Consider the following 115343-nt stretch of genomic DNA (forward strand, 5'->3'; position numbering starts at 1 on the left):
TGTTTGGCTTTGCTTCGGTCCCGCATACTTAGCTTTAGCGCAAAACCGTGCGTATCCAGCGGTTGACCCACTGCTGCTGTTTGCGGGTGATGGTGCTGTAACCGGGTGTACTGTGCTCCGGCGGCGGCTCTGCAAAGCCAAAGGCGGGAGGAAGGCGGGTGTCTTTGATGGCCGGGTAGACCCACATTTCGGCGGGTAGCGCCTGTTGCGCCTCGGGGGTCTGTAGAAAGGCCACCAGCTTGCCGGCCAGTGCCGGTTGGGCTGCTCCTCTTAATACCGCCGCGCCTTCTACCTGACGGTAAACGCCTCCTTTGAGTAGCAGGTTCCCTGTCGGCGGAACCTTGTATCGGCCCTTGCTGAAGAAAACCTCCGCCGCAGGGCTGGTGGTGTAGCTGACTATCAATGGACGACTACCACCGTTTTGGGTAAATTCAGTGTAGTAGGCATCGCTCCAGCTTTTGGTTATTTTTACGCCATTTTTACGCATATTTCCCCACCAAGAAAATGCCTTTTGTTCTCCCATATACCCGATATTAGCCATTTGACGGTAAACGCATTTACATATTGTATTTATAATACTATTTACTGATAGCCTATATCAAATTAATAAATAACAATAGCATTGAGTATAAATTGACCTTTAAATATAAAAAATTATATAAATAATTGTATTTGTTTAGATATAGCTTTGCTTATATAAATAAAATGTTTTTATTAGAAAAAGCCATTTTATGTCAGATTAAATATGTATTTAAAATAATAATTTAGGATATTTGCATAAAAAAGTAATTGAAGTTATTGTTCTTATTTGTTATTATTAGCTTGCTACTTATGAGTAGTAAGCTAAACATCATTACGGAGAATATAATATGAAAAAAATCATTTTTGTGGTATTGTCATTTTTTAATATAGGATGGGCAATGGCCGCGGTAAATATTAATAGTGCGACAGCAGAAGAATTAAAGGCCCTACCAGGTATAGGTGCGGCAAAAGCAGCAGCGATTGTTGAATATCGTCAACAAAATGGAAACTTCAAAACAGTAGATGACTTGAAGAATGTGAAGGGGATCGGCGATAGTATCGTAAATCGCTTGCGGGATGAGGCAACAGTTGGGGCTGCTACTTCTGCAGGGAAAAAGGCTGTACCTGCTATTAAAAATAAATAGGTTGGTTAAAATTTTGCTGTCAAATATACTTTTATGCCATATGATTTATCATATGGCATTTCTTTAATCGTAGTAATGAAATATATTAAGCTTTTAATACATCTCTATTTTTTTAGAATAGTTAGAAAATTTTATAAAAACTATATATTTTTCAAAGTAAAATAGATTAGTCTAAAATTTCGAATAAAAAAATTTCATACTGTAAATAATTTTTAAAAATTGATAGAATATTACTATTGAAAGATGCAAATTTTTTAAGTAAATTTAGTTTACTTGATTTGTATATAAATAGATTTAAAGATATTATTATTTTATTCTTCTACTTGAGTTATATTGAAATTTTTTAAAGAATAGATAGTAAAATATTGAGAGTTGCTATTAATTTTTATATGAATTTTAATAATTTTTTAGATATTTAATTTTTTATAGAAATAAGGCTATTAAACAAAATTTAATGCAACAGGTAGGCTGATTTTTATCTAAGACTATTAAAAATAATAGATATATTTATTAGTATATAAATTTTTTAGACAAATTAATAAAGATTTTATAAGATATTAAATTAAGGGGCATCCTAGATAACTAAGATAAACAATCTATTGCTCATTTTTCTAGAATGGATAATTGAGATTTTATTTCACTGTAAGCTTCATTCTTACTCCTTTAAATATAGCTCGAAATGACTCTTCGGCATACTGTTAAACTTCCGAAAATAGTACTTTGCTTGATTCCAAAGGCTCTCAATTCTGTTGATGTGGCTTTGCTTTCGGAATAATGTGTATGGTGGTTGATACGGTAGTGACTAAACTCACTGACATCTAAAACATCATAACTTTTGTAGTAGTCAGTATGGATAATGCTGTCAGACCTAGACGGTATAAATTTACTATTACTTTTCAACAGTCCGAATACTGGGATTTTCCCTGCTGTAGCGCGTCCGTGTTTTCTTTTACGTCGGCTGCCGAAATAGCTTTGATTTCTTTGTTAAGTATTTCCAAATGCAGGCTGTTTTGACAAAATAGTAGTCTTAGATGGAGAAAGTAATAAGTAGCAGTATTGTGGTTTACACCTACTAATTCTGCGAAGATTTGGGCTGTTGTTCTTGCAACGAACAGTTCAATCAATTTGGTTTGCTTGTATCGGCTTAATTGGCTTTTTATCAGGATTATTTTAAATTTTTTAAATAACTTTAGTTATCTAGGATAGTTACTAAATTAAAAATATGGTTAATTTATTAAAGAGAAAATTAACTTTTATTTTAAGGAGCATTAATCATATTGATGGAAAGAAGACCTAATTTAGGCAAAATCCTATGTTATGATAAGCCCGCTAAATAGTAACTTAATGAGGTAAGTGAAATGACTTGGACAGCAGCAGACAGTGCAGGTTTGTATGGAATCCGTCACTGGGGGGATCGTTATTTTTCTGTAAGTGAAGACGGAAAAGTAATGGTTCGGCCAAATGACAATAGTGAGGTAGAAGTAAGCTTGTATGATTTGGTAGGTAGTCTGAGCGTCCGTGGGCAGGACTTACCAATGTTGTTTCGCTTTCCTGATATTTTACAAGATCGTGTAGCACGTTTGTGTGCAGCTTTTAATCGTTCTATCCGTAAAAATGAATATACAGGTACTTATACTGCTATTTATCCAATTAAGGTAAATCAACAAGAATCGGTAGTTAAGAACATTATCGTTCCAAAGGATGATCAAGTTTCGATAGGTTTAGAGGCGGGTTCGAAGCCTGAATTGATGATTGTGCTGGCTTTCGCACCTAAAGGCGGAGTGGTTGTTTGTAACGGCTACAAAGATCGTGATTTTATTCGATTGGCATTAATGGGGCAGCGCTTGGGCCACCAAGTGTTTATTGTTATTGAAAAAGAGTCTGAAGTAGATTTGGTCATCGAAGAGTCTAAGAACTTGGGTATCAAAGCAAATTTAGGTCTAAGAGTACGGTTGTCATCATTAGCATCCAGTAAATGGGCCGATACTGGTGGTGATAAGGGGAAATTCGGACTTTCTGCAGCTCAATTGATTTCCGCAGTTGAGAAATTAAATCAAGCAGGTTTAGCGGATACGGTTAAATTAATGCATTTCCATATGGGATCGCAAATTTCCAATATTGCTGATTATCGGATGGGATTTAAGGAGGCTGTACGTTATTTTGCTGAACTGCGTGCTTTGGGTTTGTCTATCGAATATGTTGATGTTGGTGGGGGGCTAGGTGTTGATTACGATGGTACGCATTCACGTAATGCCAGCTCGATCAATTATGATATGGGCGAATATTCTCATGTAATTGTTTCTATGTTGGCCGAATATTGTAATGAGGCAGGGATTCCTCATCCACATATTTTTTCAGAATCTGGACGTGCAATGACAGCTCATCACGCTGTTTTAGTGATGAATGTAACGGATGTTGAAAGCTTGCCTGATCAAATTCCGGTAATCGATGATGAAGAGAATTTGTCTTTTGCTACTAAAAAATTGATTGGCTATTTGGATATCACTGACAGTGAAATGGTAACTGAAACCTATTATCGTATTAGCCATTATCTGACTGAGGTAACAGAGCAATATCTTGAAGGTAAAGTTTCACTGAAAGAGAAAGCTTTAGCCGAGCAGCTACATTCTGTGTTATGCCGCCGTCTGAAGAGTCAGCTCCAAGCTAGCCAACGTTCTCAGAGGCAAGTATATGATGATTTAACTGATAAGTTAGCAGATAAATATTTCTGTAATTTCTCAGTATTTCAAAGCTTACCTGATACCTGGGCCATTGGCCAAGTTTTACCAATTATGCCTATCCACAGATTGGACGAAAAACCATTAAGAAGAGCTGTTCTCCAAGATTTGACTTGTGATTCAGATGGCAAAGTTAGCCAGTATGTTGATCAGCAGAGTATTGAGTCCAGTATGCCTGTTCACAAACTTAAAGATGGTGAGCCTTACCTTTTAGGGGTGTTCATGGTAGGAGCATATCAGGAAATTTTAGGAGATATGCATAATCTGTTTGGCGATACTGATTCGGTAAATGTGTATGTACGCGATAATGGGCAAGTTGAATTTGGCGGTATGGAGGAGCATGATACTATTGAAGATATGTTGCGTTATGTACATTTGTCGCCGGAGGAAGTGTTGAACCGGATTGAGGAAAAGTCACGCTTGGCGGGTTTGAATAAAGTGGAGCATAACCGTTATTTTGCAGAGTTTTGCCGTGGTTTGAAACAAAGTTCGTATTTAAGTTTGGAAGAATCTTTGTAGTTAACTCTTTTTGCCAAAATATAAAATATGCCGTCTGAATTTTTCAGACGGCATATTTATGTAGGTTTATCGTTAAAAGATTTCTCTCCAGCTTAAGCGTTTAATTTTTGCACTGCAAAGGGGACCGCTGACACCGAGAGTAGATGTTTCCGGAGCATCAGAAGAGTTCGCTTGTTTACTTGTTAGGCCACTAATGAAACGGGTGGCATTACCGGTAAAGCAGGAGTTTTTAGGTATTTTTGAACGCTCGCCCAGTTCCAAATCAGTGCCACTACCGCCGCTATCTCCATCATCGGTTACAGCTAATCCTTTTTGTGCTTTAGCCATATCAATATAGCTGAAGCTCAGAATACCATTTTGACGAAGACCGTTGGCATAATATTCGATACCGCTTTTAGCATCTTTTTGGATGAAGCGGAAATCCAAGCGGGCATCTTTAGAAGTAAGTGCACCACCAGTAGCAGCATTGATACCCATAATCCAGCTTGCACTTTGTGTAGAAACCGACGTGGTTGTAGGTTGGCAAACATCCATCGAGCCGCTATTCGAAGAAATAGATGGTCCAGTTTTATAGATACGCGTGCTGATCATGGCAGTCCGCAAAATCATAGTTGGTTTTATTACTACTCGTTCCCCAGTTTCAGGCAACGCTATTTTCCAACCTTTATGGGTATCATTAACCGGATTATTGCTCAGGAAGCGGTAGTCTGCATTATTTTGTTGTGCAGTTGTAATGGTTTGAACTTGGATTTTTGAAGTGTCATCTGAATATTTAGCCACTTCTGTGATGTCAGTAGCGGGGTAAGTACTGACATCATCAAAAATACCATATACCGCTTGCTGTGCCGTATTGCTTAAGTCACTACTGTATATATCGCTACCAGTTCCGAAAATAACGACATAGTTGCCTTGTGAGCGGCGTGATACGGCTGGTGCAGCAACAATCGGTTGAGTGGGGGACCCCTCATAAATACGGGTGACATTCCATTCGCTAGGTGTAGCATTGCGTAGGTCAAACCGATACATATTGCCACCGTAGTCACCTGCATAGGCAATATCAATAATACCGTCGAAATCAATGTCTACCAGAGTTGGAGAAGATAAACCACCTTTGCCATTTGGCACATTGATTTTCGCTAACAACTTACCGGGTACACTATCATTGGCTTTTGTACCGCTTGATGCCTCTTGTCCTAAGGTGTCGTATACGTATAGTGCGGTTTCATTATTATCAGTTGCAGCATTCCTACTTCGGTAGCCGCTGGCTAAGAAGGTTGCATAACGTATATTTTTTTCAAAGTCTACGGTATTGTTTGTACGTGAAATTGATACGCGACCAATTTGTGGTGTACCAATGGTATAACCCAAGGTATTATTTGTACCTTTAGGGGTTTCAAATAAGGGTACATCGTTTAGCCATGTACTTTGATTTGTATCTAATGCAAGAGGTTGGCCATTGGTTCGGTTTATACCACCTATATTTAAGGCATATGCACCGCGACCGCCTTGTCCCAAAGCACCAGCCATAAAGATTTGTTGCCCCTTGGATTTGTTGCCTTCGGGAGTTTGGCGTAATACAAAACCGCCGTTAACCATATAACGGTGTGGGTGCTGGTCATTTTTACCATATTCTTCATGTGCCAGCTCTTTTAATGTTTTGCCTAAGGTACTACCTCCATTGTTGCTATCGCGCTCCATTGCTGCGGGGATATAACTGAGTTTTAAGTCGTACGGATTAGTGGCGGCTGTATTATTATCACTTTTAAACAGGTGTACCATACCATCATTGGCAGAGGTAACTAAAAATTTCTGCCGTCCGCCTGTTTGAGGGCCGATGGTTAATACGGGGCTATCAAGAATATCCCCTAAATTACGACGGGTAGTTTCCCGTAAGCGGTAAGGAACAGTATATTTTTTTGATGCAGCATTGGATTTAATAAGGTTGTCATCGCTACTGCGAACTGTCCAAGGGAGTAGGGTTGATTTCCATTCATCTTGATCTACGGGCGTGCCACCGGAGAGATCGAAAAAGCGGTTATCTAGGCCAGATATGTTATTGGGTTGGTCCGCCCAAACATTAGCTGAACCCGTGTTCATGATGACACGGCGGTTGGTGTAAGACGGTTGTTTAGGTGCTGTACTCGTATTGACGTTTCCGGATGTATCAGTATCATAAAAGAACAGTTGGCTACTCCAAGAACCAGTATCAAGTTGCACTAAAGCTGCCATATCAGGTACGGCATTACCAATAACCGCCGGTGCCACTGTGCCATAAGCGGATACAGGATTGGTAGCTGCACTATCTTTTTTAATATCTTCGATCATGCTTTTAAAGGTTGCTTCAAGTTCGGCTCCATTTTTCGGGGTTGCAAAGAACCCTTTGCCAGCACTTGCTGCATTGCGTAGATAAGTTTCACCTGCTCCACTTAGGCTACCACCAAAGCCGATAGTGTAAGTGTTGATCGTTTGTTTTTCAAATAAAGGATCATTCCAGCTTTTTTGTGCCGTATCGTTGCCATTAGTCTTTATATCTTTGGTTGCTAACTGTTCCGCAAAAAAAGCCAAACCGTTATTCATATCCCAAAAAGTATGTAAACCTCCATAGCATTTACGTTGTCCCAAGTTATATGTGCTGGGAGTGCCGAAAAAAGCGTCTGGATTGTTCATGTAATAACGATCGAAGTCTGGATAGTTATTGTGATTTAAGCCGCAGCTACTATTGGCATCACCATCCGACATTAAAATAATATAGCTTTTTTGACATCGATATTGAACTGCCGAGATGGCATCGTTAGCTACTTCATAATATCGCCTGGTAGTGGGTGTGCCTCCATCTGGAAATATATTATTAATATATTTTTTGACTTCTAAGTGATTAGTTGTATAGAAGTTCATGTGAGGCCGCGGATAATTATTATAAAAATTACTTTTGCCCCATAATGTTTGTAAAGACCAATTAAAGTCTCCCTGATATGTATCTAAAACTGAATAGAGCGCTTGTTTGGTTGCGTAGAGACGAGAAGTATTGGTGCCAGGGATGGCATCATTCATACTGCTTGAATCATCAATTAGCAGCATCACATTTGGCTTCGGAAAGCTACTGTAAATAGTCGTACTTTGATTTTGTAGATGTAACGGAGTTTCTGCAAACGAATCTGCGGCTTTGCTATATTGGTGGAATGAACAGAAAGCTAAGCAGCAGAAAAGAACTTGCGGCTTGAGTGCAAGAGGGGGAGGTAGGATTTTCATACGTAATGTTTCCTGGCTGCGGGTTGAGTGAGGCAGCCAATTGTTAATATTATTAATTTTTTTTGTCTCTATTATGTAACGATACAATAAGTATACGTATAGTTTCATTTTGTGCTAGATAGACGGTATTAATTTTAGATGAAAGGTTGTTGTAATTGATGCTTTTTTTTAACAAAAATAGTCAAATTGAATAATATTTAGATTATATGTTGTTGTAATTTATATTGGTTTTTATCATTTGGGGCTGATTGGAATGTTTATGGATGCGGTATAATCCGAAAGCTAATCATAATGCTTAAAATGATGTGATGCCGGAGAAGACTTTGATAGTGATACAGGGTATAAATATTTTGAATAACGGCATTACACATTACCAGGGAAGAAGCTTGAGATGAACCGTCAATCTATGGATTTAAAGCCAGCACTACCGTTGAAAAAATTATATTGGTTGGTGTTGGGGATAGGGGCTGCTTTGCCTACTTGGGCGGCCGCGCCAGTATCACCTTTTGCCGAACGGCCGTTTAGTGTAGATGGTAGTGTTGCGCGGTTCGTTAATGAAAATCCGCCAAAACCAAATTTCCTCTTTATTTTCGATACCTCTAATACGATGGGGCAGGCCATGCCTACCGGAGAGACTCGGTTGGCAGCGGCAAAATCCTCTTTACAGTCTATTATTTCTCGTTATAACAATGATTTTAACTGGTCGATGGTGACGGTGCCCGGAGTCAGTAGTATAGACAGTGCGATTAATGGCGGTTATACAACCGGAGCGCGTATCAGCAGTTTGTTGGGTAGTATCAATACGACTAACTATGGTACTCCCATGACGAGCCGTTATTTAGATGCGGCAAAAATAGCGATTGATGGTATTGAATACAGCTGCCAGCGGAGCTATATCGTTTTGATGTCTGATGGTGAAACCGGTCAGAACACTTGGCAAGCTATTCGCAACAAGCTGAATGATTATCGTTTGAGGGATGGGCGTACTTTAAGTACTTATTTTGGAGGCTTGCCAAGTAATTATTGTGCGAGTTGGGAGAATGGTTATCCGTGGCGGGCACGTCACTTTTGTGGTGATCAGACGGCTATTCAAAGATCTAATTATTCTTTTGGTGCTGCGAATGCTGCCAGCATCATACAAAATTCCTTGAGGCCATGGCCTACGCCAGTGTTAACGCAAACTTGGTCGGCTTCTACTTATGATAATGTAGGAACGGCCAGTAATGGCTATGATATTACAAGCCCTTTGAATACAAATGATAGTTTGCGAATCAATAAGGATGGGCGCTTCTTTACCAAAAATACTGGTTATTCTGTAACTGATAATAACACCTATGCGTTGAACTATAAGGATGGAGTTTCTTATTTCAGTCATATCTTGGCAGTTAAGGATGCGAAAACTCAAGGCGTGGATAGAGAGGGGCGCTCTTGGAACAATACTCTTTTTCCCAAGCAGGTTATTCAAACTTATTCGATTTCATTTGCTGACCCGTCCACATTGAGCGGTAATGCCCATTATTTCTTGGCAACTTCTTCGGCATTGTCTCCAGCGGGCTATGAGCGAGATATAAACACTACTCCATTGTCTACGCAAGTGACCGCATCTGAAAAAATGGGCGTGCCGGGTTATTACAATGCTTCTTCGCAGGCTGCACTGACACAGGCATTTGATAATATTATGGCGGAGATTAAGAAGCAGGAACCAAGGGTCAATGCCAGCGGCCAAAGCATATCTACTTCTTCACCGACCGCCTCAATGTCAATGCAGGATAGCCCTTTGAGCAATTATGCTGCTTATCTCACGCTCGATAGCGGGTTATGGAGCAGCAGGTTGCTTTTCCGTAGTTTGCAGACGGGCTCCGATGAAGAAAAAGTGCCGGATTATTCAGCACGAACTATTTTGGTCAATGACGGTAACAATGTAGTTAATATTGACCAAACCAACCGGCAGCTTTATGGGCTGAAAACCGATATAGAGACTACAGTGGGATTGATTCCTTGGTTGAAGAGACCGGTTAATCAATCTGATACGGCGATTGAGAGTGCGGTAACGGCTCGTTTGCCTGATCCGGCACAGCGAACGGTTGCCTCTTACCGTGTGCGTACTGATTTGCCGGGGGATAATGCCCGCATGATGGCTGACGTGATCGGTGCGCCGATATTGAATATGCTTGATAATGGCCAGGGTCAAAAGCGTTATATGGTAACCGCTGCTAACGATGGTATGCTCTATGCATTTAAATATACCGGTAATACGGATTACCCTTATCAATTAGCCTTAAACTATATGCCTGCAGCTATGCAGCGGGAAAGTACCGACGGCAGTGATACTATTGCCAAAGCCTTGCCGGAAATTGCAACTACAGGCTACGGAAGCTCAACCGCACAACCGCATTTGTACCTGCATAACGGAGGTATGGAATACCGTACTACTTCGGCTACAGCAGGAGCTGCACAGCAAACTTTCTTAGCCGCGGCATTGGGGCAGGGAGCGCGTGGGGCATATGTGGTTAATATCGCGGGGAAAGACCGTAGAAATAGCTTGGTAAATGTCGGATTAGATGCTGATAATGCTGCTTGGCAGACTTCTGTGCCGGTTTTTGAAACGAATAAGAGTGCGTCGAATAAACTGGGTTATACCATCAGTACGCCTCGTATTGGCTTAGTAGCTACCGAATGGTTGGATGTGGTCAATAATAAACCTGATATTACAAAAGGCGTACGCAATTATTTATTTTTAGCCAATGGTTATGAGGCAAAAAATACGGCTGTTCCGCATGATGGAACGCCAACTTTATATATTTATGACATCTTAGCTCAAGAATTCGGTAGCAGTGGTTTCTCGACAGTAAGTGACAGCAGTAGCGGCAAGTTGATTAAAACCATTCCGGTTAGCGGTGCTTATACGATTGCCAATGGTTTTGATCGGAATTATACGGCACTGTCTACACCGACTTTGGTCGATACCAATGCCGATAATATTTTTGATACGGCATATGCAGGCGATAGCGGCGGCAATATTTACCGTTTTACGCTCAAAGGAAATACAAAAGATTGGAAAGCGGTCAAAATTTACAGTGGTGAAACAACCATAGGTGTAGGCGGTAAGCAAGTTGCCACTCAACCGATTACTACCGCACCGGCAGTTTTCCGCAAGGCAGATGGCACTTATGTCGTGATGGTGGGTAGTGGTTCGGATATTTTCCCATCGGATTTGACCAATACCTACCAGCAGGTTATGTTGGGAATATTTGATGACCCGGCAGCATCTGAAGTACCGGCCGTGCGGCAGTCCCAGCTGGTGAAGCAAATCTTTACGACGGCTACTACCGGAGCCAACCAGTATGATTATGTCAGCAACAATGCCGTGCCGGATAAAGCTAAAGGATGGGTGTTGATGCTGGATGAAACGAGTGCGGAGCGGATCGTTACCTCGCCGAGCGTACATACTCACACGGTTTTCGTTACTACTCGAAGCTACCGGCCGCGGGTAATTAAAAGCAATACACCAACGGTTTCTGCTCCTTATACGTGTGGTTATGTAGAAACTACCGAAACCAGCGGTGCGGCTAGAGCGTTACAGCTCAATGTGCTGACGGGATCGGCGCCTACGGGTGAGTCATCACGGATCCAGTTGTTGGATACAGGTTTGTTGAATGGTTACTACCCCGCTTCTTTAAGGCTAGACGGAGCGGCCTCTGATATCAATTTGTTGTCGCCTTCTAGTACCAAGCAGCCGTCAATTAATGTAAACGGACAGGGTCAGTCAGGCGAAGACGGCCTTATTGCAGAAGCACCGGCCATTAGAAACAGTTGTGTGGCTACTAATGATTATAAAGCCGTGATGGTAGACCAAAGTGGCGTGCGGACCTTTAATATCGAGGCCCCGTTGTGTAATACCAGTGTGCGGCGTATTTCTTGGCGTGAGATTTTCTAAATAATCATGCCGTCTGAAAATATTTTCAGACGGCATTTTTTAGAAATTTGCATGCAGTATCGGGCTGGGTGCTTGAGGAAAACATCATTTTCGCTTAAAATACATTGCTTCTGCGGCATGTATCGCATGTCTCGAAAAGCACGTAACACAGTTTTTGCAAGCTGTGCGGCGTGTTTTTTTTTAGCCGGTATTTTGAGGCCGTCTGAAAAATGGTCGACAATTATTGTCGCTGAATAAAATTAAGAATAATACCGGGCAGGCCGATATGGCAGATTTTTATTTCAAAAGCCCGGACTTTCAGACGACTACGATAAAGCATACAATCCATTTATCAATCAGGTAACAGGAATTATCATGACAACGCCCGCAATTCTCGTTTTGGCAGACGGCAGCGTGTTTCACGGCACCTCTGTCGGCTATCACGGCACCACTTCAGGCGAGGTGGTTTTCAATACATCCATGACCGGCTATCAGGAAATTCTGACCGATCCTTCTTACTGCAAACAAATCGTTACTCTGACTTATCCGCACATCGGCAATACCGGCACCAACGGAGAAGACGTAGAAAGCCGCGCTGTTTATGCCGCCGGTTTGATTATCCGCGATCTTCCGCTGCTGCATAGTAACTTCCGTGCCGAGGAAAGTCTGCAAGACTACTTGGTGCGTAACCAAACCGTTGCGATTGCCGATATTGATACCCGCCGTCTTACCCGTATCTTGCGCGACAAGGGCGCACAAGCGGGTGCTATTCTAACGGGAGCGGATGCTACTGAAGAAAAGGCGAGCGAATTGATCACTGCATTTGGTAGTATGGTCGGCAAAGATTTGGCTAAAGAAGTAACCTGCCAAAGTCAATACGAATGGACGGAGGGCGAATGGAAATTGGGCGAAGGTTTCAAACAGCCCGCCAATCAACCTTACCATGTTGTTGCTTACGACTTCGGTGTTAAAACCAATATCTTGCGTATGCTGGCTGATCGAGGTTGTCGTTTGACGGTTGTGCCTGCGCAAACGCCTGCGCAAACTGTATTGGATATGAACCCCGATGGCGTGTTTTTATCCAACGGCCCAGGTGATCCCGAACCGTGTGATTACGCCATTGCCGCCATCCAAAGTATTTTGCAGGCGAAAAAGCCCGTATTCGGCATTTGCTTAGGGCATCAGCTTTTAGGCTTGGCTTGCGGAGCCAAAACCAGCAAGATGCCTTTCGGTCATCATGGTGCTAACCATCCCGTACAGGATTTGGACAGCGGTCGCGTGATGATTACAAGCCAAAACCACGGCTTCCAAGTAGATGAAACCAGCCTGCCTGCCAATGTGCGCGTGACCCACCGCTCATTGTTTGATGGCACTGTGCAGGGTATCGAGTTGACCAACCAAGCGGCATTCAGCTTTCAAGGCCACCCCGAAGCCAGTCCCGGCCCGCACGATGTAGCCTACCTGTTTGATAAATTTATCGACAGTATGCAAGCAGCGCGCGGATGATATTTTCAGACGGCATGGCATTTAAGCTATGCCGTCTGAAAACCGTTTAACGCCTGACTTTTGTAGTGCAAATCGATCGAGTATAAAAAAGCGGCTTTAAGGCCGTCTGAAAACAAGTGAAGCGAAAATGTACGGTATTACCGACGTGGGCACTTATCTGATCGGCACCATAGCCATTATCACTTTGCCCGGCCCCAATTCCATGTATTGCCTTGCTATCTCTGCACAGCAAGGTATCAAGGCCGCGTACCGTGCTGTTGCCGCCATTTTGCTGGGCGATATCATTTTGATGCTTGCCACCATATTAGGGGCAGGCACGGTACTGAAGTTGTATCCTGCCCTGTTTCACGGAATTAAATTGTTGGGCGGTATCTATTTGGCCTACATAGGGTGGAATTTATTGCGTGCGGCAGCGAAGAAATGGTGTTTCAGACCGTCTGAAAACATTTCGGCTGCCGTGCCGAATACCGTTGCCGTGCAAAGTGTTTTCCGCCGTGCTTTGCTGCTGAGCCTGACCAACCCGAAAGCAATACTGTTTTTCTTATCGTTTTTCGTACAATTTGTCGATCCGGCCTATCCGTATCCGGCTCTCAGTTTCTTACTGCTGGCTCTGATGTTGCAGGCTATCAGCTTCGCTTACCTCAGCCTGTTGGTGCTTAGCGGCCACCGCCTTACCACCGTTTTCAGACGGCGGCATAAAACATCTGCATTGGCCATGGCAGCGGTAGGGATGCTGTTTATCGGGTTTGCTTGTAATTTGTGGCTGGCGCAGATTTAGAGGGCAAGTAACGATTCCTGTTGACAGGAAGCACTGTAAATAGGTTGTCTGAAGCAGTATTATTGTAAATGACCCATTAGTCTAGGAAATGTATATGTAATGCATCCTACATACAGCTTATGTTGGCTATGGCTTGTTTTTATATTTCTTAATAATTTAGGATGATTTATGATTGTTAAAACTAAGCAAGATCTTGAAAATGCTTTAAAAAATAAAGTTGAGTATTTTGAAGTTGAAGGTGAGTTAGCAGAGCAATTAAAAAAGGGACAAAAAATCACAACTCTTAGTAAAGTTACGTTGGGTGTATTAACTGCATCTATTGCAGGAATTGCATTGGCTCCTGCAACGGGTGGCATTTCAGGTGTGATGGGTTTAACAACTGCAACAACAATCGCAACATTAACAGGATTAGAAATTGCAGTAATTATGGCTGTTGCATTTGTAGGTGTGGGAATGTTGATGGCACTTTATAAAGATTATGATGTTGTTGAAGGTAAAATAGATCCTAAAGGCGGCAAATCTAAACTAAAATGTAAAAGAAAGAAATGTAAAAGAAAGAAATGTAAAAATGCCTAAACGTACTGACCTTAAATCCATCCTAATTATTGGCGCAGGTCCGATTGTTATCGGACAAGCCTGTGAATTCGACTATTCCGGCGCGCAAGCGTGCAAGGCTTTGCGCGAGGAGGGCTACAAAGTCATTCTCGTCAACTCCAACCCCGCCACGATTATGACCGATCCCGATATGGCCGATGTTACTTACATCGAGCCGATTATGTGGCAAACCGTTGAAAAAATCATTGCTAAAGAACGCCCTGATGCGGTACTGCCGACGATGGGCGGCCAGACTGCGCTCAATTGTGCGTTGGATTTGGCGAGAAATGGTGTATTAGCCAAGTACAACGTTGAGCTGATCGGTGCAACGGAAGACGCGATTGATAAAGCGGAGGACCGTGGCCGTTTTAAAGAGGCAATGGAAAAAATCGGCCTGTCTTGCCCGAAATCTTTTGTCTGCCACACCATGAATGAAGCGTTGGCGGCGCAAGAGCAGGTGGGTTTTCCTACGCTGATCCGTCCGTCTTTCACCATGGGTGGTTCAGGTGGTGGTATTGCCTATAACCGCGATGAGTTTTTGGCAATTTGCGAACGCGGTTTTGATGCGTCGCCTACCCATGAATTGCTGATTGAGCAATCGGTTTTGGGTTGGAAAGAATATGAAATGGAGGTGGTGCGCGACAAAAACGACAACTGCATCATCATCTGTTCGATTGAAAACTTTGACCCGATGGGCGTACATACCGGCGACAGCATCACCGTTGCGCCTGCACAAACGCTGACCGACAAAGAATACCAAATCATGCGTAATGCATCTTTGGCAGTATTGCGTGAAATCGGTGTGGATACCGGCGGTTCGAACGTACAGTTTGCGGTGAATCCGGCTAATGGTGAAATGATTGTGATTGAGATGAATCCGCGCGTAAGCCGTTCTTCCGCGTTGGCTTCCAAAGCTACGGGCTTCCCGATCGCGAAAGTGGCTGCCAAGCTGGCGGTAGGTTTTACGTTGGATGAGTTGCGCAACGATATTACCGGCGGACGCACACCGGCGTCATTTGAGCCGAGTATTGATTATGTGGTAACCAAAATCCCGCGCTTTGCCTTTGAAAAATTCCCTGCTGCTGATGATCGCCTGACTACGCAAATGAAATCGGTGGGCGAGGTGATGGCAATGGGACGCACCTTGCAGGAGTCTATGCAGAAAGCCTTGCGTGGTTTGGAAACCGGCTTGTGCGGCTTTAACCCGAAAACCGAAGACAAAGCTGAAATCCGCCGCGAGCTGGCTAACCCCGGCCCCGAGCGTATCTTGTATGTGGCCGATGCGTTCCGCGTTGGCTTCGGCAAAGAAGAAATCCATGAAATTTGTGCCATTGATCCTTGGTTTTTGGCGCAAATCGAAGATATTGTGGCCGAAGAGCAAAAAGTGGCTTCGGGTAGCCTGCAAGATTTGGATTATGCCGTTTTACGCCGTCTGAAACGCAAAGGCTTTGCTGACAAGCGTTTGGCACAATTGTTGGGCGTGAGCGAGAAAGAAGTACGCGAGCACCGCTATGGTTTGAACCTGCATCCGGTATATAAGCGCGTGGATACCTGCGCGGCAGAATTCCAATCGGATACGGCATATCTGTATTCTACCTATGAGGAAGAATGCGAAGCGAGGCCGTCTGAAAAACGGAAGGTGATGATTCTTGGCGGCGGTCCCAACCGTATCGGCCAGGGTATCGAGTTCGACTATTGCTGCGTGCATGCGGCACTGGCTTTGCGCGAGTCGGGTTTTGAAACCATTATGGTGAACTGTAACCCCGAAACCGTATCCACCGATTTCGATACTTCAGACCGTCTTTATTTCGAACCGTTGACCTTGGAAGACGTGTTGGAAATCGTTAAAAAAGAAAACCCGTGGGGCGTAATCGTGCATTACGGCGGCCAAACCCCGCTGAAACTGGCCAATGCTTTGGTGGAAAACGGTGTGAATATTATCGGTACGTCGGCCGACAGTATTGATGCCGCCGAAGACCGCGAGCGCTTCCAAAAAGTATTGAACGATTTGGGTTTGCGCCAACCGCCTAACCGTATTGCCCATAATGAAGAAGAAGCATTGGTGTTGGCCGAGGAAATCGGCTATCCGCTGGTGGTACGCCCGTCTTACGTATTGGGCGGTCGCGCTATGCAAGTAGTGCATTCGCAAGAGCAGCTGAAAACCTATATGCGTGAGGCTGTGCAGGTGTCGGAGGATAGTCCGGTATTGTTAGACTTTTTCTTGAATAATGCGATTGAAGTGGATGTAGACTGTGTTTCAGACGGCCAAGAAGTCGTAATCGGCGGCATAATGCAGCACGTTGAGCAGGCGGGTATCCATTCGGGCGATTCGGGCTGTTCGCTGCCGCCGTATTCGCTGTCCCAAGAAATTCAAAATGAAATCCGCCGCCAAACCAAAGCTATGGCCGAGGCTCTCAATGTGGTCGGGTTGATGAATGTGCAGTTTGCGGTGCAAGACGGTGTGGTATTTGTATTAGAAGTGAATCCGCGTGCTTCGCGTACCGTACCATTCGTATCGAAAGCCACTTCAGTACCCTTGGCTAAAGTTGGGGCGCGTGCTATGGCCGGTATCAGCTTGAAAGAACAAGGCGTGGAAAAAGAAGTCATTCCTGATTTTTATGCCGTTAAAGAAGCCGTATTCCCATTTATCAAATTCCCCGGTGTCGATACCATTTTAGGGCCGGAAATGCGCTCTACCGGTGAGGTAATGGGTGTGGGTGCGACCTTTGGCGAAGCCTATTTGAAATCCCAATTGGGGGCGGGCGAGCGTATGCCCGCCACTGGTAAGGTATTTTTGGCCGTGCGCGACGAAGACAAACCGTATATCGTCAAAACAGCGAAAAACTTCCAAGCTTTGGGTTACGGCGTATGTGCCACCCGCGGTACTGCTGCTTATCTGGCCGAGCACGGTATCACTGTGCAGGTGGTGAACAAAGTATTGGAAGGCCGTCCACACATTGTCGATGCGATTAAAAACGGTGAAATCGCTTTGGTAGTGAATACCGTAGGCAGTGATGCACAATCGGTAGCTGACAGCCATAGTATCCGTCGCACTGCGCTGACAGCGCGTGTTCCCCAATATACTACCGTGGCGGGCGGTGAGGCGATGAGCGAAGGGGTGAAAAGCCTGAATACACTGGGTGTATATAGTGTGCAGGAATTACATGGCCGTCTGAAGAAATAATTTATATTTAAGCATATTTAAGGATATAAACGCCCCTTTATTTCGGGGCGTTTTCTTTATAGTTGTATTGCTTCCGTTTAAAAAGTGATTACGAAGGTAATTAGCCCCAACGGTTTGTTTTTATGGAAGGGGAAAGATTCTAGCTTTGAACCTGAGAAAAATTGGGTTCCAGGTTATGTAGTTGTTATTGCTGATTTTGGGGCTGATTGGGATATCAAACGAAGCCTGCAAAAATAAAAAACCGCTTGGGTTTAACCAAGCGGTTTGATTATAGTCGCTGAAAAGAATTATTTTTTCAGAGAGTCGCGGATTTCGCGCAACAGAACGATATCTTCGCTTGGTTCAGCCGGAGCTTCCTCCACAACAGCAGGTTTTTTCATTTTGTTGATGGCTTTAATAACCATGAAGATGGCTGCGGCAACAATCAGGAAGCTGATGATGGTATTGATGAACAAGCCGATATTCATAGTTACCGCGCCGGCGGCTTTGGCGGCTTCTAGAGTTGCATAGCCGGCTTCAGGTGCATTGGCACCGTCTTTCAGCGTAACAAACAGGTTGGAAAAGTCTACGCCGCCCAAAAGTAAGCCGATCGGGGGCATAATAACATCGTCTACTAATGATTTTACGATGCCGCTGAAAGCGGTACCGATAACCATACCGACTGCCAAGTCGATAACGTTACCGCGCATAATGAATTCTTTAAATTCTTGTTTTAAAGACATGGTATTTCCTCACATTGAATAAAATAATCTTGGATTTTAATTAGGTAAAAGCTTTTCAGTGCGGCGTGTAGATGCCGACTGTAACTATCTTTCAGTTCTCATCTTAACGGTTTTACTGTAAACAGTGGGTTAAAATTTGTATGTTTGATGCATAAAACATTATTTTGTTCCGCTCGGGCATAAAAATCAGCCGTCTGAAAATACTATGATGCAAAAAAGTTGCACTTTGCAAAATATTGTTCAGACGGCCTTTATGGTATTGCGAAGATTTTCCGTTGATAGAAAGGATTATTCGGTATCGTCGTCGTTCAGCGCATTGATGCTGTAGCCGCCGTCTACATAGGTGATTTCGCCGGTAATGCCGGAAGAAAGATCCGATAACAGGAAGGCAGCCGTATTGCCGACCTCTTCGATGGTAACATTTCGGCCGAGCGGATTATGAGAGGCAACATGAGCCAGCAGTTTGCTAAAGTCGGCAATGCCGGATGCTGCCAGTGTTTTGATCGGGCCGGCAGAAATACCGTTGCAGCGGATGCCTTCTTTACCCAAACAGGCAGCGGTAAAGCGGATGCCTGCTTCTAGGCTGGCTTTTGCCATGCCCATAACGTTGTAGTTCGGAATAGCACGAACGGCGCCCAAATAGGAGAGGGCCACAATCGAACCTTTTCGGCCTTGCATCATCGGGCGTGCGGCTTTAGCTAAAGCGGGCAGACTGTAGGCGGATACTTCGTGGGCGATATTGAATGCTTCACGGCTGATGCTGTCGAGAAAATCGCCGTTGAGTGCCTCGCGCGGAGCAAAGCCGATAGAGTGTACCAAGCCGTCAAGGCCGTCCCATACTTTGGCTAAATCGGTGAAGGTTTGGGCGATTTCTTCATCACTTTGTACGTCGCAACGGAATACCAGCTCGGAACCCAGCTCTGCCGCCATTTTGCGCACGCGCTCTTCGAGTTTGTCTACAACGTAAGTAAAGGCAAGCTCTGCGCCTTGGTCGTAGCATGCTTTGGCAATGCCGTAGGCGATGGAACGTTCAGAGATCATGCCGGTAATCAGGATTTTTTTACCTTGCAAAAAGCCCATGTTTTTGTCCTTAGATAGTGGTTTTGCTATTACGTTAAACGCGGCATTATAGCAAAAGCCGCGGTTTCAGTATAGAAAACAAAAGTTTTTCACCGATGCGGGGCCTTCTTGTCACAGCAGTACTATTTGTTTTGTACATTTCGAACGTAAGGTTGGCGAAGGCAGGTTGAAAGCGAAAGGTATAGGAAGTGTGCGCATATCAAAGGTATTGTGGTTACAATAAGGCCGTCTGAAGACGGTGGTGTGAGTATGAAAAAATTTTGCGCTTTATTGTTGCTTTGGCCTGTTGTCGCCCATGCCTTACACGGTGTAGGTTTGGGAGAGCCTGCGGCGTATCCGGAAGGTTTCCGCCATTTTGCATATGTTAACCCTGCGGCACCTAAGGGAGGTACGCTGACCTTGCCGATGCCTGGTGGGTTCGATACCTTGAATCCTTTTACTTTAAAAGGAGATAGGGAAGCCGGGGTGGCTATGCTGACGTTGGATCAGCTGATGGTAAAAAGTTATGACGAGCCGTTTGCAATGTATGGTTTGTTGGCAGAGGATATCCGTCTGGCTTCAGACGGCCTTTCGGTTACTTTCAAAATCAATCCTAAAGCCCGTTTTCATAACGGCGACCCCGTATTAGCTAAAGATGTAGCATTTTCTTTTAATACACTTACCCGTGACAAGGCTGCCGTGCCGATATATAAATTTTATTGGGCGGATGTGGCTTCTGTTGAAACGCCTGCACTGCGCACGGTAGTTTTCCGTTTTAAGCGGCGCAATGCCGAGCTGCATATGATATTGGGCGAATTGCCGGTATTTTCTCATAAAAGCTATCCGAAAGGATTGGCCGCAGCACCGAATACTGTGCCGATCGGTTCGGGGCCTTACCGCCTGGCCCGTACGGATGCCGGTCGTATGAGTGAGTTCAGGCGTGATGCCGATTATTGGGCCAAAGATTTGCCAACACGCAAAGGTATGTTTAATTTTGATACTGTGCGTTTGCGTTATTACCGTGATGACAGTGTGCGTATTGAAGGCATCAAAGGCGGACGTTATGACTTTGTGCAGGAAACTGTGGCTAGGAATTGGGCTCGTACCTATCCTGAAAATCTGTTGGCCAAACGTCATCTTCAGAAATATGAGTGGATACATAATAATACTGCCGGAATTCAGGGTTTTGTCATGAATCAACGCCGAAAGCCGTTTGATAATCTTTTGGTAAGGCAGGCATTGGTAGAGAGTTTTGATTTTGAAAGTATCAATACACGTCTTTTTTACGGTCTCTACCAGCGAAGCAACAGTTTGTTTACCAATAGCTTAATGGCGGCGGACGGTAGGCCGCAGGGTAGGGAGCTTGCTTTGCTTGACGAAATACGCGGCAAACTACCCGCAACCGTATTTGAGGAAGATGTACCGCAGCCGCCTGTAGCCGACCCTGTATTGGGTGTTCGTCCTAACTTACTAAAGGCCCGTGCCTTATTGAATAAGGCGGGTTACCGTTACCTCAATGGTGCGTTGGTGGATGATGCGGGCAAACCCTTGGTTATCGAGTTTCTGACGCCCAGTAAAACATATGAGCGTATCACTGCTAAGTGGCAGCGGGACTTGGCAAAAATTGGTATACGTTTGAATGTGCGTGTAGTTGATTCGGCTGTCTATCAAAAAAGATTGGATGATTTTGATTACGATATGACGATTGTGGTCTATTCTAATAGTGAGAGTCCGGGCAATGAACAATTTAATTACTTTAGTTGTGAGGCAGCCAAAACACCGGGCAGCCGCAATTGGGCAGGTGTGTGTGATCCGGCTATTGAGGCTTTGCTGCCGAAGTTTACCGGCTTTACTAGCCGGGAAGAGTTAACGGTGGCCGCAAAGGCTCTTGATAGGATTATTCGTCATCAATATATTTTGGTACCCAATTGGTACAGTAGACAACATAGGGTTATTTACCGTAATAATTTGCATATACCGGAAAATTTACCTAAATATTACAGTGCAATGAGCTTGATGTTAGAAACAGGATGGGTTCGTTAGGTTATAAATTAAATACGGCAAATACAGCTTTTCTTGATTGGTCGAAGAACAAACAATGCCGTCTGAATATTTCAGACGGCATTGTTTAGGTTTGGATGGAATAATGGCGGAAAGGATCTCGGATTGTTGGCAAATGCATGAAATGGTTGATTATTTGCAGCCATTAATGATTAATTTTTCAGATACGGTTTTATTGTATAAATTTTTTGATAAGGATTTTTTTAGGGATTATGAATTAAAGAATATGGCTGTGGTGTTTTTCTTTATTTGGATGAATCTAAAAACTCCATGAAATAAAAAAATCCGACTTTAAAATAGTCGGATTTTTTTATTTCATGGTGGAGGTAAGCGGGATCGAACCGCTGACCTCTTGCATGCCATGCAAGCGCTCTACCAACTGAGCTATACCCCCGAAATTTTGGTGGCGAATCAGGGATTCGAACCCCGGACACAAGGATTATGATTCCTCTGCTCTAACCGACTGAGCTAATTCGCCAACTGATGAAGCGCATAATATACTGTTGCACGGTTTTTTTGTCAAAATATTTTTTTAAGGTAAATCTTTTGTATTTGATTTTTATCGGAATAAATTCATTTTAATGTTGTGGCTTGCAATATTGCTGAATAGTGGGGCTTATGAGGAGCTAAAGCTTGTGGCAGATATCTCCGTGGGAAAATCCTTGCCAGTCAGGATCAATATCACGCCCGAAAGCGATAACTTTAAATAATTCTCCCATTTCATGTTGGCCTATTAGCTTATGGAGGGTTGCCGCATGGCGGATATAGTCGGCGGAGGAAGGATCGGTATTTTCTAGTAAGCTGGTGATGTTGAGGTTGAGTAGAAAGCTTGCTTGGGTGGTGTAGCCGATTAAGTCCATACCTGCGTCGGTTCCTGCTTGGGCGATATCGGTAAAGTTGACATGGGCGGTCAGGTCGGTCAGGCCTATGTGAAAGAAAGGGTCATGTATGGTGTGATGTCGGTAGTGACCGATCAAGGTGCCTTGTTGTCTTTGAGGGTGGTAATACTGGGCGGCATCGAAGCCATAGTCGATAAAAATCACCGCTCCCCGCTTGAGCTTTTGACCAATAGTGTGGGTGAATGCGTATTGGGCTGGATGCAATTCGCTGGTGTACGGATATATTTGTTCGGGAAAATAATTGGCGGCCGCTGCGCGCAAGAATTCGGGTAGCGGGCGGGGTTGCCATTCGAAATGATCGTTTTCGCAAGAAACCCCCATTTGTTTGAAGCCATCCGGGTCATGTCGTACGACTTCGCACGGTATGGCATCCAGTACTTCGTTTCCGATAATGATACCGTTGAATTGTTCGGGTAAGGTGCTTAGATGGTAGACTTTGGCCGCAGCTTCGGGAGGAACGGTTTCAGTGATGTATTGGCGCTGACGATCGGCCAGCTCAGGTGAGACTTCAATAATGTAATAATTTTTCAGGCCGTCTGAAAGGTTTTGCAGCAATGTAGCGGCTAAAGCACCTGTCCCCGCGCCGAATTCATAAATGTTACCGTCGGTTTGAGGCAATAAAGCCTGCAACTGTTTTGCTATGGCTTGCCCGAAGAGCGGGGAGAGTGTGGGCGCGGTAATGAAGTCGCCGGCCGGGCCGATTTTATGGGCACCGCCTGTGTAATAGCCATATAGAGGCGTGTAGAGTGCCATTTCCATAAAGCGGGAAAATGGAATCCAACCTTGATTGCGGCAGATGTCTTCACGGATATGGGTAGTGAGGGCTTGGCTAGCGGCAAGGGCTGTTGCAGATGCGGGAGGAAGTGTATTTGACATTTGTTAGAATATGTAAAATTTTAAAAGTGGCGGATATATTATATCTTGCTTGATATGGTGTGGTGTAGCAGTAGGGATAAAGCTTATGTAGTGCTAAATATAAGTTTGCAATACTAAATATTGTATTTATTTATTATAGGGCAAGCTCTTTGAGTAGGAGCGGCCCTTTTTTTATCGGGGTAAGTGCTTGTCTGGCCGTTTGTTTTTTGTAAATTGGTAATTTGACCGTATTGTGGAAATTTCATATAGTGTCGCTATGTGGGGTATTGTGTGTCAAAGTGCATCTTCTTCCCAAATTAAACGGAGAGATTTATTAAAGTGTTTGGCGGCGTTCATGAGTTGAGCATAGATAGCAAAGGGCGGTTGGCGATTCCTGCCAAATTCCGCGAGCTGCTGCTGCGCCGCTACACTCCGGCTATAGTGGCCACTTTAGATTCGCGACACCGCTTGTTGATGTATCCCGAGCAGGAGTGGGAAAGCGTTGCCCGCCAGCTGCTAAATATGAAAGTGGCCGGAAAACCGACATTGCAGCTGTATCAGAATTTATTGTTGCATAATGCCGATACGCTGGAGTTGGACGGTGCGGGTCGTGTGCTGCTGCCGGCTAATCTGCGCCGTCGTGTGGATTTTGATAAAGAGGTAACTTTGGTCGGCCGTGCCAACCGTATGGAGTTGTGGGGGCGTGCACATTGGGAAGCTGAGATGAATCAGGCTTTGGATATTGATCCCGACGAGCTGGCTTTTGAATTGAGTACAACGGATTTACAGCTATGAGCAAAACAGAGCCGTATTGCCATATCACCGTATTGTTGCACGAAGCGGTTGATGCGCTGGCGATCCGTGAAAATGGTGTATATGTCGACGGAACATTCGGCAGGGGAGGACACTCCAAGTTGATTTTGTCGAAGCTTGGTGAAGGCGGGCGCTTGGTGGTGTTTGATAAAGATCCCCAGGCGATTGCGGTAGCCCATGCACTGGCGGCCGAAGATAAACGCGTTAGTGTGGTGCACGACGGTTTTGCAACGTTTCAGACGGCCTTGGATGCTTTAGGTATAGAGAAAATCGACGGGGCTTTGTTTGATCTGGGTATATCGTCTCCACAGATTGATGATGGTGGGCGCGGTTTTAGCTTCCGTTTTGATGCGCCTTTGGATATGCGTATGGATCCCACGCGGGGTATGTCGGCTGCCCAATGGTTGGCAGTTGCGACTGAGCAGGAAATACACGAGGTAATTAAAAATTATGGTGAAGAGCGGTTTAGTCGTCAGATCGCGCGTGCCATTGTGTCGCAGCGCGAAGAAGAGCCTATCGATACAACCCGTAAGTTGGCGCAGCTCGTGGCGCAAAACGTCCGTACTCGTGAGCGTGGACAAGACCCGGCGACGCGGACATTTCAAGCCGTTCGGATTTTCATCAACCGTGAGCTTGAAGAAGTAAAAGAAGTTTTACCACAAGTCGTATCCAGGTTGAACGAAGGAGGGCGGTTGGCAGTAATTGCCTTCCATTCCTTGGAAGACCGTATCGTCAAACAATTTATGAAGCAGCATGCCCAGCATGCTCCTCTGCCTAAATGGGCGGCTGTTAGGGAGGCGGATCTTCCCGTTCCGCCGCTAGCTTTAGTTGGTAAAGCGATCAAACCGGGTAATGAGGAGATTACGGTTAATCCACGTTCGCGTTCGGCGGTTTTGCGTGTAGCAGAAAGAACGGGCGGTATCTTCGGGAATGCTTTTGAAAGATAGCTGAACAATACAGATTACGAAACAGACATGGATGAAGATGTATCTTAGTAGGCCGTCTGAAAATAAATATATGAATAAATTGAATGTTGTGTTGCTGGTAATAACTTTATTGTCCGGGATTGGTGCGGTGACGGTACAGGATTATTCACGCCGGCATTTTATTGCTTTGGATAAGGCTCAAAAACAGGAAATTCAGTTGGAGCAGGAATTTGCACGGCTGAAGTTGAAACAGGCCAAGCTGTCCAACCATCAGCTGATCAAGGAGGCTGCCGAGCGGCAGAATTTACATCCGCCCGGTGTAACAGATACTAAGATCATTGAAATAAAACCATAAGATTCAAAAACGAGAAGTTGTTATGTTGATTAAAAACGAATACAAGCCGAAAATGCTGCCCAAACAGCAGAAAGGTAATAAGCCTGTTACGACCAACGGGCGGATTGCCATTGTACTGCTTGGCTTGGGTTTAGCTTTTACGGCCTTGATCGGACGGGGGGTTTATCTGCAAACCAGCCAGCATGATTTCCTAAAAAATCAGGGAGATCAGCGGTTTGTGCGTACTTTGTCATTGCCTGCTTCTCGCGGGACGATTAGTGACCGTAATGGCGCCACTTTAGCATTAAGTGCTCCGACCGAATCACTTTACGCAGTGCCTTCCGGTATGGATGCTATGCCGGAGCACGATAAATTAGAAGCGTTGGCGGCATTAATTGATATGCCTGTTGCAACTATTGAAGAGCGCCTTTCACGTAAAGACAAAGATTTTATCTATTTGAAACGCCAGCTCAGCAAGGAAACTGCGGATAAAGTTGCCGCTTTGGGTATCAAAGGCTTAGCTTTCCAAAAAGAATCAAAACGCCATTATCCGATGGGTAACTTGTTCGCCCATGTGATCGGTTTTACCAATATCGACGGCAAGGGCCAAGAGGGTTTGGAATTGGCGCGTGAAGACGACTTGCGCGGTGAGGATGGCGCAAAGGTGGTTTTGCGTGACAATAAAGGCAATATTGTCGATAGCCTTGATTCCCCCCGTAACCGTGAGCCGAAAAATGGCCATGATATGGTTATGTCGCTGGACCAACGTATTCAAACTTTAGCTTATGACGAATTAAATAAAGCTATTGCCTACCATCGTGCCAAAGCCGGCAGTGTTGTGGTTTTGGATGCTCAAACAGGCGAAATTCTCGCTTTGGTTAACAGCCCTGCTTACGACCCCAACCAGCCCGGTCAGGCAGATAGCGAGCAACGCCGCAACCGCGCTGTTACAGATATGATTGAGCCGGGTTCGGCTATGAAACCTTTCCCAATAGCTAAAGCGTTGGACTCGGGCAAGGTAAGTGTCAATACTTGGTTTAATACCAGTCCGTATAAGATTGGCCCGGCCACTGTACGCGATACCCATGTTTATCCGTCGCTTGATGTGCGCGGAATCATGCAGAAATCTTCAAATGTGGGTACCAGCAAATTGTCGGCCATGTTCAAACCTGAGGAAATGCATGCGTTTTACAGTAGTCTGGGCATTGGTCAGCGTATGCACTCGGGTTTCCCGGGAGAAACTGCGGGTTTGCTGAGGAAATGGCAAAACTGGCGTCCTATCGAACAGGCGACGATGTCGTTCGGTTACGGTTTGCAATTAAGTTTGTTGCAGCTGGCTCGTGCGTATACCGTATTGACCAGTGACGGAAAATTATTACCCGTAAGCTTTGAAAAACAGGTCGCGCCTCCGAAAGGCGAGCAAATTATCAAACCGGAAACCGCCGCTGCTGTTCGTAAAATTATGGTATCGGTCACTGAAAAAGGTGGCACGGGTACTGCCGGTGCGGTTGACGGCTTTGATGTTGCGGCTAAAACCGGTACGGCACGTAAACTGGTAAATGGCCGTTATGTCGACAACAAGCATATGGGTACGTTTATTGGTTTTGCTCCGGCTGCGAATCCACGTGTCATTGTCGCCGTCAATATTGACGAACCGAGCGTAAACGGTTACTACGGCGGCGTGGTTGCCGGCCCCGTGTTTAAAAACATAATGGCAGGCAGCTTGAATATTCTCGGCGTACCGCCCACCAAACCCTTAAAAGAAATACCGGTGGTGCAGGCTTCCGTAAAACCCTAGTGTAGGAAATTTCATGTTTAGTCGACTTACTCCTCTTGCTGAAGCCGACTTGCCGTCCTTGCTGTGTCAAAACGCAGCAGGGCGTTTGTTGCATTCAGACAGCCGTAAAATCAAGCCGGGTGATATCTTTGTTGCCTGCCAAGGTGAATATACCGACGGACGCCAATTTATTCCGGCAGCTATTGCCAACGGAGCAGCTTTTGTTTTTTGGGATGATGACGGTACGTTTACATGGCCGTCTGAATATGCCGTTCCCAACCAAGGGATTAAAGATTTAAAAAATCGGGCAGGTATATTGGCTGCTACAGTGTATGGTAATTTTTCAACCGGCCTTTGCGTATGGGGCGTTACCGGTACTAACGGCAAAACCTCTATCAGCCAGTGGTTGGCACAAGCGGGCAGTTTGCTGGGCGAACCGACAGCCGTTATCGGTACGGTCGGTAACGGTTTTTGGGGCGAGCTTGAAGAGACCACCCATACCACACCCGATCCCGTATCCGTGCAAACCCTATTGCATCGTTTTATTGGCCAAGGGGCTAAAAACGTGGCTATGGAAGTGTCCAGCCATGGCTTAGACCAATTCCGTGTTAATGGCGTACCGTTTAAAACCGCCATCTTTACCAATCTTACGCGTGACCATTTGGATTATCACGGCTCAATGGCCGAATACGGAGAAACCAAAGTTCGCTTGTTTTATTGGCAGGGCTTGCAGCATGCCGTTATCAATATTGACGATGAATACGGCGCGCAATTAGTAGGCCGTCTGAAAAAAGACTGCCCTGATTTGGCTGTTTACAGTTACGGTTTTAGTTCTCAAGCCGATATCCGTATCAGCAGCTTTACCGCTTCTTCAGACGGCATGTCGGTTGGTTTGGAAACACCGTGGGGTAGCGGAGCGATTAGCACCCGGCTTTTAGGGCGTTTTAATGCGCAGAATCTGGCAGCTTGTGTCGGCCTGTTGTGTGTCAACGGTTACCCGCTTGAAAAAGTATTGCAGGTATTGGCACAAATCCGACCCGCAACCGGCCGTATGGACTGCATCATGCAGCCGGGCAAGCCTTTGGTAGTAGTGGATTATGCCCATACACCTGATGCACTCGAAAAAGCATTGGCTACGTTGAATGAAATCAAAACGCAAGATGCCAAACTTTGGTGCGTGTTCGGCTGCGGAGGCAATCGAGACCGCGGCAAACGCCCGTTGATGGGCGCTGCCGCTGCGGCAGGAAGCGATTGTGTGGTGGTAACCAGCGACAATCCGAGAATGGAAGAGCCGCAAGATATTATCAACGATATTTTACCGGCCGTAGCAGCCCCCGTTTTGATAGAGCCAGACCGTCGCCGCGCCATTGAATATGCGGTATCAAATGCCGCACCGCAAGACATTATTCTGATTGCCGGTAAAGGGCATGAAACTTATCAGGATATTCAGGGCCAAAAGCATCATTTTTCAGATTTTGAAGTGGCGGGTGAAGCATTAGTTGAAGCTGAGTCATCAGTGGATTAAGGCATGCACAATTATCGGTTATGCCGGCTATAGTGGAAATGCAAAAGGAACACCTCCGCATTTGCATTATGGTATTTATACTGCTTCAGGTGCAGCGAATCCTTATCCGTTTATCCGCCAGTAGGGCGGTATTCTAGATATTGCACATAATGTTTTTTGTTAGATGGGTGATATAAAAAAGATTATTTCGGATAATTTTGAGGCGGAAAATTGGACACAATGAATGGAACTAAAATTAACCTGTATGGGAAAATTGCTTTAGAAGCAGTTGAGTTGATTATTTCTGATGGGAAGTCTTGTGAAGAAGCATGGGCGAATGCAGCTAAATATTTTAGCGACAAAGGTACTATGCAAAAGAAAAGCTGCCCGAAGCATGCATTTTTCGGTTTATGTAAAACAGGGCTAATTAAAGGTATTAAAGGAGAACCGGAGGCTCAGCTGGAGTCTATAAATAGCTCATATGCTATTAAGGCAGTCAAATTATTAAAGCAAAATCCGAATTTGGTAGGTAACAAGAAAGCCTTATGGGATCAGTCGGTAGGTGAAGCGAAAGAGGAAAACGAGCAAATGGATGTTGTGCTGGCGTTATGGGTGAATGATCTTATTGAGAAATAAATACTGTGAAGTTGGAATGATATCTTCAAGACGGCCTTCCTTTATTTTCAAAGGCCGTCTGAAAAATTATAAAAGTTAGAAGAATATGAAATCTTTAGATTTACACTTTATTTGTAAGGCGTTGGATTTGCCGCTTACCGTTGAAAACAAGCAGGTAAAACGTATCGTTACCGACAGCCGCGATATCCAAAGCGGCGATGTGTTTTTTGCCTTGGCGGGCGAGCGTTTTGATGCGCATGATTTTGTAGCCGACGTATTGGCCAAAGGTGCGCTGGCGGCAGTGGTGTCACGTGAAGATTGTGCCGCATTACCTCAAACGCTGAAAGTTACCGACACTTTGCAGGCACTGCAAACGTTGGCGCATGCTTGGCGCGTGTATGTTGATCCGTTTGTATTCGGTATTACGGGATCAAGCGGTAAAACCACGGTCAAAGAGATGCTGGCTTCGGTGTTGCGACACGCGTTCGGCGAGGATGCAGTATTGGCGACCGCCGGTAATTTCAACAACCATATCGGCTTGCCGCTAACGCTGCTAAAGCTAAATGAACAGCACCGCTACGCCGTTATTGAAATGGGAATGAACCATTTCGGAGAACTGGCTCTGCTCACGCGTATTGCCGAACCGGATACCGCATTGGTAAATAACGCCCTGCGTGCGCATGTTGGTTGCGGTTTTAACGGTGTGGGGGATATTGCCAAGGCTAAAAGCGAGATTTACCAAGGCGTGGCGGCTGATGGGCTGGCACTGATTCCTTGTGAAGACGCTAATGCGGAAGTATTTGCAGAGGCTGCCGCCTGTTTGAGAAAACAAACTTTCGGTGTGCAAAAAGGTGAAATACATGCCGAAAATATTAAAATCATGCCTTTGTCGTGCGAGTTCGACTTGGTGCGCGATGAGCAGCGGGCAGCGGTAAAATTGCCGGTACCGGGTCTTCATAATGTACATAATGCCGTGGCCGCTGCTGCGTTGGCGGCCTCCGCCGGCTTGGAGCTGGCTCAGATTGCCGAAGGTTTGGCAGGTTTTGCCAATATCAAAGGGCGCTTACAAATCAAAGCCGGTATCCGGCAGGCTACGGTTTTAGACGATACCTATAATGCTAATCCCGATAGTATGAAAGCTGCGCTGGATGTGTTGGCGGGCTTGCCGGCTCCGCGTATTTTCGTAATGGGCGATATGGGCGAACTGGGGGAAAACGAAGCCGCCCGTATGCATCGCGAAGTAGGAGAGTACGCATCAGCCAAAGGTATTGAGACCGCTTATTTCTTAGGTAATGAGAGTGCGCATGCTGCGGAGGCATTCGGAGCCAACGGTTTGTGGTTTGCCGCAAAAGATCCTTTGATTCAAGTTTTGGTGCATGACTTGCCTCAAGAAGCGAATGTATTGGTAAAAGGCTCGCGCTTTATGAAAATGGAAGAAGTGGTATCGGCATTGTTGGCCGATATTTAATAGTTTTCAGAAAGCCTCTTTGGTTGGAAAGCTGTGGTCAAAGAGGTATTTTTAGCCGCTGGGTTTGCGCAGCGATAGCAAACCGAAAAAGTGCGGCGGCCGGCAAACTGCTGTCGGCAATCATTACGAAAACAGGTTCGTAGGAACCGTAAGTTTCATGAAAAGGAAGTCCTGATGTTTTTATGGTTAGCGCATTTCAGCGATTGGTTTTCAGCGCTGAATGTATTCCAATACACCACATTCCGTGCGGTGATGGCAGCATTAACCTCTTTGGTTTTTTCTTTGCTGCTGGGGCCGTGGACAATCCGTAAGCTAACGGCGTTGAAAGTGGGCCAAGCTGTGCGAACCGACGGGCCGCAAACCCATTTGGTTAAAAACGGTACGCCTACTATGGGCGGTTCTTTGATATTAACCGCCATCACCGTATCAACTCTGTTGTGGGGCAATTGGGCAAATCCTTATATTTGGATTTTGCTGGTGGTGTTGCTTTCCACAGGCGCATTGGGTTTTTATGACGACTGGCGCAAAGTCGTTTATAAAGATCCCAACGGCGTATCGGGCAGATTCAAAATGGTATGGCAGTCTGTTGTTGCGTTGGCGGCGGGTATTTTTCTGTTTTATTTCGCCGAGTTAAGTGCCAGCAGTGCGTTTATTGTGCCTTTTTTCAAACAAATTGCTTATCCGTTAGGCGGTATCGGTTTTGTGGTGCTGACTTATTTTGTGATTGTTGGCACTTCTAATGCGGTTAATCTAACCGATGGCTTGGACGGTTTGGCCGCCTTCCCCGTAGTGTTAGTGGCTGCCGGGCTGGCCATTTTTGCTTATGCTTCCGGCCATGCTCAATTTGCCCAATACCTGCAATTGCCGCATGTGGTTGGTGCCAATGAAGTAGTGATATTCTGTGCGGCGATGTGCGGTGCATGTTTGGGTTTCTTGTGGTTCAACGCTTATCCTGCGCAAGTATTTATGGGTGATGTCGGTGCTTTGGCATTAGGTGCGGCACTCGGTACGGTGGCCGTGATTGTGCGGCAGGAAATCGTATTGTTTATCATGGGCGGTTTGTTTGTGGTAGAAGCGTTGTCGGTCATGCTGCAGGTGGGGTCGTATAAAACCCGTAAAAAACGTATTTTCCTGATGGCGCCGATCCATCACCACTATGAGCAAAAGGGTTGGAAAGAAACCCAAGTAGTGGTGCGTTTTTGGATTATTACTATGATTTTGGTGTTGGTAGGTTTGAGTACGCTTAAAATCCGCTAAAGGAAATACAGATGGCAGAGGGCGGTATGTATGAAGCATTGGGCGGTGAAGCCTGTGTGGGGGCTATTGTCGAACGCTTCTACGACTTGATGGATTTGGAACCCCAATATCGGGATTTACGCGATATTCATGCTGAAACACTGGATTATGCACGTGATCGTTTGTTCAAGTTTTTAAGCGGTTGGTTGGGCGGTCCCGATCTGTATCAGCAGCAGTATGGCCATCCGCGTTTGCGGCAGCGGCACTTTCCTTTTGCCGTTACCCTTCGATTGCGTAACGAATGGATAGCTTGTTTCGCACAGGCTTTGGAGGAGCTGGCCGTTGCCGAAAAGCTGGCCGAGCCGTTGTTGTTGAATTTGTTTGTGCTGGGCGATTGGATGCGCAATCAAAACGAACCTCAATATGCACCGCCGCAGTCCCCTATGGCAGCCGATGTCCGTGCAAGATTGCCGGAGTTGGTTGGGGTTTTGCATGCATACGGTGTCCGTAACTATTTTCAGACGGCCCGCTGATAAAGGCCGTGACTATTGGCAAGAAATGATGAATTGGCAAGATAAAAAAGTATTGGTCGCCGGTATGGGCGGCTCAGGTGTTTCCATGTTGGCATTTCTGCAAGCGGCAGGCGCCCGGGTGGCTGCTTATGATGCGGATTTGAGTGCCGAGCGTGAGGCGCAACTCAAAGCGCGTTTTCCCAACTTAGTGTGTTATAGCGGCAGCTTGAAAGATGCCTTGGCGTATGGTTTCGATGTGTTGGCGCTTAGCCCGGGCATTAGTGAGCGGCGCCCTGAAATAGATGCTTTCAAACAAGCGGGCGGGCGTGTATTGGGTGATGTGGAAATTTTATCCGGCCTGTTGCAAGGGCGTAGCGACAAAGTAATCGCTATTACAGGTAGTAATGGTAAAACAACCGTTACCAGCTTGGTGGGGTATCTTTGCAGTAAATGCGGCTTGGATACGGTAGTGGCGGGAAATATCGGTACTCCTGTGCTGGAAGCGTATGTGGAGCGCGAAGGCCGCCCCGCTGATGTATGGGTGTTGGAGCTTTCGAGTTTCCAACTGGAAAACACCGATCATCTGGATGCGGATGCCGCTGTGGTTTTGAATATTTCTGAAGACCATCTCGACCGTTACGATGATTTGCTTGACTATGCCCATGCCAAAGACAAAATTTTCCGTGGCAGCGGCGTACAGGTATTGAACGCAGATGATGCGATGTGCCGGGCTATGCGCCGGCAAGGGCGCGATGTACGTTGGTTTTCATTGTCATGCCGTACGGATTATTGGGTAGATGCAGGCCGTCTGAAAGCAGGAGATGAGGATCTGCTACCGTCTGCCGAGATTCCATTACAGGGCTTGCATAATGCCGCCAACGTACTTGCGGCTCTGGCCTTGTGCGAGGCTATCGGCTTACCGCGCGAACAATTGTTACAACATGTCCGAACCTTTCAAGGACTACCCCATCGTGTTGAAAAAGTTGGTGAAAAAAACGGTATTATGTTTATAGACGATAGTAAAGGTACGAATGTCGGCGCTACTTGTGCGGCGATTGAAGGCTTGCAGAGTCCTATCGTATTAATTGCCGGCGGACAGGGGAAAGGGCAGGATTTCACTCCCTTGCGCGATGCTTTGAAAAATAAGGCGCGTGCGGTTTTGTTGATTGGTGAGGATGCTCCGCGTATCGAAGCCGATTTACAAGGTTGCGGAATGCCTTTATTGCATTGCCAAACATTGGAAGAAGCTACTTCCCGTGCTTACGGGTTGGCTGAGCAAGGCGATATCGTTTTACTCAGCCCGGCCTGTGCGAGCTTTGATATGTTTAAAGGCTACGCACACCGTGCCCAAGTATTCATTGAAGCGTTCAAATCGCTGGCCTAAGCTTTTTTCAGACGGCCTTTTGACCAAATGCAAGGCCGTCTGAATAGAAACACGATACTATAAAACATGATTACCGAATCCAAATTACTCGACCGGAAATTACTGAAAAACGGTCATAAAATCGATCAGTCCCTACTTTGGATGCTGGTGTTGATGCTGTCTTTCAGCTTGCTGATGATTTATTCCGCATCTGTTGCCTATGCGGAGCATGACGGCGGCAGCCAATGGTTTTATCTCTCGCGCCAAGCCATCTTTTTGGGTTTTGGTACGCTGTGCAGCTTAATGGCGGCTAAGGTTTCCATGGCAAGGTGGAAAAAATGGACACCGTGGATTTTGGTATTTAGTTTGTTTTTGCTGTTGCTGGTGCTATTTTTAGGACGGGAAATCAACGGTGCCAAACGGTGGATACATTTAGGCCCCATTAATTTACAACCTACCGAAATTTTTAAGCTGGCAATTATTCTTTATTTGGCGAGCTTTTTTACCCGTAAGGCGGAAATACTCAAGCAATTCCGTAAAGTAATTTTTGCGGGTGTGCCGGTAGGTTTGGGTTTGGGCTTAATTTTGTTGGAACCGGACTTCGGTTCGGTTGTGGTGGTTACCGTAGTATCTTTGGGACTGTTGTTCTTGGCCGGTTTGCCGTGGAAATGGTTTTCGATGATGGTTGGAACCGGTTTGGTGAGTATGGCCGGTTTGATTATGGTGGCTCCTTATCGTGTGGCGAGGGTGACGGCTTTTTTGAATCCATGGGAAGACCCGTTGGGCAAAGGTTATCAGCTGACTCATTCGCTGATGGCAATTGCACGGGGCGAGTGGTTCGGTGTCGGACTTGGTTCGAGCTTGGAAAAGCGCTTTTATTTGCCGGAGGCGCATACTGATTTTATTTTGGCCGTTATCGGCGAAGAATTCGGTATGGTCGGTATTTGTGTGCTGATTTTCTGTTACGCTTGGTTGGTATGGCGCGCATTTTCGATAGGAAAGCAGGCGCGTGATTTGGATTTGTATTTCGGTGCATTTGTGGCAAAAGGTGTCGGTATCTGGTTAGGGATACAAAGTTTTTTTAATATAGGTGTGAATATCGGATTACTACCGACCAAAGGTTTGACATTGCCGTTGATGTCATACGGCGGTTCGGCGGTGATTGTGATGCTTGTCAGCATGACTTTGGTTTTGCGGGTAGATTATGAAAACCGCTTGAAAATGCGCGGCTATAAAGTACAAGGGTAAAAAACATGGTCGGAAAAACTTTTCTGTTGATGGCCGGCGGCACGGGCGGGCATATTTTCCCGGCATTGGCCGTAGCCGAGGCTTTACGCGAACGCGGGCATCATGTGGTTTGGCTAGGTAGCGAAGGTGCAATGGAAACACATATCGTACCCAAGCACGATATTCTGTTGGAGACATTGGCGATTAAAGGCGTGCGCGGTAATGGTTGGAAACGTAAGCTGATGTTGCCGTTTACCTTGTTGAAAACTGTTCAAGCAGCTACCAAAATTTTAAAAAAACACCGTGTAGATGCAGTGATCGGTTTTGGTGGTTTTGTTACCTTTCCCGGTGGAGTAGCCGCCAAGCTGGCCGGGATTCCGATTGTGATTCACGAGCAAAACGCTATAGCAGGCATGGCCAATAAGCAGCTTTCACGTTGGGCGCGGCGTGTATTGTATGCTTTTCCTAAAGCTTTTGATAATGCCGACGGCCTGGTTGGTAACCCGGTGCGTGCCGATATTGCTAACCTTCCCGCACCTGCCGAACGCTTCGCAGGCCGACAAGGCCGTCTGAAAATATTGGTGATGGGCGGTAGCTTGGGTGCCGATATCCTCAATCAAATGCTGCCCCAAGCCTTGGCATTACTGCCGGAGGAACGCCGCCCGCAAATGTATCATCAGTCGGGACGAAACAAGCTTGGAAACTTACAAGCCGAGTATGATAAATTAGGTGTGGATGCCGAATGTGTCGAATTCATCGATGATATGGTAGCTGTCTATCGTGATGCCGATTTGGTGATCTGCCGTTCGGGGGCACTAACGATTGCCGAGCTTACTGCTGCCGGAGTCGGCGCTTTATTGGTACCGTATCCGCACGCGGTAGATGATCACCAAACCGCAAATGCGCGGTTTATGGTGCAGGCTGAAGCCGGATTACTTTTGCCCCAATCGCAGCTGACTGCAGCGGGTTTGGCTGAAGTAATCGATAGTTTGAGCCGTGAGAAATGCTTGGTATGGGCAGAAAATGCCCGCACACTGGCTTTGCCGAATAGTGCGGACGATGTGGCTGATATTGCCATTTCAACTACATTATAAGACTTCGGAAACAGAAAAGAATTTACATATACGGGCATGGCGCATCTTACCGGTCGCCTTTACAATAAACGGTTTGATTATATGTACCTGAAGGCCGTCTGAACACAACAAAAAGCGGCTGTTGTTTAGTAAGAAAGAAAACGCAGCGGTTTGCTGCACAGAAGATAGAGTATGATGAAAAACAGAGTAAAAAATATCCATTTTGTCGGCATCGGCGGATCAGGTATGAGCGGTATTGCCGAAGTACTGCATAATCTCGGATTTAACGTTTCAGGTTCAGACCAAGCTCAAAGTGCAGTAACCCGTCATTTGAGCAGCCTCGGTATCCAAGTATACCCCGGTCATACTGCAGAGCATGTTGCCAATGCCGATGTAGTCGTCACTTCTACTGCGGTAAAAAACGATAATCCTGAAGTGGTATCGGCTCACGAACGCAAAATTCCTGTCATTCCACGTGCATTGATGTTGGCAGAGCTCATGCGTTTTCGTGATGGTATCGCTATTGCCGGTACACACGGTAAAACCACAACCACCAGTTTGACTGCTTCGATTTTGGCTGCTGCAGGATTAGACCCTACATTCGTTATCGGCGGCAAACTGACCGCCGCAGGCAGTAATGCCCGTTTGGGAAAGGGTGAGTACATTGTTGCAGAAGCGGATGAATCCGATGCTTCATTCCTACACCTGACCCCCGTGATGTCGGTAGTGACCAATATCGATACCGACCATATGGATACTTACGACCATAGTGTCGATAAGTTGCATCAGGCATTCATCACTTTTATCCATCGTATGCCTTTTTACGGTAAGGCATTTTTATGTATAGACAGTGAACATGTACGCGCTATTTTGCCTCATGTCAGCAAACCTTTCGCTACTTACGGTTTGGATAGCAGTGCTGATATTTATGCAACCGATGTCTGCACCGACGGTGCGCAAATGCGGTTTACCGTGCATGTGAACAGTGAAGGCATCGAGCCGTTTGAAGTGGTGTTGAATATGCCCGGCCGCCATAATGTATTAAATGCCTTGGCGGCCATCGGTGTGGCTTTGGAAGTTGGTGCGCCGGTCGAGGCTATTCAGCAGGGTTTGCTCGGTTTTGCCGGTGTAGGCCGCCGCTTCCAAAGTTACGGTAACATTAATTTACCCAAAGGCGGGCAGGCGTTGATTATTGATGACTACGGTCATCATCCCGTTGAAATGGCTGCTACTTTAGCTGCTGCCAGAGGGGCTTATCCTGACAAAAGGTTGGTGCTGGTATTCCAACCGCACCGCTATACCCGTACCCGTGATTTGTTTGAAGACTTCGTAAACGTATTGAGCACGGTTGATAGTTTGGTATTGACCGAAGTCTATTCGGCGGGCGAAGAGCCGATTGTCGCTGCCGACAGCCGTGCCTTGGCGCGGGCCATACGGGTTTTGGGGAAATTGGAACCGATTTACTGTGAAGACCTCAACATGTTGCCGCAAACATTGCTGAATGTTCTACAAGACGGCGATGTCGTACTGACCATGGGCGCTGGCAGTATCAATAAAACCGCACAGGCTTTGGTAGATCAAACCAAATAACGTCGTGGTAGTTATAAAATTGAGAAGGCGGTTGTCCAACAGTGAGGCCGTCTGCAAAACAGCAGGAAAGAAACATAGATGCAAAATTTCGGTAAAGTAGCCGTATTGATGGGCGGATTTTCGGCTGAGCGCGAAGTGTCGCTGAACAGTGGTGCGGCAATTGTCAAAGCCTTGCAAAGCAAAGGAATAGACGCCCATCCGTTTGATCCCAAACATGAAGATATTATGCAGTTGAAAGCCTTGGGTTTTCAGACGGCCTTTAATACGCTGCACGGTACCTACGGTGAGGATGGTACGGTACAAGGCGTTTTGGAGGCGCTAGGGGTGCCTTATACCGGTTGCGGCGTTGCCGCTTCATCTATCGGGATGGACAAATACCGTACCAAACTGATTTGGAAGGCATTAGGATTGCCTGTACCTGAGTTCGCTGTTTTGCATGATGACAGTGATTTCGAAGCCATAGAGAGCGAGCTGGGTTTGCCTTTGTTTGTCAAACCCGCCGTAGAAGGTAGTAGCATCGGAGTTGTCAAAGTTAAGGAAGCCGGTGCTCTCAAAAGTGCATATGAATCAGTAAAACACTTACATGGCGAAATTTTGGCCGAGCGTTTTATCGGCGGCGGGGAATACACTTGCGGTGTATTGGGTCGTACCGCATTACCGAGTATCCGTATTATTCCGGCTACCGAATTTTACGATTATGAAGCCAAATACAATCGTGACGATACCGTTTACCAATGCCCTTCTGATTTAAGCGAAAAAGACGAAACCCTGATGAGAAATTTGGCCGTGCGTGCCTTCGATGCGATAGGCGGCCAAGGATGGGGGCGCGTGGATTTTCTAAGAGATACCGATGGAAAGTTATATCTTTTAGAAATCAATACTTTGCCGGGAATGACCAGCCATAGTTTAGTGCCGAAAGCAGCGGCTCAAAGCGGCTTGAGCTTTGCCGATTTATGTGTTGAAATTTTAAAGACTGCTCATGTGGGATAATGCAAGCGCCATGCGGCGTATTACCCGCTGGCTACTCACACTTGTCGTACTGATGTTGTTGGGTGCCGGCGGCGTGTGGCTTTACAACTCGCCCTATCTGCCGATTAAGCAAGTAAAGATAGAGGGGGAGCTCAAGTATACCGGCGGTAAAGAATTGCAGACTATTGCCCAACAATATATCCGCGGCAATATTTTGAAAGCCGATTTAAACGGAGCGCGTGAGGCTTTTGAAAAATTACCATGGATAGCATCGGCACAGGTTCGCCGGAAAATACCCGATACGGTGGAAATATCCTTAGTAGAACGTGTGCCCGTAGCACGCTGGAAAGATTCGGCTTTGGTAGATTCCGAAGGTAATATTTTTAAAGCACCCAGTGATGAAGTATTTCCCGAGTTTGACGGGCAGCCCGGTCATGCTAAAGATATGGTTACCCATTATCAACACTTCAAATCATTGCTGGCTCCCTTAAATCTTAAGATTACCAAGCTCGAATATACGGCGCGCTCGGCGTGGTCGTTGGTGTTGGATAATGGTATCAGCATACGTCTGGGACGTGAAAATGAAAACGAGAGATTGCAGCGTTTTGCCCGGTTGTGGCCGGATTTGCTGAAAAGCCAGCAAAACAGATTGGATTATGTAGACATGCGTTACAAAGACGGCTTTGCCGTACGCATGCGTGAAGCAGAAGAAGATATGCCGTCTGAAACTGCTGCCGAAGATCAACAGTAAACAAATAATGAATGGAATATCATGGTAAAAGGCAAATATATCAGCGCACTTGATATCGGTACATCAAAAGTTATCGCACTTATCGGTGAAGTTCAAGATGACAACGAAATCCATATTGTTGGCTTGGGACAGGCGCCTTCACGCGGTCTGAAAGCCGGTATGGTGACCAATATCGATGCTACCGCCCAAGCCATTAAGCAAGCCATGAATGAGGCCGAATTGATGGCAGACTGTAAGGTTGACAGCGTTACTACGGGTATTGCAGGAAACCATATTCGCAGTTTGAACTCCCAAGGCGTAGTGAAAATTAAAGACGGCGAAGTAACCCAAGCCGATATCGACCGTGCTATCGAAACCGCTAAGGCTGTTAATATTCCGCCGGACCATAATATTCTTCATACTGTTGTACAAGAGTATATTATTGATAACCAACCCGGTGTCAAAGAACCCATCGGTATGAGCGGCGTACGCTTGGATACCAGAGTACACATCATTACGGGTGCGATTACCGCATTGCAAAACATTCAAAAGTGCGTTAACCGTTGCGGCCTGCACATGGATCAGATTATGTTGCAACCGCTGGCTAGCGGCCAGGCGGTTTTGACGGAAGACGAAAAAGATTTGGGTGTCTGCGTGATTGATATCGGCGGCGGCACAACCGATATTGCGGTTTATACTAACGGTGCTATCCGTCATACTGCGGTGATTCCGGTAGCGGGTGATTTGATTACCAAAGATTTGGCTCAGGCGCTCCGCACCCCGCACAATGCGGCTGAATACATAAAAATCCATCACGGCGTAGCAATTGCCACGATGGATGGTTTGGATGAAATGATCGAAGTGCCGAGCGTAGGAGACCGTCAGCCGCGCCAAATTTCACGCCGTGTACTAGCCAGTGTTATCGGACCGCGTGTAGAGGAAATTCTGGAGTTAACTTTAAATGAGTTGCGCCGCAGTGGATTCCCTGAAGAGGTGTTAACTTCAGGTGTTGTTCTGACGGGCGGGGCATCTTTGCTGACCGGTATAGTTGATTTGGCCGAAGATGTGTTTAATTTGCCTGCACGTATCGGCGTACCTCAAGAAATGGGCGGGGTGTCCGAGCGCATCCGTAACCCGCGCTATGCGACGGCTATCGGCTTGCTTCAAGCAGCACGTGGTGATGTTTACGGCAGCACTGTTAGCGGTAGCGTAGCGGTGAAGGAACCGGGTGAAAGCCTGTTGGTCAAAATCAAAGAATGGTTGCGCAATAACTTTTAATCTTTCATTTCTGGGATTTCATAGGCCGTCTGAAATCAAATGGCTCGAGGAAAAAGGTAAAAATAAATCAGCTTTTACTTTTTTACAAAAAAATCCTCTATAATGAAAGAGATTAATATATGTTTGAAATGTTGTCCTGAAGCAGGGCGCAGAGGAGCTTTAACATGGAATTGGTTTACGATGTAGTAGAGTCTGCAGCGAGCCCTGCGGTCATCAAAGTAATCGGTATTGGCGGCGGCGGTTGTAATGCAATCAATAATATGATTGAGAACACCGTTCAAGGTGTCGAATTTATCAGTGCGAATACAGATGCCCAAGCGTTGGGCAAGAACAATGCTGCCAAGCGCATCCAGTTGGGTGTAAATTTGACCCGCGGCTTGGGTGCCGGTGCCAATCCTGAAATCGGCCGTGCGGCAGCCCAAGAAGACCGTGAAGCGATTGCTGATGCCATTCGCGGTGCCAATATGTTGTTTATCACTACTGGTATGGGCGGCGGTACCGGTACCGGTGCGGCACCGATTGTTGCGGAAATTGCCAAAGAACTGGGTATTTTGACTGTGGCGGTAGTAACCCGTCCTTTCGGCCATGAAGGCAAGCGCATCAATATCGCCCAAGAGGGTTTGGACCATCTTAAGAGCCAAGTGGATTCACTGATTGTGATTCCGAACGATAAGCTTATGACTGCTTTGGGTGAGGATGTTACTGTGCGTGAAGCATTCCGTGCGGCCGATAACGTATTACGTGATGCGGTTGCCGGTATTTCCGAGGTGGTAACCCGCCCGGGCTTCATCAACCTTGACTTTGCCGACGTGAAAAACGTGATGAGCATTATGGGTATGGCTATGATGGGATCGGGTTTTGCACAAGGCATTGACCGTGCACGTTTGGCAACGGAGCAAGCCATTTCCAGCCCGTTGTTGGATGATGTGACTCTCGACGGCGCACGTGGTGTGTTGGTGAATATTACGACCGCTCCGGGCTGTTTGAAAATGTCTGAGTATCGTGAAATTATGCAGGTGGTCGATGAATACGCCCACCCCGAAGCAGAGCGTAAATATGGTACTGCTGAAGATGAAGCAATGGAAGAAGGCGATATTCGAGTTACCATTATCGCTACCGGTTTGAAAGAACACCAGTCTGCTTCCAATACCAATAATTTGCGCATGGTGAAAAACCAGCACGCAACCGGTACGGACGATGGTTTCCCCAATATTGACAGCGTGATTGTTTCCGGCCGCAAGGCGCGTAGTATGAATCTGGCTGCATCGGACTTTTCAAATCAGTCTGTATTGGATGATTTTGAAATTCCAGCCGTATTACGCCGACAAGCCGATTAAATCTAAATCAATTGGTTCCAGTAAAAAGGCCCGTAATAGAATAATTACGGGCTTTTTGTTTTACATAGCAAAAGTTTTATGTGGGGAAAATAAAAAAGCAACGGTTAGATGCCCGTTGCTTTTCAGACGGCCTCTTATTTGAGAGGTTGATTTTAGTTTAAATTACCCAATACGATTCGTAACATGCGGCGGAGAGGTTCTGCAGCACCCCACAGCAATTGATCGCCTACGGTAAATGCGCTGATATATTCACCGCCCATTCCCATTTTTCGGATACGGCCTACCGGAACGCTCAAAGTACCGGTTACTTTTGCAGGGGTAAGTTCATTCATGCTGGCTTCTTTTTGGTTGGGGATGACTTTTACCCAGTCATTGGCCGAAGCAAGCAGTTTTTCGATTTCTTCAACCGGCAAATCTTTTTTCAATTTTAAAGTGATGGCTTGGCTGTGGCAACGCATGGCACCAACGCGGACGCATAACCCGTCAATCACTATAGGATTGGTACTGCGGCCAAGGATTTTGTTGGTTTCTACACCGCCTTTCCATTCTTCCTTAGATTGGCCATTGCCTAAATCCGCATCAATCCAAGGAATCAGGCTGCCGGCCAGAGGTACGCCGAAATTGGTTTTCGGATAATTTTCGCTACGCAAAAAGTCGCTGACTTTTCGGTCGATATTAAGGATGGTGCTGCCGGGGTCAGCCAGCTCTTTAGATACTTCGCTGTTAATCGCGCCCATGCCTTCAATCAGCTCGCGCATGTTTTTAGCGCCGGCTCCGGATGCGGCTTGATAAGTCATGCTGGTAGCCCATTCTACCAAATCGTTTTGGAAGAGCCCGCCTAAAGCCATCAGCATCAGGGAAACGGTACAATTGCCGCCGATATAGTTTTTCACACCATTTTTCAATGCTTCGTCAATGACGTTGCGGTTGACAGGGTCGAGAATAATCACTGCATCGTCATTCATTCGTAATGATGATGCGGCATCAATCCAATAACCTTGCCAGCCGCTATCACGTAGGGGTTGGAAAACAGATTTAGTGTAATCGCCGCCTTGGCAGGTTACGATAATATCCATTTTAGCCAGTTCGGAAATATTGTTGGCATCAAGGAGTTTTTTCTCTGTTTGTCCAAAGTCGGGAGCATCGCCGCCGACATTTGAAGTGGTAAAGAATACGGCCTCGGGAATATGGGCGAAGTCATTTTCTTCTTGCATACGCTGCATCAGCACGGAACCTACCATGCCGCGCCAGCCTACGAAACCTACTTTCATGTATTTTCTCCTGAAAAAAGATTTGATGATAGAATAATACGATATTAAGGAAAGATTTTTAACCCTATAGGGTAAAATGTAAAGTGATTTATTGCTATTGATAATAAAATGTTGTAAATCATATGGGTATATTTTTTATATTTTAATTGTATGTGGGGGTAACAATGAATATGGATATGCAATCAAACACTATGTGGCATAGTGATGAGGTTGAAGTTGTTATTGCTTCGCCAGGTAGCCGTATTGCCGCTTATTTATTGAATTTGTTGTTTTCTATCGTGGCTTATTTGCCATTATTATTTTTTGTTTTGTGGCCTTTGATGACCAATGATTGGAATGCTACGGAAAATGTAGATATTAATTGGTTGAGTCCCGGTGTTTTGGGAGGTTTTGCTATATTGCTTATCTATGGTGTCTGGCAGCTTTGGATGATGAGCAAACATGGTCAGTCATTGGGCAAGCGGGTAATGAATATTCGCGTATTAAAAAAAGACGGCAGTAATCCCGGTTTTATCGGTACGGTTTTGATGCGTGAAGTAGTCTACAATCTTTTGCTGGCTGTAGTTGCGCTGGTTCTTGCGTTTTTAATTGTTTTGGTGTTAGGTGCCGACATGGGAGAAGCCGAGAGTGTGGGCAACCTGATTTCTTTTGCCGCGTCCGTAGCTTGTTTTGTGATGTTGTTTAATAAAGACAAAGACCGCCGTACTTTGCAGGATTATGTGGCCGGTACGGTCGTGGTACAGTTGCCTAAAAAGTAGTACGGGTAATATTACAGATTGATGGAATACATTGGTATTGCCAAAGGGCCGTCTGAAAATTCAGACGGCTTTTTTAATATCAAAGTGGTGCTGAAGAAAGAAAATCCTCAACCTTGGTATCCATAAAGTTTTTATTTATGGCTCTAATTATCTTGAAAAGATGGTTTTTAGGCAAAATTATGCCGGAAATAGGGATAAAACCGTTTGGTCAATGTTAATGACCTTGTAGTGAATATGCTTCAAAAAAGATGGCAGAAGCTGCTATAATCGCCACTGGTTTTCAATTACATCTGATTACAGTTTGAGGAGCTTCTATTATGGCACTTGTATCAATGCGCCAACTTTTGGATCATGCGGCAGAAAACCATTACGGTTTACCGGCATTCAATGTTAATAACCTAGAGCAGATGCGTGCCATTATGGAAGCGGCAGATGCGGTTAATGCTCCGGTAATCGTTCAGGCTAGTGCAGGGGCGCGTAAATATGCCGGCGCTCCTTTTTTACGCCATTTGATTTTGGCGGCAGTCGAAGAATTTCCACATATTCCGGTGGTTATGCACCAAGACCACGGTACTTCTCCGGATGTGTGTCAACGTTCTATCCAGCTGGGATTCAGTTCGGTGATGATGGACGGTTCGCTTAAGAGCGATGGAAAAACACCGGCATCTTATGAATATAATGTTGAAGTAACCCGCAAGGTAGTTGAGTTTTCTCATGCTTGCGGCGTGTCGGTAGAAGGTGAAATCGGTGTACTCGGCAATTTGGAAACCGGTAAGGCTGGTGAAGAAGACGGTATCGGTGCTGAAGGCGTATTGGATCACAGCCAAATGTTGACCAGCGTGGAAGAAGCGGCGCAATTTGTGAAAGACACCGGTGTGGATGCTCTGGCTATCGCTATCGGTACCAGCCATGGTGCGTATAAATTCAGCCGCAAACCTACCGGAGATGTTTTGCGTATTGACCGTATTAAAGAAATTCACGAACGTTTGCCTAATACGCATTTGGTAATGCACGGCTCAAGCTCTGTGCCGCAAGAATGGCTGCAAATTATCAACCAATATGGTGGTGCGATTGGCGAAACCTATGGCGTTCCGGTAGAGGAAATCGTAGAAGGCATTAAACACGGTGTTCGTAAAGTAAATATTGATACTGATTTGCGGTTGGCCTCCACGGGTGCTATCCGTAAATTTATGGCTGAAAACCCTGCGGAATTCGATCCCCGTAAGTATTTGGCCAAATCGGTTGAAGCAATGAAACAAGTGTGTATTGATCGTTATGTTGCTTTCGGTTGTGAAGGACAGGCCAGTAAGATTAAGCCGATTTCATTGGAAAAAATGGCCGAAAAGTATGCTAAAGGCGAATTGGCTCAGATCATTAAATAATGACAGCTATATTTGATGATGGTCATTTACTAAGATAGAAAAATAAAACCGAACCTGCAGATGAAGGTTCGGTTTTATTTTTTAGCAAAGAATATTTTGGAAGCATGTTTGCTATTGTACGGTATTCGTCACTTACAATAAGCCTGTTTTCAGACGGCCTTTATCAAATTGGATATATTGTTTGTTGAGGAATTGGGGCATTATGATTTTTAATACATAAATCAATGCCGTCTGAAACATTTATCAGACGGCATTGATTTATTTCTAGGTGCGAATACCATGCATTGAGCAGTAAAAGAACAATCCCCTAAACAGTACACAAAATGTTTAGGGGAAGACAGTTATGCACCTAAAAACCAAAATTTGGCAGCCCATAATACGGCTACGATCCAAACCATCGGTGGTACTTCTTTGGCGCGTCCGCACAATAATTTAATGGCTGCATAGCTGATAAAGCCCATGGCGATACCGTCTGCAATCGAGTAAGAAAAGGGCATAAATACGATCGTGAGAAACGCCGGAGCGGCTTCTGTCATATCATCCCAATCGATTTCGGTAGCACTGCGCAGCATATGTACGCCTACATAGAGTAAGGCTGGTGCGGTAGCAAAGGCGGGAACACTTTGCGCCAGCGGAGAAAACCACAAGCAGGCAAGCATCAGAATGCCAACGGTAATGGCAGTTAGCCCCGTACGGCCACCTGCGGCTACACCGGATGCACTTTCGATATAGGGTGTAGTAGAAGAGGTACCCAGTGCGGCGCCGGAAACAATAGCTGTCGAGTCAGCCAGCAAAGCTCGTTTTAAACGAGGCAGCTTACCGTCTTTCAACAAGCCGGCACGATGGGAAACACCTACTAAAGTACCGGTACTGTCGAACAAGTCAACCAAAAAGAAAACAAAAATCACGCTGAGCATGCTGACGGTAAATAAACCGTTGAAATCCATCTGCATGAAAGTAGGTGCGATACTGGGTACACTGCCAATGATACCTTTGAATTCACTTAAATCCAAAAAGATAGCGATTGCGGTGATGGCGAGAATAGAGAGAATAATAGCGCCGCGTACACGGTAGTGTTCTAACACGATAATCATTAGAAAACCAAGCATGGCCAAGAGGGCGGCAGGGTTATGAATATCGCCCATACCTACCAATGTGGCAGGGTTGTCGACAATAATGCCTGCGCTTTTTAGTGCGATCAATGCCAAAAAGAGGCCGATACCGGCAGCGATAGACATTTTCAGCGACATTGGTAAAGCATTTACCAAGGCTTCGCGGATCTTAAACAGACTGAAGAAAATAAAAATGATACCGGATACGAAAACGGCTCCTAGGGCGATTTGCCAAGGTACTCCCATACCTTTTACGACGGCGTAGGTGAAATAAGCATTCAAGCCCATGCCGGGTGCCAATGCAATCGGATAGTTGGCCAGGCCGCCCATCACAAAACAGCCGATGGCAGAGGCAATACAGGTGGCAACGAATACCGCACCCATATCCATACCCGCATCCGATAAAATTAGAGGGTTGATGATGATGATGTAGCACATGGTCAAGAATGTGGTTAAACCGGCAAGCAGTTCCGTGCGTACGGTGCTGCCGTTTGCCTTTATCTTGAACCATTTCTCAAGAAGACTGGTATTTGGGTTTTCCATGATAACATTCGTGAAGTTAAGTAAATGAGCCGCGCTATTATAGCGGTTTTATGCCGAGTTTTCCGAGAAGTGTCAACAATTTCTATAGGGATTTGATAATGTGTGGTTTTTCTGTTTTATATCGCTCGGGTAAAAGTGGGGTGGTTGGCAGTAGGCAAGGTAGTTGTATGTTGCTGTAAAATCGCTAGCTTGGATATCGTTAACCGATTTATACTGGAAAGAATTCTTATTCGTATCATTTCAGATGGCTTTTGTTTGATCAGATATTATCTATTTTGCTTTGAGTTCCTATGAATATATTTCGTAAAACCCTTTGGGGGATCGTTTTACTTTCGTTGTTAACGGCTGTAGGATCATTTTTTTCCCAATATGTACTCGGCTTGAATCCGTGTGTACTATGCATTTTGCAGCGCGTATCTGTGCTGGCTGTCGGCATAGTTACTTTATTGGCGGCCTGTTCTGCACAACGCAAACCGATGGCGCGTACATTGAGTGCATTATTTGTAAGTATTCCGGCGGTATATGGGGCTGGTGTAGCTGTTTATCAGATGTGGCTGCAAAGCCTCCCGCCGGGTACTGCTCCTGCTTGCGGTGCACCGTGGACGTTCCGTTTACGTGATTGGCCTTTATTCGATATTTGGGAACCGGTTGTACGTGGTTTTGGAGATTGTGCCGTACCTGATTACTTTTTAGGTGTTCCGTTACCGGTATGGAGCATATTGTATTTTGCTTTTGTGTTGCTGCTGGTATGGGGTGCATGGTGGAAGAGTCGCCGGATATAGTTCCAATATCTTGAAGGTTTGATTGAATTGGTGCAGGTTTGATTCGTGTTGATTTTATCCTGCTGCTTGCTTTGTGGGCTGCCGCTTGACGAACCTACTTCTGTATATGGAAATGCCGTCTGAAATAAAATTCAGACGGCATTTATTATCGATGTTAAAAAAGTTTATGCTTTTTCAGCAAGTTTCGCTGCACGCGCTTCCAACCATTTTTCCAAATAGTGGATGCTTACACCGCCTTTTTGAAAGCCGGGATCGGCAAAAAGATCACGATGTAAGGCTGCATTGGTTTTAATGCCCGTAATGGCCAGTTCCGCCATAGCAACACGCATTTTAGCCATTGCTTGCCCACGGGTTTTGCCATGTACACAGATCTTTCCAATTAGGCTGTCATAATTCGGCGGGATACGGTAGCCTTGATAGATATGACTGTCAACACGGACACCAAGGCCGCCGGGCAGATGGCAGCTTTCGATTAAGCCAGGGCTCGGGATGAAGTTATAGGGATCTTCGGCATTAATACGGCATTCGAAAGCATGACCTTCCAATACGATGTCGCTTTGCGTGTATTGTAGGGGCAGGCCGCTGGCAACGCGGATTTGCTCTTGCACAATGTCTACGCCGCTGATTAGCTCGGTTACCGGATGCTCTACCTGTACGCGGGTATTCATCTCGATAAAGAAAAACTCGCCGTCTTCATACAGAAATTCGAAAGTACCCGCACCGCGGTAGCCGATGCGCTTACAAGCGGCTACGCAGGCTTCGCCGATTTTTTCGCGTTCTGCTTGGGTGATACCCGGAGCAGGAGCTTCTTCGATTACTTTTTGGTGGCGGCGTTGCATTGAGCAGTCACGCTCACCCAAATAGATGGCATTGCCGTGTTCGTCGGCCAGCACTTGAATTTCAACGTGGCGGGGCTTTTGTAGGTAGCGTTCCATATAAACCATGGGGTTACCGAATGCGGCACCGGCCTCGGTTTTTGTCATCTCAACCGATTTGAGCAGGTCTTCTTTCTTTTCGACAACACGCATACCGCGGCCGCCACCGCCGCCCGAGGCTTTGATAATGACGGGAAAGCCGACTTTATCAGCGATTTTTAGGATTTCTGCATCGTTGTCGGGCAAAGCACCATCCGAACCGGGGACGCAAGGCACGCCGGCTTCAATCATGGCATGTTTGGCCGAAACTTTATCGCCCATCAAACGAATGGTGTCGGCACGGGGGCCGATGAAGACAAAGCCGGATTCTTCAACTTGTTCGGCAAAGCTGGCATTCTCAGCCAAAAAGCCATAACCCGGGTGGATGGCATCCGCGCCGGTAACTTCTGCGGCGGAAATCAGAGCGGGAATATTCAGATAGCTTTGCGGTGAGGGTGCAGGGCCGATACATACTGATTCATCGGCCAGTTTGACATGCAGGCTGTCTTTATCGGCTTCGGAATGCACGGCCACGGTGGCGATGCCCATCTCGCGGCACGCACGCAATACGCGTAAGGCGATTTCGCCACGGTTGGCAATCAAAACTTTTTTCAACATAGCGGTTTCTTTTCAGAAAAGGTTCCGAACGGTTTTTCAGACGGCCTTTCAATGTACGGATTATTCCGGGCATAGGCCGTCTGAAAGGCGGTTATTCGATGATGAACAGCGGTTCGCCGTATTCCACGGGTTGACCGTTTTCCACCAAAATTTCTTTGATAACGCCGGATTTTTCGGCTTCGATTTCGTTCATCAGTTTCATGGCTTCGATGATGCACAAGGTGTCGCCGGCTTTCACACTTTGTCCTACTTCAACAAAAGCGGGTGACGTTGGGCTTGGAGCGCGATAGAAAGTGCCGACCATCGGTGATTTTTGTGCTGCACTCAAATCGGCGGCAGGAGCAGCTGATGAGGCAGTCGCGGCGGGGGCGGCAGGAGCCGAAACTGCTACCGAAGCGGCTTGTACCGGTGCAGGAGCAGCGTAAACGGGCTGCTGGGCGGCTAAAGAGCGGGTGATGCGTACTTTTTCTTCACCTTCGGTAACTTCGATTTCGGCAATACCTGATTCTTCCACCAAATCGATCAGTTTTTTCAGTTTGCGTAAGTCCATGTTGTGATCCTTTGAAAAAGACGGAAGCGTCTGGGCGCTTGGGTCGTGATATATAGCAGGTCCGTGGGCGGCAGCTTGGCTGTCCGAGCGGAGTGCTTTTAAGAAATCCTCTGAGTAGCAGATGAGTTTTTATGTGTATTCTGATGCGGCATTTTCGCTAACTTACCGTTAAATGTCCAGTAAATTGTCAAAAAAAGGGAGTTTTGGTCGATAAAATGACGGTTGTCGAGAGTGTGTAAAATATGACGGAAACGTTAAGAGCTTTTATTCTAAAGGCTTTTGGCGGCTATGCGGTTGTCGGTTGGGATAAATGTAGTGATTCGGTGTATTGTTTAAATTCCGCTATAATTATCCACTTTATTTTCTGATAAAACGGTTCACCCATGCATATCAATGATTTCGACTTCGATTTGCCCGATGCCCTGATTGCCCAGCATCCGCCGGAGGTGCGCGGCAGCAGCCGCTTGTTGAAGGCTTTTCCCGGGCAACCTCTGAGAGACTTGCGTTTTGCAGATCTGGCATCTTTGGTATCGGCTGGGGATGTTTTGGTATTTAATAACACCAAGGTGATGAAAGCGCGTCTGTTCGGGCAAAAAGCCAGCGGCGGTAAAATCGAGGCTCTGGTTGAGCGGGTGATAGACGGGCACACGGCTTTGGCCCATATCCGCTCTTCAAAATCGCCTAAGCCGGGTACGGAGTTGCAGTTTGAAGGTGGAATTACCGCCACTATGCTGGCTCGAGAGGGAGAATTGTTTTGTTTGCGCTTTGATGGTGATGCAGATATTTACGAGCTTTTGGAGAAAAACGGCCGTTTGCCGCTACCTCCCTATATTGAGCGGGCAGCCGATGATAATGACGACAGCCGTTATCAAACGGTTTATGCCAAATATCAGGGTGCGGTTGCCGCACCGACTGCAGGCCTGCATTTTACTGAGGCTTTATTAGATGGATTGAAGAACAAAGGCGTGAATATTGGAGAAGTTACGCTGCATGTCGGGGCGGGTACATTTCAGCCGGTTCGGGTCGAAAACATAGCCGAACATAAAATGCACAGCGAGTGGTTTGAAGTGCCGTCTGAAACGGTGGCTGCGATAGAGGCTGCCAAAGCGGCAGGAAAGAGGGTGTGGGCGGTAGGAACGACTTCTATGCGTGCCCTTGAATCTGCCGCCAGAGCGACAGGCTGTTTACAGGCCGGGCGGGGCGATACCGATATTTTTATCACGCCCGGTTACCGTTTTAATGTCGTAGATTGTTTGGTAACCAATTTTCATCTTCCTAAGTCGACCTTATTGATGTTGGTGAGTGCATTTTCAGGAACGGAGCATATCCGTAATGTGTATCGCCATGCGATTGAGCAGGAGTACCGCTTTTTTAGCTACGGTGATGCCATGGTGTTGGGGAGGGCATAAAAGAGTTCGCTATATTTGCATCAAACTCTTGTTTTAGTGGTTCGGATAATTTGCCTGTTTTTTCGGCAGGCGGCAGTAAGTTGTGCTAAGCTGATGAGCATACCTATTTATGATCACTTCGCTTGGATTGGGGCTGCATTTTGCTGTCTTTTACCGGTGATATTTGCGCACAGGAAACCATATGCTTTCCCATATGCCGTTTTTACAAGAACCTGAGTTTGCCCGCTTGCCTTCGGGTTTCTATACCCGTGTCCGCTCCGAACCGTTGACCTCGCCCTATTGGATTGCCCGTAATGAGGACTTGACAGAGGAAATCAACATGCCGTCCGAAATGTTTTCAGACGGCATGTTGGCATATTTAAGCGGTAGTGCGGATGTTTACCGGCCAGTTCCTTTGGCTTCTGTATACAGCGGCCACCAGTTTGGTGTTTATGTGCGTCAATTGGGAGACGGCCGCGCCATGTTGCTGGGCGACTGGATAGATGGGAGCGGCAAACGTTGGGAGTGGCAGCTTAAGGGTGCCGGGAGAACACCATATTCCCGCTTTGCAGACGGTAGGGCGGTTTTACGGTCGTCAATCCGTGAATATTTGTGTTCCGAAGCCATGCACGGTTTGGGTATTCCCACAACGCGCGCTCTTGCACTCATTGGCAGCCCCGACCCCGTGTACCGTGAAGAGGAGGAAACCGCAGCCGTGGTGACGCGTGTGGCTCCCAGTTTTATCCGCTTCGGTCATTTCGAATATATGTATCACAGCGGCCGCCATGAAAACCTGCAACCTTTGGCTGATTTTCTGATTGATAACCACTTCCCGGAATGCCGTGAAGCAGATAATCCTTATTTCGCCTTGTTCCAAATAATCAGCCGTCGAACCGCTGAATTGGTAGCAGCTTGGCAAAGTGTGGGGTTTTGTCATGGCGTATTGAATACCGATAATATGTCGGCTTTAGGGTTGACTATTGATTACGGGCCGTTTGGCTTTTTAGATGCTTATGACCGTCGTCATATCTGCAACCATTCCGATCATAGCGGGCGTTACGCCTACAACGAGCAGCCTTATGTAGTACATTGGAACTTGTCGCGTTTGGCTTCATGCCTGTTACCGTTGGTTTCGGAAAGTGCATTGATAGACGAACTGGAACATTTCCCCGATATATACCGTGCCGCTTATTTGAAGAGAATGCGCGCTAAACTCGGCTTGCAAACAGAGCAAAAAGGTGATGAAGAGCTGGTATCGGATATGTTTGATGCCTTACAGAGCCGTAAAGTTGATTTCACACTTTATTTCCGCCGTTTGGCAGATGTAGGCAATGTGCATGGAGAACCGTTGCCGGCCGGGTTAATGGAGTTGTTTCACGGCCCGACCGAATCGTTTATTGCTTGGATAGGGCGTTATCGGGGGCGGTTGCGTGCGGAAAACAGTGATCCGAAAGTGCGTAAAGTGCAAATGGATGCTGTGAATCCATTGTATGTATTGCGGAATTATTTATTGGAGCAGGCGATAGTGCAGGCAAAAAATGGTGATTTTCGTGAAATCGAACGGTTATACCGTTGCATGCGCCATCCGTTCACTGAGCAAAAAGAATTTGCCGATTTTGCCGAGTTGCCGCCGGATTGGGCCGGTGGAATTTGTGTGAGTTGTTCAAGCTAAAATTAAAAATAAGTTTGAAAACCGGATTTGGCGGATGATGTGGTTTTTTGATGAGGTTAACAGCCGAGATATCGAATTCATTTTTTACGCCTGCCGCCCTAGTCTGTTGTTTAAAAAACCTTATCAAAAATAAATAAAAAAACCGACTGCATATATGCAGTCGGTTTTTTCAGACTTTTTTATTAACCTTCTACCGTTACCTCTACGCGACGGCCTTCTACATCATTGCCAATCGCACCGGTTGTATTTTCAGGTTTACGCAGCTCAATCTTATCGGCACTTACACCTTGGGCTTCAAAGAAAGCTTTAACTGCAGCGGCACGGTTTTTCGACAATTCTTCATTAGCGGCGGCATCACCAGTGCTATCGGCAAAGCCACTAATAACCAGTTTTTTACCTTCTTTACCGGCATTGATAACATCAGCTACGATGGTTTCGGCCCCTTCTGCGATATCAGTTTTGCCGGTAGCAAAGAAGAACTTAGCTACGCCTTCTTCATAAGTAACGCGGGCATGGTCAGCAATAGGAGCAGCGGTAACGGGCTCTGATGCAACAGCCGGCTCAGAAGCGGCAGGAGCTTCTGATGCGCTTGAAGCAACTGCTTCAGAGGCTGCGGGCAGAGTTGTCGGTGCGGAAGGCTGTTCGTTATTGGCACTGCAATTTTTTAAGGCAAATGCAGCTAAAATTGCTGCTATACCCAAGATAATCCATTTGCCGATACCGGAACTTTTAGCCGCAGCCGTAGTGGTTGCAGCACTGATGCCGCCCAAGCTCCCAGCCATATTGGATAAGCCGCCGAACAAACCGCTCAGGCTGCTGATTCCCAAAGCAGACAGCATGTTGCTACTTAATGCTTGAGATAACCAGCCTTGCTGCTGGCCGAACAAGCCTAAAATCTGGTTTGAATTTAAACTATTGGTTTGAACGTGGCCGCGTAGTGCGGATAATACCAAAGGTAGTGCCAAAGAAAGAAGCGAGCCTGCAGAGGCTTTTGATACGCCGCTTTCTTGAGAAATCTGATCTGCCACATCGGCTGCATTGCCGCCTAAAAGGTTGGGTAGCAGGCTTTTGCCCAAGTCAATCAGTGAACCGAGATTACTACCCTCGGCTGCTTGGGAAACTGCTCCGGTGAGTTGTTTGCCGGCATCGCCTTTAATCAGGTCGAACAAGCCGGAGGCATTGGAAGGGTTGCCACTGATATTTTTAATCAAACCGGCTACGATGGCGGGAATCGCTAAGCTTGCGGCTTTGCTGCTGCTGTCGGCGGCTTCGCCGTTGTTGCCTAAAAATTGACTTAATACATTACCTAATTGGCTTTGCAACAAATTACCCAAATCGAGAGACATACTTGCTCCTTAAATTATTTTTTTACTATTTTCAAACAGCCTGCTTTGGCAGGCTTTGTACACACATGTACAACTTGCATACTATATCAGTGCATCGGCTGTATAGTAGATGAAAGGTAAACTTAAATTTTTTTTACAGTTTGCATACTTATAAATACGGATTGTGTCGTTTTTCATGTCCGATAGTGGTTGTTCTTCCGTGTCCGGGAATGACGTTGGTGTTTTCCGGTAAGACAAATAGTTTTTCACGGATATTGGTAATGAGATCCGTATGGTTGCCGCGGGGAAAATCGGTTCTGCCTATGCTTTCATAAAACAACACGTCTCCTGCTATCAGCAGATTTATTTGTTCACAATAAAAAACAACATGGCCGGGCGTATGGCCGGGAATATGCAATACTGTGAAACGGTATCGGCCTATTTCTAAAGTTTCATTTTCTGTCAGCCAGCGTGTCGGAGTGAATGCAGGAGAAACAGGAAAGCCGAATTCGGCCGTGCGTTGGGGCAGTTGTTCCAACAAAAACAAATCGTCTTGATGCGGCCCCAGTACCGGTACTTCATGTTCTTGCAAAAAAGCCACTACACCGCCCGCATGGTCAAGATGTCCGTGGGTTAGCCAAATCGCACGTAAATCCAATCCGCGCTTGGCAATTTCTTCCCGTATGAACGGTACGTCTCCGCCAACGTCGGTTAATACCGCCTCTTTGGTTTCATCATCCCAAATCAAACAGCAATTTTGCCTGAATGGGGTAACCGGCATGATTTCTATCTGTAACGACATAGTGTTGATTCCTTTAAATTCTTATATTTTCAGACGGCCTTTTGTGTTTTAGACCGATGAGATAATTCCAATCGATTATGCATATTACATTTTCAATTGGTTTATATTAGAATAATTACTTATATTATTATTTAAGGGGATAAATAGTGCGTTATATCTTACCTGCTTATGCTTTGGCTTTCATCTGTTTTCCCTTGGGAGCTTCCCCCAATTTGCTGTTGGCACAAGAATTCAAAGGGCAGAATGTACAAGGTTGGGCAATGAGTGAAAAGCTTGACGGCGTACGTGCTTATTGGGATGGCAAACGTCTTATCAGCCGGGGAGGTTATTCTTTTTCGCCGCCGACAGGTTTTACCCGTTATTTTCCTCCTTATCCGCTGGATGGCGAACTTTATAGCGGCCGCGGGCGTTTTGAGCAGATTTCGGCGACCGTGCGCTCCGCACATGCAGATTGGCACGATATCAAACTTCATGTATTTGATGTACCCAAAGCGGAGGGTAATCTTTATCAGCGGCTGGCAGTGCTGCAACGTTGGCTTGATCGAAACCCGAAGGCACCGATTGTAGTAATCCGTCAAATTCCTGTTCGCAATAACGCCCATGCCCAAGGCTATTTAAAAGAAGTCGAATCGCTTGGCGGTGAAGGTGTGATGCTGCGAAATCCTAATCTACCTTACCAAGGCGGGCGCAGCAGTAACCTACTCAAACTAAAATCCGCATATGATGCGGAATGTACCGTTACCCGTCATCATGAAGGTCGAGGCAAATATGCGGGGATGTTGGGCGCCCTTGGCTGCAAAAACCATCTTGGCGAATTTAGAATCGGTAGCGGCTTTAAAGATGCAGACCGCCAGAATCCGCCTCCTGTCGGCAGTTTGGTTACTTACCGTTATCGGGGGTTTACCAAAACAGGCATGCCGCGTTTCGCCACATATGTGCGTATCAGAAACGATAGTCCTGAAAAGCCGCGCCAGATGAAATAAGCGAACCATATACAGTATCGTACCGCTGATATTCTATTAATGTAATGCCAAAGGCCGTCTGAAAGTTTCAGACGGCCTTTATCAAAAGATGCGGGCGTTATCAACAATCGGAAAAAGCTTTTTTGTTGATTAACGGGCCGGCACGGTACCCATGCGCTGCTTTAGTGAGGTTTGGGGCTCATTGAACAACGAAGCGTAATAAGTGGCGTTGGTCATGACTTTTTTCACATAGTCGCGGGTTTCGTTGAAAGGAATTGTTTCGGCATAAATGGCACCTTCCAACGGTACGGAAGCCTGCCAGCGGCGCGCGCGTGCCGGGCCGGCGTTGTAACCTGCGGTGGCCATCACTTCATCATTGCTGAGGCGGCGTTTGGCATCGCCGAGATACCAAGTGCCCATGCGGATATTACCGTCCATAGTGTGCAACTCGTCCGCACTGATTCCGATTTTCGACGCAATTTCACGTGCGGTAGCCGGCATAACCTGCATGAGCCCGGTAGCACCCACGTTGGAGCGCGCTCCGATCATAAAGCGGCTTTCTTGGCGGATTAAGCCATATACCCATGCCGGGTCAACGCCGGCCTGCAAAGCGTAAGGTTCGGTGATGCTGCGGAAGGGAGAAATGTAGCGCAAGTTGTAATTCAGCTTGTGGTCAGTGCGTTCGGCGCTATTAATCGCCATTTCGTAAAACTCATTATCGTGTGCCAATTGGGCAGCGGCTAATAAGGTATCTTCATTTACTCCGCGGGTAGCATAACGCCATTCCGCTTGTGCTTGGCGGCGCATGGTCCAATCACCGCTATTTTGGCTGGCGCGGAACAGGGTGAGTGCGCGGTCGACAGTACCGTTGCGTGCCAAAGCATCAATATCGCGCTTGGATGCTTCGCCGACATTGTTGCGGGTATTGATGCGGTGGCCGAGTTCTTCGGTGGCCAGTACCGCATAGAAATTACGGCCGCTTTTTGCTGCTTGCTCATACAGGTTGCGGGCACGGTTTTGATCGCCGCGGGCAGCATAAGCGCGTCCTAGCCAATATTGCCAGTCGGGCTTGCTTTTTAAAGAAGCCGGCATGCTTTGGATAATATCGGCCAATTCGTTCCAACGTTGCAAACGCAGAGCGGCACGGGCATACCACTCGAACTGGTCTTCGGAAAGTTGTGAGCGGTCGGCTTGGCTATAGTAGCTCAGTGCGGTTTCCATGTTTTGGCTGAGTGCTTGGGCATGCCCTAACACACCCCAAGCGAATCCTGATTGTTCGCGGGTGTAGGCGCCGCTTTGCGCTTGCAGGCGGTTGGCTGCATCGGGTGTGGATTTTGCGTTGCGGCCGATGATGGTATTAAGACTGTATTCTTGAGCGCCTACGCCGCTGGCATCAACGGGGCTGCCTAGAGCAGCGGCAAGATTACGCGCATCAGTAAGCTGGTTGTTGCTGATTAAACCGCGTACGCGACGCCAAGCGTCTGCTTGGTTTAGGTTCCCGGATGCTGCTGCGGTTTCTATTAATGTGGTACAGCCTTGCGGCAAACGGCCCAACTCCTTCACCAAATCGGCAGCCAACTTGCCATATTGGCCGCTGCGGTAGGCGGCATAGCACTCTACTTCTTGAGAGCGGCCGTCTGCTTCCAATCGGGCGTATTGTTGGTCAAACTGCGACCACTGGCCGCGTTTGCCCAAACTTTTCAGCCATTCGTTGCGTACGTTTTCAGCCATGGCACTATCGCCTATTTGGCTTAAAAACTGTGCGGGCAGAATATCGTCATCGCGCTTGATAGCGTCAAGCGTGCTACGGTAAAGGCTGTAATCACTCAATATTTTTGAGGGTGATTCGGTAGCTTGGGTACGCGGAAGGGAAATGCCGCCGCTTGCATGTTCGCCGCGGTTAATCGGCTCCAGCGGTTGTTCCGGTGAAGAGCAGGCTGCCAGAACCAACACGGCAGAAGTCATTAGCGTGAGTTTGAAATGGCGTGATACGGTCATTTTATGGCCTTTGTCGTTTTTGTATTGTGTTTTGAATTGAGGGATATGGTGCGGCCGGCAGCTTATAAAAAACAGGAGGCCGTTTGTAAACGGGCTGAGAGGGCCGGTCGCATCAAAGAAGACCCAAGCCCCGATTCTAAGCGATTTGCCGGGAGGTTTTGCCGTCTGCTACAAAGATTTACATTATGCAGCCGCCCAGGCGGTATCTTTTTATTTTTTCCAATAAGCGGGCGTGAAAAGAATCAGGACGGTGAAAATTTCTAATCGTCCTAGCATCATCACGACGGCGCACAACCATTTTTGTATATCGTTTAAGCCGGCATAGTTGGAAGCCGGGCCGATACTGCCCAAACCAGGGCCGGCGTTGGTAATGCACGCGACCATAGCCGTAAAAGCGGACATAAAATCCAAGCCTGAAGCCATCATTAGAAAGGTGAATAAAACGATGGTCATGAAGTAAATGAAAATGAAGGCCAAAATGGTCAGGGCGGTGCGTTCGGGGATACTGCGCCCGTTTACTTTAACGTTGGATACTGCGCGCGGATGCAGCAGGAAAGTGATTTCGCGCAAGCTGAACTTTGCCAACACCAGTGCCCGTACGTTTTTGATGCCGCCGCCGGTCGAGCCGGAACTGGCCAGTACGTTGGCTAAGAAAAACATCCATAATGAAACCAGTAGCGGCCACTGGTTGAAATCGGTATTGGCAAAACCGCTGGCCAATCCGATGGAAACAAAATTGAAGCCGACAAAGCGCAATGCTTCTTCAAAAGAAGAATAAAATTGGTTTTGCCATAGGTAGGCGCTCATCACGATAATACTGACCAGTAACACACCGAGCATGGTGCGGCATTCTTCGTCGCGCCAATAAGGCATCGGCGAGCGTTCGCGCAATACGGTGAAATGGCTGGCGAAACTGATCGCGCCGAATATGGTGGCGGCGACTAATACGGCTTCTACGGCTACAGAATTGAAATAGGCGATACTGTTGTCGTGGGTGGAAAAACCGCCGAGGGAAACGGCCGCCATCGCATGGCACACGGCATCGAACCAGCTCATGCCGGCCCAGTGCAACCCTAATAACGCGGCAATTGTAAACACGGCATACAGCATCCATAGTTTTTTGGCGGTTTGGGAGATTCTCGGTGCCATTTTGCTGTCTTTGTCGATGCCTGGAATTTCCGCTTTGAAAAGTTGCGTACCACCGACACCGAGCATGGGCAGAATGGCGACGGCTAATACGATAATGCCCATGCCGCCCAGCCAATTGAGCATATGCCGCCAAAAATTGATGGAGGGAGCCAGCGTATCCAAGCTGGTCATTACCGTCGCACCTGTAGTTGTCAGCCCCGACATGGCTTCAAAAAAAGAGTCGGTGAAACTCAGATGCGGAAAATAAAGATAAAAGGGCATAGCCGCAATCACTGCAAACCCTACCCACAACATAAAGACCAAAGTAAAGCCGTCGCGCGGACGCAATTCGCGGTTATGTTGCAAAGTCAGCAGCCAGGTGGTAGTGGAAACGGTGATGGTTACCAGTGCGGTATAACCGAAAGAAGACAAGGCATCATCCAGATACAGATAGGATACGAATGTCGGTATCAGCAACATAAAAGAAAACAAAACGCCGAGCTTGGAAAGTATATGGATGATGGGAATGATTTTATACATATCGGATAGTTTTTTCAGACGGCATGTGTCTATTTCACAGATAAAACAATATCAAGCAATACGGGTATGGTATCGCAAAGTCTTAATTTGCACGGCCTAATATTTTGATTGTAGAGGCAAGCAACCCTAAAAATACCGGTAAGTATGCCGTCTGAAAGATTGGCTGGTTGTGTTTTGTGATCGCGGGTGTATGCAAAGATGCCGGCCACAGTTGGTATTTCGGGCAAAACGGTGATTTTAGCATTTTAATATGCCACAGCCGAAAATAAAAAGAAGGCGGGAGTTTATAAGCTTGATATGTTTGATTTTGGCAATAGGCACAATCAAAAAATGCCGTCTGAAATTTTCAGACGGCATAGACGATATGCGGTGTCAAAATAGTAATATCAACCGAATTTGCCCGTGATGTAGTCTTCGGTTTCTTTGCGTTGCGGCTTAGTGAAAACTTGTTTGGTATCGCCGACTTCGATCAGTTCGCCCAGATACATATAAGCGGTGAAATCCGATACCCGTGCGGCCTGCTGCATATTATGGGTAACAATGGCGATGGTGTAATCGTTTTTCAGTTCGGTAACCAGTTCTTCGATATGGGCGGTTGAAATCGGGTCGAGGGCGGAGGTCGGTTCGTCCAACAGTACCACTTCGGGTTTGCTGGCAACGGCACGGGCGATACATAAGCGTTGCTGTTGGCCGCCTGACAGCGAATTACCGCTTTGCTTCAATTTGTCTTTTACTTCGCCCCACAGTGCGGCTTTGCGTAACGCCCACTCGACACGATCATCCATATCGCTTTTGCTCAGCTTTTCATACAGCTTTACGCCGAAAGTAACGTTGTCGTAAATCGACATGGGAAAAGGCGTCGGTTTTTGGAACACCATTCCCACTTTGGCGCGCAGCAGGTTTAAGTCGATATCTTTGCCTAGGATATTTTTGCCGTCTAAAAGCAGTTCGCCTTCTGCTTTCATGCCGGGATAAAGATCGTACATACGGTTGAAGGTACGCAGCAGGGTTGATTTGCCGCAGCCGGAAGGGCCGATGAAAGCGGTAACTTTGTTGGCAGGAATGTCCAGATTGATATTTTTCAAGGCGTGGAACGAGCCGTAATAAAAGTTGAAATTGCGTACCGCGATTTTGGTTTCCATTAGAGGTTTCCTTTGAATATTTGTCATTACTTTTATATATATGTGTGTTCAGACGGTCTGAATCAGTGTTTTTTGCTGCCCAAGATGCGGGCGCCGATATTGGCGGCTAAAACCGTCAGCGCAATCAGCAAAGCGGCTGCCCATGCCAATTCATGCCAATCACCGTAAGGGCTCATGGCAAACTGGTAGATTACGTTGGGCAGGTTGGCAATCGGCTGGTTCATGTTGGTACTGAAAAACTGGTTGTTCAGCGCGGTAAACAGCAGCGGAGCGGTTTCGCCTGAGATACGGGCAAAAGCCAGCAATACGCCGGTTAGTACGCCTGCTTTGGCAGCGCGTAAAGTGACCATGCTGACCAATTTCCATTTGGGCGTACCCAGCGCATAAGCGGCTTCGCGCAGGCTGTTTGGTACCAGTTTCAGCATATTCTCAGTGGTACGCACTACTACGGGGATAACCAGCAGTGATAATGCCAGCGCACCGGCCCAGCCTGAAAAATGCCCTTGCTGCACTACAATCAATTCATAAATAAACAAGCCGATAACGATAGACGGGGCAGAGAGCAAAATGTCGTTCATAAAACGGGTGGCGGCAGCCAGCTTGCTGCGTTGGCCGAATTCGGCCAGAAAAATACCGCACAAAATACCTACCGGCGTACCTACCAATAAGCCGAAAAGTGTAATCAGCAGGCTACCCAGTATGGCGTTGCGTAAGCCGCCTTCCATGCCCGGCGGCGGTGTATCCATAGTGAAAATATGGGAGCCCAAACCGCTGAAGCCTTCATAAAACAACGTATAAAAAATCCAACCCAGCCAAAAGAGGCCGAAAGCCATGGTCAGCCAAGACATAGCCAGATTGAAACGGCTGATTAAGCGCCGGCGGCGGTAAACAGAATTATTCATATTGGTTTGCATAAACAAGATTCCTTAATGCGCGCGGCCTTCGTTACGCTGCATGCGCAACAGCATCAGTTTGGAAATACACAGGACCACGAAGGTAATCACAAACAGGATCAAGCCCAGATAGAGCAATGACGAGAGGTGTAGCGGGTCGACCGCTTCGGCGAATTCGTTGGCCAGAGCAGAGGTAATCGACACGCCCGAGTTATACAGGCTGGCACTGATATTGAAGGTATTGCCGATAACGAAGGTAACGGCCATGGTTTCGCCCAATGCGCGGCCCAACCCCAAAATGATGCCGCCCACTACACCGGCTTTGGTGTAGGGCAATACCACATAGCGTACGACTTCCCATGTTGTCGAACCCAAACCGTATGCGGATTCTTTCAGCATCGGCGGGGTAACTTCAAACACATCGCGCATCACCGAAGCGATAAAAGGAATAATCATAATCGCCAGAATCAGGCCGGCGGCAAAGAGGCCGATGCCCATAGGCGCACCGTGAAACAGTGAACCGATAAAAGGTATCGGACCGAGGTATTCAATAAAAAACGGTTGGATATATTCTGAAAATACTGGAGCGAATACGAACAGGCCCCACATACCGTAAATAATCGAAGGAATACCCGCTAGCAGCTCGACACAGATGCCGAGTGGCCGGCGCAGAGCTGTCGGGCATAGTTCGGTCAGGAAAATAGCGATACCGAAGCTGACGGGCACGGCAATCATCAGGGCGATGGCAGAGGTGACCAGCGTACCGTAAATCGGAGCCAAAGCACCGTATTGCCCTTGTACTGTATCCCAATTCGAAGAGGTAAAGAAACCGAAACCGAATTCCCGCATGCTCGGCAGCGCGCCAATCACTAAAGAAAGCAGGATACCGACCAAGCTGGACAACACCAAGAAGGCAAACATACGGGTGGTGCCGACGAATAAGATGTCGAGCAACCGCTGTCGTTTGAGTTTTTGTTGAAGTGTGCTCATGAGGATTTTTCTTTTGAGTTAAGTGAACGGATGTTCCGATATAAACCAAAGGCCGTCTGAAATACCGCCTTAGGGCTTTCAGACGGCCTTTGGTTGTTAAAGCGGATTAATAAACCGCCGTGCCGTTGGCATCGGTAATTTTTTTCCATTCTTCGCGTACCAAGTCTTTCACAGAGGCAGGCAGCGGTACGTAGTCGAGTTTCGCAGAGGCTTCGTCACCGTTTTGGTAGGCCCAGTCGAAGAAGCTCAAAACGGCTTTGGCTTTAGCGGCGTCATCCGCTTTTTTGTGTACCAAGATGAAGGTAGCGGCAGCCAGCGGCCAAGCTTTTTCGGCAGGTTGGTTGGTCAGCACCAGGCTGAAGCCGGGAACGCTCTTCCAATCAACATCGGCGGCAGCGGCGAAGGTTTCTTGAGAGGGCTGTACATAGTTGCCCGCTTTGTTCTGCATTTGAACGTGCGACATATTGTTTTGCTTGGCGTAAGCGTATTCAACGTAACCAATGGAGTTTTTCACGCGGTTGACATAAGTCGATACGCCTTCGTTGCCCTTGCCGGCCGCGCCGGAACTTGAAGTCGGCCATTTAACGGTATTGGCTGCGCCTACGCTGTCTTTCCATTTGTTGGAAACTTGGCTCAGGTAAGTGGTAAAGATGAAGCTAGTGCCGGAACCGTCGGAACGGAATACGGTGGTAATCGGTGCGTCGGGCAACGCCAAGCCTTCGTTGAGGGCTGCGATTTTCGGATCGTTCCACTTGGTGATTTTACCCAAGTAGATTTCGGCCAATACTTCGCCGCTCAGTTTCAATTCACCCGGTTTGATGCCTTCCACGTTGACTACCGGTACGACGCCACCGATAACGGTCGGGAATTGGATCAGGCCTTCTTTTTCCAAATCTTCAGCTTTCAAAGGAGAATCAGATGCGCCGAAATCCACGGTTTTGGCTGTAATTTGTTTGACACCGCCCGAAGAACCGATTGATTGGTAGTTGATACGGCCGCCGGTAGCGGCTTGGTAAGCTTGCGCCCATTGGACATAAATCGGTTGCGGGAATGATGCGCCTGCACCGGTCACATCCAGAGTAACTTTTTCAGCATTGCCTGCCGGAGCGGTAGATGCGCCTGCTTCGGGCTTGGCTGCCGGAGCGGTGTTTTCCGAGCCGCCGCAAGCGGCCAAAGCAAAAGCGGCGATAAAAGCAGCGGTAAGGGTGCGGATTTTCATAGTGTTCTCTCTCTTGTATCAGGAGTGTTTGGAAACGCTGCTAAGTTTAAGCAAGCATTGTTTCAGATGTGTGACAGTGGTTACAAAAGCTTACATACTTGACAGCATATTTGTTAAGATTTTGATTTTAATTAAAACTTTTTTGATGGGATAAGATTGGTGCGAGTTGTAATCCGATATTGCGGGTGGCTTTGTAACATTGGAGCGGGATTGTTAGCAGTGTGTGTTTCAGACGGCATTGCTTGAGCCGCCCTGTAAATACGGGTTCCGACCAATAAGGTTGCATAAGATGATCGGGAAATTTTTTACTTGAATAACCGACAAGGTGTGCGAAGGTATAAAAAAAGCAGCCCGTAGGCTGCCGTGAATTTGCTGCATCCGTTGATTTAATCTTCCAAATCGGCCTTTACTTTTTCCAGCGGCGTATGACGCACATCAACACCGCGTACCAAGTAAACCACATGCTCGGCAATATTCTTGGCATGGTCGCCGATACGCTCGATGGCCTTATTCATCATCATTACTTCCATGCAGGTGGTGATATTGCGCGGATCTTCGATCATAAAGCTGATCAACATGCGTGACTGGTTGCGGTAGTCGGTGTCGAGTTTGTTGTCGGCTTCGTTCAAATCCAAGATGGCTTTCGAATCCAAGCGGGCAAAAGCATCCAAGCTGCGGCGTATCATGGGTGCGGTCATGGCTGCCAAACGGTGGGTATCGTAAAGTTGGGTGGAAGTAACTTTGTTGTGCATGAACAATTCATGGGCGGATAAAGCGATTTTTTTCAGTTCATCGCCCATGCGTTCCAAGTCAACAATAATTCTGCTGACGGTAAGCACAAATCGTAAATCGCTGGCGGCCGGTTGGCGGCGGGCGATAATGTTTTGACAAGCGTCATCAATACCGACTTCGAGTTCGTTGATGATGCTGTCGCCGTCAATCACGGCAGTCAGCCCCGAAGCATTGGTGCTGGATAATGCGGTTAATACGGCTTTTAGCTGTTCTTCAATCAAGCCGCCCATACGCATTACTTCGCTGCGTACACTTTCAAGCTCTTGGTTGAAGTGAGACGAAATACGTTCTGCCATGCTGTTTGCTCTCCCTAAAAATAGTTTTATGCCGCATGATAAAACAGTTTCATGACAAAATATTGACAACCCTGAAATCACATTGAAAACAGCTACTCTGCATATTCAAGGTTGTATTTGGTTTCATTGGTAAAAGGCCGTCTGAAATATGTTTTTCAGACGGCCTTTTGAGATTTAACCGAAAAAGCCCATTTTAACCTGAATCAGTTTTTCCAATTCGCGCAATACGCGGCGGCGGGAAACGAAGAAAATCAGATGGTCGCCCTCGGCCATTACCGCATCTTCTTTGTGTCCCATAATGACTTGGTCTTCACGAACCAAAGCGGCAAAGTGGCAACCTTGGGGCCATTTCACTTCCGAAACGCGGCGGCCTACCAAGGCAGATGTTTTTTCATCACCGTGTACCACTACTTCGATTGCTTCCGCCGTGCCGCGACGTAACGGGTGTACCGCTACTACATCGCCGCGGCGGATGTGCGCCAGAATCGAACCTATGGTAACCAAATGCGGTGAAACCACGATATCGATTTTGTTACCCTCCAGCAAATCCACATAACTGGAACGGTTTACAATCGCAATAACCCGTTTGGCACCGAGGTTTTTCGCCAGCAAGCCCGACATAATATTATTTTCATCGTCATTGGTGACGGCACAGAATATATCCACTTCGTCGATATATTCTTCGGTAAGCAGGCTTTCATCGGTTGCGCTGCCGTGCAAGACCAAGGTTTGGTCGAGATTTTCCGCCAGCCACAGAGCGCGGGAATGGTTATATTCGATAATTTTGATATCCAGCTTGCTTTCCAGCTGCTTGGCCAAGCGGAAGCCGATATTGCCGCCGCCCGCAATCATCACGCGGCGGGTGCTTTGTTCCAGCGGTCTGAGCTCGCGCATAATCGCTTTGACGTCTGATGATGCGGCTACGAAGCAAACCTCGTCTCCGTCGATAATTACGGTGCGTGCGGAAGGAACGATTAATTGGTTGTTGCGGTAGATGGCGCAAATCTGGCAGTCCACGCCGTCGGGCAGATGGCTGTTGATCTGGGCGATTTCCTTATTGACCAGCAGGCCGCCTTTATGAGCTTGTACGATAACCATCTTGGCTTTGTCTTCGGCAAACTTCAGTACTTGTAAGGTGCTGGTGTAGCTCAATAATGATGCAAGCCTCTCGGTTACTAATTGCTCTGGGCTGATGGAGTCGGTCACTTCAAACAGTGATAAGCTGTTTTCTATTTCTTCGTTATCCGGGCGGTATTCCAAATATTCGCTAGAGCGCACGCGGGCGATGCGGTTTGGAATATTAAACAAATCTGCGGCGATTTTGCAGGCGACTAAGTTGGTTTCGTCGCTGCGGGTTACGGCTAATAGTAAGTCAGTATCGGCAGCTCCGGCTTGCTCCAGTACTTTGGGTGAAGCGGCGTTACCCAACATGGTTTGGACATCCAAGCGGCTGCCTAGGGTATGCAATGCGGTTTCGTCGATATCGATAATGGTGACATCGTTATCCGGCATCGCCGACAAATTCTGAGCGATAGTCGAGCCGACTTGGCCGCTGCCGAGAATCAGGATTTTCATAATATCTAAACAATCATGCAAAAAAGAATGGTTTATTGTAATGCCAGCCGTGCCGAAATCAAACTTTTGACAAGTTTATCTATGCTGCATCAGGCCAATCGGGAAAAACTATTTCTTTTGTCTACACCTTTCCAATAACATGTTGTAATATCAGACACCCTGTTTATAGCAATAAAGGCCGTCTGAACGTGCCGCAATCATGACCCAAAGGAGCCAAACATGACCGTCATCAAACAAGAAGATTTTATCCAAAGTATCGCTGATGCATTTCAGTTTATCAGCTATTATCATCCCGCCGATTATATTAAAGCCTTAACAAAGGCTTGGGAAAAAGAAGCCAATCCTGCCGCCAAAGATGCTATGGCGCAAATTCTGGTAAACAGCCGCATGTGTGCCGAAGGCCACCGTCCTATTTGCCAAGATACCGGTATTGCTACCGTTTTCCTAAAAGTCGGTATGAACGTGCAGTGGGATGCCCAAATGAGCGTTCAGGAAATGGTGAATGAGGGTGTGCGCCGCGCCTATACCAACCCCGATAACATATTGCGCGCTTCGGTATTGGCCGATCCAGCAGGCAAGCGTCAAAACACTAAAGACAATACGCCCGCAGTCGTACACATGGAAATCGTAGCGGGGGATAAAATCGAAGTAACGTGTGCGGCCAAAGGAGGCGGCTCTGAAAACAAATCCAAACTGGCTATGCTCAATCCTTCTGACTCGATTGTCGATTGGGTACTGAAAACCGTACCGACTATGGGGGCGGGGTGGTGTCCGCCGGGTATTTTGGGTATCGGTATCGGCGGTACGCCTGAAAAAGCAGCATTGTTGGCTAAAGAATCCCTGATGAGCCATATTGATATTCAGGAGTTGCAGGAAAAGGCTGCTTCCGGTGCGGAACTGAACACTGTGGAAGCTTTGCGTTTGGAGCTGTATGAAAAAGTAAATGCGTTGGGTATCGGTGCCCAAGGTTTGGGTGGTCTTACAACTGTTTTGGATGTGAAAATCCTTGATTATCCGACTCATGCCGCGTCTAAGCCGGTTGCCATGATTCCGAACTGTGCGGCTACCCGTCATGTCGAATTTGAGCTCGACGGTTCCGGTCCGGCCAAGCTGGTGCCGCCTTCACTCGAAGACTGGCCGGATCTGACTTACAGCCCCGATAACGGTATCCGCGTGAATGTGGACGAGCTCACCAAAGCCGATGTCGCCCAATGGAAAACCGGTGATGTGCTGCTCTTGAACGGTAAAATTTACACGGGCCGCGATGCCGCACATAAACGTATGGTCGATATGCTCAACAAAGGCGAAAAACTGCCGGTTGATTTTACCGACAAACTGATTTACTACGTCGGCCCGGTGGATCCCGTGCGCGATGAAGTGGTTGGCCCGGCCGGCCCAACGACCGCTACCCGCATGGACAAATTCACACGTCAAATGCTGGAACAAACCGGTCTGTTGGGTATGATTGGCAAATCGGAGCGCGGTGCGGCGGCTTGCGAAGCGATTGCAGACAACAAAGCGGTTTACCTGATGGCGACCGGCGGTGCGGCTTATCTGGTAGCGAAAGCCATTAAAGAAGCCAAAGTGGTGGCGTTCCCCGAGTTGGGTATGGAGGCGATTTATGAATTTGAAGTAAAAGATATGCCGGTTACCGTAGCCGTAGACAGCAGCGGTAAATCCGTGCATGCCATCGCGCCGAAAGAGTGGCAGGCCAAAATCGGTATTATTCCGGTTGAGAGCTGATTAAGCTGCCGTTTGTATTTGGCATGATACGAGGCCGTCTGAATATTTTCAGACGGCCTCGTTACTTTTTATCCATTGTTAAGGTAATACCGTAACCGGGCAGTGATTGATTTTGTTGCTGAGAAAGTCAATCATACTTCTGACTTTGGCACTGAGAAACGCCCTATCAACGTATGCGGCATAAAGTTGGGTGGTCAGCATGCTGTAATCAGGTAGCAGGCGTACCAGTGAACCTTGCTGCAAATCTTCGGCAATGGCCCATAAGGGTAGATAACCGATACCGCAGCCGGCCTGAATCAGTTTGCGGCACATCAGCGTATTGTCGCTGAGGATAGATGATTTCAGTGTCAAGGTTTCTTGGCTGCCATCTTTGGCGGTAATGGCAACATCGCTCAAATCGACATAGCTGGGTAATACGGCTTCGTGCCGTTGTACTTCGGCAGGTGTTTCGGGGGTGCCGTGCAAATCTAGGTAGGCGGGTGATGCTACCAGGAAAAACTCTATTTTTGCCAAAGGTTTGACGATTAGCGAGGGATGCGGTTCGTTGGATACGCGCAAGGCCAAATCGACGCCGTCTGCAATCAAATCGACACGGCGGTTATCCAGATGAAGGTCGAGTGATACTTCAGGATAGAGACGGCGGTATTCGGCAAACCACTGGCTCACATAAGATGTGGCAAACCAAAGCGGCATAGTCATGCGTAGTAATCCCTGCGGTTTATCAGCCCCGCCCGCAGCTTTATCGGCGGCAGATTGCAAGGTTTCAAGCGCATAACTGCATTGGCGGTAATATTCTTCGCCGGCTTCGGTGAGGTGCAGATTGCGGCTGTTGCGGTGAAGCAGTTTGGCTTGAATGGTATTTTCCAAATGGCTGACATGTTTGCTGGCCATGGCGATGGAAATATCTAATTTGTCGGCGGCACGGGTAAAGCTGCCGCTTTGTACCACTTCCCGGAAAACTTTCAGGCTGAATAATGTATCCATGATTTCTCATTAGGAAAAAATGTTTCAATAAAAGCAGTATATATTGATTGCTGGTATATGCCTATACTGCAGGCATTCGATAACTATTTTTATTTAAATCAGGGTATAAATTATGAATTTTTTAAACCGCTTCCAACCCGTATTACTGTCGATTTTACGCATTAGTGCCGCATATATGTTTATGCTGCACGGCACGGCCAAACTTTTTGCCTTGCCGCATGTGGAAATGTTTGACGGTTTGCAGATTTTTTCCTTATACGGCTTTGCGGGCATTTTGGAGCTGGTAGGCGGGGTATTATTGCTGATCGGTTTATTTACCCGTCCGGTTGCATTCGTGTTGTCCGGCCAGATGGCGGTAGCTTATTTTATGGCGCATGCTGCGGGAGGAAATGCTTTACTGCCGCTGCTTAACGGTGGTGAGGCTGCTGCTTTATTCAGCTTTATCTTCATCTATATCGCAGCAGCGGGCGGTGGCGCTTGGGCAGTGGATAATAAATTCCGCCGGCAAGAAGGCAAAGTGTGATTGAGTCAAGCCGAATAGTAATAATACCGTTGTATTTAGATATTTATACTTGTCGTACTTGTCGTTTGGCTAAGTTTTGAATCATATTGTTTGCAGTACAACTGCTTTTCGGTGGTTAATTGTTGCCGATTGGCGATACCGGAATAAAGGAAATGGAAAATGACTTACAAAGATTTGCAACAGGCTGCTGAAAGCCGCCGTTCGGTTTATGCTTTGAATAAAAATCTACCGTTAACCAATCAAGGGGTAACGGATATTGTGGAACATGCGGTATTGCATACGCCTTCTTCGTTTAATTCGCAATCTACCCGTATGGTAGTGTTGTTCGGTGCGGAGCATGAAAAGTTATGGGAATTGACCGAAGGCGCTTTGCGTGAGGTTGTACCGGCCGACCGTTTTGAGCCGACCGCACAAAAAATGGCAATGTTCAAAGCAGCTGCAGGTACGGTTTTGTTTTTTGAAGATCAAAAGGTTATCCGCGGTTTACAAGAGCAGTTCCCTTCATATGCTGATAATTTCCCGGTGTGGGGCGAACATACAAATGCAATGAACCAATATGCCGTATGGACGACTTTGGCTTCCGCCGATATTGGTGCCAATCTGCAGCATTACAATCCGCTGATTGACGATGCCGTGGCGAGAGAGTGGGAAATCCCAAAAGATTGGAAACTGGTGGCACAGATGGTATTTGGCGGCATTGCTGCTCCTGCCGCTGAAAAGAGCTTCACACCGGTAAATGAGCGGGTAAAAGTGTTTGGTATTTGATGTTATTAAAACGAAATAGGGTATATAAGGCCGTCTGAAAACTTATTTTCAGACGGCCTGTTTTCCGGTGCGGCAATTTGCCGCATTTTCTTTGTAGATGGATTGTTTAAAATATAAAGATGTTTTTATGATTATTTTCAATGCAATAAGGGAGCGATAATGAAGAAATTTTTCTTTGCCGCTTGTGCGGGGTTCTGCGTGCAGTTCGCATCTGCACATATTAGTTTTACCGAACCTAAACAGGCCGATCCAAAGCAAAATTTTACTGCCGTATTTAAAGTGCCTCATGGATGCGGTGGTGCGGCAACAACCGCAATCCGTATCAGTATGCCTGAAGGTGTGTTGGCTGTTAAGCCTCAAGCCAAAGCGGGATGGCGTATTGATAAAGAGTACGGTGCTTATACGCATAGTTACGATTATCGTGGAAAGACGCATAGCAGCGGTATCAAGACATTGGTTTGGCATGGCGGTAGCTTGGCAGATGATGAATTCGATACTTTTGCGTTCAGTGCTTATTTGTCGGAGGCGGCACCAAAACAAAACGGTAAACTTGTTTTTCCGGTAACGCAAATTTGTGGTGATAAAGAAATCAAATGGGATATGCCAAGCGGCGCCTATCCGGCACCTTACTTACCTGTTGGTACGGCAGCTCCGCACGGCGAACACCACCACCATTAACTATTGTCAGATATAGGCTGGCCTTGATAACTGAAATATTCTAGGACGGCAAAATAAGAAAAGTCGTTTAAGTTGATATAAAAAGTCATTTAAAGTAACAAAGACTGTATTTACGCGGCCAACCTTCCTGGAACAACGTTTCAGACGGCATCAAACAAGGCAAATGAGTTTATAGTCAATTTATCTGAACTTCCGTTTTTTATCAGTGGGATTTTAAATTTCAGCAGGTTGTTTTCAGACAATCTGCTTTTTTTCTTTGCGGGTAGTATATGGTTGCATAAACCGTAGTCGGTTTTACACGGAATGCAGTGGGGAAATTTTTTAGTTTATTGTTTTATTTTAATAAATAAAATCGTTATTGGAATGGTTGCTTAAAAAATGTACAATGAGCGATTTATTTGACCCGAATTTCAATATGCGGATTGGTGCTTATACCCTTAATACCCCTATTGCATTGGCGCCGATGGCCGGAATTACCGACAAGCCTTTCCGACAATTGTGCCGGGGATTCGGTGCAGGTTGGGTGGTTGGAGAGATGCTTACCAGCGACCCCTCTCTCAGAAATACCCGAAAAACACTACGCCGCAGCGATTACAGCGGTGAGGAGGGTGTTCGGGTTGTTCAAATTGCGGGCAGTAATCCGCAGCAATTGGCTGAAGCCGCACGCTATAACGTTGAGATGGGCGCGGAAGTAATTGATATCAATATGGGATGCCCGGCCAAAAAAGTATGCAATGTTTTGGCAGGTAGCGCCCTTCTGCAAAACGAACCTTTAGTAGCTGAAATCTTAAATGAAGTTGTGCGTGCCGTTGATGTTCCCGTTACTTTGAAAACCCGTTTGGGCTGGCATGACGAACATAAAAATATTCTTACCATTGCCCGTATTGCCGAAGATGCAGGTATTGCCGCTCTCGCTATTCATGGACGTACACGCACGCAAATGTATAAAGGACAAGCCAGTTACGAATTGATTGCCGAAGTGAAAAGCCGCAGCCGTATACCGGTATGGGCGAACGGTGATATTACCGATCATCAGAAAGCCGCTTCGGTTTTGCGTCAGACTGCTGCCGACGGTGTGATGATAGGCCGTGGCGCACAAGGCCAGCCTTGGATCTTCCGAGATTTGAAACATTACGCCGAAACAGGTAGACTGCCGCCGCCGTTAACTTTGGTACAGTGCAGCCAAACCGTATTGAGCCACTTACAAGCCATGTATGCTTTTTACGGTGAGCAGGCCGGTTTGCGTATTGCGCGCAAACATATAGGCTGGTATATCGCTTCTCTCCCCGGGGGCGAGGTTGTTCGGCGTGAAATCAATGGTTTGGAAAGCGCGGCCGCACAATATGATGCGGTTGCAGCATTCTTAGATAATCTGCCGAATGAAACTGATGTTTGGGTATGCAGTTATCGTTGATATATATCAACCTTTTGTATTTAAAAAAATTTTAGCTATGTCGTGGTGTGGATAAATATTTTACCGATCATGATATTGGTATAAAATTGCGAAGAACAGCACGAAAACTAACGGAAAAGCAGATTATATTTAAGACGGTAACCGCTGTTTATCGGCAGAATATTTAGAAAAGTAAAAATAATATTGTTGCTCTTCAAATTTGTTTGATTGAAGGAATGTCGGTTCATGGCCGGTTCCGACTTGAATAATTTTCAGGGAAGCTTCAATACGGTTTCATTTAAATATCTGTTTGTATTGGGAAAATGTGTAAAAGTTAGACGGATAAGAAGGAAAAAAATGAAATATCGTAGTGAAATCGACGGTTTGAGAGCTCTGGCAGTATTACCGGTGATTCTTTTTCACGCAGGCTTTTCCGCCTTTCAAGGCGGCTTTGTCGGGGTGGATATATTTTTTGTTATCAGTGGTTATTTGATTACCACTATTTTGCTTGAAGATGTTCGGGCAGGACGTTTTTCCCTGGTGGACTTTTACGAACGCCGCTTCCGCCGTATTTTGCCCGCTTTATTTTTTGTGATGTTGGCAACCTTGCCTTTTGCATTGATGTGGCTTATGCCGTCTGAATTGAAAGCATATGCGCAAAGTTGGGCGGCGGTATCGCTTTTTTCTTCTAATATTTTATTTTGGTTTACCAGCGGTTATTTTGAAACCGCCGCAGAGTTAAAACCCCTTCTGCACACTTGGAGCTTGGGGGTGGAAGAGCAGTTCTATCTGTTTTTTCCTATCTTATTGTTATTATTATGGAAGCGGGGGCAGCGTTGGTTGTTACCCTTGCTGGTAGCGGTTGCCGCAGCCAGCCTGATTTCTGCACAATGGGCTGTTCAGAAATACCCTTCGGCAGCTTTTTACCTGCTGCCTTTTCGTGCATGGGAGCTGCTGGCCGGTAGTTTTATCGCTTTTTATTTTGCAAGGTATGACCGTAGCCGACAAAGCGAAGCATTAAACCAATGGGGTAGCTTGTTGGGTTTACTGCTGATATTGGCGGCTATTTTTGGTTATCACCGCAATATGCCTTTCCCGGGATTCAGCGCATTATTGCCCGTATTGGGCAGCGCTTTGGTTATTATTTTTACCACACCGAAAACTTGGGTCGGACGGTTGTTGTGCAGCAAACCGATGGTACAAATCGGTTTGATCAGTTATAGCGCTTACCTTTGGCATAACCCTTTGTTTGCTTTTGCGCGGGTAAGGTCGGAGTTTCACTTGGAATCCGTACCAATCATGCTCGGTTTGTCGGTTTTGTCGTTGATTTTGGCTTATCTGACGTGGCGTTATGTCGAAGCGCCTTTCCGGCGGCGTGATCATTTTAGTCGGCGTCGAATTTTCGAGATGAGTTTTGCAGGTAGTTTTACACTGTTGGCGGCAGGTTTGGTAGGGCATTTTTATTTTCATGCCAAAGAGCCGAAAATAGATTACGAATGGAGTAAAAATACCCGCCAGAACATTTGTTTGATTCAGGATTATCATCAGGATCAGCAACAATCCGAATGTTATGAGCAGGGTAAGAATAATGTCTTGCTTTGGGGGGACAGCCATGCTGCTTCGCTTTACCAAGGGTTATCAGGTTTTGCGCGTAGGCACGATATTGCATTGACACAGTTAAACCAATCGGCCTGCCCGCCTCTGCTGGGTTTGCCTCAGGCGGACGCTAATCGGACAAACTGTGGAAAAATTAACCGTAGAATTATCGCGGATATAGGCCGTTACCGTTACAATGCGGTTATTTTGCACAGTATTTGGTTTTTTGAAAAAGCACCTGCGGATAATCAGGAAATCAGCACCCATTTGGCAGAAACCATCCAAGCCATCAGAAAGGTTTCTCCAAAAACCAAAGTGGTAGTTATTGGTAATGTACCGCGTTGGTACATATCCGCCGAACGTGCTTATACCCAAGTGTTGGGGAGTGCTTCCGAGCATGTTGGCGGTGAGCGGTTACTGGCAAGGGCAATTGTGTTGCCACAGCTTGAAGAGGCTTTGAAACATACTGCCGAGGCTAACCAGGCTATTTTTATCGCACCTTCGGCGTATCTTTGCGAGTTGGGCGGATATGAGTACCGCAAATGTTTGTTGTCGTTAAATGGCAGTCGGGAGGAAATGGCCTATATAGATGCGGACCATTTGTCGAAAGCAGGGGCGGAGGTTTTGGTATATAAAATGGCCTCCGAATTGGCTTCGGCTTTACAACCCTAATGTTTCAGACGGCTATTTGAGAATAGAACCGATTTTCTGTTTTTTTATTAAAAAGAATATATTATGCCGAATAAAATCCCTGATATCGCTCACTGTGTGGAGCATAACTTAAAACAATATTTCCGTGATTTGGACGGCGAAACCCCTTGTGCGGTATACGATATGGTATTACAGCAGGTTGAAAAGCCGTTGCTGGCCACCGTTATGGCCGAATGCGGAGGTAACCAGTCGAAGGCTGCCGCCGTATTGGGGCTGAATCGTAATACCCTACGTAAGAAACTTTTGCAATATGATTTGATCGCGTAATTTGTTTGGCTTGAGCAGTTAAAACCTATCTGTATAAGGAACGATAATGGCAGCAGTGAAACGAGCGTTAATCAGTTTGTCCGATAAACAAGGTGCGGTTGAGTTTGCCCGTGCTTTACACGATTTGGGGGTGGAAATCCTTTCTACCGGCGGTACGGCGAAATTACTGGCTGATGCGGAAATTCCAGTGATCGAAGTAGCCGATTACACCGGTTTTCCCGAAATGCTGGACGGGCGTGTGAAAACCCTGCATCCGAAAATTCACGGCGGTATTTTGGGGCGTCGCGATTTGAGCGAGCATGTGGCTAAAATGGCCGAACACGATATCGGCAATATCGATTTGGTATGCGTGAACCTGTATCCTTTTGCCGCTACTATTGCCAAACCCGGTTGCACGCTGGAAGATGCAATCGAAAATATTGATATCGGTGGCCCAACCATGGTGCGTTCGGCAGCGAAAAACTGGAAGCACGTTGCTATCATTACGGATAATACCGATTTCGATAAGGTTGTAGAGGAATTACGCGCTAACGGCGGTACGCTGTGCGATAAAACCCGCTTCAATTTATCACGCAAAGCTTTCAGTCATACTGCCCAATATGACGGCATGATTTCCAATTATCTCACCAGCATTAATGATGAAAAATTAGGCGGTGAGCCTGAAATTAATGAGTTTCCGGAACAAATTAACGGTAATTGGCTAAAGGTACAAGATTTGCGCTATGGTGAGAATCCGCATCAGCAAGCCGCGTTTTACCGTGATGTTTACCCGGCGGCGGGCAGCCTTTCGGCTTATACCCAATTGCAAGGTAAAGAGTTGTCATACAACAATATTGCCGATGCGGATGCCGCGTGGGAAGCCGTTAAGGCGTTTGACGAGCCTGCTTGCGTTATCGTGAAGCATGCCAACCCGTGCGGTGTGGCGGTCGCTGCGGATACGTTGACGGCTTACCGTTTGGCATTTGCTACCGATACTACCAGCGCATTTGGTGGGATTATTGCTTTTAACCGCGAAGTGGATGCGGAAACCGTAGAAGCGGTGACCGGACAGTTCCTCGAAGTATTGATGGCGCCGAAGTTTACCGACAAAGCCAAAGAAATTATTGCAGCCAAGAAAAACGTTCGCGTATTGGAAGTACCTTTGATGGCCGGTGCGAACCGTTTCGAATTAAAACGCGTCGGCGGCGGCCTGTTGGTGCAAACGCCTGATCTCCATCGTATCCGCCGTGCGGATTTGACTGTGGTAAGCAAGCGCGAGCCCACCGAGCAGGAATGGAAAGATCTGATGTTTGTGTGGAATGTGGCCAAATATGTGAAGTCGAATGCGATTGTATTCGGTAAAGGCGGGCAAACATTCGGTATCGGTGCCGGGCAGATGAGCCGTGTGGATTCTACCCGTATTGCTGCCCGTAAAGCGCAAGACGGCGGCTTCGATCTCAACGGCGCTTGTGCGGCTTCGGATGCGTTTTTTCCCTTCCGCGACGGCGTGGATGTGATTGCTGAGCAAGGCATTAAGGCGATTATCCACCCGGGCGGTTCTGTGCGTGATCAGGAAGTATTCGATGCGGCAGACGAACACGGTATCGCTATGGTATTAACCGGCGTACGCCATTTCCGCCACTAAACCGGATAGGGTAGTATGCAGAAGCCGTCTGAAATTTTCAGACGGCTTATTTTTATATGGTATCGGGATTGAATAGATTTTAAAAATATGTGGAAAATCTAGGATATTATTCAAAAGTGCATTGGTTGTTCGGATTGGGTTAAGGTTTTATTTGTTTTTCGGCAGAATAAAAGGCCGTCTGAAAAAGTTTTCAGATGGCCTTTTAGTTTCTGGCTGGTAACTATACTGAAAATGGTGGTTTTATTATTCGATACCCGCCCATTTGTGTGTTTGTACGCTCAACTGCCAATGTGCGGAGCCATCGGGGCGGCTATTAAGTATGCCGATTTGGCGGATGGTTTCATAAATATTCATTGAACCGTTTTGCTCGCACGGAGAAAGATAATAGTGTCGGGCGCGGATTTTTTGTTCGATTACGGTACAGAATGCGGTGACATCGCCGTCAACAACGATACGCACTTCATCGGCCCGCGCAATGCATTGCGTTTGGTATTTTTCGGCATAGCAGGCTTTGGGGCTCGTGGCAATGTAATCAATCTGCGGTGGAACGGTGTTAAGCCCGTTGGTTTCGATACACAGGTAATAACCTTCTTTTTTTAAGGCATTCAACAAGGTTTCGAGGTGAGGTTGAATGGTTGGTTCGCCGCCGGTAATGATAATGTTGCGGGCGGTATAGTTTTTCAGACGGCCTAAGATTTCGCTGAGTGGCATTTGTTGAAATGTAAGGTAGTCGGTATCGCACCATTGGCAGGCTAGGTTGCATTTGCCCAAGCGGATAAAAACCGCAGGCATACCGGTATTGTAGCCTTCGCCTTGCAGGCTTTCGAAAATTTCGACAATACGGAATAGGGGATCGGCAGGTTGGATGGTTTGCATTTCAGACGGCCTCACAGACTGCATTCGCAATAAGACGTAGGGGTTTCCCACAGGCGTAGGGTCGAGATATTTAAACGGCCTTCGCTGCGGAGCAGGTCGAACATATATTGCGCCATGTTTTCGGCGGTGGTGCGTTTGTCCATAGCCAATGTCTTTAAGCCCCAACCTTCGAGCATACGGGCGATTTGCCGTTCGCGTTCGCTGCCGGTGTGATAGATGAAGGCATGGTCGAAAGGTTCGACCACTAAAGCTTTGACGGCTTGTTTCAGGTCGGAAAAATCAATCACCATGCCGTCTTTGGCTCCGCCCTCAATCAGGTTGCCGCATACTTCGACTTCGAGTTTGTAGGTGTGGCCGTGCAGGTTTTTGCATTTGCCGTCGTGGTTATCGAGCATGTGAGCCATGTCGAACGAAAAGGTTTTGGTAATTTTCATCATCATCAAGGTTTGCTGTTGCCGCGTTCAGACGGCCAGAAACGCCGTGCAATACGATTCTTTATACCGTATTGCAGATGTTGGGCCGTGTGGCGGAAACAGCTGTATCAAATAGGGTTTATCTGGATTTTCCGGCCAAATACTCGGCCAGACCGCGCTCGCGTAATACGCAGCTTGGGCATTCGCCGCAGCCGCCCTCTGTGCCGAGATAGCAGGTGTGGGTGTGGGTGCGGATATAATCGAGCACGCCCATTTCATCGGCTAAGGCCCAAGTTTGCGCTTTGGTGAGATACATCAGCGGGGTATGGATTTGAAAGGCGTAATCCATAGCGAGATTGAGGGTAACGTTCATCGATTTGATGAAAACGTCGCGGCAGTCGGGATAGCCTGAAAAGTCGGTTTCGCATACGCCGGTAATAATATGGCGGATACCGCGGCTTTTGGCATAGATAGCGGCATAGAGTAGGAATAGGGCGTTGCGTCCGTCTACAAAGGTATTGGGCGGGCCGTTTTCGCCTGTTTGAATCGCGGTGGTTTCGTCCATCAGCGCATTGCGGGTAACCTGTTGCAGCAGAGTCAGGTCAAGCAGTGTTTGGGGGATACCCAAATCGGCTGCGATACTGCGCGCTTTTTCCAGTTCGATGTTGTGGCGTTGGCCGTATTGGAAAGTAATGGCTTCGACATTTTCCCGGCCATATTGTCGGATAGCCTGAATCAGGCAGGTAGTGGAATCTTGGCCGCCTGAAAAGATAACCAAGGCTTTTTCGGTTGTCATAAAAGTTTCCTAGTTTTGGTTCAGAACATTGTTCTTCGCGGGATGGTTGCGAACCGCGGTAAAAATCGAAACGCGATTATAAGCCAAATCAATCGGAAAATCCGTTAAAATATCGCGTTTTACCTTTCAGACGGCATAAATGCCGTCTGAAAGCCCGATTATTGAATACGCATGATGTTTTCAGCATTGTGCAGGAGTCTGCCTAACCATGTTGGTATTGGGAATTGAATCTTCTTGCGATGAAACCGGAGTCGCGCTGTACGACACCCGGGAAGGCCTGTTGGCGCATGAATTGCATACGCAAATGGCGATGCACGCCGAATACGGCGGCGTTGTGCCGGAGTTGGCCAGCCGCGACCATATTCGCCGCCTTGTGCCTTTGACCGAAGCCTGCTTGAAAGCGGCAGGCAAAGATTATACCGATATTGACGCGGTGGCATTTACTCAGGGGCCGGGGTTGGGCGGTGCTTTGTTGGCAGGTTCGGGCTACGCCAATGCTCTGGCGTTTGCCTTAGGCAAACCCGTGATTCCAGTTCACCATCTGGAAGGGCATCTGCTCTCGCCTTTATTAGCGAATGAAAAGCCGCAATTCCCATTTGTAGCTTTGTTGGTGTCGGGCGGACATACCCAATTTATGGCGGTACGCGGTATCGGAGACTATATGCTGTTGGGTGAGAGTGTTGATGATGCGGCCGGCGAGGCGTTTGATAAAACCGCCAAGCTGTTGGATTTGCCTTATCCGGGCGGTGCCAAACTTTCCGAGCTGGCGAAGCTCGGCAATGCCGATGCCTTTACCTTCCCACGTCCTATGCTGCATTCACATGATTTGCAAATGAGTTTTTCCGGATTGAAAACATCGGTATTGACTACGGTGCAAAAAGTGCGCGAAGAAAACGACGGTGGTTTGCCCGAGCAGACGCGCAACGATATTTGCAGGGCATTTCAAGATGCCGTAGTGGATGTGTTGGTGGCAAAATCCAAACAGGCTTTACTGGATACCGGCTTTCGTACGTTGGTGGTTGCCGGCGGTGTGGGTGCTAACTGGAAACTGCGTGAAGAGTTGGGTAAGTTGAGTGTACGCCCGCGGAAAGATAAAGGCGGTAAGCCTATGCCGTCTGAAAAAGTGGCCGTATTTTTTCCTCCTTTGGCCTATTGTACGGATAATGGGGCGATGATTGCTTTTGCCGGTGCTATGCGTTTGCAAAACTGCCGTGAAGCGGGTGCATTTACGGTTAAACCGCGCTGGCCTTTGGCTGAGATTGTTCAGCAAAGCGTGTAATTTCACACTGTATTTAAAGCTCACCGGTACCAATGAATCGTTGGTAATTAAAAAGCAAGCTGTCTGAAACTTTTCAGGCGGCTTTTTAATGCTTGAAAAAAATACTATTGAACCAGAACAATCACTATATAAGCGATTCTTTCGAATAACGAAAAAAAGCGGGCTGTTTAGCCCGCTGAATTTTCCTGCCTTTTGACAAGAAAAGAAGGAAAATAAAAGGTATATCTGTATAGGCGTTATATTACCACGTCATAAAAGAAATTGCTTGAAATATTGTGTTTTTTGTTTAATAGCCCAAACGTTGGCAAATAGTCGAAACCAAACCTGCTTGATTTAATGTATAAAAATGTAGACTGGGGGCACCTTCCCGCAGCAACCGTTCGCACATTTCCGTTACCACGTCTAATGCCAGTGCTTTGATTGCGGCGGTATCATCGGCATACGATTGCAGTTTCAGGCGCAGCCAGCGGGGGATTTCGGCACCGCAGGTATCGGAAAAGCGCGCCAGCTTGGAAAAACTTGCAATCGGCATAATGCCCGGGATGATCGGAATATCCACACCGCGCCCATGTACATCGTCCACGAAACGGAAATAGGCATCGGCATTATAGAAATATTGGGTAATGGCGGAATCGGCTCCTGCTTTAGCCTTACGGACGAAATTATTGATGTCGTCTTCGGCACTGCGTGCTTGCGGATGGTATTCGGGATAAGCCGCGACTTCGATATGAAAATGGTTGCCGAATTCGTTTTTGACCAACTCGACCAATTCATTGGCATAGCGTAAACCGCTCATGCCCGCACCGACACCCGATGGGATATCGCCGCGCAATGCGACCACATGGCGTACGCCCAAATCTTTATATTCATTGAGCAGGTTGATGACTTCGCCGGGTTGCATACCTACACAGGGCAGGTGTGGAGCAGCGGGAACGCCTTCGCTTAAGATATCTTTAATTGCCTGCATCGTTCCCTCTTTGGTCGAACCTCCGGCACCTGAGGTACAAGAGAAGAATTCAGGGTTGTACTGGCTCAGTTGCTTACGGGTGATAACCTGTTTGGCACGGCCTTCAGGTGTACGGGTGGGGAAAAATTCAAAACTTAGCTTTTTTTGGTTTGAGGTCATGTCGTAATGTCTGTGTCTAATCTGTTAGGATGGTTTTAGGTTAGTATCTAAATCTTGTTAAATCAATGCTTTTATACAGATTTTTGCCTGAAAAATATTCGGCTGGTTATGAATAAAATTTGTGTTGGTTATTTTTTGAAATAAATCAAATCATGTTGTAATGTGGGTTACTGCCGACTGTTTTATTTTCGGTATCGGATGGATGTTTTATAATGATTAATTATTTTGTTGCCGTCTGAAAGTTTCAGACGGCCTTTTGCAAAAAGACCTGCTCATGAAATGGCTCAAACGCTTTGTTGTAATTTCAAAAACAATTTACCACTACAATCTGAGTGATATCTTTATCGACCGAATCCATCCGCTTTGGCTGCGGGCTTTATTGGATAGATTGCCGAAAAATAGCAGTTTTGATCAAGAAGCAGCACCTGTACGCTTGCGTTTGGCATTGGAAAGTTTAGGTCCGATTTTTGTCAAACTCGGGCAGGTATTGTCTACGCGGCCTGATTTGTTACCTGATGATTATGCTGCCGAATTGGCAAAATTACAGGACAAGGTACCGCCTTTCCCGGGGCATTTGGCACAAGAGCGCATTGAACGTGCTTTAGGCAAGCCTATTTTTGAGCTTTACGCGGAATTTGATATTGAACCGGTAGCCAGCGCATCAATTGCCCAAGTGCACAAGGCACGGCTATACAGTGGCGAGCAGGTGGCGGTAAAAATTTTGCGGCCGGGACTGAAACCGGTAATTGAGCAGGATTTGGCTTTAATGCGCTTTGGGGCAAAATGGATTGAACGTTTGTTTGCGGATGGCAAGCGTCTAAAACCTCAGGAAGTGGTGGCCGAATTCGACAAATATCTGCATGACGAATTAGATCTAATGCGCGAAGCCGCTAATGCCAGCCAGTTGCGCAGGCATTTTGCCGATAGTGATATGTTGATTGTGCCTCAGGTTTATTTTGATTATTGCAGCCAAGACGTATTAACCATCGAGTGGATGGAAGGAACGCCGATTTCCGATATTGCCACTTTGAAAGTAAAAGGCATCGATTTGAAGAAATTGGCCCGATACGGGGTAGAGATTTTCTTTACCCAAGTATTCAAAAACGGTTTTTTCCATGCCGATATGCACCCGGGAAATATTCTGGTAGCCGACGACAACCGCTATATTGCCTTAGATTTCGGTATTGTCGGCAGTTTAACAGAATATGATAAGCGTTATCTCGCTATCAACTTTTTGGCTTTTTTCAACCGCGATTACCACCGTGTCGCTACCGCCCATATAGAGTCAGGTTGGGTACCTGCGGATACCCGTGCGGAAGAGTTGGAAGCCGCAGTGCGTGCCGTGTGCGAGCCGATTTTCAACAAACCTTTGTCGCAAATATCTTTTGGTATCGTACTGATGAGGCTCTTTGAAACCAGTCGCCGCTTTAATGTCGAAATACAGCCGCAATTGGTTTTGTTACAAAAAACACTTCTCAATATTGAAGGCTTAGGCCGCCAGCTGGATCCTGATCTTGATTTATGGGCAACTGCCAAGCCGTTTTTAGTCAGTTGGATGAAAGAGCAAGTAGGTCCGCAGGCATTCTGGCGCAATATTAAAGATGAAGCGCCTGATTGGGCACAAATTCTTCCCAGTCTGCCGCGCAAGCTGAATATGCTGGTTGATGAAACCCGCCAGAAAGAGATGAGGGATGCTTATGTGCATCTTGTTAAAATCCAACAGCGCCAAAGTTTTTGGCTGGCTGTCATAGCAATTGCATTAGTGTTAATTTTGGTTTTTAAATAGCAATTGGGGAGTATGTGGTGGCAAGTACGCTTGCTTGCCGTTTGTTCAGATGACTTGATGCCGTCTGAAAGATTCACTGTATTTTGATTGTGTTGAAATGTTAAAGATGCCGTTCTGTTTTTCAGACGGCATTTTATTTTGGCTGTTTTATATTTACAAAATATAATGAGTTGGATTTATATCCTTTATATATCAAATGTATATCAAAATATGTTGTTTATAAGGCTTGGCCTGATTGGAAGCCGGTCAGAATATTTGGTTTGGTTCTTTTAATTTTAGTTAGTCGGATTAATTTTTTATATTATTAAAATAGTTGCCAGCAATGACTTATTGCTTAAATAAATAAAAATTATCAAATATTTATTTTTAGAATTCACTGGTTTTATAGATAAAATACGGTTTTATTAAGGGTTTTTCTTGAAATTGGCATTACTTATTTAATTTCACATGCTAAATATAACTTAAATTATTAATTCTTATTAAGAATATTGAAAATATCTTTACAAGTATTAATGGAATTTGGTTCGGTTTTTGCTTGAATAAAAGGAACTATTTTATTTTTCAGGAGAGTTACAACTAGGTTGTAAAGCCCATTTTATTAACTATATGATTTTAATTTGAATTATTTCTATTCTTGAAAACTTAGCGTAAGCCGAAAAATAAAAACGAATTTACTTGTGACAAATTTTGTCATTTCGTGACGATAATTACATTTTATTTGTATATCAATCAGCCTCAGTAATATTTGTATAAATATTATTGCAAAAGGAAATTAAATAATGAACGCAATTTATAGAATTATTTGGAGCCATGCCCGTAATGCATGGGTAGTGGCCTCTGAAATTACTAAAGCACATGGTAAGAGCACGACATCTTCCGGTGAAGGCGCCAAGCATTCAGCATATGTTTATGGTGTTACTCTATCTGCTTTAGTGGTAGGAGCACTATTTATGCCTAATCCGGTGGCAGCAGCAGTGGCTACTTGTGTTGGACCTACTACTCAATCTGCTACGGGCACAGATGCTCTTGCCTGTGGACAGAATGCAACCGCATCGGGAAGCAACTCGGTTGCTGTTGGTGCTAATGCAACAGCAAAAAATCCGGCAGATGTTGCATTTGGCTTTTCTTCATATGCTGAAGGCATTAATAGTTTGACAAGTTCTGCCACTGCATTGGGTGGGTATTCGTATGCCAAGGGGGCTCAAGCGGTAGCTGTAGGTTCCAGAGCAAGAGCAGAAATAGGGCAATCTATTGCGATTGGTAATGATACGCGTGCGATCGGAGCGGGGGCGGTGTCTATTGGTGGCGATGATTCAGGAACAACTGGTTATAGTAGTGCTACATATCCCATTGTTGGATACAATACTTCAGTCAGCGCTCCCTATCGAAAAACATTCAGCGGTGGTGATGGTTCGACTGCAATTGCCCCCCATGCGCAAGCTTTATCAAAAGGTTCTACAGCTATCGGTGTAGGGGCTACTGCGGGTGGAGGTACTTTAGGTGCTGTAACTTCCACGGAAGCTGGCATCGCGTTGTATGCTTGGACACCCTCAACTACTATTATTGAAGGTACGGCTGTTGGTGCGCTGGCGACAGCTGTTGGTTCTCAGTCTACAGCGCTGGGTTATAAATCTTTGGCATCGAATACTAACGCATTGGCGATTGGTTCTAATTCAACTGCTAGTGCTGTAAATAGTTTGGCTGTTGGTGGTAGTGCTACTTCACAAGGTGATAAGTCGGTTGTGATTGGCGTGAACTCAAGCACGTCATCGATTGCAACTAATTCGGTTGCTGTAGGTATAGATGTTGATGTAACAGGTGCTCGCTCTATTGCAATCGGCGGAGCATCAGCAACCAATGTTAAGACGCTGGCATCATCCAGTGAGTCGGTAGCGATTGGTTCCGGTGCGCAAGCGACACTGGATAAGAGTGTTGCTTTGGGTAGTGAGGCTTTAACTACGCGCCCTCTTGGTTCTACAGGCTATGTGCCAAACGGTAAAGCAAGTAGCTCAAGTGTGGATAAAACGATATCTACATGGAAGTCAACACACGCTGCTTTGGCAATCGGTGATGATACGGGAACGGCGTTTGACGAAGCAACCGGTATTACGACAGGCACCGCCAAGGTTACACGCCAAATTACAGGTGTGGCAGCTGGGGCGAGAGATACTGATGCTGTAAACGTCGCACAATTGCGTGCTGCATCGCAAAACTATACGAGTGTGAAGTCAACTGTTTTGGGAAATAGGGATAATGATGGTGCTCAAGGTGCTGAATCAGTAGCACTTGGTCCAAATACTTCTACAGAAGCAGGAGCAGCTAATTCTGTAGCAATTGGATCTGGTGCTACTGCTGGAGCAAACCAAGCAGCAAATATGAATACCCCGCTTGCTACGGATACGACTGCAGTAACGGCAGGCCAGTATGCGATTGCAATCGGCGAGCAGGCAAAGGCACTGGGCAATGACACGATTGCTGTGGGGCGTGGAGCCGGTACTGGTGTGAAAGGGTATACCAATATTTTAATGGGGCAGGCTGCTGGTCAAAATTCCGAAGGTAGTAACAGTATTTATTTGGGGCAGCGTGCGGGTCAGTATATTCGTCAAGATAGCCAAACTGCTAATCTTGGCTCGCCTTTCTTAAGAGGTCAAAATATCGGTATCGGTATGGATACCTTGCAGGGTGATGCTTCTGCCAGTAGTGCCAATGCCAGTTGGGGGGAAAATAATACAGCAGTAGGTTTGCGTGCCGGCCGTTGGCAGCAAGGTAGCAGTAATACCCATTTAGGATCGTTTTCTGGTGTTGGTCAGCATGGTAATTTCAATTATAACGGTGGATATTTTGCCGGTGCTTATCAGGATGGTGATAAGAATGTCAATATCGGCGTGAATGCAGGCTCAGGTAGTAGTAGTACTGCTCGTACTGTCGCATCACATACTGTGAATATTGGTGATAGCGCGGTTTCTAAAAAGAATAATGCAGTTGCCATCGGCTTAAATGCAAAAACAGATGGAGTGAGTGCTATTGCTATTGGCGAAGGTGCGCAAGCCACGGCTGATAAGACAATTTCTATTGGCAAGGGTAATGTGGTGAGCGGCGAAGGTTCAGGCGCTATTGGTGATCCGACTAATATTACAGGTGCCGGTACTTATAGCGTGGGTAATAATAACGGTACGATTAGTGCGAGTAATGCAGGTGTTTTTGGTAACAATAATACTTTGCAAGGTAATGAAAGCCGTATTGTTGGTAACAGTAATACTGTGAATACCAATGCTACCGGTAATATGGTTATGGGCTCTGGGAATAATATTTCCGGAAGTGATAATGTTACTTTGGGTAATGGTAATACGGTTAACGGCAAGAATATTATGGTGTTAGGAAGTGGTGTTGCTGATGCTACTTTAAGTAATTCCGTCATATTGGGTGCTTCTTCTAGTGGTGCAGCCCCTTATGTACCAACAACGCAAGCGACTGTGAATAATATAACGTATGGTACTTTTGCAGGGAGTGGTACGTTAACGGATGGACAAATAGTTTCTGTTGGTAAGGTAGGGTTAGAGCGTCAAATCAAAAATGTTGCTGCCGGACAAATTTCTTCCTCCTCAACTGATGCTATTAATGGTAGCCAGCTATATGCGACAAATAATGTTATTGGCAATGTTGCAGATTCTGTTAAAACAGTTTTAGGAGGCACTGCTGCTGTTGGTTCAAATGGTTCAATTACCATGACTAATATTGGTGATACTGGAAAAAATACAGTAGATGAAGCTATTAAAGCAGCAAAAACCGAAGTTACCAAAGGTACCAATATTGCTAGCATTGAGAAAAGTACCGGTAGTAATGGGCAGGCAATTTACACTGTGAATGCGGAAGGTACGGTTGTTGCTCAAGGAAGCAGTGGAAAACTCGTTGTTTCTAATACTAATGACACTGTAACTAATGACACAACTTATACTGTTGATTTAAGTGATGCTGCTGTGCAGTCATTAGCTAAGGCTGATACGGCACTACAAGGCTGGACGGCAACTGTAAATGGTACTGAAGCTAGGGTAGTTAATCAAACCAATAGTACCGTTAATTTTGTTAATGGCTCAGGTACAACTGCATCTGTAAACAATGGTGATATTTCTTATTCTGTTAAACAGTCTGATTTAACAACTGATGCAACTGGCAATGTAACTGCCAATACATCAGGCGATAGTTTTGCCACTGCAGATCAAGTAGCGGCTGCTATTAATAAGGCTGCTACGGCTACGGAAAAGACAACCACTGTTGTACAAGGTAGTAATACTCACGTTGCTTTGGAAGAGCAAGGTAATAATGCTCAATATACTGTTAGCGCAGATAAAACAACAGTCAGTGTGGGTACTGCTTTAACTAAAACCGAGCAGAGTTCTACTGATGGCAATAAGGCTGTTACCACCGATTATGTTATTGATTTAGCAGATACCACTAAAGCGGATATCCAAAAAGGTGTGGAAGCTAATACCGCGGTTACTACAAAAGGGTTAGCTTTTACAGGCGATAGTGGTACGACAGATACACAGTTCTTGGGTAGCACGGTAGCTGTGAATGGTGACAAAAATATTACTACTTCTGCTAGTGGTAATGTCATTTCGGTGAAGTTGAATGACAGCATCACAGTGAACAGTGTAACAGCAAATACAATTACAGCTGGAAATACATCCATTACTTCGGATGGCCTTAGAATTACTGATGGCCCAAGTATTACCAGTGCAGGTGTTGATGCCGGTAATTTGGCGATTACTAATGTCGGTAGTGGCGGAACTACAGAAACGAATGCGGCTAATATTGCCGATGTGAAAAAAGCAGCAACAGTTGTTACATCAACTAATGGTTCTATAAACGTTAGTTCAAGCACCAGTGGATTAGCGACAACTTATGATCTCAGTATTCCTACAACCTCTCTAACGGTAACCGATGGTGTTGTTCAAACTCCTGGAACTCCAAATGCTTTTGTAACTGCAGGTGATACTGCCACGGCTATTAACCAAGCAGCTGCAGCAGCCAAAACCGAGGTAAAAGCAGGTACTAATATTGCAGAGGTAAGTAGTACTATTGGTGATAAAGGCCAAACCGTATATACCGTTAATGCTGATGGTGCAAAAGTCAGCACAGCTTCAACAGCGTTAACCGTAACTCCGGGTGCTAAAGATAGCAGCAATGTAACTGATTATGCTATTGATCTTTCATCGGATACAAAAGCTGATATTCAGAAAGGTGTTGATGCCAATACTACGGTAGCGACTAAAGGTTTAACCTTTACAGGTGATAGCGGTACAACTACTACTGAACAATTGCTTGGCAGCACTATTAGTGTAACGGGTGATAAAAACATTACTACTACAGCTTCAGGTAGTAATATCGCCATTGCTTTGAAGGATGATATCTCGGTAAATAGTGTTACTGCACAAAATGTGACTACTGGTAATACCACTATGAATTCAGACGGCATTACTATCACAAATGGTAATGCGGCAAACCCTGTTACTCTTACCCAAAGCGGTTTAAATAATGGTGGTAATACCATTACTAATCTTGCTGCGGGTAATTTGGTGGAAGGTGGTACGGATGCGGTAAATGCCGGCCAACTTTATACAACTAATCAAAATATTGCCAAAGGTTTCAATATCGCTGCTGATAATGGTATGGCAGATAATGTACAGCTTGGTGATACCGTTACTTATGCAAGTGCAGATAAGAATATTGTTACCACTGTATCTGATAACAACATAGATTTCTCGTTAGCTAAAAAGATCACTGTTGATAGCGTTACGGCTGGTGGAAATGTTTTAGATGGTACGGCAATCAATGTTAACGGCCAATCTTATACCAATGTTAGTGATGCTATTAATGCAGCAGGAAAGCAAGCGTTCACACCTTTAACATTCTCAGGTGATACTGGTACAGATGTTCAACGTAAACTGGGTGAAACTGTAAAAGTGGTCGGCGGCGCTTCTGATGAAACTAAGTTAACGGAAAATAATATCGGCGTAGTAGCTGACGGCACTGATAAATTAACAGTGAAATTAGCGAAAGATATTAATCTTGGTAGTACCGGTAGTGTTACAGCAGGTAATACATTATTGAATAATGATGGAATTCAGATTACTAATGGAACTAATCCGGTGAGCCTAACGCAAAATGGCTTGAATAATGGTGGAAATAAAATCACCAATGTTCAGGCTGGTGAGGTAGCTGAGAATAGTACTGATGCTGTGAACGGCAGTCAGCTGTATGCTGTTTCCGAAACGGCCAATAAAGGTTGGAATCTGACGGCAAACGGAAATAACAGCAGTAATGTTGCTCCGGGCGGAACAGTAGATTTGAATAACCAAGATGGCAATATTGTTTTGACAAAGAATGGTAACAATATCACTTTTGGATTGGCTAATAGCATTAAAGTAGGTGATCAAAATACGGGTAATCCAATTACTATTAATGGTGAGGACGGTACAATTACTGGATTAACAAACACAACGTTTAATCCTGCTGCGATCACTAGCGGCAGAGCTGCAACTGAAGACCAATTGGCTTCTGTAGCAAATAATCCCCTGACATTTGCCGGAGATACTGGTAATACGGTAACACGAAAATTGGGTGAGACCATTAATGTTGTTGGTGGAGTTGCTGATACTGCAAAATTATCCGACGGTAATATCGGTATTGTGGCGGATGGCAGCAGCACATTGACTGCCAAGCTGGCTAAAGACTTGGTAGGTCTGAATAGTGCGACCTTTACTAATGCAGACGGTAGTCAGACTGTAGTGAATGCTGCAGGTACGACTGTTACTGATGCATCGGGTAACTCAACGGCCACAACTGCCAACGGACTCACGATTACACCTCAAGGCGGTAAAACGGTGAGCCTAACCAGTACAGGTTTGGATAACGGTGGTAATAAGATTACTAACATTGCAGCTGGTACTGAAGCAGGTGATGCGGTGAACTTCAGCCAATTGCAAGCTGCACAAAATGCAGCTGCTAGTAAGGTAGAGAGTGGCAATAGCAATCAAATTACTGTTACACCTACTGATAATCAGGATGGAAGCAAAACTTATACGGTGGGCGTAGTAACAGCTGAACCTGTAGTTGGTGCCGACGGTAAGATTGCGGCCCCAACCAACCCCGATGGTTTGGTAACAGCAGGTAGTTTGGCAAATGCTATCAGTAGCACCGGTTTTACGCTCACTGCATCCGGTAATAACGGTAGTGTGGTGAATCCGGGTGAAACCGTTGATATGAAGAATACAGACGGTAATATCGTAATTAGTAAAACCACAGATAGTAATGATGTAACTTACGATTTGGCTAAAGCACTGAAAGTAGATAGCGTTACTACGGGCGACAGCGTTTTGGATACGAATGGTCTAACCATCAGCGGTGGTCCGAGCGTGACTAAAGACGGTATTGATGTTGCTGGTCAAAAAATTACCAATGTTGCGAATGGTGAGATCAATGCTTCTTCTACAGATGCGGTAAACGGTAGCCAGTTGTATCAAGCCACAGCTAATACAGCCCAATATCTTGGGGGTGGTAGTACAGTGGATAGTTTGGGTAATGTTACGGCTCCTGCTTACACGCTAACTTCCGGTAACCCGGCAGATGGTGCAACTACTGCTTATAACAATGTAGGAGATGCGCTTAATGGCTTAAATACAGCTGTAAACCAACCGCTTACCTTTGCGGGTGACAGTGGTGCAGCTTCGGTACAAAAATTGGGTTCTACCGTTACGGTCAAAGGTGGTGCGGATACTGCTAAGTTAGCTGATAACAATATTGGTGTGGTGTCGAACGGCAGTGGTACTTTGGATGTAAAACTGGCTAAAGAATTAACCGGTTTGACTTCAGCGCAATTTACTGATGCGGCAGGTAATGTAACCAATGTGAGCGGTGATGGCATTAATATTACCCCGACGGCTGGTAATCCCGTTAGCCTGACTTCGTCCGGTTTGGATAACGGCGGTAACCAAATCACTAATGTAGCCAGCGGTGGTGACGTTGAAACCAACGCCGCTAATGTCGGTGATGTTAAGAAAGCCGCAGCGGCAGCGAAAACCGAAGTAGTTCAAGGCGACAATATCGAAGTGACCAGTAAAACCGGTTCTGATGGACAAACCATCTATACCGTAGCAACTGCTAAAGAAGTGGCATTTGACAAGGTAACGGTGGGCAATGTTGTGTTGGATAAAACGACCAATACTGTAGCCGGCTTATCGAATACGACTTTAGGCGGAGCTGATTTTGCTACGGAAGGACGAGCAGCAACTGAAGAACAGCTAAATACTACTCAAAATAATTTAGCAACTATTTTGGGCGGCAATGCTGCTAATGATAAAGGCAATGTCACTATGACAGATATTGGCGGTACGGGTGCGAATAACATCAACGATGCCATCAAAGCAGCTAATGACAAAGCCAATAGCCCGCTGACTTTTGCCGGAGATACGGGTGCTAATGTGTCTCGTGAATTGGGTGAAACGGTTAATGTTGTTGGCGGAATCACCAATGAGGCAAGTTTGACCGACAATAATATCGGTGTTGTTGCGAATGGTGCTGATAAGTTGACAGTTAAATTGGCCAAAGACATTAATTTGGGTTCTGATGGCAGCGTAACTGCAGGTAATACTAAAGTAAATGATAATGGTGTTACCATCAGTAATGGAGCACAAAGTACTCCGGTAAGCCTGACTGCATCCGGTTTGGATAACGGCGGCAACCAAATCACCAATGTAGCCAGCGGTGGTGACGTTGAAACCAACGCCGCTAATGTCGGTGATGTTAAGAAAGCCGCAGCGGCAGCGAAAACCGAAGTAGTTCAAGGCGACAATATCGAAGTGACCAGTAAAACCAGTTCTGATGGACAAACCATCTATACCGTAGCAACTGCTAAAGAAGTGGCATTTGACAAGGTAACGGTGGGTGATGTTGTGTTGGATAAAACGACCAATACTGTAGCCGGCTTATCGAATACGGCTTTAGGCGGAGCTGATTTTGCTACGGGAGGACGAGCAGCAACTGAAGAACAGCTAAATGCTACTCAAAATAATTTAGCAACTATTTTGGGCGGCAATGCTGCTAATGATAAAGGCAATGTCACGATGACAGATATCGGTGGCACTGGTGCTGATAACATCAACGATGCCATCAAAGCAGCTAATGACAAAGCCAATAGCCCGCTGACTTTTGCTGGAGATACGGGTGCTAATGTGTCTCGTGAATTGGGTGAAACGGTTAATGTTGTTGGCGGAATCACCAATGAGGCAAGTTTGACCGACAATAATATCGGTGTTGTTGCGAATGGTGCTGATAAGTTGACAGTTAAATTGGCCAAAGACATTAATTTGGGTTCTGATGGCAGCGTAACTGCAGGTAATACTAAAGTAAATGATAATGGTGTTACCATCAGTAATGGAGCACAAAGTACTCCGGTAAGCCTGACTGCATCCGGTTTGGATAACGGCGGCAACCAAATCACCAATGTAGCCAGCGGTGGTGACGTTGAAACCAACGCCGCTAATGTCGGTGATGTTAAAAAAGCTGCCTCAGCAGCGAAAACTGAAGTAGTTCAAGGCGACAATATCGAAGTGACCAGTGAAATCGGCGCTGATGGACAAACCATCTATACCGTAGCAACTGCTAAAGAAGTAGCATTTGACAAGGTAACGGTGGGCAATGTTGTGTTGGATAAAGCAACCAATACTGTAGCCGGCTTATCGAATACGACTTTGGGTGGAGCTGATTTTGCTACGGCAGGACGGGCAGCAACTGAAGAACAACTCAATGAGGTTCAAAACAATTTCGTAAAAGTTTTAGGCGTTAATGCTGCTAATGATAAAGGCAATGTCACTATTACCGATATCGGCGGTACGGGTGCTGATAACATCAATGATGCGATCAAAACAGCTAATGACAAAGCCAATAGCCCGCTGACTTTTGCCGGAGATACGGGAACGGAATTTACGCGTACTTTGGGTAGCAAAGTGAATGTAGTGGGCGGGGCAACGGGTAGCTTGAGCGATAACAATATTGGTGTTGTGGCAGACGGTACCGACAAGTTGACTGTTAAATTAGCGAAAGATTTGGCTGATTTAAACAGTGCAACATTTAACAATGCCACGGGCGGTAAAACTGTTGTCAATGGTGCGGGTACAACCGTAAGTGATGCTGCGGGCAATACGACTACGACAGCAGCTAACGGCGTTACGATTACACCTGCTAACGGCCAAGCCGTCAGCCTCACGGATCAAGGCTTGAATAACGGCGGTAATAAGATTAGCAACATTGCTGCCGGTACGGATGACACTGATGCGGTTAATGTAAGCCAGCTGAAAGCCGCACAAGCAGCTTCTACCACCAAAGTGGTTGCCGGTGACAATGTTGAAGTACAACCAGCTACCAATGCGGATGGAAGTACGACTTATACCGTTTCAACCGCTAAAGATTTGAAGGTGGATAGCGTTACTGCCGGTGATACCGTTTTGAATCAAGACGGTGTCAGCGTAGGCGATAATGTGGCGTTAAGTAAAGACGGTTTGAAAGTAGGTGATGTTAGCGTAACCGATAAAGGCTTGAATAACGGCGGTAATACCATTACCAATGTTGCCGCAGGTGTAAATGATACTGATGCAGTGAATGTAAGCCAGTTGAAGGCTGCCCAAGCAGCTTCGACAACTAAGGTAACAGCCGGAAATAACATTGAAGTGACGCCGACAACAAATGCGGACGGTAGTACCACTTATGAAGTGGCAACCGCTAAAGATTTGAATGTTGACAGCTTGAAAGCCGGCGATACAACTGTTAATAACAATGGTTTAAACATCGCCAATGGCCCGAGTGTTACCAAAGCAGGTATTGACGCGGCGGATACCAAAGTTAGCAATGTTGCGGCCGGTGATCTGAGCGCAACAAGCAAAGATGCCGTAAATGGTAGCCAGTTATATGCGACTAACCAAAATGTTGCGGCCAATACCGCAGAGTTGAACAAAGGTTTGAACTTTGCAGGTGACAGCGGCAGCAGCATTAACCGTAAATTGGGTGATACCCTGAATGTGAAAGGCGGGGCGACAGGCAGCCTTACCGATAACAATATTGGTGTTGTGGCAGACGGTACCGACAAGTTGACTGTTAAATTAGCGAAAGATTTGGCTGATTTAAACAGTGCAACATTTAACAATGCCACGGGCGGTAAAACTGTTGTCAATGGTGCGGGTACAACCGTAAGTGATGCTGCGGGCAATACGACTACGACAGCAGCTAACGGCGTTACGATTACACCTGCTAACGGCCAAGCCGTCAGCCTCACGGATCAAGGCTTGAATAACGGCGGTAATAAGATTAGCAACATTGCTGCCGGTACGGATGACACTGATGCGGTCAATGTAAATCAGTTGCTGGGTGTAGGTAATGCCTTGGCCAAGCGTATTGACGATGTAGATACCGATGCTAAAGCCGGTACGGCTTCTGCCATGGCTGTTGCCGGTTTGCCGCAAGCTTATTTGCCGGGTAAGAGCATGATGGCGGTGGCAGGCAGTACCTATCGTGGTGAGAGCGGTTATGCAATCGGTTTCTCAAGCATTTCCGACGGCGGTAACTGGATCATTAAAGGTACGGCTTCAGGCAACTCCCGCGGTCATTACGGTGCAACCGCCGGTGTAGGCTATCAGTGGTAAAACTGCTTTTCAGACGGCCTCGTATCTATAAAGAGGCCGTCTGAAAAACAATAAGGAAAACAAAAAATGAAACAAATGATGAAAAAAACAGCGGTATTGTTAACCCTTGCCATGTTGGCGGCATGTGCCACTAAAAGTGATGTGAAGCCGGATGGTACTACTGATGAGCCGGTGTTCCCCAAGCCATACTCAGTCACTTTCAATAAAGACCGCGGTACGTTCCCTACTGCAGATGAGTTATCCAACGTTAAAGCGGGTATGACTAAAGACCAGCTATACAAACTATTAGGGCGTCCGCACTATGACGAAGGTATGTTTGATGTGCGGGAGTGGGATTATTTGTTCCATTTCCACACGCCCGGTCAGGGTACTGACAATGTAACGACTTGTCAGTTTAAAGTAATTTATGACAACAAAAAATTTGCCCGCAGTTTTTTTTGGAAAGCCGTAGATCCGGTGGATGCCGTTTGTCCTCCTAGTGTCGGCAATCAAAATACCGAGCGCTTCAGTTTGTCTGCCGACGCTTTATTTGTATTCGATAAAAGCGGTGCCGGTGATATGAATGCTGAAGGGAAAGCGCGATTGGATGAGCTTGCGGAAAAAATCAAACAGTTTGACCGTTTGAAAGCCATACGTATTACAGGGCATACCGATCGTTTGGGTGATGCAGGCTATAATCAAATTTTGTCGGAACGCCGTGCTGAAACCGTACGCCGCTATCTGATCCAGCGTGGTGTACCGGCCGGAATTATGAGCGCCCAAGGTGAAGGAGAACGCCGCCCGGTAGAGAGTTGCAGTAATGCTTTGGGGCGTACAGAATTGGTCAGCTGTCTGCAACCTAACCGCCGAGTAGAGGTTGAAGTAGATGGTTCCGGGCGTTATTGATTTAGCCTTTAGTTTTTAAAAAAAGCCTTCCGCATTTTCGGAAGGCTTTTTTGATAAAAGCCGGGCGTTCTAAAATCGAATATAAAAATTATTTAGGCGGCTTATACGATTTCATATTATTTGAATGTAGAAAATAAATTGAGTATCAAATGGATATTTGATATGTCTAACAAAAAAGATTACGTTGATCTGGGTGCCTGTATCTAAACTGTATTTTTTAAAATTGTCATATTGCAATTAAAATTGGGAGTGTATAACGTTTAGATAAACCTTGGTTAGGCCGTCTGAAAGGTGTAGAATATGCCCCGTTTCCATTACCAAGACCTGCGATAATGGTGCAGGCATTCACTATGGACCTTCCCGGTTTATTATCTATACCTCACAGAACAACAATGTAATCCCCGCCTAAATACGCCCCCGCAGCGCATCGGCGGGCGGAGTATTTATGAGCATCGAACCGCAAAACACACCTGTATCAGAAATCGATCTCGAACGCTTGCCATTGGATATTGCCCGTATCCATGAGCTGGCGGAATCTTTATTGCCTGTTTACAGCCAGATAGAAGAAAACCTGCCGCTGCCGGATGAAGCCATGAATCAGGCTTTGGTAGAGCTGATAGAGTTGATGCACGAGCTGCATCCGGCCGACGTCGCTACGGTGCTTGAATCACTGCCGCAAAAAGAGCGGATGCTGGTGTGGCACTTGGCCGCTCCCGAAGAAGACGGCGAAGTATTGTTGGAAGTATCCGATGCCGTGCGCGAAACCCTTATCGAAACCATGGATAAGGAAGAGTTGTTAGCGGCGGTTGAAGATTTGGATGCCGATGAGCTGGCTGAGTTGGCCGATGATCTGCCCAACCAGGTTGTTTACGAAGCCTTGAAAACCCGTGACGAAGAAGAGCGGGCGCAAGTTCAGGCAGCGATGTCGTATGAAGATGACCAAGTCGGCGCATTAATGGACTTTGAATTGGTCAGCATCCGTGCCGATGTAACGTGCGAAGTGGTATTGCGTTATCTGCGCCGGTTTGAAAGTTTGCCCGATCATACTGATAAAATTTTCGTAGTCGACGATCATGATGTTTTGCAAGGCGTATTGCCGATTCGTAAATTATTGGTAGCTGATCCGGAAGAATTGGTTGAAAACGTTATGGCTACCGAGGTGGTACGTTTTCGCCCTGAAGATGATGTCGAAGAAGCGGCACAGGCATTTGAGCGTTACGACTTGATTACCGCGCCGGTGGTAGATGAAAACAAAAAACTAATCGGCCGCATCACCATTGATGAAATGGTAGACGTTATCCGCGAAGAAACCGAAGCCGATATGTTGAACATGGCCGGTTTGCAGGAGGAGGAAGACTTGTTCGCGCCCGTGCTTGATTCGGTGCGCAACCGCTGGATGTGGCTGGCGATTAATTTGTGTACTGCCTTTGTAGCCAGTAGAGTGATCGGCGCATTTGAAGGGTCGATTTCGAAAATCGTTGCCTTAGCTGCGCTGATGCCGATTGTAGCCGGTATCGGTGGTAATTCAGGTAACCAAACCATTACCATGATTGTTCGCGCTATGGCGATGGGACAGCTTTCAGGTATGCGCGCAGGGCGGTTGTTGAGAAAAGAAGTCGGGGTGGCATTAGTAAACGGCTTAATTTGGGGAAGTGTAATGGGCGTGGTGGCGTGGTTGCTGTATGACAGTCCAGGTATCGGTTTTGTAATGGTATCGGCGATGACGCTTAACTTGTTGTTGGCAGCTACGGTTGGCGTGTTGATTCCTGTGTTGATGGATAAATTTGGCAGGGATCCGGCATTAGGCAGCTCGGTGTTGATTACGGCGGTAACCGACTCAGGTGGTTTCCTGATATTCCTAGGTCTGGCTACGATATTCTTATTGTAGGATGGCGTGAAGTATTTGAGTTGTTGCCTGTGTTGTAGGAATGATTTTATTCACTTGATAAGGCCGCCTGAAAACGATATATCTATCGGATATTTGAAATCATCATAATGCCGTCTGAAAATTATTTCAGACGGCATTGTTTAAAGCTTTAATCCCGATGATGCGAAAACATCAGTATTCTGATCGCATTTATACGCAAGGTTATGCGGTTTATGGAAAATAGTTTACTTTGCTCAGAAAATTATCTGAATTTTCATGCGTTTGAGAGGGATAAACAATTTTACCAATCAGGGTTCCGTATCCGGTTGAGAGGAATATGGAGACCGTCTGAAAGTATATTTATGATGGAAAATTCTACAACTATCTCCCAATGGCTGCGAAATTGCCCTTTGCCTAAGCTCGAAGCCCGCATGCTGTTGCAGCATCAAACTAGTTATACGCCGGCTCAATTAATTACCCGTGATCAAGAAGTGTTGAGCGGGCAGGTATTGCAAAATTTATCCGTATGGGTAGAGCGTCGTTTGAATGGTGAGCCGATGGCTTATATTTTAGGGGTGTGTGAATTTTACGGCAGAATGTTTGCCGTTTGCCCTGATGTATTGATTCCCCGCCCGGAAACGGAACATTTGGTTGAGGCCGTTTTGGCACGGTTACCTGAAAACGGATATGTGTGGGATTTGGGCACGGGCAGCGGCGCAATTGCTGTTACGGTGGCTTTGGAGCGCTCAGACGTTTCGGTACGCGCATCCGATATTAGTGAGAGGGCATTAGCAGTCGCTGCACAGAATGCCGCAACACTTGGAGCGAAAGTAGAGTTCGCCCATGGTTCGTGGTTCCAAACCGACAGGCCGTCTGAAAAATTTTGCTATGATGTGATTGTGTCTAACCCGCCTTATATTGAAGCGGGTGATCGGCATTTACAACAAGGTGATTTGCGGTTTGAACCACGGCATGCCTTAACCGATTTTTCAGACGGCCTCAGCTGTATCCGCATATTGGCAGAAGGTGCACCGGATTATTTGAAGCCCGGCGGTTGGTTGTTGATAGAGCACGGCTTCGACCAAGGGGAGGCAGCCCGGGCAATTTTTTCTCAGGCAGGATTTCAAGAGGTACAGACCTTACCTGATTTGGCGGGATTGGATAGGGTTACGGTAGGGAGGAAAGTATGACTTTATGTATTGTGGTTATGTAATTTTAAATGTGCAATGCTATAATTTTCAAAGTGATGTGTGTTTGATTTATTTTTATTTGATGAAAAAAGGATGATATATGAGAAAGTTATTTGTTGCGGGAACGGTAGCTACACTGTTTATGTTGTCTGCGTGTGGAGGTGGTAGTGGTAATGGCGGAGGTGTTTCTACGGAAGCTACACCTACAAGTAAAGGTTATATTTCAAGTATTGTTTTACCGAAATCTGATGCTAGTAATGCATATATAAAGATTGATGGTAAAACCTATAGTCTTGATAATGGAGTAATTGGTATTTCAGGGTATTCTAAAGGATTGAATCGATTAGATTTTGAATCCAGCATGAGTTCTAATGGCAAAAACTACCAACAATCTCACACGGGAAAAGCCTATTTATATAAGCAAAATTATTCAGTGGTATTGGGTGCTGATGACCAATATGTTTATACAAGCTCAGCTGATGGTAATAAAAAAGAACCAGGAGAAGGGTTTACCATTGATTTATTGCAAGGTAAACAGACTTCTATAGAGGCGCTGCCTACTAAAGGCCGCTATACATATAATGGAGGGGCTTTTCATAAAGATGAAGAGGGCAAGCTCACTTATACTGCGGACTTTGATACGATGCGTGGTAGTGGCAGCATTACCGGAATGCCTACTTTTGGTAAAGTGACGCTTAAATCTGCTGAAATTACACAGGTAGAAGATCAAGAGGAGGATTTCAAGGGTGTAGGTGTTGAGGATGGTGTTGCGGTAGCGGAAAAAGTCGGAAGCGGTACATACGACTTATATTTCTTTGGCCCGAAGGCTGAAGAAATTGTTGGAGTTACAACATTAACTCGCCCAGGTGATCCCAAATTGGAAACCGAAGAGCAGGAATTTGAAATCGGTATTGCCGGTAAACGATAAGCTATGAAGCTTTAAAAGTATGATAAAGCCGTCTGAAAATTTTCAGACGGCTTTTAATTTTGAATGAAAAAAACTTTATTCCACCCGTTGCCAAGTTTGGGTACGACCCAGCGCGGAGATACCCAAATAACCACGTACTTTTAGGGAGTTCCCGCCATTAGTTAATTCGGCTTTCGCGCTATAGGTTTTACCGCTTTTCGGATCGAAAATTTTGCCCTCTTCATAGCTGTTGCCGTTGGCTTTCAAACCGCGTAATACAGTCATTCCGATGAGCGGTTGGGGTTTACTGCAACCCGGGCACTCATTCTTTACCCCGTCGGCCAGTGAAACAATGCGGCCGTTAAATGTGTTGCCGTTGCTGCTGATTTGGACAACGGCTTTGGGTTTGCCGGTAGCGTCGTCGATGGTGCGCCACTTTCCCTCGATGCTTTGGGCAAATGCCAGCGGGCTGACAAGGGCAGACAAAATAATTAATTTCTTCATAACTTCTCCTTTTAAGACAAGACTTTGTTTTGGTCTTGTGAAACTAAGCATAATCAAAAATATTCATTAGGTGAACTACTCTATTGAGTATAAATGGTAATGAAAAACAAAGCATAAAAATATTTACCCAATTTGAGGGAGGTGCAGCTTCTATGTTTTGAAAATAACGGGAAAAAAATAAGATAGAAAAGAGGTAGTCGACGGAGGCTGGAAAGTTTATGAAAACAATTCCATGTGATTTTCAGTGAGCGAGTTATCTGAGATTTTTAAAAAATAGTAAGTTGTAACATTCGGTTTATACTTTTCGGTAAAGCGGTATTAAAACTTTGCTAAGATTGTTTGTATGAGTATGTTTTGTGTGCATAATGCCGACGTTGGCACCGATCAAGGTGCAAAAAGACCTTTCAAACAGGAGAAATACATGAAATTGCATACCCGGTTAACCGCTTTATTTACAGCTGCAACAATGGCTGCTGCTCCGCTGGCCATGGCGGAAATGAACCGTACCCAAGCAACGATTGTCGGTGCAGCCGTAGGCGGTGTGGCAGGCAGTACTATCGGCGGAGATATGCAGTCGACTCTGATCGGTGCGGCAGCGGGAGGATTATTGGGTAACCTGCTGGCAAAAAACAACAGCAACTACACCCGCGAAGGCCGCTATAACGACCGCTACTACTACGGAGGCCGTGAGTTTAAAAACCGTAAAGATTATGAGGCTTATCGCGAGGCGGTACGCCGCGATATGTTGAGCGGAAAAGAGGCCGACCGTTATCAGGAATATCGCACTTACCGCTCCCAAAAAGTAAAAAATCGCGGTAACAGTGCATATGGCAAGCAACAATGGAAAAACGGTAAAGGGCATCATAAAGCACGTTTTTCAGGAAAACACGGACATAACGGTCACCGTCATTGATATTTCCACCGGTGTTAGGACTACAAAAGAGAGCTTCGGCTCTCTTTTACGTTTTCGAACCATGGTTGTGGCAAGGGGAAAGAAAACGGATAAATGGAGGAGATGGTGTTTTATAGCTTGGGATTTGCCCTTAAATAGCAGTTACGCGAAATATGATATAATTGCGAGTTAATTTATCTGCCTAATTTCAGGAACCAATATGAGCTTAAAATGCGGTATCGTCGGCTTGCCTAATGTCGGCAAATCTACCTTATTCAATGCCTTAACCCAATCAGGTATCGAGGCGGCCAACTATCCTTTCTGTACCATCGAGCCAAATGTAGGGATTGTCGAAGTGCCCGATCCGCGCATGAACGAACTGGCGAAAATCGTTAATCCGCAGAAAATGCAGCCGGCCATTGTGGAGTTTGTGGATATCGCAGGCCTCGTTGCCGGAGCAAGTAAAGGCGAAGGTTTGGGCAACCAGTTTTTGGCTAACATCCGCGAAACGGATGCCATCGTAAACGTGGTACGCTGTTTTGATGATGACAACATCGTGCACGTGTCGGGCAAAGTTGATCCGATTGCCGATATCGAAACCATCGGTACCGAGTTGGCATTGGCGGATTTGGCCAGTGTGGAAAAAGCTATCGTGCGTGAAGGCAAGCGCGCCAAGTCGGGAGATAAAGACGCGCAAAAGCTAGTAGCACTATGCGAAAAACTGCTGCCGCATCTCAATGAAGGCAAGCCTGTTCGTTCGTTTGGTTTGGATGCCGAAGAACTGGCTATGTTGCGCCCGCTGTTTCTGCTGACGGCCAAGCCCGCCATGTATGTCGGCAATGTATCGGAAGACGGCTTTGAGAACAACCCGCATCTGGAGCGCCTCAAAGAGCTGGCTGCTAAAGAGAATGCGCCTGTTGTGGCCGTGTGTGCTGCAATGGAAAGTGAAATCGCCGAGTTGGAGGACGAAGAGAAAGCCGAATTTCTTGCAGAAATGGGTTTGGAAGAGCCGGGTTTGAACCGCTTGATCCGCGCCGGATACGATTTGCTCGGTTTGCAAACTTATTTCACTGCCGGCGTAAAAGAAGTTCGGGCTTGGACCATCCGTAAAGGCGATACCGCGCCGCAGGCCGCCGGTGTTATCCATACCGATTTCGAACGCGGGTTTATCCGTGCCCAAGTGATTGCATACGATGATTTTGTATCGCTCGGCGGCGAGGCTAAAGCCAAAGAAGCCGGCAAAATGCGTGCCGAGGGTAAGGAATATGTGGTGCAAGACGGGGATGTAATCCACTTCTTGTTTAATGTGTAGGGTAAATTGATTAATTACTGACTGGCATTAAGTAATTTTTTCAAAATATTTATTTTGGTCCGCCTATATTGATAATATATAAATTAAATAGGGATTAAAATATAAAAGGATTAAAAATGTCTGTAATCCAAGATCTCCAAGCGCGTGGTTTGATCGCGCAAACTACCGATATTGAAGCGCTGGAAGCGCTGTTGAATGAACAAAAAATCTCCCTTTATTGCGGTTTTGACCCGACGGCCGACAGTCTGCATATCGGCCATTTGCTACCAGTACTGGCTTTGCGCCGCTTTCAATTGGCAGGGCATACGCCCGTGGCTTTGGTGGGCGGTGCCACCGGTATGATCGGCGATCCGAGCTTTAAGGCTGTGGAGCGCAGTTTGAATACTTTGGAAACCGTTCAAAGCTGGGTGGAAAGTATCCGTAGCCAGCTTAAGCCGTTTTTGAGTTTTGAGGGCGATAATGCCGCCATTATGGCCAATAATTACGATTGGTTCGGCGGTATGGGTTGTTTGGACTTTTTGCGCGATATCGGCAAGCATTTTTCAGTAAATGCCATGTTGGCGAAAGAGTCGGTGAAGCAACGTATCGAACGCGATGATGTCGGTATTTCGTTTACCGAATTTTCCTATGCCCTTTTGCAAGGCTATGATTTTGCCGAGTTGAACAAACGCCATGATGTGGTATTGCAAATCGGCGGCTCAGACCAATGGGGTAACATTACTTGGGGTATCGATACCACACGCCGTCTGAATCAAAAACAAGTATTCGGCTTAACGTTGCCGCTGGTAACCAAATCAGACGGCACGAAATTTGGTAAAACCGAAGGCGGTGCGGTATGGCTCAATGCTAAGAAAACCTCGCCTTACCAGTTTTACCAATTTTGGCTGAAAGTAGCAGATGCCGATGTATATAAATTCTTAAAATACTTTACTTTCTTGAGTGTTGAAGACATTGATGCCATTGAGGCGGCCGATAAAGCCAGCGGCACCAAGCCTGAAGCGCAGCGTATTTTGGCCGAAGAAATGACCCGTTTGATTCACGGTGAAGCTGCACTGGAAGCCGCACAGCGTATTTCTGCAAGTTTGTTTGCCGAAGACCAGAGTAATCTGACCGAAGCTGATTTCGAACAGTTGGCATTGGACGGCCTGCCTGCTTACGAAGTGAGCGGAGAGCTGAGTATCGTGCAGGCTCTGGTACAAAGTGGATTGGCAAAATCCAACAACGAGGCTCGCGGTTTTGTAGCGCAAGGTGCTGCAGTGGTAAATGGTGCCAAGGTTACTGAAGACAGCTATATTTTGGCTGGTAGCGACAAACGTTTCGGCAAATATACGATTGTGCGTCGCGGTAAACGCAACCATGCTTTGTTGGTTTGGGCATAATTCCGTTTTGTCTAATGAAAGGCCGTCTGAAAGTTTTCAGACGGCCTTTTAAATCAAAGCTTTTTATAAAATATGATTAATGGATATGGCGGATAGCTGAAATGTAAGGCCAAGATTTTCAATAGGAAAGGTATATTGATGAACCACTACACCAGTATCGGCTTGCCCCTTGCAGAGCAAGTGCATTTCGAAGAAGTTCTGCCGCGTGTGTTGGAAGAAGCCCAAACTTTGGTCAACGGCAGTTGCCTCACTTATTATGTGTATACGGACTCAAGTATGGCGCAGCTTTGGTTGGGTGCAGATGAGAAAGGCATTGTGAGCTTCGAACCGTTTTTTCAAGGAAAAATGCAGCGGTGTTTGTATCTCGATAGTATTTATCCTGCGGAAAATGGTACGGCTCTGATTAGTGCGTGGCCGTCTGAAACGGCTCAGCAAGGAAATATAGTTTTTAGTGTGCCTGATGGCGATGCTCTGAAAGAAAACCAAATCGGTAAAGCCGCACAAGTGCTGTTGGCGGCATTTGCCGAAGATGTTCGAGTATTTGCAGATGACCAAACCTATCAAAGTGCTTCAGAGAAGCTTAACCACCTTGTAGGAAGCTGGCGGCAGGCTGAGCAAAATGGGGGTGAAGCCTATATATTGCTTACGGGCGTAGTGGAATCGGTAGAAAAGCGGTTGAATGAATTCGGTGGAAAGCCGTTTTATCATTTGGTTCTTGACGTTGAAAACGGTTTGCTTGATGCGGTTGCCGATACGGCGCTATTAGAGGTAGAGCCGCGGAAGGGAAACATAGTACAAGGTTTGTTTTGGCTGGGTGGCCGGGTGATTGAGGCCGTCTGAAATAGCGGCTGTGCAAAATCGTACTTTTTAACTATTCTCTGCTTTTAATACCGGTGTATCCGGAAGCACAAAGATTAATTGTGGCTCAGATGCGCGGGCAATGAAAATAAATTTTTTGAAATTCATGCCTTGGTTTATTAATAAAAATGCCGTCTGAATTTTCAGACGGCATTTTGCGGAGGTACAGATTAAAACAGATTTTCAGTCGGTTCGATATCCGGCTGGGGCGAGGTTTCAGGCTTGGTATCCTGAGATTCTTCGGGTGTTACCGATTCGGGCTGGCCGGATTCTGCGGATTTGGCTGTAGAGGATACGGGCGTTGCCGCCGGGGTAGGATTAGCCGGAGTAGAAGCAGGTGTCTCGGGAATTGTAGCTTCCTCGTCTACTTCAATAGCACTGCCCGAAGGCAATACTTCATCTTTTACCGGTGCGGGTTTGGGTGCTGCTTTCGGTTGGCTGAGCGCATTGCTGCCGCTAGTCCATGCTAGTGAACGTAATTGTCCTTTTACTTTTGAAGCACCGGGGACACAGGTTAAACAGTTGATCATGCCTGTACGGTTGCGTAGAACGGCTTCTACTCTTTTAGTATTTACGGTTTTACCGTATTTTTTCGCCCACGCATTGATACTCTTGCGTAGGGCAGCATTATCTAAATTCTTTTTATTGTATGGATCGCGGTAAGCGGCTAACCAAAGATTATTATTATCATCGCTGTTGAGCGATGCCATTTGGTAGATTACCGAAGCAGGGCTTCCGCTGGTAATGGTTTTGGCAAACTCCAAGGCGTCGGGAGATTTCATGCGTACGCAACCGTGGCTGCGCACCCCGGGAACGCTGCTGGGGGCATTGGTTCCGTGGATACCCAAACCTAGTTTTGGATCTCCCATGCGGACAAATACCGGGCCAAGGGGATTATCTGGCCCCGGAGGGATAGTTTTAACACCGTCATTGCGCGTTTTTTGGATACTTTGAGGGATATACCAAGTAGGGTTGAATGCTTTGGGGCCGATTTTATGTTCGCCTAATACGGTTTGTGTGGCAGCTTTGCCTACCGCAATCGGATAGATTTTAGTCAGCTTGCCATCTGTATAGAGGAACAGGCGCAGCTGCGGTATGTTGATGACTACATGTTGGCCTTGGTTAATTGGAGAAACGTCCGGGAGTGGGGTGTTTGTATTGGCTAATGCGCTTGCGCCAAGTACGGCGGAAAGTAAGCCGAATCCTAATCTTTTCATTGTTTCGAAACTAAGTTCTAATGTTATAAACAGTTTGAAATCATACCGTAAAAAAATTTTTTTTGTGAGAAAATATCAGTTTCGGCCACAGCATAGGTTAAATGTCTGAGGCATTTTTATAGTTCGGATCATTATTACTATGGAACAATCATCAACAGATTGTGCGCTTCAGGTTGCACATGTTCATGCTTTAGATTATGAGGGAAGAGGTGTTGCAAAAGTTGGCGGTAAAGCTGTTTTTATAGAAGGTGCGTTACCTCGTGAGGTAGTTGCATTTCATGTGGTTCGCAGCAAAAAGCAATTTGATGAGGCGCGAGTAGTAAAGGTGTTAAAAGCTGCACCGGCAAGAGTGGTTCCGCAGTGTCGTCATTTTGATACATGTGGCGGATGCGTGTTGCAGCATGCTGATTTTAATGCCCAGGTCGCTTATAAACAGCGTTTGTTGGAAGATCAATTATGGCGCCTTGGTAAAGTTCGTCCGAAGAAACTATTGCCTCCTATATACGGACAGCCTTGGCATTACCGCCATCGGGGCAGGTTATCTGTTGGGTTGGATGATGAGGGTAAAGTAATCTTGGGCTTTAAGGCGCGGCGTTCGCATCAAATCGTTAATATAGATGGGTGTTTGGTCTTGCCTAAACATATTTCCGAAGCGCTACCCGTGTTACAAGCATTGTTGCAGAATTGGATGTCTTATGGTGTTCAAACGGAGGGAGTAGGTTTTTCAGTAGGCGAAGGGGTAAATATTTTTACTATTTATTCACTTAGGAAACCTATACGGGCTTTATTGGAGAATTTGGAGCAATGGCTAAACAAGTTACCTGAAACCGGTTACCCGTGGCAATTCCGTATTCGAATAAAGGGTAGGGAGGGGGAAATATGTTATCCCGAAAATGCTCCGTCTCTTTCATACGGCTTGCCGGATTTCGGGGTTGTTATGCCTTATGATCCTGAAAATTTTACTCAAGTAAATCCGGTGATGAATGCTTTGATGGTGTCGCGTGCGATCACTCTGCTTGATCCCCGCCCCGGCGAGCGCATTGCAGATTTATTTTGTGGAATGGGGAATTTTACATTACCGATTGCTGCTTCGGGAGTAGAGGTGGTGGGAATTGAAGGCTTGGATTGCTTAGTTCGTCAGGCAAGGTATAATGCTAAAATTAATGGTTTTTTAAGTAATATTAAATTTTATACGGAAGATTTGTTTAAGACGAATGCGGCAAGCTTAGCTGCGTGGGGATATTTTGATAAAATTTTACTCGATCCGCCCCGAAGTGGTGCTCAGGCTGTCGTATCTGCTTTGTGCAAGCCTTACTTGCCACGCAGAATTGTTTATGTTTCTTGTAACCCTTCGACTTTAGCTCGTGATGCGGGTATTTTAGTTGCAAAGGGGTATCGTTTTGAGGCTGCGGGGGTGATGAATATGTTTTCCCAAACAGCCCATATTGAAGCAGTTGGCTTGTTTGAGTATGAAGCCATATAAAGCTATATGTAATTGGGTTGTGAAGGTTTTGTGATCGACTGTGCTATGCTAATATGCTAGCTGGAAAAGCTATATGCCATTGCACTGGTTTTTAGGCAGGATATTTCATATTAAGGCAGTTTTGTAAGGGTGTGGAAAATTTAGTATTTTACATATGTTGGTGCTTTATGCCTTTAAAGTGTGTTATCTGTAAAATTTATTTCGGAATATGCTCATTGGGGGTGTAAACTCTAACAATCATTCGCAGTGATACAGAGGCCTTAAAGCGGCGCAGGATGTTTAGATGACTATAATTTGTATCGGGAGATACTTTTGGATTATTCACTTTTAATTATTCTGCTGGCACTTCTATTGCTGGTTTTGTTGTTTGTGCGCCACAAACAAAACAAAGCGGCTAATGGAGGAGTAAAGTCAGCCAAAGGGGCAGCGCCTAAACGTCAATCAATACAGCCACAGTCAAAAGAAACGGGGGACGAGTGGCTGGAAACCATTCATCAAACGGTTGAAGAAACCAATGAGCAAGAGTGGGAATGGGAAGGTAGCAGCGCTGAAGGATTAACAACATCGGTTTCGGCTCAAGAGGTAGATCCGTTAACTGAATATCAGGTTTACAAGCAATTCGGCTATGAGGATAAGGCGGCGGCTTCTTTAGCGGGCTATCTTAACCATCTTGATGAAGAGGCACCTGAAAAGCTGGTGCATGAGTTGGTTGGCTTGAGTTTGCGCGCAGGCAATTTTGACTTGCTGGCGGAAACATTAGGTCGTCACCGCAATGCTCTGTCTCAGGATAGCATGGCCGAATATATCAAAGCGGGTTTGATTGCAGAGTCTACCCACTTACCTTTGCGTGTTTTGGCCGAGCGAGAGTTAGGTTGGGGTATGCAGGAGGTATCGCGTCAGATTGGTGAACAAACCGGTTTGGAGGAGATTACTCAGCCTGCATTAACAATAGGTGTAAATAAGCAGGCGACTGAGGGGTATAGCAAACGTATACCGATCGTTACCGGTAATTTGGATGTGGGCAATGTAAGTGAAGAAGAGTTAGGTGCCGTAATGGGTTTTGTCCGCCCAGATAAGAGCGCTAAGATTCTCAAAAATAAAGTAGACTATGAAACAGCCTTGCAGCAATACAACCGTGCTATTCAGAAGTCTGAGAAGCCTGCCAGCCTCATTATTGATGCACTACGTTTGGATTATCAGCATGAAGAAGTAGGCCAATTCGCCAAACATTTGTGGCGATTGTACTATTCGTTGGGTCAATACGGTCGCCAAGTAAAAGAGCGTATGCTCGGTTGGGGTTATAGTCTCGGTTATCATGAAGTATTTGATGATTTGGAAAAAGGTCCCAATGAACAGCAAGTACGTGAAATAGGCTTGGCAAAAGGCTACTTACAGCCTTCAGCCAGACAAATGAAAGCTCACTATCGTGACTTGGTTCAAAAAGATACTTCTTTGATCAGTGAAAATGCAACGCCAGCGGAACAAGCCGTGAAGGAAGTTGAGTCGCTTTTGATGTATGGTCAATTAGATCAAGCGATTGGCATGTTGGAGCAGGCGGTATTGCAGTATTCTCAAGAGTCTCAGCTTTATATTATGTTGTTTGATTTGTATGAGCGCTCTGAAGATTGGGTGCGCTTGGAGCAGTTTTTACGTATTCTCAAAGAGTGGGTTGACAGCCTGCCTGAGGAAGTGGTTTTGGCTATGAGCCAGCTGTTGCAGCGTGTAAACCAGAGAAATAAATAATAAAAGAGTGCTGAATAAATGGAAAATCAATTACCAAAAGTAAAAACCATACGGGTAATGTTACAAGAAATGGGTGAGCAACAGGACGCTGTCTTCCGGATGGCGTTTAAGATGCATAATACTACCAATTATGAAGTAGTCAGCTCAGAGTCTGAGAATAAGCCCGATATGATCCTAGTGGATACTGATACTGATAACGGTATGCAGCGTTGGGAATCTCTTCGCAGTGAATATACCGATATTCCTGTAGTAATGTTCTCTGAAAAAGAGCCGAAAGTTACGGCTCCTTACTTACCAAAGCCAATTAAATTTGAAACATTATTTCCTATCTTACGTAGTTTGGCTCAAGGTGGGAACATATTTGATGTCGAACAGCATGCACGGGATCGGCAGGCTGCTGCTGAAGGTGCGGGGGTGCGTAAGACGGCTATCCGTCGCTTTAATCCACAAAGAGGTCTTTTAGGTGCATTGAAAGCAGCAAGCCAAGGTCATCAGGATGTTGCTATTCTGCATGAGGGTAAGCCAGTGCTGATTGTATTTCCCAGCATTCAGCGTGTATTACTAACCGTTAGTGCGACTGATCTGGAAAAACTTAGCCAAGATGATAAATTACATGTCGTGTGCAAGGCAGTGCCTGATAATCCGCAATGGAAAGAAAAAGCAAAAGTGACTATTATGTCGTGTTTGTGGCAAATGGCGATTTGGACGGCACAAGGCCGATTGATTTACCCTATGACGCCGAGTACGGTATTTACGCTTAAACGTTGGCCGAATTTAACACGTTTGGCTCCAGTTCCCGAATCAATGCGTTTATCGGCATTTTTAACTAAAACATCGGTGAATCTGAATATTCTTTATAAAGTAATGCCGGTTGAAATGACTGATATTCTTAATTATTTAGCCGCAACATCAGTAACCGGATTTTTGGTAACAGATGATCAAATTGCAGGTAAAGAAGCTACTGATAATAATATTGGCGGTAGCGTAGACGTTAGCAGCAATGTGCCCGACAATCAAATGTCACAAGATGCGGAAAGGGTGGTAAGCCCGTCAGCAGAGCAACCACGCGGGTTGCTGCAGCGCTTAATGCGTAAGTTATTTGGCAAATAAGCAAGGGGCGATACATGAAAGAAAATAAAATTATCTTTACAGGTCCGGTCGGTGTCGGGAAAACGACGGCCATTGCTGCACTTTCTGATGATCCGCCAGTACAGACTGACGCCAGCGCTTCTGATATGACATTGGTTCGTAAAGGCTATACGACTGTTGCTATGGATTATGGTGTGATTCGTTTAGATGAGGAAATTAAAGTACATCTTTACGGCACACCTGGTCAGGAGCGCTTTAATTTTATGTGGGAAATTTTGAGTAAAGGGAGTATGGGGTTAATTTTGTTACTGGATAATACCCGTACTAATCCACTCAAAGACTTAAAGTTTTTTTTGGATGCATTTCAAGAATTATTAAAAACAGCACCCTTGGTAGTGGGTATTACCAAAATGGATATCCGCTCACTTCCGGGAGTTGATGTATATCAAAAATATTTGGCTCAGCATAATTTTAATGTGCCTGTCTTTGAAATTGATGCCCGTAGGGAAGATGATGTAAAACAATTGATAAGCGCAATGCTGTTTTCTATAGACCCGGGCTTAGAGGTATAAGAATGGATTCAACACTTTCTCTACAATCAAATCTATATCCTAAAATCACTCCGGCCGGCGCATATTATGCAGTATCTAGTGATATAGGGAGCGCCAGTAGAACTTTGTTATATGGCTTGCTGAAAGCTGGGAATGCCGAGACAATTAGCAGTGAGAAATTACTGGCATGGGCAGATACCAGTGATATGGGTTCCGCATTAAATTTGCTTTATCGCTTACAGCGTCTGGAATTTATCTACGGAGATGAAAATCCAGGTAGCGATGATATCCATATGTCGGACGATAGATTACCTGATCTGTTGGCAGAATTATCAAGTGTAGGTAAGGCTTTATTAGCAGATGAGAATGGATTATATTTTGCTAATGCAGGCTTTCATCATGAAACAGCAGAAGAAGTGGGCGTATTGTCTAGTGAGGTCGCCGCTTTGGGAGAAAAGCATCGGTTGTTGGTAAAAAATAATCTGAATATCCATCACAATACTTGGGGTATTTGTGATCCAACCGGTCAAAGTGAACTAACTTTTTATCCATTGTATATTGGGCAGACCAAATTAACCTTAGTTATAGGTGGTGCACCCGATCTTAATAAAGAGGCTTTTGTAACGTTGATAAAAGTTCTATATAACCGTTATGGAAGCAATTAATCTGCAAAGCAAATAAAATGGCTTGCAAAAAATGAATTGGAATAAAAATGCGTGAACAACTTTTAATTTCTGTATTAAGTGATTTAAATAGCACTACAACTGATATTGTGGCTTCTGCCGTGATTTCTACTGACGGCTTACCCATTGCCACCTTAATGCCTAGCCATTTGGACGCTGATCGCGTGGGTGCAATGTCTGCAACTTTGTTAGCATTGGGTAACCGTGCTGTACAAGAGTTGGCTTGCGGTGAACTTGATCAAGTAATGGTGAAGGGTAAAACAGGTTATATTTTGTTGAGCCAAGCAGGTAATAATGCCGTGTTGGCTTTAATGGCTAAGGAAGGCGGCAAACTTGGTTTGATTTTGTTGGATGCCAAGCGTTCGGCAAAGCATATTGCAGATATTTTATAAAAAAAGCTTGACAAGTTTAAATAAGATTTATATAATTCTCGTCTAATTCCCCGATAGCTCAGTCGGTAGAGCGACGGACTGTTAATCCGCAGGTCCCTGGTTCGAGCCCAGGTCGGGGAGCCAAATATTCTAAGCCTAAACATTTGTTTAGGCTTTTTTATTTTTAATTGTTATGCGTGTTTTTTATTCTTCACAACTTATATTTTAAGGTACCGCACTTAATATAGTTATATAATAAGATGATAACCGCTCAGTTTGTGATATGCATAACTATATTAATTGGCTGTATCCTATTTATCTAGCCTGATTTCTTTTAAGGGAAAGAATATATGCTATCTTGCCTTAGGTGGCAGTTTACCTAAGGAACAGAATTTTAAAACTTGCTTTATGGAAGCGACATAAGAGAAAATGTTCGCAGTTCTATCATAAGTTATCTTCAAAGGCATTGTTCCCCGAGTTTCTCTAGAAGAATGTGGCAGTTTAATTTTACTGCATGATAAAGAATGGCTGCTAACGGTAGCGTGGTAGTGGCGAAACCATAATATTTCCTAAATTTAAAGGTCTTACTTTCACTTCGCCCATGGTAAACGGCATCTAGTGAGTATGCTACTATTTCCAAAAGTAATTTTGGTGCTACGGGAACTGGCTAAACAATCGGAGCATGTTGATCTGAAACAGTTTGAAACTGGTAAAAACGTTAATTGGAGTTAGGTATTGTTTCGAATACTAAAACAAGATTATGAGTATGAAGGTCTAATAAGAAAGGGTTGAGCAATCATTACATTGAATGAGGGTAGCAGTTATTGTGTAGTGCTAGTACGGTTTTAGTTGGAAAAGTGAAATGAATCTGTTGCATAAAAGTATGGAGAAAATGCGGCTTTCGTATTTGTAAGTATCCAGGCATCAAAATATTAGGATAATAATAACTGCTAATTTAATGAGATAGCAAACAAATAATGGGGATTGCATAATTCAAAAGGCCGTTTGAAAGTTTCAGACGGCCTTTTGTTTAGTAAAACAAATATATGAAAATAGAAGTTTCAATTATAAATTGATTTTTTCCAATACAAAGTCAATATCTTTATCACCGCGTCCGGACAGGTTAACTAATAAGCGTTTGTCGACAGGTAGCTCTTGGGCACGGCGTAGGGCATATGCTAAGGCATGCGCCGATTCGAGTGCGGGAATAATGCCTTCTTCCCGTGAAAGAGTGAGAAACGCATTCAGACACTCTTGATCGGTGGCGGTTTCGTAACGGGCGCGTCGGATATCTTTTAAGTGGCAGTGCTGCGGTCCGACACCGGGATAGTCTAAACCAGAAGCAATCGAATGTACGGCAGCAGGCGTGCCGTCTTCATTTTGTAAGTAGTAACAGTTGAAGCCCTGAATATTGCCGTAAGTGCCTAAAGTCATGGTTGCAGCGTGACGACCAGGCTTGTCGAGGCCTTCTCCGGCGGGTTCTACGCCGACTAATTCTACTTCGTTGTCATCCAAAAAGGCATTGAATAACCCTAAAGCGTTGGAACCACCGCCCACACAGGCAATCACTTCGTCGGGCAGGCCGCCGTAAGCGTTGTGGAACTGTTCGCGTGCTTCATGGCCGACGATACTTTGGAAATAGGCGACCATTTCGGGATAAGGTGCCGGGCCGACTACCGAACCGATTGCAAACATAGTATTTTTAAAATCAGCCATATAGGCACGGAATGCACTGTCTACTGCTTCTTTTAGCGTGCCCGCACCTTCGGATACCGGAACCAGTTTGGCACCGAGGATTTTCATGCGGGATACATTCGGATGTTCTTTGGCAATATCGACTACACCCATGTGGATTTCGCATTCCAAACCTAATAAAGCTGCGGCGGTGGCTAAGGCAACACCGTGTTGGCCGGCACCGGTTTCAGCGATGACTTTGCGTTTTCCTAGCTTTTTTGCCAGTAAAACTTCGCCGATACAGTGATTGATTTTATGCGCCCCCGTGTGGTTGAGGTCTTCGCGTTTCAGGTAAATCTGGGCTCCCCGTGCGGATAGGCTGCGGGCATGGTAAATCGGACTGGGGCGGCCGACATAAGTGGCTTGCAGGCGTTTCATTTCGGCAATAAATTCGGCATCGCCGATAATGCTGCGAAAGCCTGCTTCGATTTCGGCCAATGCCTCGGCAAGATTAGGATGGTTGATTTTACCGCCGTGCTTGCCGAAATTACCTTGTGCGTCGGGTAAGACCAGTGGGTTGAGTTGTTCTTGTGTCATGATATTTCCTTTGTGTTTCAAATGTTGTTGTAGATGTGCCTGATGATTTAAACGGGTTATGCCGTCTGAAACCATTCTGAGTATGCGGGTTCAGACGGCATAGTCGGCTGATGAATTAGCCGTTAAACAGTTTTAGCTTCACGCTTGCGGCTTCTGCCCAAGAAGGTAAATGACGGAGCTTTTGCCTTGGTGGCGGCAGCCTTCAGCTAAATCATGTACGCGGTGTTCGGCGATAAGCCATTGCAGTCCGTTGAGGGCTTTTTGCATGTCTTCTAATGTACCAAGCATGGCAGGATCGCTGGGACCGCCGGTACCCAAAGCGATTTGTTCTGGATGGTAAAACACACCCGCAAACATGCCGCCTGATTGTAATGAAGATAGCATTTTTTGCATGATTTCGGTGCGCTGAGGTTCGGTGAAATGACAAAAGACACTAGTAATAACGGCATAGTATTCAGACGGCCAAGGCATCGTAGAAAGATCGGCTTGCCGTGTTTGGAATGGCACGCCTTTGCTTTCAGCCAACCGCTGAGCCTTTTGTAGACCAACGGCCGACATATCCACACCTTCGGCTTCGAAGCCGTTCTCGGCTAGAAAAATACCGTTGCGTCCTTCGCCGGTGGCTAAATCAAGTGCACGGCCTCCTTTGGGCAGCAGGGGGAGGATTTCTGCAATGAAGGCATTGGGTTGGGTTCCGAATACATATTCCTCGGTAAGATAGCGCTCATCCCATTTTGACATTATATTCCTTTCGCAAACCGTTTTCAGACGGCCTTACTATACCTTAAAAAGATAGCGCATATGAAAGTAACCCCGGGTGCCGGCAGAATTTTGTTGTGACCTTTTGAGATTAAGTATGACAACTGTTATCCGTTACTTTGTCGGGACTATAAATAATGATTTAAGCGTATTGCGCAAATTTTATTGCCGACCAATCTTTAAAATAAACCCCTCTGATTTTCTTTGCTTTCACAAAAATTACAGAGGGGTGCTATTTAGGCCTCGTTTAATCAGTATAATTTGCAGATTCAGGCCGTCTGAAAAATATGAACGGGCTGTATTGAAGTTGGCTAGCTCCGACTTATACGGTTAAACCCAGTTCCGTGCCGGCTTTGATGGCGCGTTTGGCATCCAGTTCGGCAGCTTCACTTGCGCCACCGATTATATGGACGGGTTTGCCCAGCGCACGGCAGGCAGCTTCAAGGCTGCGGTTAGGTTCTTGGCCGGCACAAATCACG

General features: G+C 46.1%; 83 protein-coding genes, 3 tRNA genes and 4 pseudogenes (1 of these 90 running past the window's edge). 58 read left to right on the forward strand and 32 right to left on the reverse strand.

The genetic code is table 11. The features are described 5' to 3' along the window. Positions 1 to 34: 34 nt before the first annotated feature. A pseudogene (locus ACEPPX_RS02875) lies at positions 35 to 541 on the reverse strand (thiamine ABC transporter substrate-binding protein); the annotation flags it as partial. Between the two features lie 328 nt (positions 542 to 869). On the opposite strand from ACEPPX_RS02875, the gene ACEPPX_RS02880 reads away from it, so the two are divergent. Then, positions 870 to 1166, forward strand: coding sequence for a ComEA family DNA-binding protein (locus ACEPPX_RS02880; protein ID WP_047760964.1), 297 nt, complete (start codon positions 870 to 872; stop codon positions 1164 to 1166). A gap of 603 nt (positions 1167 to 1769) precedes the next feature. Here the strand turns inward: ACEPPX_RS02880 and ACEPPX_RS02885 are convergent. Beyond that, positions 1770 to 2329: pseudogene (locus ACEPPX_RS02885) on the reverse strand (transposase). Between the two features lie 195 nt (positions 2330 to 2524). Here ACEPPX_RS02885 and speA point away from each other — a divergent pair. After that, the gene (gene speA, locus ACEPPX_RS02890) at positions 2525 to 4423 is read left to right on the forward strand and encodes an arginine decarboxylase (protein WP_047760963.1); all 1899 of its coding nucleotides are present in this window, start codon (positions 2525 to 2527) and stop codon (positions 4421 to 4423) included. Between the two features lie 72 nt (positions 4424 to 4495). On the opposite strand, the gene pilC is transcribed toward speA, so the two are convergent. Continuing rightward, on the reverse strand, positions 4496 to 7672 hold the full coding sequence (gene pilC, locus ACEPPX_RS02895) for a PilC family type IV pilus tip adhesin (RefSeq protein ID WP_416622874.1): 3177 nt from the start codon (positions 7670 to 7672) through the stop codon (positions 4496 to 4498). Between the two features lie 391 nt (positions 7673 to 8063). Between pilC and ACEPPX_RS02900 the strand changes: the two genes are divergently transcribed. The 5 genes from ACEPPX_RS02900 (at position 8064) to carB (ending at position 17650) form a co-directional block, all read left to right on the forward strand. Next, complete coding sequence (locus tag ACEPPX_RS02900; RefSeq protein ID WP_416622875.1) at positions 8064 to 11609, forward strand: PilC/PilY family type IV pilus protein; 3546 nt, start codon at positions 8064 to 8066, stop codon at positions 11607 to 11609. Between the two features lie 354 nt (positions 11610 to 11963). Continuing rightward, a complete protein-coding gene (carA, locus tag ACEPPX_RS02905) occupies positions 11964 to 13094 on the forward strand; it encodes a glutamine-hydrolyzing carbamoyl-phosphate synthase small subunit (protein ID WP_416622876.1) in 1131 nt (376 codons plus the stop codon). Between the two features lie 127 nt (positions 13095 to 13221). Further along, complete coding sequence (leuE, locus tag ACEPPX_RS02910) at positions 13222 to 13872, forward strand: leucine efflux protein LeuE (protein WP_416622877.1); 651 nt, start codon at positions 13222 to 13224, stop codon at positions 13870 to 13872. 168 nt (positions 13873 to 14040) lie between these two features. Then, positions 14041 to 14448: a hypothetical protein gene (locus ACEPPX_RS02915; RefSeq protein WP_416622878.1), complete on the forward strand. Its 408-nt coding sequence runs from the start codon at positions 14041 to 14043 to the stop codon at positions 14446 to 14448. Further along, positions 14441 to 17650, forward strand: coding sequence for a carbamoyl-phosphate synthase large subunit (gene carB, locus ACEPPX_RS02920; RefSeq protein ID WP_416622879.1), 3210 nt, complete (start codon positions 14441 to 14443; stop codon positions 17648 to 17650). The genes ACEPPX_RS02915 and carB overlap by 8 nt, the downstream gene beginning before the upstream one ends. A gap of 287 nt (positions 17651 to 17937) precedes the next feature. Here the strand turns inward: carB and mscL are convergent, their stop codons facing one another. After that, a complete protein-coding gene (mscL, locus tag ACEPPX_RS02925) occupies positions 17938 to 18372 on the reverse strand; it encodes a large conductance mechanosensitive channel protein MscL (protein WP_047760956.1) in 435 nt (144 codons plus the stop codon). A gap of 288 nt (positions 18373 to 18660) precedes the next feature. After that, positions 18661 to 19452, reverse strand: a complete 792-nt coding sequence (gene fabI, locus ACEPPX_RS02930) for an enoyl-ACP reductase FabI (RefSeq protein WP_416622880.1) — start codon at positions 19450 to 19452, stop codon at positions 18661 to 18663. Positions 19453 to 19701: 249 nt separating this feature from the next. Here fabI and ACEPPX_RS02935 point away from each other — a divergent pair, with 249 nt between their 5' ends. Beyond that, complete coding sequence (locus ACEPPX_RS02935) at positions 19702 to 21474, forward strand: extracellular solute-binding protein (RefSeq protein ID WP_416622881.1); 1773 nt, start codon at positions 19702 to 19704, stop codon at positions 21472 to 21474. A 336-nt stretch (positions 21475 to 21810) separates the two neighbouring features. On the opposite strand, the gene ACEPPX_RS02940 is transcribed toward ACEPPX_RS02935, so the two are convergent. From ACEPPX_RS02940 to ACEPPX_RS02950, 3 genes are all read right to left on the reverse strand, one after another. Then, positions 21811 to 21886: transfer RNA gene (locus tag ACEPPX_RS02940), tRNA-Ala, on the reverse strand. A 7-nt stretch (positions 21887 to 21893) separates the two neighbouring features. Beyond that, a tRNA-Met gene (locus ACEPPX_RS02945) sits at positions 21894 to 21970 on the reverse strand. A gap of 148 nt (positions 21971 to 22118) precedes the next feature. After that, the gene (locus ACEPPX_RS02950) at positions 22119 to 23267 is read right to left on the reverse strand and encodes a class I SAM-dependent methyltransferase (protein WP_416622882.1); all 1149 of its coding nucleotides are present in this window, start codon (positions 23265 to 23267) and stop codon (positions 22119 to 22121) included. Between the two features lie 318 nt (positions 23268 to 23585). Here ACEPPX_RS02950 and mraZ point away from each other — a divergent pair, with 318 nt between their 5' ends. From mraZ to ftsZ, 17 genes are all read left to right on the forward strand, one after another. Continuing rightward, the gene (mraZ, locus tag ACEPPX_RS02955; protein WP_416622883.1) at positions 23586 to 24041 is read left to right on the forward strand and encodes a division/cell wall cluster transcriptional repressor MraZ; all 456 of its coding nucleotides are present in this window, start codon (positions 23586 to 23588) and stop codon (positions 24039 to 24041) included. Next, entirely contained in the window at positions 24038 to 25006 is a 969-nt protein-coding gene (gene rsmH / locus ACEPPX_RS02960; RefSeq protein WP_047760951.1) for a 16S rRNA (cytosine(1402)-N(4))-methyltransferase RsmH, read from the forward strand. The genes mraZ and rsmH overlap by 4 nt, the downstream gene beginning before the upstream one ends. A 70-nt stretch (positions 25007 to 25076) precedes the next feature. After that, positions 25077 to 25340, forward strand: a complete 264-nt coding sequence (gene ftsL, locus ACEPPX_RS02965; protein WP_416622884.1) for a cell division protein FtsL — start codon at positions 25077 to 25079, stop codon at positions 25338 to 25340. A gap of 22 nt (positions 25341 to 25362) precedes the next feature. Further along, the gene (locus ACEPPX_RS02970) at positions 25363 to 27117 is read left to right on the forward strand and encodes a peptidoglycan D,D-transpeptidase FtsI family protein (RefSeq protein WP_416622885.1); all 1755 of its coding nucleotides are present in this window, start codon (positions 25363 to 25365) and stop codon (positions 27115 to 27117) included. A 13-nt stretch (positions 27118 to 27130) separates the two neighbouring features. After that, positions 27131 to 28621 carry a UDP-N-acetylmuramoyl-L-alanyl-D-glutamate--2,6-diaminopimelate ligase gene (locus ACEPPX_RS02975; RefSeq protein ID WP_416622886.1) on the forward strand — a complete coding sequence of 497 codons (1491 nt, stop codon included), beginning with the start codon at positions 27131 to 27133 and terminating at the stop codon, positions 28619 to 28621. Positions 28622 to 28840: 219 nt separating this feature from the next. Next, positions 28841 to 29236, forward strand: a complete 396-nt coding sequence (locus ACEPPX_RS02980) for a DUF6979 family protein (RefSeq protein ID WP_416622887.1) — start codon at positions 28841 to 28843, stop codon at positions 29234 to 29236. A gap of 85 nt (positions 29237 to 29321) precedes the next feature. Next, positions 29322 to 30683 (forward strand): UDP-N-acetylmuramoyl-tripeptide--D-alanyl-D-alanine ligase, encoded by a 1362-nt coding sequence (locus ACEPPX_RS02985; protein WP_416622888.1) that lies wholly within the window; start codon positions 29322 to 29324, stop codon positions 30681 to 30683. 174 nt (positions 30684 to 30857) lie between these two features. Beyond that, the gene (gene mraY, locus ACEPPX_RS02990; protein WP_047760946.1) at positions 30858 to 31940 is read left to right on the forward strand and encodes a phospho-N-acetylmuramoyl-pentapeptide-transferase; all 1083 of its coding nucleotides are present in this window, start codon (positions 30858 to 30860) and stop codon (positions 31938 to 31940) included. 26 nt (positions 31941 to 31966) lie between these two features. Beyond that, on the forward strand, positions 31967 to 32452 hold the full coding sequence (locus tag ACEPPX_RS02995; RefSeq protein ID WP_416623007.1) for a group II truncated hemoglobin: 486 nt from the start codon (positions 31967 to 31969) through the stop codon (positions 32450 to 32452). Positions 32453 to 32480: 28 nt separating this feature from the next. After that, positions 32481 to 33815, forward strand: a complete 1335-nt coding sequence (gene murD / locus ACEPPX_RS03000) for a UDP-N-acetylmuramoyl-L-alanine--D-glutamate ligase (RefSeq protein ID WP_416623008.1) — start codon at positions 32481 to 32483, stop codon at positions 33813 to 33815. 66 nt (positions 33816 to 33881) lie between these two features. Further along, positions 33882 to 35042, forward strand: coding sequence for a putative lipid II flippase FtsW (ftsW, locus tag ACEPPX_RS03005; RefSeq protein WP_047760945.1), 1161 nt, complete (start codon positions 33882 to 33884; stop codon positions 35040 to 35042). 5 nt (positions 35043 to 35047) lie between these two features. Beyond that, entirely contained in the window at positions 35048 to 36115 is a 1068-nt protein-coding gene (gene murG / locus ACEPPX_RS03010) for an undecaprenyldiphospho-muramoylpentapeptide beta-N-acetylglucosaminyltransferase (RefSeq protein ID WP_416622889.1), read from the forward strand. A gap of 171 nt (positions 36116 to 36286) precedes the next feature. Further along, positions 36287 to 37684, forward strand: coding sequence for a UDP-N-acetylmuramate--L-alanine ligase (murC, locus tag ACEPPX_RS03015; RefSeq protein ID WP_047760943.1), 1398 nt, complete (start codon positions 36287 to 36289; stop codon positions 37682 to 37684). A 78-nt stretch (positions 37685 to 37762) separates the two neighbouring features. Next, a complete protein-coding gene (locus ACEPPX_RS03020; RefSeq protein ID WP_047760942.1) occupies positions 37763 to 38674 on the forward strand; it encodes a D-alanine--D-alanine ligase in 912 nt (303 codons plus the stop codon). Then, positions 38664 to 39404: a cell division protein FtsQ/DivIB gene (locus ACEPPX_RS03025; protein WP_047760941.1), complete on the forward strand. Its 741-nt coding sequence runs from the start codon at positions 38664 to 38666 to the stop codon at positions 39402 to 39404. Before ACEPPX_RS03020 ends, ACEPPX_RS03025 begins: the two co-directional genes overlap by 11 nt. Before the next feature lie 21 nt (positions 39405 to 39425). Then, entirely contained in the window at positions 39426 to 40661 is a 1236-nt protein-coding gene (gene ftsA, locus ACEPPX_RS03030; RefSeq protein WP_047760940.1) for a cell division protein FtsA, read from the forward strand. A 164-nt stretch (positions 40662 to 40825) separates the two neighbouring features. Continuing rightward, a complete protein-coding gene (gene ftsZ / locus ACEPPX_RS03035) occupies positions 40826 to 41998 on the forward strand; it encodes a cell division protein FtsZ (RefSeq protein ID WP_416622890.1) in 1173 nt (390 codons plus the stop codon). Between the two features lie 152 nt (positions 41999 to 42150). Here ftsZ and asd read toward each other — a convergent pair whose 3' ends face one another. After that, positions 42151 to 43269, reverse strand: coding sequence for an aspartate-semialdehyde dehydrogenase (gene asd, locus ACEPPX_RS03040; protein WP_416622891.1), 1119 nt, complete (start codon positions 43267 to 43269; stop codon positions 42151 to 42153). 176 nt (positions 43270 to 43445) lie between these two features. Here asd and ACEPPX_RS03045 point away from each other — a divergent pair, with 176 nt between their 5' ends. Then, a complete protein-coding gene (locus ACEPPX_RS03045; protein ID WP_416622892.1) occupies positions 43446 to 44027 on the forward strand; it encodes an RDD family protein in 582 nt (193 codons plus the stop codon). Between the two features lie 317 nt (positions 44028 to 44344). Then, positions 44345 to 45409 carry a class II fructose-bisphosphate aldolase gene (gene fba / locus ACEPPX_RS03050; RefSeq protein ID WP_047760936.1) on the forward strand — a complete coding sequence of 355 codons (1065 nt, stop codon included), beginning with the start codon at positions 44345 to 44347 and terminating at the stop codon, positions 45407 to 45409. Positions 45410 to 45750: 341 nt separating this feature from the next. Here the strand turns inward: fba and ACEPPX_RS03055 are convergent, their stop codons facing one another. Further along, entirely contained in the window at positions 45751 to 47064 is a 1314-nt protein-coding gene (locus ACEPPX_RS03055) for an NCS2 family permease (RefSeq protein ID WP_416622893.1), read from the reverse strand. A 290-nt stretch (positions 47065 to 47354) separates the two neighbouring features. Between ACEPPX_RS03055 and ACEPPX_RS03060 the strand changes: the two genes are divergently transcribed. Beyond that, a complete protein-coding gene (locus tag ACEPPX_RS03060; RefSeq protein ID WP_047760934.1) occupies positions 47355 to 47846 on the forward strand; it encodes a disulfide bond formation protein B in 492 nt (163 codons plus the stop codon). Positions 47847 to 48010: 164 nt separating this feature from the next. Here the strand turns inward: ACEPPX_RS03060 and accC are convergent, their stop codons facing one another. Then, entirely contained in the window at positions 48011 to 49378 is a 1368-nt protein-coding gene (gene accC, locus ACEPPX_RS03065) for an acetyl-CoA carboxylase biotin carboxylase subunit (RefSeq protein WP_416622894.1), read from the reverse strand. Between the two features lie 91 nt (positions 49379 to 49469). Next, positions 49470 to 49928 (reverse strand): acetyl-CoA carboxylase biotin carboxyl carrier protein, encoded by a 459-nt coding sequence (gene accB, locus ACEPPX_RS03070; RefSeq protein WP_416622895.1) that lies wholly within the window; start codon positions 49926 to 49928, stop codon positions 49470 to 49472. Positions 49929 to 50311: 383 nt separating this feature from the next. On the opposite strand from accB, the gene queA reads away from it, so the two are divergent. Further along, positions 50312 to 51337, forward strand: a complete 1026-nt coding sequence (queA, locus tag ACEPPX_RS03075; protein WP_416622896.1) for a tRNA preQ1(34) S-adenosylmethionine ribosyltransferase-isomerase QueA — start codon at positions 50312 to 50314, stop codon at positions 51335 to 51337. Positions 51338 to 51518: 181 nt separating this feature from the next. Continuing rightward, positions 51519 to 52988, forward strand: coding sequence for a protein adenylyltransferase SelO (locus ACEPPX_RS03080; protein ID WP_416622897.1), 1470 nt, complete (start codon positions 51519 to 51521; stop codon positions 52986 to 52988). 182 nt (positions 52989 to 53170) lie between these two features. Here ACEPPX_RS03080 and ACEPPX_RS03085 read toward each other — a convergent pair whose 3' ends face one another. Both ACEPPX_RS03085 and ACEPPX_RS03090 read right to left on the reverse strand, forming a co-directional pair. Next, the gene (locus ACEPPX_RS03085; protein ID WP_416622898.1) at positions 53171 to 54334 is read right to left on the reverse strand and encodes a DUF937 domain-containing protein; all 1164 of its coding nucleotides are present in this window, start codon (positions 54332 to 54334) and stop codon (positions 53171 to 53173) included. Between the two features lie 148 nt (positions 54335 to 54482). Continuing rightward, a complete protein-coding gene (locus ACEPPX_RS03090; RefSeq protein ID WP_416622899.1) occupies positions 54483 to 55115 on the reverse strand; it encodes an MBL fold metallo-hydrolase in 633 nt (210 codons plus the stop codon). A gap of 143 nt (positions 55116 to 55258) precedes the next feature. Between ACEPPX_RS03090 and ACEPPX_RS03095 the strand changes: the two genes are divergently transcribed. Beyond that, a complete protein-coding gene (locus ACEPPX_RS03095; protein ID WP_416623009.1) occupies positions 55259 to 56098 on the forward strand; it encodes a DNA ligase in 840 nt (279 codons plus the stop codon). Positions 56099 to 56227: 129 nt separating this feature from the next. Here the strand turns inward: ACEPPX_RS03095 and ACEPPX_RS03100 are convergent, their stop codons facing one another. The 8 genes from ACEPPX_RS03100 to trkA all read right to left on the reverse strand — a co-directional run bounded on the left by ACEPPX_RS03100 (position 56228) and on the right by trkA (position 66650). Continuing rightward, positions 56228 to 58075, reverse strand: coding sequence for a transglycosylase SLT domain-containing protein (locus ACEPPX_RS03100; RefSeq protein WP_416622900.1), 1848 nt, complete (start codon positions 58073 to 58075; stop codon positions 56228 to 56230). 210 nt (positions 58076 to 58285) lie between these two features. Further along, positions 58286 to 59743 carry a TrkH family potassium uptake protein gene (locus ACEPPX_RS03105; protein WP_416622901.1) on the reverse strand — a complete coding sequence of 486 codons (1458 nt, stop codon included), beginning with the start codon at positions 59741 to 59743 and terminating at the stop codon, positions 58286 to 58288. A gap of 386 nt (positions 59744 to 60129) precedes the next feature. Continuing rightward, a complete protein-coding gene (pstB, locus tag ACEPPX_RS03110) occupies positions 60130 to 60885 on the reverse strand; it encodes a phosphate ABC transporter ATP-binding protein PstB (RefSeq protein ID WP_416622902.1) in 756 nt (251 codons plus the stop codon). Positions 60886 to 60947: 62 nt separating this feature from the next. Continuing rightward, on the reverse strand, positions 60948 to 61799 hold the full coding sequence (gene pstA / locus ACEPPX_RS03115; protein WP_416622903.1) for a phosphate ABC transporter permease PstA: 852 nt from the start codon (positions 61797 to 61799) through the stop codon (positions 60948 to 60950). A 12-nt stretch (positions 61800 to 61811) separates the two neighbouring features. Continuing rightward, a complete protein-coding gene (gene pstC / locus ACEPPX_RS03120) occupies positions 61812 to 62768 on the reverse strand; it encodes a phosphate ABC transporter permease subunit PstC (protein WP_416622904.1) in 957 nt (318 codons plus the stop codon). A 106-nt stretch (positions 62769 to 62874) separates the two neighbouring features. Continuing rightward, a complete protein-coding gene (gene pstS / locus ACEPPX_RS03125; protein WP_416622905.1) occupies positions 62875 to 63987 on the reverse strand; it encodes a phosphate ABC transporter substrate-binding protein PstS in 1113 nt (370 codons plus the stop codon). 386 nt (positions 63988 to 64373) lie between these two features. Beyond that, positions 64374 to 65075, reverse strand: coding sequence for a phosphate signaling complex protein PhoU (phoU, locus tag ACEPPX_RS03130; protein WP_047760920.1), 702 nt, complete (start codon positions 65073 to 65075; stop codon positions 64374 to 64376). A gap of 174 nt (positions 65076 to 65249) precedes the next feature. After that, positions 65250 to 66650, reverse strand: coding sequence for a Trk system potassium transporter TrkA (gene trkA, locus ACEPPX_RS03135; protein WP_416622906.1), 1401 nt, complete (start codon positions 66648 to 66650; stop codon positions 65250 to 65252). Positions 66651 to 66869: 219 nt separating this feature from the next. On the opposite strand from trkA, the gene ACEPPX_RS03140 reads away from it, so the two are divergent. Then, complete coding sequence (locus ACEPPX_RS03140) at positions 66870 to 68393, forward strand: fumarate hydratase (protein ID WP_416622907.1); 1524 nt, start codon at positions 66870 to 66872, stop codon at positions 68391 to 68393. A gap of 78 nt (positions 68394 to 68471) precedes the next feature. Here ACEPPX_RS03140 and ACEPPX_RS03145 read toward each other — a convergent pair whose 3' ends face one another. Next, entirely contained in the window at positions 68472 to 69377 is a 906-nt protein-coding gene (locus ACEPPX_RS03145; protein WP_416622908.1) for a LysR family transcriptional regulator, read from the reverse strand. Positions 69378 to 69486: 109 nt separating this feature from the next. On the opposite strand from ACEPPX_RS03145, the gene ACEPPX_RS03150 reads away from it, so the two are divergent. From ACEPPX_RS03150 to purH, 7 genes are all read left to right on the forward strand, one after another. Further along, entirely contained in the window at positions 69487 to 69900 is a 414-nt protein-coding gene (locus tag ACEPPX_RS03150; RefSeq protein WP_047760916.1) for a DoxX family protein, read from the forward strand. A gap of 159 nt (positions 69901 to 70059) precedes the next feature. Further along, complete coding sequence (locus tag ACEPPX_RS03155; protein WP_416622909.1) at positions 70060 to 70665, forward strand: nitroreductase family protein; 606 nt, start codon at positions 70060 to 70062, stop codon at positions 70663 to 70665. 159 nt (positions 70666 to 70824) lie between these two features. Continuing rightward, positions 70825 to 71343, forward strand: a complete 519-nt coding sequence (locus ACEPPX_RS03160; RefSeq protein ID WP_416622910.1) for a YcnI family protein — start codon at positions 70825 to 70827, stop codon at positions 71341 to 71343. A gap of 415 nt (positions 71344 to 71758) precedes the next feature. Further along, entirely contained in the window at positions 71759 to 72757 is a 999-nt protein-coding gene (gene dusB, locus ACEPPX_RS03165) for a tRNA dihydrouridine synthase DusB (RefSeq protein WP_416623010.1), read from the forward strand. A 336-nt stretch (positions 72758 to 73093) separates the two neighbouring features. Next, positions 73094 to 75004: an acyltransferase family protein gene (locus ACEPPX_RS03170; protein ID WP_416622911.1), complete on the forward strand. Its 1911-nt coding sequence runs from the start codon at positions 73094 to 73096 to the stop codon at positions 75002 to 75004. Positions 75005 to 75067: 63 nt separating this feature from the next. Continuing rightward, complete coding sequence (locus ACEPPX_RS03175; RefSeq protein WP_047760912.1) at positions 75068 to 75310, forward strand: Fis family transcriptional regulator; 243 nt, start codon at positions 75068 to 75070, stop codon at positions 75308 to 75310. Between the two features lie 46 nt (positions 75311 to 75356). Continuing rightward, positions 75357 to 76934, forward strand: a complete 1578-nt coding sequence (gene purH / locus ACEPPX_RS03180) for a bifunctional phosphoribosylaminoimidazolecarboxamide formyltransferase/IMP cyclohydrolase (RefSeq protein WP_416622912.1) — start codon at positions 75357 to 75359, stop codon at positions 76932 to 76934. A 243-nt stretch (positions 76935 to 77177) separates the two neighbouring features. Here purH and ACEPPX_RS03185 read toward each other — a convergent pair whose 3' ends face one another. The 3 genes from ACEPPX_RS03185 to queC all read right to left on the reverse strand — a co-directional run bounded on the left by ACEPPX_RS03185 (position 77178) and on the right by queC (position 79019). Next, positions 77178 to 77810 (reverse strand): 7-carboxy-7-deazaguanine synthase QueE, encoded by a 633-nt coding sequence (locus ACEPPX_RS03185; protein WP_416622913.1) that lies wholly within the window; start codon positions 77808 to 77810, stop codon positions 77178 to 77180. A gap of 11 nt (positions 77811 to 77821) precedes the next feature. Then, complete coding sequence (queD, locus tag ACEPPX_RS03190) at positions 77822 to 78244, reverse strand: 6-carboxytetrahydropterin synthase QueD (protein WP_416623011.1); 423 nt, start codon at positions 78242 to 78244, stop codon at positions 77822 to 77824. 118 nt (positions 78245 to 78362) lie between these two features. Continuing rightward, the gene (queC, locus tag ACEPPX_RS03195) at positions 78363 to 79019 is read right to left on the reverse strand and encodes a 7-cyano-7-deazaguanine synthase QueC (RefSeq protein WP_416622914.1); all 657 of its coding nucleotides are present in this window, start codon (positions 79017 to 79019) and stop codon (positions 78363 to 78365) included. A 208-nt stretch (positions 79020 to 79227) separates the two neighbouring features. Between queC and tsaD the strand changes: the two genes are divergently transcribed. Beyond that, positions 79228 to 80298 carry a tRNA (adenosine(37)-N6)-threonylcarbamoyltransferase complex transferase subunit TsaD gene (tsaD, locus tag ACEPPX_RS03200; RefSeq protein ID WP_416622915.1) on the forward strand — a complete coding sequence of 357 codons (1071 nt, stop codon included), beginning with the start codon at positions 79228 to 79230 and terminating at the stop codon, positions 80296 to 80298. 286 nt (positions 80299 to 80584) lie between these two features. Here tsaD and metF read toward each other — a convergent pair whose 3' ends face one another. Then, the gene (gene metF / locus ACEPPX_RS03205) at positions 80585 to 81424 is read right to left on the reverse strand and encodes a methylenetetrahydrofolate reductase [NAD(P)H] (protein ID WP_047760907.1); all 840 of its coding nucleotides are present in this window, start codon (positions 81422 to 81424) and stop codon (positions 80585 to 80587) included. A gap of 274 nt (positions 81425 to 81698) precedes the next feature. On the opposite strand from metF, the gene ubiB reads away from it, so the two are divergent. The 7 genes and pseudogenes from ubiB (at position 81699) to ACEPPX_RS03240 (ending at position 99773) form a co-directional block, all read left to right on the forward strand. Beyond that, positions 81699 to 83210, forward strand: a complete 1512-nt coding sequence (gene ubiB / locus ACEPPX_RS03210; protein WP_416622916.1) for a ubiquinone biosynthesis regulatory protein kinase UbiB — start codon at positions 81699 to 81701, stop codon at positions 83208 to 83210. A 779-nt stretch (positions 83211 to 83989) separates the two neighbouring features. Then, complete coding sequence (locus ACEPPX_RS03215) at positions 83990 to 94903, forward strand: YadA-like family protein (RefSeq protein WP_416622917.1); 10914 nt, start codon at positions 83990 to 83992, stop codon at positions 94901 to 94903. Between the two features lie 66 nt (positions 94904 to 94969). Next, positions 94970 to 95380 (forward strand): annotated as a pseudogene (locus ACEPPX_RS03220) (outer membrane protein assembly factor BamE); the annotation flags it as partial. Between the two features lie 81 nt (positions 95381 to 95461). Further along, a pseudogene (locus ACEPPX_RS03225) lies at positions 95462 to 95788 on the forward strand (OmpA family protein); the annotation flags it as partial. Positions 95789 to 96233: 445 nt separating this feature from the next. Beyond that, the gene (mgtE, locus tag ACEPPX_RS03230) at positions 96234 to 97676 is read left to right on the forward strand and encodes a magnesium transporter (RefSeq protein ID WP_047760903.1); all 1443 of its coding nucleotides are present in this window, start codon (positions 96234 to 96236) and stop codon (positions 97674 to 97676) included. A 344-nt stretch (positions 97677 to 98020) separates the two neighbouring features. After that, positions 98021 to 98845, forward strand: coding sequence for a peptide chain release factor N(5)-glutamine methyltransferase (gene prmC / locus ACEPPX_RS03235; RefSeq protein ID WP_416623012.1), 825 nt, complete (start codon positions 98021 to 98023; stop codon positions 98843 to 98845). A gap of 100 nt (positions 98846 to 98945) precedes the next feature. Next, on the forward strand, positions 98946 to 99773 hold the full coding sequence (locus ACEPPX_RS03240; RefSeq protein ID WP_416622918.1) for a factor H binding protein domain-containing protein: 828 nt from the start codon (positions 98946 to 98948) through the stop codon (positions 99771 to 99773). 75 nt (positions 99774 to 99848) lie between these two features. Here ACEPPX_RS03240 and ACEPPX_RS03245 read toward each other — a convergent pair whose 3' ends face one another. After that, positions 99849 to 100256: a DUF2147 domain-containing protein gene (locus ACEPPX_RS03245; RefSeq protein WP_416622919.1), complete on the reverse strand. Its 408-nt coding sequence runs from the start codon at positions 100254 to 100256 to the stop codon at positions 99849 to 99851. 421 nt (positions 100257 to 100677) lie between these two features. On the opposite strand from ACEPPX_RS03245, the gene ACEPPX_RS03250 reads away from it, so the two are divergent. From ACEPPX_RS03250 to ACEPPX_RS03265, 4 genes are all read left to right on the forward strand, one after another. Further along, positions 100678 to 101169: a glycine zipper 2TM domain-containing protein gene (locus ACEPPX_RS03250; protein ID WP_416622920.1), complete on the forward strand. Its 492-nt coding sequence runs from the start codon at positions 100678 to 100680 to the stop codon at positions 101167 to 101169. 199 nt (positions 101170 to 101368) lie between these two features. Continuing rightward, positions 101369 to 102460, forward strand: a complete 1092-nt coding sequence (ychF, locus tag ACEPPX_RS03255; RefSeq protein WP_416622921.1) for a redox-regulated ATPase YchF — start codon at positions 101369 to 101371, stop codon at positions 102458 to 102460. 116 nt (positions 102461 to 102576) lie between these two features. Next, positions 102577 to 103839, forward strand: coding sequence for a tyrosine--tRNA ligase (gene tyrS / locus ACEPPX_RS03260; RefSeq protein ID WP_416622922.1), 1263 nt, complete (start codon positions 102577 to 102579; stop codon positions 103837 to 103839). Positions 103840 to 103977: 138 nt separating this feature from the next. Further along, complete coding sequence (locus tag ACEPPX_RS03265; RefSeq protein ID WP_416622923.1) at positions 103978 to 104679, forward strand: hypothetical protein; 702 nt, start codon at positions 103978 to 103980, stop codon at positions 104677 to 104679. Between the two features lie 188 nt (positions 104680 to 104867). Here the strand turns inward: ACEPPX_RS03265 and ACEPPX_RS03270 are convergent, their stop codons facing one another. Next, the gene (locus ACEPPX_RS03270) at positions 104868 to 105914 is read right to left on the reverse strand and encodes a L,D-transpeptidase family protein (RefSeq protein WP_416622924.1); all 1047 of its coding nucleotides are present in this window, start codon (positions 105912 to 105914) and stop codon (positions 104868 to 104870) included. Positions 105915 to 106053: 139 nt separating this feature from the next. Between ACEPPX_RS03270 and rlmD the strand changes: the two genes are divergently transcribed. The 7 genes from rlmD to ACEPPX_RS03305 all read left to right on the forward strand — a co-directional run bounded on the left by rlmD (position 106054) and on the right by ACEPPX_RS03305 (position 111978). Further along, positions 106054 to 107397, forward strand: a complete 1344-nt coding sequence (gene rlmD / locus ACEPPX_RS03275) for a 23S rRNA (uracil(1939)-C(5))-methyltransferase RlmD (protein WP_416622925.1) — start codon at positions 106054 to 106056, stop codon at positions 107395 to 107397. A gap of 312 nt (positions 107398 to 107709) precedes the next feature. Then, positions 107710 to 109140: a 23S rRNA methyltransferase gene (locus ACEPPX_RS03280; RefSeq protein ID WP_416622926.1), complete on the forward strand. Its 1431-nt coding sequence runs from the start codon at positions 107710 to 107712 to the stop codon at positions 109138 to 109140. 18 nt (positions 109141 to 109158) lie between these two features. After that, positions 109159 to 110250 (forward strand): response regulator, encoded by a 1092-nt coding sequence (locus ACEPPX_RS03285; RefSeq protein ID WP_416622927.1) that lies wholly within the window; start codon positions 109159 to 109161, stop codon positions 110248 to 110250. A gap of 14 nt (positions 110251 to 110264) precedes the next feature. After that, a complete protein-coding gene (locus ACEPPX_RS03290; RefSeq protein WP_047760892.1) occupies positions 110265 to 110801 on the forward strand; it encodes a GTP-binding protein in 537 nt (178 codons plus the stop codon). A gap of 2 nt (positions 110802 to 110803) precedes the next feature. Further along, entirely contained in the window at positions 110804 to 111445 is a 642-nt protein-coding gene (locus ACEPPX_RS03295) for a hypothetical protein (protein WP_047760891.1), read from the forward strand. A 47-nt stretch (positions 111446 to 111492) separates the two neighbouring features. Then, positions 111493 to 111855, forward strand: coding sequence for a roadblock/LC7 domain-containing protein (locus ACEPPX_RS03300; protein WP_047760890.1), 363 nt, complete (start codon positions 111493 to 111495; stop codon positions 111853 to 111855). A 47-nt stretch (positions 111856 to 111902) separates the two neighbouring features. Continuing rightward, a tRNA-Asn gene (locus tag ACEPPX_RS03305) sits at positions 111903 to 111978 on the forward strand. A 921-nt stretch (positions 111979 to 112899) separates the two neighbouring features. Here ACEPPX_RS03305 and trpB read toward each other — a convergent pair. The 3 genes from trpB to ACEPPX_RS03320 form a co-directional block, all read right to left on the reverse strand. Then, positions 112900 to 114105, reverse strand: coding sequence for a tryptophan synthase subunit beta (gene trpB, locus ACEPPX_RS03310; RefSeq protein WP_416622928.1), 1206 nt, complete (start codon positions 114103 to 114105; stop codon positions 112900 to 112902). A gap of 138 nt (positions 114106 to 114243) precedes the next feature. Beyond that, on the reverse strand, positions 114244 to 114846 hold the full coding sequence (locus tag ACEPPX_RS03315; protein WP_416622929.1) for a class I SAM-dependent methyltransferase: 603 nt from the start codon (positions 114844 to 114846) through the stop codon (positions 114244 to 114246). A gap of 340 nt (positions 114847 to 115186) precedes the next feature. Then, positions 115187 to 115343, reverse strand: the 3' portion of a protein-coding gene (locus ACEPPX_RS03320; protein WP_416622930.1) for an FAD-dependent oxidoreductase. 1856 nt of this gene lie beyond the right edge of the window; the window shows 157 of its 2013 coding nt (coding positions 1857–2013); the start codon falls outside the window, past its right edge; it ends in the stop codon at positions 115187 to 115189.

Source organism: Neisseria sp. S1, assembly GCF_048060015.1.
GTDB classification, from domain to species: domain Bacteria; phylum Pseudomonadota; class Gammaproteobacteria; order Burkholderiales; family Neisseriaceae; genus Neisseria; species Neisseria arctica.

Coding starts and splice junctions, on each gene's coding strand:
- ACEPPX_RS02880 (WP_047760964.1), top strand. CDS start 870: ATGAAAAAAATCATTTTTGTGGTATTGTCATTTTTTAATATAGGATGG.
- speA (WP_047760963.1), top strand. CDS start 2,525: ATGACTTGGACAGCAGCAGACAGTGCAGGTTTGTATGGAATCCGTCAC.
- pilC (WP_416622874.1), bottom strand. CDS start 7,672: ATGAAAATCCTACCTCCCCCTCTTGCACTCAAGCCGCAAGTTCTTTTC.
- ACEPPX_RS02900 (WP_416622875.1), top strand. CDS start 8,064: ATGAACCGTCAATCTATGGATTTAAAGCCAGCACTACCGTTGAAAAAA.
- carA (WP_416622876.1), top strand. CDS start 11,964: ATGACAACGCCCGCAATTCTCGTTTTGGCAGACGGCAGCGTGTTTCAC.
- leuE (WP_416622877.1), top strand. CDS start 13,222: ATGTACGGTATTACCGACGTGGGCACTTATCTGATCGGCACCATAGCC.
- ACEPPX_RS02915 (WP_416622878.1), top strand. CDS start 14,041: ATGATTGTTAAAACTAAGCAAGATCTTGAAAATGCTTTAAAAAATAAA.
- carB (WP_416622879.1), top strand. CDS start 14,441: ATGCCTAAACGTACTGACCTTAAATCCATCCTAATTATTGGCGCAGGT.
- mscL (WP_047760956.1), bottom strand. CDS start 18,372: ATGTCTTTAAAACAAGAATTTAAAGAATTCATTATGCGCGGTAACGTT.
- fabI (WP_416622880.1), bottom strand. CDS start 19,452: ATGGGCTTTTTGCAAGGTAAAAAAATCCTGATTACCGGCATGATCTCT.
- ACEPPX_RS02935 (WP_416622881.1), top strand. CDS start 19,702: ATGAAAAAATTTTGCGCTTTATTGTTGCTTTGGCCTGTTGTCGCCCAT.
- ACEPPX_RS02950 (WP_416622882.1), bottom strand. CDS start 23,267: ATGTCAAATACACTTCCTCCCGCATCTGCAACAGCCCTTGCCGCTAGC.
- rsmH (WP_047760951.1), top strand. CDS start 24,038: ATGAGCAAAACAGAGCCGTATTGCCATATCACCGTATTGTTGCACGAA.
- ftsL (WP_416622884.1), top strand. CDS start 25,077: ATGAATAAATTGAATGTTGTGTTGCTGGTAATAACTTTATTGTCCGGG.
- ACEPPX_RS02970 (WP_416622885.1), top strand. CDS start 25,363: ATGTTGATTAAAAACGAATACAAGCCGAAAATGCTGCCCAAACAGCAG.
- ACEPPX_RS02975 (WP_416622886.1), top strand. CDS start 27,131: ATGTTTAGTCGACTTACTCCTCTTGCTGAAGCCGACTTGCCGTCCTTG.
- ACEPPX_RS02980 (WP_416622887.1), top strand. CDS start 28,841: ATGAATGGAACTAAAATTAACCTGTATGGGAAAATTGCTTTAGAAGCA.
- ACEPPX_RS02985 (WP_416622888.1), top strand. CDS start 29,322: ATGAAATCTTTAGATTTACACTTTATTTGTAAGGCGTTGGATTTGCCG.
- mraY (WP_047760946.1), top strand. CDS start 30,858: ATGTTTTTATGGTTAGCGCATTTCAGCGATTGGTTTTCAGCGCTGAAT.
- ACEPPX_RS02995 (WP_416623007.1), top strand. CDS start 31,967: ATGTATGAAGCATTGGGCGGTGAAGCCTGTGTGGGGGCTATTGTCGAA.
- murD (WP_416623008.1), top strand. CDS start 32,481: ATGAATTGGCAAGATAAAAAAGTATTGGTCGCCGGTATGGGCGGCTCA.
- ftsW (WP_047760945.1), top strand. CDS start 33,882: ATGATTACCGAATCCAAATTACTCGACCGGAAATTACTGAAAAACGGT.
- murG (WP_416622889.1), top strand. CDS start 35,048: ATGGTCGGAAAAACTTTTCTGTTGATGGCCGGCGGCACGGGCGGGCAT.
- murC (WP_047760943.1), top strand. CDS start 36,287: ATGATGAAAAACAGAGTAAAAAATATCCATTTTGTCGGCATCGGCGGA.
- ACEPPX_RS03020 (WP_047760942.1), top strand. CDS start 37,763: ATGCAAAATTTCGGTAAAGTAGCCGTATTGATGGGCGGATTTTCGGCT.
- ACEPPX_RS03025 (WP_047760941.1), top strand. CDS start 38,664: ATGTGGGATAATGCAAGCGCCATGCGGCGTATTACCCGCTGGCTACTC.
- ftsA (WP_047760940.1), top strand. CDS start 39,426: ATGGTAAAAGGCAAATATATCAGCGCACTTGATATCGGTACATCAAAA.
- ftsZ (WP_416622890.1), top strand. CDS start 40,826: ATGGAATTGGTTTACGATGTAGTAGAGTCTGCAGCGAGCCCTGCGGTC.
- asd (WP_416622891.1), bottom strand. CDS start 43,269: ATGAAAGTAGGTTTCGTAGGCTGGCGCGGCATGGTAGGTTCCGTGCTG.
- ACEPPX_RS03045 (WP_416622892.1), top strand. CDS start 43,446: ATGCAATCAAACACTATGTGGCATAGTGATGAGGTTGAAGTTGTTATT.
- fba (WP_047760936.1), top strand. CDS start 44,345: ATGGCACTTGTATCAATGCGCCAACTTTTGGATCATGCGGCAGAAAAC.
- ACEPPX_RS03055 (WP_416622893.1), bottom strand. CDS start 47,064: ATGGAAAACCCAAATACCAGTCTTCTTGAGAAATGGTTCAAGATAAAG.
- ACEPPX_RS03060 (WP_047760934.1), top strand. CDS start 47,355: ATGAATATATTTCGTAAAACCCTTTGGGGGATCGTTTTACTTTCGTTG.
- accC (WP_416622894.1), bottom strand. CDS start 49,378: ATGTTGAAAAAAGTTTTGATTGCCAACCGTGGCGAAATCGCCTTACGC.
- accB (WP_416622895.1), bottom strand. CDS start 49,928: ATGGACTTACGCAAACTGAAAAAACTGATCGATTTGGTGGAAGAATCA.
- queA (WP_416622896.1), top strand. CDS start 50,312: ATGCATATCAATGATTTCGACTTCGATTTGCCCGATGCCCTGATTGCC.
- ACEPPX_RS03080 (WP_416622897.1), top strand. CDS start 51,519: ATGCTTTCCCATATGCCGTTTTTACAAGAACCTGAGTTTGCCCGCTTG.
- ACEPPX_RS03085 (WP_416622898.1), bottom strand. CDS start 54,334: ATGTCTCTCGATTTGGGTAATTTGTTGCAAAGCCAATTAGGTAATGTA.
- ACEPPX_RS03090 (WP_416622899.1), bottom strand. CDS start 55,115: ATGTCGTTACAGATAGAAATCATGCCGGTTACCCCATTCAGGCAAAAT.
- ACEPPX_RS03100 (WP_416622900.1), bottom strand. CDS start 58,075: ATGACCGTATCACGCCATTTCAAACTCACGCTAATGACTTCTGCCGTG.
- ACEPPX_RS03105 (WP_416622901.1), bottom strand. CDS start 59,743: ATGTATAAAATCATTCCCATCATCCATATACTTTCCAAGCTCGGCGTT.
- pstB (WP_416622902.1), bottom strand. CDS start 60,885: ATGGAAACCAAAATCGCGGTACGCAATTTCAACTTTTATTACGGCTCG.
- pstA (WP_416622903.1), bottom strand. CDS start 61,799: ATGCAAACCAATATGAATAATTCTGTTTACCGCCGCCGGCGCTTAATC.
- pstC (WP_416622904.1), bottom strand. CDS start 62,768: ATGAGCACACTTCAACAAAAACTCAAACGACAGCGGTTGCTCGACATC.
- pstS (WP_416622905.1), bottom strand. CDS start 63,987: ATGAAAATCCGCACCCTTACCGCTGCTTTTATCGCCGCTTTTGCTTTG.
- phoU (WP_047760920.1), bottom strand. CDS start 65,075: ATGGCAGAACGTATTTCGTCTCACTTCAACCAAGAGCTTGAAAGTGTA.
- trkA (WP_416622906.1), bottom strand. CDS start 66,650: ATGAAAATCCTGATTCTCGGCAGCGGCCAAGTCGGCTCGACTATCGCT.
- ACEPPX_RS03140 (WP_416622907.1), top strand. CDS start 66,870: ATGACCGTCATCAAACAAGAAGATTTTATCCAAAGTATCGCTGATGCA.
- ACEPPX_RS03145 (WP_416622908.1), bottom strand. CDS start 69,377: ATGGATACATTATTCAGCCTGAAAGTTTTCCGGGAAGTGGTACAAAGC.
- ACEPPX_RS03155 (WP_416622909.1), top strand. CDS start 70,060: ATGACTTACAAAGATTTGCAACAGGCTGCTGAAAGCCGCCGTTCGGTT.
- ACEPPX_RS03160 (WP_416622910.1), top strand. CDS start 70,825: ATGAAGAAATTTTTCTTTGCCGCTTGTGCGGGGTTCTGCGTGCAGTTC.
- dusB (WP_416623010.1), top strand. CDS start 71,759: ATGCGGATTGGTGCTTATACCCTTAATACCCCTATTGCATTGGCGCCG.
- ACEPPX_RS03170 (WP_416622911.1), top strand. CDS start 73,094: ATGAAATATCGTAGTGAAATCGACGGTTTGAGAGCTCTGGCAGTATTA.
- ACEPPX_RS03175 (WP_047760912.1), top strand. CDS start 75,068: ATGCCGAATAAAATCCCTGATATCGCTCACTGTGTGGAGCATAACTTA.
- purH (WP_416622912.1), top strand. CDS start 75,357: ATGGCAGCAGTGAAACGAGCGTTAATCAGTTTGTCCGATAAACAAGGT.
- ACEPPX_RS03185 (WP_416622913.1), bottom strand. CDS start 77,810: ATGCAAACCATCCAACCTGCCGATCCCCTATTCCGTATTGTCGAAATT.
- queD (WP_416623011.1), bottom strand. CDS start 78,244: ATGAAAATTACCAAAACCTTTTCGTTCGACATGGCTCACATGCTCGAT.
- queC (WP_416622914.1), bottom strand. CDS start 79,019: ATGACAACCGAAAAAGCCTTGGTTATCTTTTCAGGCGGCCAAGATTCC.
- tsaD (WP_416622915.1), top strand. CDS start 79,228: ATGTTGGTATTGGGAATTGAATCTTCTTGCGATGAAACCGGAGTCGCG.
- metF (WP_047760907.1), bottom strand. CDS start 81,424: ATGACCTCAAACCAAAAAAAGCTAAGTTTTGAATTTTTCCCCACCCGT.
- ubiB (WP_416622916.1), top strand. CDS start 81,699: ATGAAATGGCTCAAACGCTTTGTTGTAATTTCAAAAACAATTTACCAC.
- ACEPPX_RS03215 (WP_416622917.1), top strand. CDS start 83,990: ATGAACGCAATTTATAGAATTATTTGGAGCCATGCCCGTAATGCATGG.
- mgtE (WP_047760903.1), top strand. CDS start 96,234: ATGAGCATCGAACCGCAAAACACACCTGTATCAGAAATCGATCTCGAA.
- prmC (WP_416623012.1), top strand. CDS start 98,021: ATGGAAAATTCTACAACTATCTCCCAATGGCTGCGAAATTGCCCTTTG.
- ACEPPX_RS03240 (WP_416622918.1), top strand. CDS start 98,946: ATGAGAAAGTTATTTGTTGCGGGAACGGTAGCTACACTGTTTATGTTG.
- ACEPPX_RS03245 (WP_416622919.1), bottom strand. CDS start 100,256: ATGAAGAAATTAATTATTTTGTCTGCCCTTGTCAGCCCGCTGGCATTT.
- ACEPPX_RS03250 (WP_416622920.1), top strand. CDS start 100,678: ATGAAATTGCATACCCGGTTAACCGCTTTATTTACAGCTGCAACAATG.
- ychF (WP_416622921.1), top strand. CDS start 101,369: ATGAGCTTAAAATGCGGTATCGTCGGCTTGCCTAATGTCGGCAAATCT.
- tyrS (WP_416622922.1), top strand. CDS start 102,577: ATGTCTGTAATCCAAGATCTCCAAGCGCGTGGTTTGATCGCGCAAACT.
- ACEPPX_RS03265 (WP_416622923.1), top strand. CDS start 103,978: ATGAACCACTACACCAGTATCGGCTTGCCCCTTGCAGAGCAAGTGCAT.
- ACEPPX_RS03270 (WP_416622924.1), bottom strand. CDS start 105,914: ATGAAAAGATTAGGATTCGGCTTACTTTCCGCCGTACTTGGCGCAAGC.
- rlmD (WP_416622925.1), top strand. CDS start 106,054: ATGGAACAATCATCAACAGATTGTGCGCTTCAGGTTGCACATGTTCAT.
- ACEPPX_RS03285 (WP_416622927.1), top strand. CDS start 109,159: ATGGAAAATCAATTACCAAAAGTAAAAACCATACGGGTAATGTTACAA.
- ACEPPX_RS03290 (WP_047760892.1), top strand. CDS start 110,265: ATGAAAGAAAATAAAATTATCTTTACAGGTCCGGTCGGTGTCGGGAAA.
- ACEPPX_RS03295 (WP_047760891.1), top strand. CDS start 110,804: ATGGATTCAACACTTTCTCTACAATCAAATCTATATCCTAAAATCACT.
- ACEPPX_RS03300 (WP_047760890.1), top strand. CDS start 111,493: ATGCGTGAACAACTTTTAATTTCTGTATTAAGTGATTTAAATAGCACT.
- trpB (WP_416622928.1), bottom strand. CDS start 114,105: ATGACACAAGAACAACTCAACCCACTGGTCTTACCCGACGCACAAGGT.
- ACEPPX_RS03315 (WP_416622929.1), bottom strand. CDS start 114,846: ATGTCAAAATGGGATGAGCGCTATCTTACCGAGGAATATGTATTCGGA.